Genomic DNA, 115343 nt, shown 5'->3' with positions numbered 1-115343 from the left:
TTGCAGCACTATAATTAAGCCCCAATTCGGCTACCTTTGAGGTAATTGATGATGCATCCGACGAAGCAAAAGATTTAATCGATTCAATGTAAAGATCATTACTACCGAGTTCCACGCCTTCTTCATTGGTAATTTCGGGAATGCCGTCCGTCGTAATAACAAGCAAATCATTACGGTACAGAGGCTTTTCAGCAACGGTTACCGAATCGATATCGATGATTCCGATAACGGAACAATTTGAATCAAGCATCTTTACTTTATACCCTTCCGCTGCTCTGGTAAAGATCATCGGCGCTTCCATTGACGCATTTACATAGCGTATTTTCATCGCCTTAGTATCGATAATTCCTAAAAACACAACGGTATATTTATCAAGCAGATTCATACGCTTAATAGCGCTGTCTACCGCAAAGATCAAACCGGCAAGATCTTCTTTATTTTCCATAATCCGTATTGTATTTACAACAACGCCCATAACAAGCGCTGCGGCAAGTCCCTTTCCGGAAACGTCCCCCGTAATAATCAGAGTTTTATCTTCATCGATGGGGATAATATCATAATAGTCTCCCGATACGTTCACTAAAGGCCGGAAGTAAACACCTATATCCAATTGATCGAGCGCCGGTATTTTTTGCGGCAGGAATGCACGCTGAGTATTTGCAACCATCTGCCATTCCTGTGCAAGCTCCGAATAATAGAGGAGCTGTGACAGTGTTTTTTCACGTCCGAAATAGTTTTTAAACTCCGCAAACAACTGAGGGAATATTTCAGGCTCAAGCGCGCGGATATAGCGACAAATAATAAAAAAACGTGCGGAACTGTATGCAATAACAAGTCCCCGGGCTTGTTTCCTGTCGGAAGTCATTTGCATAGCAGCATCCAATAAATAAATATTTTCTCCCCAGTGATCAAGCCATTCGGCAGAAAAACGGTGTGCCAACTTTTCATACACATCGGGATCCGAAACATACGCCGACGTACTGCTGTATACAACTAAATCGGTGTCGGTATTCGTAAGCAAAACGGAGCAATCAGCCTTATATTCAAGCTCCTGCTGAATAGCTTCAATCAGGTTTTCACGTGTATAGCAAAAACGCAATCTGTTGATAAAAGCCGCAAAAAGGGCGGTCTCAGTTTCTTTATATATCCTTTCCTGTACCCTACGGGATAAAAAAACTGTTCCAATTGAGGCCATAATGGAAGCAATAGCAAAGATCGCAAAAGCAAAACCGAAACGGGTAAGAAAGCTGAAATTTGGAAGCATCCGGTATTGTGTTACCATCAATGTAAGGTCTTTTGCCGAAATCAGCCGTCCCAAAAACGAAAAACGGGGGCTCAAAGCGAGCATAAAAGCTGAGAAAACCAAGCTGATGCCGGTAAAAATAACTAATTTTCCCCAAAATTCCTGTTGTTTTCGTATCATGCGCTACAACCTCGTAACCATTTTAATTTACTTGAAATGCAAATAACACCGACCTGCCGCTATCGAACAGATCAGTGTTATTTCATATCATTATTTTTATTTAATTTCTATCCGTTATTTCATGGTATTAACGGCAGGTTTGTCGCTAACAAGCGCCGCATCGCACCAGTCCCAGTCCTTAACAAACCGTATATCCCAATTCTTAACCCGCTTGTTAACAGCACAAAGTCTTATGCGATATGCGGTTGGAACTGCAGGAGCTTCTTCCAGTATATTTTCGTCCCATTCCTTATAAGCCTGAGCGCGGAATACCTCGTCAAAGGAATCTTCCGAAGAAATCTTAGCAAGCAGTTCATCATTTTTCTCATTAACCCAGCGGAGCCGGTTAAATTGAGCCTCTCTGCCGTAAAGACCGTTTGGACGGGGATTTGAACCTACCCCCCATGCAGCCATATACATTTCCACGGCAGGGTCATCGTTTCTCAGTCTATCATAAAAGGCATTGAATTCGATCAGCCGACCATCGTTCAGCGCAACATTTAATCCGACATCTTTCCAGTTTTGGATATAGTAATTTGCAATCGGAGCTGCTACATCGCTGCCGCTCATATACAAGAAATTGATCTTGAGCGGTTTTCCATCCGGCGTTTCACGATAGCCGTCTCCGTCAACATCCTTATAGCCTGCTTCATCGAGTAGCTGTTTCGCCTTTTCGGGATTATAGGAGTATCCTTTCCGATTTATATCGTAAAATCCGGGGTGATACGGCGTAATAAAGGAGTTGGCAGTAAACCGTAAGCCATGGTAGTAGATATCGTTTATTCCATCGTTATCCATCGCATAACCGAGCGCCTGACGCAACGCCTTGTCTTTAAATTTACCGCCGTCGGGGAACATTTCGCATTCGCCTTTTTCTTTATTCCATACACCGAACTTGAAGCCTAAATACCCATAGGCATTATCTACATTACAGATGAAATCAAGATTATCAACCTTCAACTTCGGCTTTCCGTTTTCGTCAAATACCGTTCTTCCTTCGTCATCAAGCACAACAAATTGGTCATATAAATCAGCTCTAAAATAATCGACAATATCAACTTCACCGGCTTTCAAAGCTGCGGCAAGAGATGTCGGCGCAATCCGTTTCATAATCAGCTTATCGAGTGCGATTTTTTTGCCATACCAATAAGGATTAGGTACATACTCGATAATATCACCTTCTACCATAGAATTGATCACAAAGGGACCGCAGGAAAGCGGTGTTTTCCGTACACGGTCATGAGAAGCCATTTCCGTCAATGGAATATCTTTAAGATAATGATACGGTTCCGCATTATAGGTGATACCGGATCCCCACAGAATACCGGGTTCATACTCTATAAAAGCTACTTCTACCGTTTTATCGTCTATTTTTTTAACACCGGAAATATTTTTAGCCTTGCCTTCATGGTAGTCAACCATACCGACAACATTCGCATAACGGCTATCATAACGAACACCGGTATAATCGGGATGTCCGATACACTCATAGCAGAAAATAATATCTTCAGCAGTTACCGGTACGCCGTCCGACCATGTGAGCCCCGGATTAATATGATAGGTAGCTGTTTTCTTTTCACGGTCGAATGTCATAGCACAATAACCCTCCCGAATTTCGTGATTGGGACCATCAACCATGAAGTTAGCCAACATCGGCAGCATTGCCTCATACGTCGGATTATCTTCATATAAGAACGTATTGAATATTCCTTTCCACGGTGTATCACCGACAAGACCGCAGACCAGAGTACCGCCGGCAAGTATTTCCCCTTCCCGTTCGATCATTTGTGGAAACAACAATTTTAATTCTTTATTTGCTTCCTTCCCCTCGCCGCTTTGTGCAGTTTGCGTTTGTTCCGTCTTACCGCCGCAGCTTGCAAGTACCATCATTACCGCGCATAAAAACGCAGCAATTTTTAAACTCTTTGACATTGTCTTCCTCCTCATTTATTTATAACGCTGCTTTGCATCGGAGGCGCGTTTTATCGTTTGTCCGACGTAGTTGATACACAGCATTAATACCATAATAAGAATAGATGCAGGCAGCCATACCCATAGCTTACCGGAAATAGTTCCCGGATCGCGCGCATAGCCAATCAGCGTACCAAGCGACGGCGATGTCGGCGGGAGACCGAAGCCTAAAAAGCTCATTCCCGTTTCGATACCGATATTACCTGCCATACCGAGCGTAAAGTCAACGATAATAATCGAAGCGATATTCGGCAAAATGCCGCCGTACATAATCTTAAAGTCACTTGTTCCCATAATGCGCGATGCATTCACATAATCGCGGCGGTTTTCGGACAAGGCCTTACTGCGTACAAGCCGGGTAATATGCACCCAATAAAAAAAGGACATTATACAGATAAACGTCCAAATATTATAAGAGGGAACAATCGTTACAAATACGATAATCAGCATAACGACCGGCAAAATCATAATAAAGTCGCAGATACGCATGATGACATTGTCGACCCTTCCCCCGTAAAAACCGGTAATCAGGCCGAAAAAGACGCCAACGATTTCGGTAATAATGGTTACGCTGAATGCAATAAGGATGGAATTACGCGCCCCGATAATCAGCTGAGGCAAAATCGGCCGACCGCCAAGATCTGCTCCGAGCAGAAACTTTTTACCGGGCACCGAAAACTTATCCCGTAAGCTTACCTTCATAACCGTTTCCGTATCCAGTACAAAACCGCCGATGATAATCAATGCAAAAATAATCACCAATATACCGAGTGCAAGGATTGCGGCTTTATCATGTTTAAATTCCGTCTTTACGATCTTCCAAAACGACGGCACGGAAGTCATCTCTTTCAATGTCGCTTCGTCTATACTATCAATATCAAATGCCGTTTTTTCCATAATATCCTCTCAAAATCAACTGATGTACAAGGAGATACATCAGTTGATGATTTTATTCAATTCTGATCCGCGGATCAACGATTATCATAATAATGTCGGAAATCAAGCTGCCGAACAGAGCAAGCGTTCCGTACAATAAGGTGAGTGCATTGATAACCGAATAATCGCGCGACATAATCGATTCGATGAACAACATGCCCATTCCCTGGTACATAAAAATCGTTTCGACGAATATTGAACCGGCAAGCAAACCCGTTACCGTAAAGCCGAAGAAAGCCGCTATCGGCAATAAGGAATTTCGGAAAATATGGTGTGTATACACCTTGTCGATCGGTACGCCCTTGCTCCGCGCCGTTTTAACGTAATCTTGACTTTTTGCATCGATAATCTCGTTGCGAAGATATTGCACGATACTTGTTGTACGCAGTACCGCCGCCGTAATTGCAGGAAGCAGCATATGATACAGGCGGCTTAGGATAAAGCGCCCTCTGTGTCCCATCGCACCCAGCCCGACAAAACCCGACGTCGGAAAAATTTTGAGCCGATAGCCGAATAATAAAAGACTCAAAAGTGCAAGGATAAACGTCGGAATTGCATACGTGATAAAATTATAAACCAACACCGCCTTATCGAATTTCGAGCCGTTATAACGCCCTGCGCGGATACCAAGAGGCACGGCAATTGCATACGTCAAAATAACGGTTAAAAGTGAAAGCCACAGGGTGTTTTGCGCCGGTAATAGAATTTTATCTTTTACCGGAATTTTATACGTATAAGAGACACCGAAATCACCGTGCAGCAGAATACGCCCCATCCAATTCTTATACTGAACCGGCCACGGGTCGTTTAAACCTGCTTTTTCCCGTAGTTCTTCAATACGGCTCGCATCGACATTCGGATTATTTATCAGGCCGGTAAAGGGATCACCGGGCATCATTTTTCCGATTAAGAACACCAAAACACTCAATACAAACAGCTGCGGTATCATAATAAGGATACGGCGTACTATCGTCTTCCACATACTCTTCCCCCTAATCCTTCAATGCAGCGTAATGAGTGTCGCTTATTTTCTTTAAATCGTACACTCGCCCTTCGGGACTAAAGTAACGCTCCGATTCATGCTTGTATATTTCTTCAATTTCGGCACGGCGTTTTTTATATTCTTCGCGTATTTCGACATTCATTTCAGGGATAGCTGCGATAAGCCGCTTGGTGTAAATATGCATCGGGTTACGGTAAATATCTTCCCGCGTTCCCGCTTCTACGAATCGGCCGCGGTACATAATGTAGATGTAATCGCACATATGTTTGACAACGCCTAAGTCGTGCGAAATAAACAGATAGCTCAACATAAATTCGCGCTGAATTTCTTTAAGAAAGTTAAGAATTTGCGCCTGCACCGAAAGGTCAAGCGCGGAAACCGGTTCGTCCGCCACAATGAGTCGCGGATTAACGGCAATTGAACGCGCAACACCGATACGCTGCCGCTGCCCACCCGAAAACTCATACGGGTACTTATATAAACCGTCGGGCGGTATCCCGACAATCTGCAAGAGCGAAAGTATTTTTTTTAATTCTTCATGCTTTGAAAGCCGTTCAAAATTCCTAATGGGTTCTGCGATGATGTCGCGGATACGTTTTTTAGGGTCGAGGCTCGACATGACGTCTTGAAACACCATTTGGACGTTTTCGTTATATTTAATCTTTTTCCGCTGTGCCTTGGTATTTACAAGACTTCCTTCGTAGCGGATTTCTCCGCCGGTAGGCTGTTCCAATCCGACAATCGCTTTACCGATGGTGGTTTTTCCGGAACCGGACTCCCCGATAAGACCGTAGGTTTTTCCTTCTTCAATTTGAAAAGAAACACCGTCTACCGCTCGTACGTGATCCTGTATCGTGTTAAAAAAGCCGCCGCGGATAGGGAAATGTACTTTTAAATCTTTTACTTCCAATAATGCCATATCCGCCTCCTCTAAACCTCACCCTCGAACCGGAAATTTTTCCAGCAGGAGCAGCGGACAAAATGTCCGGGACTTACTTCGTGCAAGACCGGAGACTCTTCGTGTTCCTCAGCCGGAATCCACGGTATACGGTCGGCAAACCGACAGCCCGTATGCTTGAGTTTTTTAAGCGACGGCACCATACCTTTAATAACGTGCAGCATATCATCGTCTTTATCCGCCTGCGGAATCGATTTAAGCAAAGAACGGGTATACGGGTGCAAGGGATGAGTAAACAATTCCTGCACAGTAGTCAGTTCGACGATCTGCCCCGCATACATAACCGCGACACGGTCGGCAACCTGTGCGACGACGCCGAGGTCATGGGTGATAAGGATGATACCCGCCTTATGTTCTTCCTGTAGGTCTTTAATAAGATCGAGAATCTGCGCTTGGATTGTTACGTCGAGCGCGGTTGTCGGCTCATCGGCAATGATAAGCGACGGATTACAAGACAGTGCAGTTGCGATAAGTACCCGCTGCCTCATTCCGCCGGAAAGCTCATGCGGGAACCGCTGCGCCGTCCGCTTGGGGTTCTGAATACCGACATCATTTAAAAGCTGTAAAACCCGCTCCTGTCGCTCTTTTTCGTTGAGGCTGGTGTGGTACAGCAGGGCTTCTTCAATCTGCTTCCCTACCCGCTGCAACGGATTAAGTGAAGCAAGTGGATCCTGAAAGATAAATCCGATATCCTTTCCGCGGATTTTGTTCATCTCGTCTTCGGGTAGTGTCAGCAAATCCCTGCCGTTCAGGAGAATTTCGCCCGAAACCCGGGTAAAACGCATATCGTGCAGTCCCATAACGGACATTGCGATAGTGCTTTTTCCACAGCCGGATTCCCCAACAATAGCAAGCATCTCGTTGGGATGAACGTCAAACGATACCCCATCAACGGCATCATAGTAGTTGCCGTCGATACGGAAAGCCGTGTGCAAATTTTTAACGGTCAATAAATTGTTTTGTTCCATGATAGTTTACTGTATTTATAACCTTTTTTAATAGCTGTATAACACGGTATCACGGATACGCAAATTTTGCAACCGTACACCTATAAAAAAAAATCCGGGTAACTGCATCAGGCTTTTTTGTTATCCCCGCAGAATAATTGAGGCCGTTCAACCAGAGTTGAACCGTTGGTTCAAATGGTCTCTCGACCTCAATTATTCTGCGATGTTTATCAATTTTTCCTGATGCGGTTACCCATCTGCTAGAAAAAATGTGCGAAATTTTATCCAAAATTTCGCACAGAAAGAAGGTACCGCATCCTTATACTCTACAGCACGTACTTCTCTAAAAAGCGGGCGATGCCGTCTTCGTTATTGGTGTAGTCTGTTACTGCGTACGCAATATCTTTGATAGCGTCGAGGCCGTTTTTCATGGCGATGCCGTATCCCGCAAGGCGGATCATCGTTTCGTCATTCATGCTGTCGCCGAATGCCATCACAGCCTTATCTCTGACACCGAGCAGCCATGCCAGCTCTTGCAGGAATTCCCCCTTGCCGGTATCCAACGGAATAATTTCCAAAAAATACGGCTTACTGGTAAACAGGACAGCCCGCGTACCGAACCGCTTTCTAAACTCAGGCTCGACGGCAGCGATAATATCCGGCTCCGCAGGGATGAGCAGCTTATACACCGGCTTGGTGCGCAAAATTTCCCGATAGTCCTTCGGCACGACAATCTTCATTTTTGTCAGATGCGCGTCCCTATCCGAAAAAACCGTCCGTTTAACGATATAAATGGTATCGTCAAAATAGAGATGACAGGAAAGATTTTGCGACTCTATATAATCGTAAATCTCAAGCGCAAGATCGGCGCCGAGGCAGCGGCTGATAATTTCCAGCTTCATATCGGAGGTCAATATCTGTGTTCCATTGTTGCACAGGATATAGCTTTCCGTTTTATCCGAACCGATCCGCTGCGCATACGAATGCACCGAGCGGGGACTTCTCCCCGAAGCGAGCAATGTCAGTACGCCCTTTTTCATCAAGGCCTGCAACACCGATACCGTATAATCGGAGATGGTTAGATCATCCCGCAAAAGGGTATCGTCCAAGTCCATTGCGATAATTTCTATGTTTTTTAGCTTTTCCATTACAGCGGCTCGCCTTTCAGCAATTTACCGATACGCTCAAGCGCAATCCGTATCTTGCTTATGTCGGTAGCGTAGCAGCAGCGGACAAAGCCTTCGCCGCACTGTCCGAATACCTGGCCGGGCACAACCGCAACTTTGTAGTCGGTAATCAGCTTAACCGCAAAATCTTCCGAACTTAAACCGGTACTGCGGATATCGACAAAGAGGTAAAATGCGCCGTCGGGCGTTATATATGGGAGATTCATCGAGTCAAAGCTCTTCATCATCAAGTTGCGCCGCTGCCGGTAGGAAACCCGCATCCGTTCAACCTCGTCCCAGCCGCGTTCCAATCCTTCCAGCGCCGCATATTGACTCATAATGGGAGCGCAGATTGCCCCATACTGGTGAATTTTATGAACTTGAGCCATCAGCTCCTGCGGGCAGGCGATAAACCCGATACGCCAGCCGGTCATCGCAAAGGACTTTGAAAATCCGTTGAGGATAATACAGTAATCCTTCATTCCGGGGAAAGAACCGATAGACACATGCGGCGCTTCATACCTAAGTTCGCAATACACCTCGTCGGAGAGCACCCAAATCTTGTGCTTTTTAACGACGGCGGCGATCTTTTCCATCTCATCAGCAGGAATCATCGTACCGGTGGGATTGTTCGGGCTGCAGATAATCAGCGCCTTGGTTTTCGGCGTAATGAGCGATTCGATGGCTGCCGCCGTCGGGATAAAGTTATCCGCCGAGGTATTCAGTCCGACCGGTTTCGCTCCGCAGAGCGCAACCAAGGGCTGATACGAAACATAGCACGGTTCCGCAACAATCACCTCATCCCCCGGATTTAAAATAGAACGGAACACAATATCGATTGCTTCCGAAACGCCGAAGGTAATCAGCACCTCATTTTTAGGAGAATACGACATGCCATAGCGGTTTAGATAGCTTGCAATCGCCTTGCGGAGCGGTTCAAGCCCCCAGTTTGAAGTATAAGAGGTATGCCCGCATTCGAGGTGATACCACGCCTCCTCGCGCATACCCCACGGCGTTGCAAAGTCAGGCTCCCCTACCCCCAGCGAAATAATATCGCTCTGTCCGGCGGCAAGCTCAAAAAAGCGGCGGATACCGGAAGGAGCAACGCTCACAATCCGGTTGGAAAATTTATCGGGTCTATCCATCATGCGGTAATCTCTTCGCGGGGATCTTTTTTCGGGTCGATATAATAGGTTCCGTTTTCCTTGTAGGTCTTGAGCACAAAATGCGTACGCGTACTGATAACCCCTTCCAGCGACGCGAGCTTTTCCGACACGAAAAAGGCAACCTCTTTTAAGTCTTTTCCTTCAACCAGCACATGCAGATCATATCCGCCGGACATCAACTGTACCGTCTTTACCTGCGGATACCGGTATATCCGCTCCGCGATGCGGTCAAATCCATGTTCCCGCGCCGGCGCAACCTGAATTTCGATCATTGCGGATACCGTATCGCTGCTCGTCAACCGTTCACGGTTGATAACCGCAGCATATTTTAAGATGATCCCCTCATCCTCTAATTTTTTAATGGCAGCACGTACTTCTTCCTCAGACTTACCCGTCATTGCGGCAATATCCTGCGGGCTCAGCCGCGCATCGTTTTCCAGTAAATCGATGATTTCCTGCATATCAACGTCCTTCCTTTTGTGCGAAATTTTCTTCAAACTTTCACACTATAGGGGTGGAATATAGCACAAAATACGGAGAAGCTAAAGGGTGTTTCAGTGTGCTGCATCATAATTGCAAATACCAGCTAAACAAAATGCGGGTTATATGATATACTCTCGTTGCTGTGAACTATATTAAGCACTTTTATATCATTTTATCTTTGTCGTTTATTTTGCCGCTTCCCTGCCTTAGTCAATCTCTTGCCGGTATTTGGGAAAATTCGGAACGCTTTATTGAATATACCGGAAAGGCGGACGGCACTACGGAAGATACACTGCGGATAGTCCTCAAGACATATTATCGCTTTGTGTATGAGGATATGGGTACCTACCCCGTCAAAGTAGTAAAACAAGAAGATACGGGAAATATTTATTCGTTGAATATCCGCTATCAGGGATTTAGAACACCGATAAAAACAAGCGTATGGGTGCACGGCAACGGATTCTTTTCCTCATTTTATAAAAAAACACCCCATAATCTTATTGCCGATAGACGGCAAAGTCTCTCATCTTCGGGGTCTGCAGAGACGAATACTTATTCGCAGCCGGTACTTTCCCCATCGACGGCGCTTTTGGACGGCTTTTGGGTTGAACAAGGTTTTCGTAACGGTATCTTGATATATCAGCAGGAGGCTCCCGCTTTTTTTGATGCCTTTTTCTTTAATGGAACACAGTACATCAAATTCCGCTATTGGACAGGCGATTTTGAATACAAAGAAAAATATGCAGGGTTTGCATTCGATGACGGATTACAAGTATCCGTACCGAAGTTTATCAGGCAATACGGCACGATATACAGCTGCATAACCGATAACGGATCAAAGCTCAAAAACTATGAACAAGGCAGCGTATCGATCAGCACCGGCGATAATGGTATGCGGCAGCTGACCCTTACACCACAAGGCGGCGGCCCGGGAACTCATGCAATCGGTGATGTGTATCCGAATCAAAAATATCCAAAGATACAATCGCTCCCGTTATATTATAGTGAAACGGATGCGGCTTTTGCATTCGGTGAGCCGTTTTTAACCCGATCATCAATTTCGGACTTACAGGAAGAAATAAAACGGCATAACAGTCTCAAACGTCCGCCGCCCGAACCGCTCTTTAAAGCCGATGAACTTGATTTCTATTGGGATCGGATTAAAGAAATACGCAAGCAAGACTAAATGATGAACAAATGCATCGAACTGTTTTAGGCTTTCATTATGAGGTACAAAAAGAGTTCGTTTCGTTTGCCTTGAGCAACTGCTGAGGATAATCAATCGACCATAAAAAGAGCCCCTGCGGAGGAGCGGTTTCTCCTGCATTCCGGCGGTCTTTTGAGCGGAGGACAGCCTCAAAATCCTCTTTTGTGCCGTTCTGCTGTTCATAACGCAGCAAAGTTCCGGTTATCGAGCGTACCATACGCCACAAAAAGGCATTGGCGGAAATTTCAAACACGAGAAATTCCCTGTCGGTAAAAAATCGAGCGGTATAGATATAGCGCGATTTGCTTTTACTCTGGTCACCGGCAGCAGAGAACGTTGTACAGTCCAATTCACCCGACAAGACGCTTGCCATCTTGTTAAGCAGGTTAATATCCGGTTCGCGCCGTATATGCCAGCAATAGGGTAATTGGTGTGCAAAGGCGGTTTTCCCGCAGTGAATAAAATACCGGTATGTGCGCGAGCGGGCACTAAAACGGGCGTGCAGATTATCGGAAACATGAGACGCTTCCATAATCCGTACATCCTTGGGTAACGCAGAATTGAGTGCAGGAATAAAACTTTCCGGCTTTATCCGCGCTATATCGGTAAAAAAGTGAGCTGCCTGTCCGCACGCGTGGACACCGGCATCGGTTCTTCCCGAACCGAAAAGTTCCACAGGGTGTTTATGCAACAGTGCCAGCGCCCGCTCAATTTCTCCCTGTACGGTACGGAACGATTCTTTTCCGTGATGCAGTTGTTTTTGCCATCCATGGAAGTGTGTGCCGTCGTATGAGATACGGAGCAGAATATTACGCTGGAGAAGAACCGAATCAGTCGTTGTCATCCGTTTCGTTCAATTCAAGTTTCAAAGCATCATAGAGCGTCCGGGCATGCTCCAAAATCGGACCGGGCTTGCTTTTTGAGGATTTTCCGAGGCCGAACATTTTTGCCAATGCAATTTTATGCATTTCAAGCCGCTTCAACCGTGTCGCGGAATCCTGCCGCTGCCCGTACCGATATTCCAATAAGGCTCCCAAATAAATAACACCATCGTACCCATAGTTTTTGTCCACATCAGGGCCGAAAGATTTTAAGCCTGCAATCATCTCTTTACCGGTAGTTTCAAGTTCAAGCGCACGCCGGTACAAGAACAGTGCCTTTTGATAAAAAAGCTTGGAAATATACGTATAGTTTTCTTCCGGCTCTTTTTCTCCAAGTGTTGAAAAGAGCCATGCGGCGCGGAGTGCGCATATTGCCTGTTTAATAGTAGGAGAATACTTTGACTCGAAATGATCGTAGCAGAGTAAGGCCAGATAATAGGATGCTGCTCCTTCGTGGAGTGTTCTGGCAGTAGTAAAATCAACATGTCCAAAAAGACCTTTTACCGCACTATAGCGTTCGTTCATCGCTTCAAGCAGTTTTTCGGCAATCGGTTTTTCGATAACTCTAAAATCTTGCGTAAAGCCCGCGTACAAACATTGCGGACAAACAGTCATGCTGTAGATAAGCGGATATACCTCCCCATATCGTGCTGACGGTTCATATAAGCGGCGCAATTCTTCCGTTAAATCACCGGCAATAACGCGGCCGCCGCCGGAATACATTTCTTCCCGTTTAAACTTTGCCCCGCATACAGGGCATTCAATCTGATCCTTGGAATAATAAGAAATAGCTGCTTCTTTTTTAGTTTGCTGATCTTCTTCACGTTTCATACTACGGATCTCCTCTTAAACGTACCGTGTATTGGGCATCGCTAAAAAGCCTTCGCTTTTACCGAACACGGCTCACTTTCCAATATAACACCTGCAATAGCCATATTGCTTTCATGGGTCAGCGAAAGATAAATATGGGTACCGCGGATACGCTCAAACGGTATAGCTGCATCGCCAAAGAGCGTTAACTCAGGTTTTCCGTTCGGGTTATTGGTAACAAGGATATTTTTCAATGTTATCCCCTTTAATCCGGTACCGAGTGCTTTTCCGTACGCTTCTTTTGCGGCAAAACGGGCTGCCAAAGAATAGGCCGCGGTCAATCCTCTGCTTTTGGTTTCCGCCAATTCTTGCGGATGAAAAAAACGGGCAAGCAGCCCCTCATGTTTCATCCACCGCTGTATTCGGCTGATATCAACGGCATCTATTCCAAACCCGATAATCATCTATGTATTTCATCCTCTGCCGATACTTCCGGAAATTCCGCCGTTACCTGTACCGATTTAGGACTCACTTGCAGTATTTGCAGTTTTGAATACTCTGCCGATAATACCGGAACAACAGGCAGCGTATACACACCTCGTTCGGTAATGCTTTCACATGATACCGTCAATATATTTTCGGAAGGACTCCATGTTTCCAGCAGTTTTTTGGAACCTTGTATCTCCAAGCTGCCGGTTTTTGTATCGGCAGTTATCGAAAGCTCTTTATTCTGCTTTTCAAAATAGATAGGGATATTATCAAACTTTTTCTTGATGGTTGTTTCATTGATTTTAACGGTGGTCTGTACTTGTGCCTTGCCGGCAATAGAAATCAGCGGATCGTTGTTGATGATGGAAGCTGTTCCGGAAAAGCCGTTTGTACGAGCTTCTATCGAAAGCGGCTCGGTCGCAAGTTCTGTAATTTTTTCAACGAGTTCGGCAGGCCCCTCAATTTCAATAGCCGCGGGTTCCAGCGAACTTTCGGTTACTTCGTAGCCGTCGGCGGGAATTCCTTTTAAAGAAAGCGTAACGGGCACCTGTTTGCGTATACTTGTTGCCAATCGAAGCGTTAAAATTGCCGGTTCCGTACTAATTTCCATATTGCCGAGCGGTGTTACCGTTCCTGCAAGCCGAGTTTCGATCGGTATCCGGTAGGTTCCTTCCGTTTTAAAATCCGATATATTGATAAAAGCGGTAATATCATTTTCGCCGATAGAGCCGATACCGGTGGCATCACCCCAAAGCGTAATTTTTATTTTAGCGGGATATTGCTCTGCAGGTGTGAGCGAGCCGTTGTTTTCAATGGTAAGCGGTACAATGAGGTATCGTTTATCTAAAAGAGTGCCGCGATAAAACTCCGACAGAAAAACGGCAAAGACAAGACAGATAATTTTAACCGGCCAATTTTCGGTAAGCCGAAGCAGTATTTGTTTTATGTTCATGAAGCGCTTCCTTCGGGTGTCTCAGCGGTTTGAGTTTTTGCCTTGACTTTGAGCAGATACGTCAGTTCCGATTCGATATTGTCCGTTGTAAGATCGTAATACAACTTTGAATCATAGGCAAGGCTTATTGCTCCCGACTCTTCGGAAACAATAAGTACGACCGCATCCGTTTCTTCCGCAATACCGAGCGCGGCACGGTGCCGTGTTCCGAAACTCTTGTTAATGTCATCCTGCTTGGTAAGCGGCAGATAGCAGCCTGCCGCGATAACCCGCCCGTTATCGATAACAACCGCACCGTCATGCAGCGGGGTGTCAAATTCAAAAATAGTTACCAGAAGATTCGAGCTGATTTCCGCATTGATTCGGGTTGCAGACGGATTTTCGATAATCTCTTTTAAATTGTTCTGTCTTAAAAATATGACCAACATACCGCGGCGTTCTGCAGAAAGGCGCTCGGCAGCAGTTAATACATAATCGATATGGCTATGCTGGGAGCGGGAACGTCTGAACCAATCGTTCTGCCCCATCGTTAGGAACATTCTCCGCAGTTCAGGCTGAAAAATAATTGCCGCACCGATAACAACCCCAGTCGCAAGCGTATTCAATATCCAAAGCAGCGTCGTAAGGTGCAGTAAGAATGCAACCGCATAGATGAGGAGCATCAACAACGCTCCTTTTCCGAGCTGCGCCGCCTGTGTTTTAATCAATATCTGATATGACTTATACATCAGAAACGCAAGGAGCAGTACATCCAGCACCGGTCCGATATAGGAGAGGTAGAACGACAGCATATCCCTAAGTAGTTCCATATTTTTGCAATTCCTTTAACACCAGTAATAGTTCCCGCGTTTCCGCAACATCGTGAACCCGCACAATCGACGCGCCTTGCTGCACCGCATACATCGTTGCGGCAAGTGTTCCGGCAAGCCGTTTTTCAGGAACTTCTCCGGTAACGACGCCAATAAACGACTTCCGCGAAAGTCCAACCAATAACGGATACCCCAAGCCGGTAAAATAGGCACTTGCCGTAATCAACCGGTAATTATCTTCAACCGTCTTCCCAAAACCGATACCGTAGTCGATAATGATACGCTCATGCGCTATTCCGCAGTTTAAAGCGTATGCCACCCGTTCTTCAAGGTAATCCCGTACTTCCGTTACTACATTTCCATACTGCGGGACATTTTGCTGCATTGTCGGCGGCGTTCCCTGTTTATGCATAAGGACGACAGCGCCGCTTTCTTCCGCAATCAGCGTACCGAGAGCCGGATCATCGGTTAAAGCCGAAATATCGTTACACAGCGTTGCGCCTGCCTTAAAAGCAGCCTTCATAACCGCCGCTTTCCGTGTATCTACGGATATGGGAATAGCGCTGTGCCTCCGGACAGCCTCGATTAAGGGGATAACCCGCTCGAGTTCTTCTTCCTCGCTGATATAGGAAGACCCGGGACGGGAAGATTCCCCTCCGATGTCAATAATATCGGTGCCTTCCGCTTCCAATGCCAATACTCGCTCCAAGCCTTTTTCCACGCTTACCGAACGGCTCGGTTCATAAAACGAATCGGGCGTTGCGTTAACAATTCCCATGATAAAAGCCGGTAAATCGGTTTTTATTATCTGCCCTTTTCCGCAATCAAGATGCAACCGCATAGCAGATTATAACAGATTTTCCTGCTCTTGTCCTAGAGTTCGCACACAGGGTAAACGCATTAGGCCGTTTTTTTAGTAACCCCGCAGAATAATAGCGGCTATTCAACCTTTCCTTTTGGAAACAGGAGGGCATCTACTTCGTTATTCCACAAAAATTAGTCCTCGACGTGCAAAAAGCACGCCTGTGGGTAATTTTTGTTCATGCCTCGTATCTGCCTCACCTCTTTTCAAAAGGCTAACACAAAAATTATTTTTAACTATATAGCCCTCAATGCTTCTGCGCTTTTTATCTACTCTGCCTGATGCGTTTACCCGTCTGCCAAAAAAATGTGCGAAAATTTATCCAAAATTTCGCACAAAAGGGTATGGTAAACGCATCAATGTGTGTGTCCTTTGCTCGATTTGTTGTTTTACTCCATATTTTTTGATACAATGCCTCACCATCTATGAGTACCATCTACACACCCGATCAGGCGGCGCAAGAATGCCTGAATGCTTCTATTATACAGCTTTCGTTTTCCCGCCCGCGTAAGGGAATCGACGAAGCAAAGGCACGGCTTCGGCATATCACGATACAAGGGAAAGCCGCGTATCAGCTGGCAACCGTTAAAAACAAGCAAGCATTTCAGAAAACAATTGAACCGGAGGCGGTATCCGGCGCAATAGCGGAATGTTTTACCCGCTTTAAGGCTGCGGAATGCCGCGGTCAAAAGGAACTGCTCTTTTTTTTACAGAACAACAAGGGAACCATCGCCCTTACCAAGCGGCTCCCCTGCTCCGCTCCGCTCACGGAAAACAACTGCGGCGGGCACAACAAGATAAAGAACTATCTTATTCCCGAAGGAATACCGCTTGCGTTCTTAGTCGAACAGGGGGTGATGAATGCGGAGGGCTCCGTCTTAAAGCAAAAATACCATAAGTTCCGGCAGATCAATAAATTCCTCGAATTTATCGCCGGGGTTGAACCGTTTATACGGGATACGGTTGCCCGTTCCGGCAAGCCTTTTTCCATCACCGATTTCGGCTGCGGTAAGGCCTATTTGAGTTTTGCGCTCTACTATTATCTGCATGAACGGCAGCAGATTCCGGTGCGGATTCACGGGCTGGATTTAAAAACCGAGGTTATCGAACACTGCTCCGCGCTGGCAAAACGGTGCGGCTACACGGATTTGGACTTTGCCGAAGGGAACATAGGCGACCATCCGCTGCCGGACGATACCGGAATGATGGTATGCCTCCACGCTTGCAATACGGCAACCGATTTGGCGCTTGCTCAAGCTGTCCGCGCGCAGGTACCGATTATCTTTGCCGTTCCGTGCTGCCAGCATGAACTGTATGCCCAGCTTAAAACCCGAAAAGAAACATTCCGCACGGAAGATCACTTGATGCTTCCCTTTATGGAGCACGGCATTATCACCGAGCGGTTTGCTTCGCTCTTAACCGACACCGTGCGGGCGCTCCTTTTACAAGCCTGCGGGTACACCGTGCAGATTATGGAATTTATCGAAACGGAACATACCCCTAAAAACATCCTGATCCATGCGGTAAAAAAAACACAAAGCGCCGGCCAAGCGGAACGGCTGAAAGAAACAGCGCTCCGGCAATACCGCCGCATCAAAGACAGCTTTTGTATCGAACCGACATTGGAACAGCTATTGAAGGATATGCTTCCGGCACAACAACAGGAGAACTTATGACACAACCCAACAATACCGACAAAAACGAACAAGACTCAGCCGTTCATCCCCATACTGCGGCGATAGCGGCGCAGCCGGAAACAGCAGCCGCTGCAGAAGCATTTGCAGCGCTCTTTACCACGATTAAACGGCTACGGGCGCCGGGCGGCTGTCCGTGGGACATCGAGCAAACTCCGATGACGCTGCGGTCAACGCTCCTTGAAGAAACGTATGAAACAATTGAGGCGCTGGAAGAAGCCTTCGCGGACAGCGCGAAAGCCACCCATGCGGCGGAAGAACTCGGCGACGTGCTTTTAAACATCGTGATGATTGCGTATATGTTTGAACAGAAGGGCGCCTTTTCCGTCGCGAAGATGATCGGCGAGCTCAACGAAAAACTGATCAGGCGGCATCCCCACGTATTCGGACAAACGGCAGGTTTCCCCGACCCCGACGATACAAAAAAGCCGGTTACGGCGGAAAAAGTGCTTGCGCAATGGGATACCATCAAAGATACCGTAGAGGGCCGTGCAAGCGCCTCCGCATTGGATTCCATTCCCAAAACCTTTCCGCCGCTCACCCGCGCATACAAACTGCAAAAGCGGGCGGCGAAAAAAGGCTTTGACTGGGATACGGCAGACGGGCCGCAGAAAAAAACGGAAGAAGAACTTGCGGAATTTACGGAAGCGCTTGCGCACGGCACGCATGAAGAAGCGGAAGCGGAATTCGGAGACTTACTGTTCAGCTTGGTGAACACCGCGCGGCATTTACATATCGACCCCGCAATTGCGCTCAGCCGTACCAATGCAAAGTTTGAACGCCGCTTCCGCTTTGTCGAAAAACGCATGGCAGAATCCGGTATCCCCTGCTCCCACGACACTTTAGCCCAGATGGACAGCTTTTGGGAAGAAGCCAAGCGCATGGAAGCTCAAACTTCTGCCGCCCCATGCAGCAACGATAATGCCGCACTATAATTGCGCCGTAGTATTAGGCGCTACGGCAACAGGAAAAACGGCGCTTGCCGTCAAACTTGCGCACGCAAAATACGGTGAAATCATCTCCGCCGATTCCCGGCAAGTATACCGCGGACTCGATTTGGGTACGGGAAAGGATTTGCAGGAATACGGCAGCATTCCCTACCACCTTATCGACGTCTGCGATTTAAGCCGCGAGTTTACGGTCTTCCATTTTCAGCAGGAGGTGTACCGCATCTTTCCGCAGCTTGTTGACAAAGGCGCATTGCCGATTATCGCAGGAGGCACCGGACTGTACCTCGATGCCATCCTCCGCGGCTATGAGCTGATTCCCGTCCCCGAAGACCCCGCATTGCGCGAAGCGCTGGCAACAAAAACACTGCCGGAGCTGCAAGATATGCTCATAGCGCTAAAGCCGGATATTCACAATAAAACCGACTTGGAACAGCCCGACCGCCTTGTCCGCGCTATCGAAATTGCCCGTTACCGGCAGGAACATCCCGAATCTGCCGCCGCGCATCTGCATGCTGTGCCGTCCATCAAGCCGAAGATCTACGGTATCTCTTTTGAGCGCAGCGTGTTACGCGAACGCATCCGCCGCCGCCTCATTGCCCGCATCGATGCCGGTATGATAGAAGAAACCGAACAAATCCATGCGCAGGGCTATTCGTGGGAGCGGCTCGAAAGCCTCGGTTTGGAATACCGCTTTACGGCGCAGTATCTGCAGGGGAAAATCGAAAGTAAAGAAGCCTATATTGAGCAGCTCTATCGGGCAATCGGACAATTTGCAAAACGGCAGGAAACATGGTTCCGGCGCATGGAACGGAACGGCATCGAAATAGAATGGATTGACGGCAATGAGGCCGCACAGCTGACGGCAGCGGCTCTTTCGGAAATGGAACCTCTGTATATGATTGAAAATGAGGGCAGATAATAACAAATTTCTCAAAACGGGTCAATTGACTAAAGCACGATTATCAGTATAATAATACGGAACTATGATAGATCGTTCTGTTCAAACTTTATTGCAGCCCGCTCTTGTCTTTCTTAAGCAAGGGGACCTTGAGCAAGCGCATCTTAGTCTGGGGCGGCTGCTTGAACAGGATTTGGAAAACCCTCAAGTGATGTACACACTGAAGGGTGTTAGTTTCTGGCTTGATCGGGTGCGTTATTCACAAGCACTAGCCGATGATTTCTTGCGTGGTGAGTATATTATTTCTCAATGGAAGCCCTTTCTTGATTATATAAAAAAGAAAGGAGACTTTAACGAGCCGATTATCTATGCTCTTAAGTGCAGTGTGTTTACCATTGCGTTACGGTTATACCGATCGCTCTTAAACGGAACTGAGCCCATGCATAATACGGCAGAAATATATCGGAAAACAGGGCTTTGCTATAAAGCGCTCGGGGATTATGAAACAGCGATCAGCTGTTTACGATATGCGGCTGATCTGAATACGGCTTCATCGGCCATTCCGGCGGAACTTGCTGATGCCTATGCTTTGAGCGGCGAAGTACGACTTGCGAAGATTTTTTTTCGAGAAGCACTCTTTAAAAACGCTTCAGAAATAGAGATATGTTTTCTTGAATCTGAAATTATCAGTGCACTCGTTACTAAAGTCGCGAATATAGGTTTTACAGGAGAGGAGTTGTTGGAGTGGCTTCCGGTTTACGGCGCCCTTGACGGCGTACTGAATGTAAAACGTGAGCTGAAAGCCTTGGAACTAGGGAAGCTGAAGCAGTCTATCTATATGCTTGAAAATGAGCTGAGGGAGAAGGATGTAAAAAATAAAAAAATCCTTGTGCCCCGTTTAATTAATTATTATTTTTGGCTTATAGACCATTATATGAGTGGTACTGTTGAAAAGCCGAAAATCGATGAGATTCTTCTAAGAATTAAACTGCTCGACGAGAAAATCTATAACCGCTATATACGGTAATGACACAGTGAGGTGAATATGTCAGATGTATTAGAAAAGAATGTCCGCGATATATTTAATGAGGAAAAATGGACACGTGCTGCCATTACAAATTATTCCATTAACAATTTTAAAGAACTCGATACACTTATTGAAGAAGCAAAAAAGAACCGTCATCTGGATGAATTGAAAGCATTGTCCGATGAACATCTTTCTCATAATAAAACAAGTATTACGGCATTATATATTTCAAGTATTATTGCGCTTTCCAAGCAGCTCCTCGATGACTCTTCGCTCATAACGCTGGTAACCATTTTTATCGATAACCATCGGATGCAGATCGTTGAATATCTTTGTCAGCGGGTACTTGAATTCGGAGACTCAAAATTTGCGCTTAGGACTTTAGCCAACTGCTACAAAGAATCCGGTAATGGCGATATTTATGACATCTGGGAACGGCTTACCCGTATCGACTATGAAGAAGCTGATATTCCGAAGCAGCTTGCCGAACGGTATCAGCAAATGGGCGATATGGAAAAAGCGGTTGAGTATTATAAAAAGGCCTTATATCGTTATATCAACCGCCATTCTTATACTGCCGTAAAAGAGGTATGGGCACGGTTGGTGGAGTTAGTCCCGCAAGAAATCGACTTTTTTTATCACGTACAACGGAAGATAGCGGATCATCTCGGTGCAGAACGGGGCGCCGCGCTCATGCAGGACTTGTACGATTATTATAAAAAAGAAAAAGATTGGAATACCGCTATCGATATTTTAAAACTGGTGCTCACCAGCGATGATAAAGATAACTGGGCGCGGAAGGAAATTGTCGAATGCTTTAGAGAAAAGTATGCATCGCACAGTCAGCTTGAAGAATACATAAAAGTATCCAATTTGACACAAAGCTGGCGAAACGTTTTTGAAGCTATCGACGATTTTGAAAAGCATATTTCTTTCGATGAAGGTTGCTTTGTATTCCACCGGACATGGGGCGTCGGACGCATCGCAAAAGTAAACAATGATGAATTGGTTATCGACTTTGCAAAGAAACGCGGTCATACGATGAGTCTTAAGATGGGGATTACGGCTCTCCAGACGCTGGATAAAGATCATATCTGGGTATTAAAATCGATTATGAAGCGCGATGAACTGGCCGCAAAGGTGAAAACAAATCCCGAATGGGCGTTGAAAAACATCATCCGCAGCTTTGATAACAACTGTGATTTTAAGCGGATTAAGCATGAGCTGGTTCCCTCACTGTTGACCGATAAAGAATGGACAACATGGAGTACCAAGGCACGGAAAGTCGTCAAAGAAAACCCCGAATTCGGTATTAATCCTACCAATATCGATTTCTACACGGTACATACTCGTCCGATTTCACTGGAAGAAAAACTGTCGAACGAATTTAAAGCACAGAAAAATTTCTTTGAGCGGGTTGAAATCATCTTTAATGTGATGGAAAGCGGTGATACGGACTCAGACAGCTTTCAAGATATGATTAATTACTTTGATGCCTTCCTCAAAGCATTTAGTCAAGTGAATGAACAAGTGATTGCGGCCTATTTAGTCATGTCAAAACTGACCGCAGCGCTGCCGCACCTGAGTGTAACGCAACACCATAATTTTGCGGAATTATTCGCGCAGATAGAGAACCCTGCAGCCATATATCGTGACATAGAAAATAAAGAGCTTCGGAGCGCATATCTCCGCAACATTAAAAACCTTGTTCCGGATTGGAGCGATCAATATATCCGCCTATTCCCCGTAGTACTCTCTGCAGAAATACTTAATCCGCTGCTTGAAGAATACCCTGAAAAGGTAAAAGACCTCGTACTGACCTGCTTCAAAGACTATAAAGAATACCGTGAAGCGGTTATTTGGTTCTTCAAAAATGCTCAGGAAGAGCAATGGTTTAAAGATCTGAATATCGATTATGAACATGAGATTATTGTTCTTATTCATATCCTCGATATAACATACCGAGAAATTGCAAGCCGGCGGAATACCACCGAGAACCGGAAAATCAACAAGCAGATCCATACCATTCTCTTCGGTAAGGAAGCCTTGCTCGAAAACTTTATTCTCGACCATGATGAAGATGCCGTTACAAGACTCTATACGCTGGTCAGCGATATTAAGGACTTGGATCCGCCGATTAAGATGCAGCTGCGTAACCGTATTCTTGAAAAGTATAAAAATTTTAAATTCTTTGACGAAGTTGAAAAAACGGTTACGGGACGCGGCTTAATCGTAACGTCGAAAATGCTTGAAGAAAAGAAAAAAGAGCTTCAGCGGCTTATTGAAGTTGAAATACCGCGTAACTCGAAAGAAGTCGGTTTTGCACTCTCCTTGGGCGACTTGCGTGAAAACTCCGAATATAAAGCTGCAAAAGAAGAGCAGAATAGGCTTAACAACACGGTAAGCCGCTTGCAGGAAGAACTGGAACGGGCTCAAGTATTTGATCCTACGACCATTACAACAACGCGTGTCGGTTTTGGGACTATTGTCGTACTGGAAAAACCCGGCAACAGCGAAAAAGAAACCTATACTATCCTGGGCCCGTGGGAGTCGGATCCTGAAAACGGTGTCATATCGTATATGTCGCCTCTGGGTACGAATCTCTTAAACCACAAGGTAGGAGAAACGCTTTCGTTCATGGTAAACGAAGAAGAAAAGACGTATAAACTCCTCGATATTTCTGCCGCTGTAATCGATTGATACGAAAGGAGACCGTAAAATTAACCAAGTTTTTAAAGGTGTCCGATAATATAAAAAGAGCCTCTGCAACTACTCATTTGTAGGGGCTCTTTTTAGATAACTGTAAAGGGGAGTATATAATGAAAAAAATAAGGATTTTTGCCGTTGTAGCAATCTTCTGTTTAATTACATCTGCATTGAGTGCTCAGACAACTCGGCAAGAGACTGCTGATGTAATCGTCCTTATGGATACTTCCGGTACCGTGTTACCCTATTACGAGGTTATCAATAAGCGTGTACTACAATCCATCATTTCAAAATTTGTTCGCATAGGGGACTCATTTCATCTTATTTCATTTAGTGCAGTTCCTCATTATGAAATGTCTCAAAAAATTACTACCGAAGCGGATTTATCCCGCGTTGTTTCCCGTTTTATGCTTCTGTATCAGCTTGGGCAAAGTGCCGATTTTTTGTCCGGTATCAATTTTGCCGGTCAATATATGACGCAACTACCTTCTCAGCAGGCAAAGATACTGATTGTTATTTCGGACGGTATTTTTAATCCGCCCGCATCAAGCCCATATCGAAATTATACCGGTGAACAGGTAAAGACCGAATTAGCCAAGATTTCCGCTTCCATCCGTGCACATGGTTGGAAGGTATACTATGTAAAACTTCCCTTCCCCTCCGATGCAGTCATTAAAGATTTGGACGGAGCATTTTATGCCGGCAAGCTTGATGCTACAGGCTCGCTTGATCGATCAGGTGTCGATAGTGCAGTAACTTCTTCGGGTACAGCTTCCGCCGGTACAGGCAGTGCTTCGAGCGGGCAGAAAGGATACGCAGCCGATACCGGCACGAATGCACAAAACAAAGCAGCAGGATCCGCCGGACAGACTGCCGGTAATAGTGCTCAAACACCGAATACCGCAACAGGACGCGTTAATACTGAAACAGGACGAACCGATAGTCCGGCTGCTGCTTTTTCCGGATCAAATACCGCGCAAGGTAGTGGAACCGATGCTTTTACAACAGCGAATTCCAATTCCGCTACCGGCAATGACGGATACACTCAAAATCAAGCGGGTACAACAGATAGTTCGGGTATGACAGGACAAAATACCGAACATACTGCCGCATCGGCGGCCGGCGGACAGGGAACCGGTACAGGTACCGATTCAGCCGGACAAGGACTGAAAGAATACACTGATGTTTCTCAGGCCTTTACCGAAAACCTCGGTATTGAACCGAGCAACTTACCGGAAGAAGGCGGCGTGGAATTCAATGACACGGCATTCCCTATTCCACACATTATCTTTCCCGAACGTATAGAAACCTCAGGTAATACTGCCGAACTTCCGCTCACTATTATTAATGAAGCGGCAGAACCCGCTGAAGTACAATTACAAAGTGTGTCTTTGACAGCCGGCAGTGGAACTCAAAAGCAGCGGCTGGAAAATATCATTGTCCGTATTCCTCCCGAAGGAAAAAGCGAACTTACCATTCGGGTGTCACTGCCGGACAGTTTACGCAGCGAAGGTCAACACCGTACCGATATACGGCTTGACCTTGCACAGCAAGATAAAACATTTTCCCAAGCAGCAGCCGTATTGCTCACCGTGAAACCGACATTCATTCAGTCACTGCTGCAGGGTAATCTTCTATGGATTCTGCTCGCCGCGCTGGTATTTATCCTTATTCTGCTGTTAATCATCTTTATACTCCGCCGCCGAGCTTCCGAACCTGTTAAATATGCTGCACGGATGGTCGGACAACAGTCGGATTTAAGACAGCAAAACAATGCTGTTCGGCAAACCGATCTTAATAGAAATCAGCGAGAAGCGCTTACTGCTTCCCAAACGAAATATTATCCGGAGCAGTTGGCAAATAAAACAGATCCGCGTGACACCCTGAATAGCTTCGGTTCCCAAACGGCGGCGGCAGCATCGGCAACTAAAACCGAAACAGCAGCACAGTTTGATCACCTTGCACAAGAACGATCCCGTGCTGCCGAAGGGCGTTTTGCTTTGTTAAATAGTGCAGAGAGCCATATCAACCACCGTCCGGGATTGAATCACAGCTATTATAGCGGCCGGCTCAATACAAAGCCTTCACAGTCGGGAATGACAGAACTTTTTGTCTATAACCAAACCACACTAATTGGAAAACGGAATATTCACGTGATGAAGTCAGGAACCCGACTTAGTATCGGCGGCAGCAAAAGCGATGATTTTTTAATCTTCCTGGTTCCCTTCCCTGCCAATCTTGCGCAAGTACAGTATGACGGTAGCGATTATCGTGTTTCGATTTTAAAACCCGAATATTTCCCCTACGAAACATCGAATACAATCTATCCCTGTATTGGACGAGACATAACGGCTGTTTCAAAGAAAGGCTATCATGTTACGTTTACATTTAGAGGCTATGAAGATCCGATGGTTAGACTGAATACGCTTCTTACGTCAATTAATTACACTGAAGATCGCTAAAAAACAAAAAGCGGGGCGTATAGCCCCGCAATCATCCTATATTGTTGAGAGCAGCTTCTGCTCTGTTTTTTTATAAAATAAGCAACAAGTGCCTTTATTCGTGCAATACAGCCTTTAATGCCGCTATCAGCATATCATTATCGGTTTGATCTCGTACGGCAAGGCGAATATAATTGCCGCCTTCAAAGCATTTCTTCGACGATAAATCTTTGATAAAGATATTATAGTTTTCAAGCAGCTTAACGGCGAGTTCTTCGGCTTTGACTGCTCCGGTCAACCGGCACAGGATATAATTGGCTTGGCTTGGGAAAACCGTAAGATCTTTAATTTCCGCCAGTTTTTCAGAAAAATGGCTGCGTTCGGCGGCGATTGAATCGCAGGCGGCCGCATAGGTCTTATTATATTTGTCGTAAATTTGCAAAAAGTATTCGCCGAATGAGTTAATATTCCAAATAGCATTGGCTTTTTTAATATGGGCAATATATTGTGCATCGGCGCAGGCAAGAACACCGAGCCGCAATCCCGGCACTCCATAGCTCTTACTAATCGACTTTACAACAACGAGATTGGGGTATTCCGCGAGAATATTCTCGTCAAGCAGTGTATAGCGCTTTGATTTTTCTGCAAAATCGATAAACGATTCGTCAAAAAAGAGAACGGTTCCGGTTTGCTTCAATTCCCCACAGAGCCGCAATACATCATCTTTTTCTAGAAAATTTCCCGTCGGATTATCAGGATTGATTAAAACAACGGCCTTTGCATGCTCTTTTTTCACCGTCCCGATAATATCGTCCACTGAATATGAAAAGGTTTGCATATCGGTCGGCACGGGCACAACCTTGGCGAGCGAGAATCGTTCAGGGTATTCGTTAAATGTAGGGAATGGAATAGCGACGGTACATTCGGTAAATTTTGCGAGCGAAGAAATCAATTCCGCAGCGCCGTTACCTACGACGATATGTTCCGGCATTACATTGAATATTTTGGAAGCGAGGAGACTTTGCTGTGCTGCCCCACTGGGATATTGCGTTAACAGCGTTCCGAAACTGGCCGTCATTTCGCTGACAAGTTTTTCCGGTGGAAAATACGGATTAACCAGATAGCAAAAATCCTTGAGCTGAGGGAATCGCCAATAACCGCCGTACCGTTTTTCAAGGCTGTGTAGTTTTTCGCGCCCCGTCTTGAATCGGTCTTCTGCAATAGCAAGATCGGCAGGATCGTCAATTTCATACCAATCCTTTCCACTTACCACCAATCCTTTTAAGGTCGATGACGATAAGAAAGAGATAACTTTTAAAACCTGCTCGTAGTATTCATTTTTGCCAAAGGCTTTTTGATAGGCATCGAGGAACGGCAAGTAGTATTGCTGTGAAAACTCTTTAGAAAATTTATAGATATTGACGGTCTTATAGTAATATTCGGTATCCGACCAATTAAAACGGACTTTATCAAGAAGGGCGGTAATACAGTTATTTTCATCCAACAAGGTACAAGTACCGTCCATCCACGATTCAAACGGCGAAACAACCGCAAGGTTCTTATCGGGACTGGTAATCAGGCGGGTTAGAATTTCAGGTTTAAAAATCAAGTCGCTTTCGAGCAGGATGGTATCATCCTTTGCCATTTCATTTCCGGCAAGATATAACGAATAGATATTATTTGTCGTATCATACACAGGGTTTTCAATGTATTCAATTTTCATGCCGTGCAGATTAACCGCATTAAACTTTGAGGCGATAAAATCTTTTAAAAGCTGCCCCTTATATCCGACTACAACCACAAGCCTATCTATCTTATTTGCCACAAGCGCTTCTATCGTATATTCAATTAATGTTTTCCCATTGACCTTGACCATACATTTTGTCGCATCCTTCGTGTACGATCGGAGTCGCTTTCCCATTCCCGCCGCTAAAATAATTGCCTGCATTATATTCCTCCACAAAAATAATTAAAACAGTATTTTATTATTATAGGGCATATATACGTTTTTAGCAACTCACAGATACTGTAATGCTCATAGATACCCTAACTCTGTGTCTGGAATTTATTTTTATTATCTTTTATACTGTTGGTATGAATATTTTTGAAAAATGTGCGCTTAGGACGCCCGATATTTTACTACCTCATAAAAGTGTTAACCTCACCGCATGGTCTGTGATCGCTTGCGACCAATATACGCAGGATACCGATTATTGGAGCAAAGCTGCCGCGGTTGCAAAAAACTGTTATTCAACATTGCACATGATTTTGCCGGAAGTCTATTTAAATACCTTTTCCGATGAACAACGGAAGCAAGAAATTATCAATATCCAAAAAACAATGAAAGACTACCTTGCAGCAGGTGTTTTTGCAAATCCCGTGCATTCCATGCTTTATATCGAGCGAAAAACAGCCTATAATCGCTTGCGGAAAGGGATTGTTACCTGTATCGATTTGGAAAAATACGATTGGCGGCCGGACTCAAAAGCGGAAATACGCGCAACCGAAGCTACGATTGTGGAACGGCTGCCCCCGCGGATGGAGATTAGGCAAGGAGCGGCGTTGGAAATGCCGCATATTATGCTGCTGGTCGATGATCCTGAACGAATTTTAATAGAAAAAATCGGCGATTCCATCCATAACGCTCAAGCTACACCGATCTATACCGCACAGCTTATGCTGAATTCCGGCAGTATTTCAGGCTGGGCTCTTCCTGCCGACTGTTCTGCATATATGGAAAAAGCGCTTGAAAAACTGTACCGAGCCAATACCGGCGCTGACGGTTCGGTGTTTATGTTTGCCGTAGGCGATGGGAATCATTCACTTGCAACGGCCAAAGCCGTATGGGATGCACACAAGCGGCACCATGGAGGTATTGAGCAACCAAATGGATCTATCTCACTTCCGGACAGCCTTAAAGATAATCCATTGCGCTATGCCCTTGTCGAAATTGTGAACCTGTACGATTCAGGCCTTACCTTCGAACCCATTCACCGTGTTATATTCGGTGCAGACAGTAAACAATTAATCGCTTTCTTGCAATCAAAACTAGGGGGTAAGGTTATAGCTTGTTCCGATAAGCCAGAATTAGTGCACAAAGTAGAACATTCCTCCGCTTCGTTCGGTTTTATCGCTGCAACCGGCGAGCTCACTTGTCTCGAAACCGATATGACCTGCCTCGCAGTAAGCGCTCTGCAGCCGCTTTTGGATGACTTTATCAGAACGCACAACCTTCAGATAGATTATATTCACGGTTCCGAAGAGGCTTTCCGTATTCCGCAGAATTCCGATGCAGTTTCCCTCTTATTACCGCCTATTTCTAAAGAGAGCTTTTTTTCGACCATCGCCGAAAACGGCTCGCTACCGAGAAAAAGTTTTTCGATGGGAGAGGCTAGTGAAAAGCGGTTTTATCTTGAATGCCGGAAGTTGATATAAAAAACAAGTACCTCTAAAAAAACTAAAACTTTTTGGAGGTACAGCTCTGTCCACTTCTTACTGATTTTTCGATTAAACACCCATCATTGACATTTCAAGCGGAATCATCGAAAATATCTTCACGAGGTATTATGATACTACAAAAAAATACTGAACAGCACCGCTGGAATTTTTCACGCTTCGGCGGTGTTACACAGGTCATTTTGAAAAGTGCAGATGATCTTACCCATTTGCACGAACTTGACCAGAAATTATGGACGGTATTGGCAATGCCGACTCAGGGGATATTTTTTGATCCTAGAACAATTGCACTGCTCGACTATGACGGCGACGGCTTCATTCGTCCGCCTGAAATTCTCTCTGCCGTCGATTGGATTGGTACTCAGCTTTCCGATATTTCTTTATTGCTGGAAGAAGGAGATTCAGTACCGCTGGCATTGATTAAGGATGAAACGCTTCGCGCCAGTGCCCGTTGGTTACTGGATCATATCAAAAAGACTGATGCACAGGAAATTTCGATAGCAGATATAGAAACGCAAAAAAAATTCTTTGATGCACATACACCTGATTGTGATGCACCGATACCGGCTGACGGTTCCGATGATGATAAACTAAAACAGCTCATCAATATTGCCGTTGCCTCTTGTGTTACAAACGGCACGCTTGCAGACGGAGTTCAACAGCGTATTCAGCAGGATTTAATAAGCAGTGCGCAAGCATTTTTAATGTGGCAAGCATCTCTCGCAGAAGAAGGAATCTTACCGCTCGATCTGGAACATACTCAAAAAGCAACAGCAGCACTTTCCGCTATAAAAGAAAAGGCGGATGATTATTTTTTACGCTGTACATTAACTGAATATGCACCGGATAAGGCCACCGCCTTATCCGCCGATGAACAGGTATTCCAACAACTTGCAGCAGAAAGTATTCATTACGATAATGAAGCACTGAATGCACTACCGCTTGCTTCAGCAGCCGTTGATAAGCCGTTGCCCCTAACAAAAGGAGTCAATCCTGCATGGAAAGCAAAGCTGCAAACCTTTGCAGAAGATGCTGTCCTACCGCTGCTCGGGCACAAGGAATGCATTACACAGGATGAGTTCGCCCTCATAGTACAGAAACTGACACCGTATCAAGAACGCTTGAACGGCAAACCTACGACACCGGCAGCTTTGCTCAGTGTTCCATTCTTACAAGCACTCACAAACGGCGAAAAACAAGGAGAAGTTTCCTCGTTAATTCGATATGCATTAACAATCGAAAAAGAACGCGGAAATGTATCCAATTTGGAAAAACTCGTACTCCTACGCCGCGATTTTGTTACATTATTGAAAAACTATATCAGCTTCAGCGACTTTTATGAGGGCAAAGGTTCGGTTTTTCAAGCCGGTGTATTGTATTTTGATACACGCGCAGCGGACTTATGCTTTGAACTTAACGGAGACGCCCGCCATGCAACCTTGGATACGCTTTCCGGAGCCTATTTGGTATACTGCGATATCAGCCGCAAGGGAGAAACAACTAAAAAAATCGTTGCCTTGTTTACAAACGGTGATAGCGACAATATCGTAATCGGTCGAAACGGTATTTTCTACGACCGCATCGGCAAGGATTGGAATGCAGTTGTTACAAAAGTTATTGCCAACCCGATCAGTGTCCGACAGGCGTTCTTCATGCCATATAAGCAACTCGCTGCAATGATTGAAACTCAAATTGCGGCACGAGCTGCAGCGGGCGAAGCGAAATCAGCCGATTTGCTTTCCAAGACGGCAGCCACCGTCACAACCGCTGACAAACAAGCCGCAGCAGGTACAGCCCCAGCACCTACCGCACCTGTAGCCGCCAAAAAACTCGACTTAGGAACTATTGCCTTGATCGGTACTGCATTAGGCGGTATTTCAGCCTTAATCGGCAGTATTCTGCAAGCATTATTCGGATTAGGTTTTTGGGTTCCGCTCGGACTTATCGGTATTTTACTCTGTATTTCCGGCCCGTCGATGATTTTAGCTTCGATGAAGCTGCGTAAACGCAGTATTGCTCCGATTCTTGAAGCAAACGGCTGGGCAGTAAATATCCGCACAAGGATCAATATTCCGTTCGGAACTCAGCTTACAAAACTTGCCGCTATTCCATTCGGCAGTATCGTGGTTCCCATCGACCCCTTTGCCGATAAGAAAAACGGACGGAAAGCTCTGTTTATCATACTCGGCATACTCATCGCCGGGACTGCCGCTTTCTGCTACTTAAAATTCGGTTTACATTTCCGTTTTTCTGAAATACCGACGTATTTAAAAAATCTATGGAATAAATAAAGGTTCAGAGTATGGGGATGTTCCAAAAGTTGGTTACTTTTGGAACATCCCCGTCGAGTTTGAAATTAAGTCTTTATACAGCAATGACTTAATCTTAAACGTCGCATCTAAATCTAAGGAAACTCTCTCAAAACTAAAAAGAGAGGTAAAAAAGATGAAAAGAGAAAATAAATACCGAATGATATTCGGCGTCATCACATTTTTTTTATTTTGTGCGTGTACATCAAATAACCGGTCAACTGCAAATAATCCGTCAATTGAAAATCAGAGCAACAACCTACATGAATTGGAACGTCAAGCTGCGGAGCTTGACGGAATGTTCAATGTTTCTGCCCGGAAATATGTCGATGTCTATTTTACATTATCCGACATATATGCTGAAAAACAAGAATATGAAAAAGCCTATCAAACCGTTATCAAAGGATTACAGCTCGATTCATCAAACTACCTCTATCAATATAGAGCTGCTTATTTTGAATTTTGTCTTAAAAAATATAGAGAATCTTTTGAACGTCTCCAATATATATTGACAGCCTGTAATGATTCATCAATCATACAGTGCTGTACTGAGCTATCGGCAAAGTTTCCGAATATGCCTCTTGAAAAAGAGACCGTCCAACCAATGTATGCAAAATCAATACTTGTTCTCGTATTTCCCAATACACACACATTGGCAGCCGATGCCGTCGCAGAACGAATACGGCAAGATTTTAAACTATCAGTCATCAAGGAGTATATCGATGTTCCTGAAAGCACTGAGCATACCAGAGACACCCTTGATGCATATATACACGAGTACATCACCCAATTATACGAGAAGCACAGCGAAACAGAACTTGCACCTATTTTGGAAGAAATAGGATTGACAAAAGATGATTTAAAAGAAAAACAGAACAGATTATTATTTATGAAATATGCCTTTATCCAATCGGGATATGACCGGAAAGATTGGGAAGATTTTAATCGAGAATATACGATGCAATATGATGCAAATACTCTTATACGACAAATAAGACAATATACAAAGCAAAAACTTACCAACCCCAATATTATCGGAGTGTTGGCTATTACATCAAAGGATATTTACTCCGGTGAAGATAATAATAACTTTCTGTTCGGGTTATATGACCGGCATATCGCGATTATGAGTTTGCACCGCTTTATCACCCCCGAAGCAAAAAACAGCGTTATTATAAACCGTGCTGTGATGCAGGGACTGGCCTCTGCCGGACACCTCATCGGTATTCCACGCTGTTCAATAAAAGGCTGCGCACGAGCTTATGCACATTCGCTTGCGGAACAAGATACAAAACAGACGTCACTTTGTTCGGAATGTATTAGGAATATTAATACGGTATACCAATCGTTCGATTAGACATTATGCGGAGGGATGGGCAATGCTGGAATCGAACCAGCGACCCCAAGCGTGTCATGCTTGTACTCTAACCAACTGAGCTAATTGCCCGCATTCGAATAAATAACAAAAAAGAGTTTATCCTATTTTACTATTTACGTCAAGCCCTAAAATAGGTATACTTCTTCCATCTATGAATCTTGAAGCGTTTATCTTGGGCTGCGGGGGCATGATGCCTTTACCGTATCGCCATCTTACTTCGGTACTACTTCGCCGTGAAGGCGATTTATTTCTTTTTGATGCAGGCGAAGGCACACAGGTTTCCCTACGCCGCCTAAACCTCCGATGGAAAAAAATCAATACCATCTTTATCAGTCATACCCATGCGGATCATGTAACGGGATTACCGGGAATTTTGATGCTATCGGCGCAGGTTGACCGCGATGAGCCGCTCTACATTATCGGCCCTCCGAAAATCAAAGAATATGTCGAAACAAGTAGGCAAGTTCTCGATATGTATATCAATTACGAAATTATCATTCAAGAAGTTTCCGAACCGGGCATTGTATATAAAACCGATGAATTTCAAGTACGGGCGTTCCGGCTTGAACATACCAAGCCTTGTCTCGGCTACGTATTTGAGGAATTTCCCCGTCCGGGAGCATTCGATCCGGAGGCGGCACGCAGACTTAATATCCCATGCGGACCGCTCTGGTCAAAGCTGCAGGCAGGAGTGGCAGTAGAGGCAGTGGATGGTACTATTGTAGAAAGCAGCCAAGTCCTTGGCCCGCCTCGAAGCGGCAGAAAATTCAGCTTTGTAACCGATACAAAATATTTGCCAACCATTGCGCTGGAGGTTGCAGGATCCGACTTCTTAGTCTGCGAATCCATGTTTGCAAAAGGTATGGAACAGGATGCCGCCGAAAAAAAACACATGACTTGTACGCAGGCAGCACAAATCGCACGAGATGCTGCAGTAAAAAAAATGGCACTCATTCACTACAGTCCCCGTTATACGGATTACGACTTAAAACAGCTGCTCAAAGATGCACAAGAGATATTCCCCAATACGGTTTTATCAAAGGATCGGATGGTGGAAACTATCGAATATCAGGATTAAGTATGTGAAACCTCTAAAAGCCACCTCGGTTTTTAGAGATTTCCCAACTCTTTAGAATTCCCACCCGATGCCCAACTGCGGTTGGATAATATATTTCGGGAATCCCTTTCCTTTCCGAATAGGAATTATATGGTCAAGATTAACTTCGATATATAGTCTTTTATACACATATACATATAATGCCGTGCCGACATTAACAGTTAATCCCCAATACCATGCTTTATCGCTTGTTATCTTTTGTGTCGCATTGTAGGTAAACTGGGTGTTCACGAGAAACATAGTACCTAATCCGGCATGCGCATCGAATACCAACCGATGTTTAATAATGGGGTAAAAATAAGCGGCATTCAATTGAGCAAACAATACCCCCGCACTCAGCGTATACCCATCGGTTTTATTTTTTAAATAGGCTCCCGAACCGGTAAAATTAAAACCGAAATTCCCATAAAATCGCTTTATCGGAACAACGGTAAACCGCAGACCTCCCCCCAAAGCGGCAAAATTTGCACCGAAATATTCTTTTTTAGCCAATATATCATTCCCGATAAAACCGTTAAAAACATAGTTACCCGAAATAAATATATCAAGCGGCTTTTGGAAGCGGAATACAATATCGTCTTTTTCTGCCGAAAGATCACTCGGATCAACCGCAGCAAATGTATACGTTCCCGGATTCGCCTTCGTAAACTCAAAAGAGACAACTGCATGAGTTCCGTTATCTTTTAGCTCACTCACAGTCCCGCGTAAAACCGCTCCGCTGAAATTGTTTGTAAGAATAAAAGACGTTTCTTCATGAAAATTCTTACCGGTTATGGTAAGGGTTTGACCTTCCAACTCATCAAAATTGATAACTTGCGGAGAGACGGAAGTAACTTCCGGTTGATACGCAATACGGATGGCAAAGTTACGGTATGGAGTCGCATCTTCTTTTTGCCCTAAAAGGTTGATAACCCGTACACGGAAACGGTAATCTCCCGGCGGCAAAGAAACGTCTGCATAATTCGTTTTTACGGTACGTTTATCTATCACGCGCCATACTTTTGTTTTTCTATCCTGCTGTTCAAGGTCAAATTCAAACCCCAAAATATCATCCAACGCTTCCCACGATAGACGCTGCACAAGCATAACACCTTTATCAGTTTCCTTAAGAAAATAATTTTTCTTTTCAGTCCCCGCTTTTTTTGAATCCTCTACAGGGGAAGAAAGCTCTTGCGCCGATAACGGAATAAAACAAAAAAAGAGGATACCGGCAAGCAACAAACCGTACTTATTTTCCATATAAAACTCCTGTTTCATCCGTCGATACCGTTCGTCCCTTAGGTATATCTATTTTGAAACGTACACGCGACACAGTACCGTCTTGGAATACTTTTCCATTACTTAATCGCCGTTGCGCTTTCACTTCTGCAGAGAAAGTGCCGGGGGATAAACGCGCAATGTCTTTAAAGCTGACCGCCGGCTCTGTTGCACCATCTGCACGGATATCGGTTGTAAATATCGAACGCCCGGCAGAATCGGAAAGTTTAAACCAATAATGAGTCGCATCCGGGACCTTGCTCCACCTAAAATCAATACTCCTGTTTGACTTAAAGAAAGCGGCATCCAACACAGTATCGGTTTTAGGGAAACCGAATACAGCTTGCGGCAATGGAGGTATCGGTAAAACGGTAAACGTAAACCGCTTTCTCGATGAAATATCAAAACCTTCCGGAACGGTAGCCTTTACTTCCCAGGTATATTTTCCCGATTCAAGCGCAGGTGCCTGTATTGCTGTAGGCGGATCCGATACTTCAAAAACCGGATTCGCCATACCGGACTTTCTCAATATGAGTTTTGACGAAGCAGGAGGAACAATCGATTCCCACTTAAAGGTAAAGGGATCAAGCGCTGCCTCAAGCCCGCCTATTTTTATCCCGTCAGCAGGATACAATAGTTCCACAGGCTTTAGATGCTTGAGCGCAAAGTTATGATCAACAGCCAAGCCGTACCGCCGTGTAGACGTTACAGAAGCGGAAGCAAAACCTTGAATACTGATGCGGTAGCCCCCTTCTAAAACATGTTGCAGAGCAATTTCAACTTGAGTCTCCGTAATAAATAAATTTTCATATAACGGAGAATCTTCATTACCGATTTTTGTAATACGTACCTGATAATAATCAGCCCCTTTAACAGGAGACCACGCGAACTTTGTTTTCCCTGAAGGAAAAACGATAACCGTACCGCCGATACCAAATAGGTTCGGCTTATCCAACGGCGGCGTAATAGTAAAATGCTTTGTTTCGGTTTTTATGAGACCGATTTCACTGTCGGCGATAACTCGCCAGTACCATTGACCGTGCGGTAGAGAAATCCCCTCAATACCGTTACCGGATGTTTTTACATCAACGGCAAGCGTCGAGAAATCTTTAGACGCAGATACTTGGAAATGTTTTTCCGTTTCGACATTTGTTTTCCATGTAAATCGGGTATCAGGACACAGAGTATCCGCAAGCACATATCCATTCGGCGGGAAAATACCGCGCAGTGCATAATCGGTATTAACGGTTTGAAATTTAACGGGAGTTGAGGCAGCCATTTCGGAACCCTTTGAATCGATCCCTGATACCGTCCAATAATAATCGCCATTCGGCAGAACCGCTGCCGCATCATCAAGTTTAAAAGAATTCGTTTCTACGATTGTATCGACTACAACCGTCTTCATTTCAGCATCTTTTGCCACTTTAAGCCGATAAGACTTTGTTTCGGAGATATTTTTCCATGCAAAAGACATTCCTTTTCCACTTGAGGTTTCCGCCGTTGCTTGAGGAAACAATACCTGCGGAGCTTCTTCAGCCGCAGTAGATTGTTTTTCTATATGAAAGAATGCCGTCTTCGATGACTCAGGTACATTTTCAACATTGATAAGATAGCGGGGAGTAACACGCCAATACCACGTTCCTTCAGCAAAATCAGACAACGTAAGCGACTGAGTATTAACGAACCGGCTTAACTGAGGATTTTTCAGTTCAGGATTGTCGGCAACTTCCAATAAATAAGAAGCAACGAGGGAATTTCCCTCCCATAAGAAACGGATAGCAGGGGGTGCCGCCGTATATGCATACTGCGCTTCGACTGCCGGTTCCAACAACACCGGAGCTGGGGCGGCAATAATATTCACCTTACCGGATTGAGCATTAACAGCAGACTCAGCACCTGCTGCAGCAGAATACAACCGCCAATAAAACGATCGGTTTTGCTTTGCAAGCGTATATTCCGTTAAGCCGGTAAGCGTATATTTTTGAACTTCATCGGAAAAATTACTGAGCGGCGAAGTCTCCAGTATTAATTCTTCGGCAGCAGGTAAAGAACTTTGCCATTGGAATGCTACATCAGTGCCGTTTCCGCTTTGATTGAGCAATCTTACATTTTTACCCGGGCTAACCACCACTAAAGGTGTTTGTATACCTGTCTGTATAACCGCGCCTTGTGTCAGCAGTTCCGTTTTCTCCACCCCATCTTGTCCGGTAACGGCAGCTTCTCCCCTTTCCACGACAAGCTGAAGATTTCCTTCGCCGCTTTTATCGGCGCGGAACGAAGATCCTTTTGAAATCTTTGCCGTGGTATTTTCCGAACTAATCAGCATATTGGAAGAGTCAGAGGTTTCAACCGATACAAGGCCGTTCGTCAGATCGATTCGGGATTCTTCGTTGTTGACAAATACCTGGATCATCGTACTCGAACCGAGTTCAACGACATTGCGGTCAACAAAATACAATGTCGCCTCTGCTTCGGGTGAAGTACGTATAGTATCGCCGTTGTACACAGGAGAATTCTGCTGTGGGCGATCCCAAACGGCACGATCAAGAAACTTGCGCTGAACCGATTTATACTTAAAAGTTACGGTCGCAACCGGTGTTTTGTCATTGCGTGAAAACGTTCTGTTTAAGTTTTTAACAAATAAAAAAGAAGACGCAAAAATCACCAACAGCGACAAGACAACCACGGTAATGTCCGTGCCGACATTTGTAAAGCTAGGGTTGGATTTTGTATTTTTTCTCGTCTTCATTAAGATTCACCTTTGCAAAATCGGGAATGGGAATCCCCAATACCTTTCTAATCTGATTAAGACTCGTCGGGCCTTTTTCACCGGCACCCGGGATACCTTTTTCGTTAGGCATATTAATAACCGCAAACATACGGAGCGGCTTTTCTTTTCCTTTAACGGTAACCGACGGCATCTCTTCTACGAGAACTTGATCATGTACAAGTTTGTAAGTGTATTCAGTGATAAGGATATCGGTACCCATCGGTTTATTCAAAGCTTCCGTTCGGGATGCAAGGTTTACCGCATCACCGATAACCGTATACTCCATACGCTTTTGAGAACCGATTTGCCCCGCAACAACATGCCCCGAGTTAATACCGCAACCGATGCGGATAATCGGCTTTTTATCGCCGCCGCGTCCGCGGTTAAAGTGCATAAGAGCTGCCCGCATACGAAGCGCTGCGCGGATACAATTCAACGCATCTTCACGCGGAGAACCGGAACTTGTCGGCGCTCCCCACACTGCCATAATCGCATCACCGATAAATTTATCAACAACACCGTGGGTATCGGTGACGCATTCAACCATCTGAGTCATATACTCGTTTAAGAAACCGACAACTTCAAACGGTTCGAGCTTTTCAGAAATAGCAGTAAAAGAACGAATATCGGAAAAGAATATGGTCGTTTCTTTAGTTTCACCACCGAGAGCCAACCGCCCCTGAGCGGCAAGCTCTGCGATCTCTTTATTGATAAACCTGCCGAAAGAATCCTTGAGGCGTTCCCGCTCCGCGAGTCCTTTTCCCATCTGCACGAAGCTTGACGTTAAGAGACCGACTTCATCACGTGTTTTCGGCTTTAAGTCCAGCTCATATTCACCCGCTTCAATTTGATGAGCCGCAACGGTCAGCAACTTAATCGGGGTACTGATACTCTTTGATAAAAACCATACAAACATTGCGGAAAGGGCAAGTACCGCTACGCTCAAATAGAGATTCCGCTTTGCCGTATCGTTGACGGGCTCAAGCACTTGGGCAGCTTCTGCGGTGGTAAGAACCGCGGCATCTCCAAGCGAAAGCCGCGTATAGGAACCGAAGTATTTTTTGCCGGTCTCATCTTGAAACAGCATCTGCCGGTTGGTATCTCCATTTTCTCTCATTTGAGTAAAAAGCGGGAAAGAGGCCACATTCGTACCCCGGCGGATAAGATCAAAATCGGGATGAATAAGCACATCACCCGTATCGTTCACAAGATACGTTGTTTGTAATGTTCCTTGACCGACCACATCGGAAAGTTTTTCTGCAGAAAAGAATACCGCAAGTCCTTGGGCAAGCCCTTTTTCTCTATACGGATAAAATAAGACCAGCATCGGTTGATTAAAAAGAGGAGTGGCATTGAGGATTTTCATAATTCCCTGCTCTACTTGAACCGACGCCTCTCGTTCTTGCTTTAAAAATGCTTCGACCAGCGAAGGGTCAAGCTCATGGGATAAAAAGAATGTCGTATTCAGCAGCGTACGGTCGATACCATCGGGACGCCGCGAATCGGTAACCAGAACAGCGGCAACCGAAGGATTTCGTTCAAAATAAAACGCAGCAGCTTGTTTTGCAAAACTGCTTGAACTCTCGGCCGTATTAATAAGATCCAACAACAGAAAAGCATTCGCCCTAATAGAAGAAAGTTCATTTTCAACAGAATTTGCAGCCTGTGCGTTTACCGTTCGGTTGTTTTCTTCAGCAGTTATTTGGACATCTTCGCTGCCGAATAATGTTACCAAAAGAGTAATCGTACCGAGTGCAATAATGAGTAAAATGGAAATCATTATAACCAATTTTGCACCGATAGGAAAACGTACTTTCTCCTGCTTCATTTTTTCATTTTGCCCTAACATTTTTTTCTCCGTATTCGGAATGATCATAGTTTTCGCGAGAAAATACATACAATGAGCTAGTTTATACATTTAACACATTATATCCTATGACTATTATTGTGTAATTGTACTACAACTTTCTATTTACCACAAGGATAGATATACCCAAGAAATATAAAAGTTAAAAAAATAACCGTGGTTATCGTATTTTACTATACGCAACACCGCCGGTATGGTAGCGTAAGCCCTCTAAAAACACGATTATTAGGGGGCTTTTTACCTCATTTTATCATGCAGTTATAATGCAGCGAGTTTGTTTCGTACCAGTTCCGTCGTCTGATTGGGATTCGCCTTGCCTTGGGACTTCTTCATCACCTGCCCCATCAGCCATCCGGCAACATTGGTTTTGCCTTTTTTCCAGTCGGCGATAGCTTGAGGATTGGCCGCAAAGACCTCATCCACCAATTTTTCAATAGCACCGGTATCGCTTACCTGCGTCATTCCCCTCTTTTTGATGATCTGCTGGGGATGCTCACCGCTTTCCAACATCTCAACAAAAACATCTTTTGCCTGCTTGCTGGTAATAGTCTGTGCATCAAGCGCATTGACCAATTCGGCAATATGATCGGGTCCGAAGGGTAACTGATCAAGCCCAATATGCTGTTCGTTTAATACCGCAAGTACTTCCGCAAGTACCCAGTTGGCAACTTTTTTAGGATCTCTTGTTTTAACGGCGGCAGCTTCAAACCAGTCAGCCAAGTTCCGTTCTGTTGTCAGCGTTTCCACATCAAATTGAGAAAGACCGTATTCTTTCTTAAACCGTTCCCGTTTTGCAGCCGGTAATTCTCCGACTGTTTTACATACCGAATCGATGTATTCGCGGCTCAGCATCAACGGAGGAATATCGGGTTCACGCATAAAACGGTAGTCAAGCGCAGAATTTTTTGTACGCTGGATAACGGTCTTTCCACTCGGTTCATCCCAGCCCATGGTACGCTTAAAATCAGGGGAATACTCCTGCCGATCCGTTTTAAATTCCTCAAGCTGCCGCTGTACTTCATATGCACAGGCATCGCGTACCGTTCTAAAGGAGTTCATATTCTTAACTTCGGAAATCGGTGTCCGGTATTCTTTGCCGTTTTCAAATACTTTCAGGTTGATGTTTGCATCGCAGCGCATCGCCCCTTCTTCCAAATTACCGTCGGTAACACCGATGAACTTTAAAATTTCCCGAATTGTCTGCATATATTGCGCCGCTTCTTCGGGGCTTTTCATATCCGGCTTGGACACAATTTCGATAAGCGGAACCCCGCAGCGGTTATAGTCTACATAGCTGTGAGCTCCTTCTATATGAAGACTTTTACCGGCATCCTCTTCAAGGTGAATGCGCTCAATTCCGATTGTTCGCAGCTGCGGCGCTTCGTTGGGAGCTGCCATATTGATTTCAACTTTGCCGTTTTCGCAAATCGGTTTATCGAATTGGGTAATCTGATAGCCTTTAACCAAGTCGGGATAAAAATAGTGTTTGCGGTCGAACTTGCTGAATTCGTTAATGGTACAGCCAAGCGCGAAGCCGGCCTTAATACCGAGTTTTACATATTCGTCGCCGATAACGGGCAAGGCGCCGGGAAGTCCCAAGCAAGCCGGACAGACACGGGAATTCGGCATTCCGCCGTAACGGTTTTCGCAAGAGCAAAAAGCCTTTGTCTTTGTTAACAGTTGACAGTGAATTTCACAGCCGATAATTACTTCGTAAGATAATTCCGAACTCATACCCGTGCCGCCTCCAACGTTTTTGCCAATCGCAAGATTTTTTCTTCAGATAACTTTGCACCGGCAATTTGCATACCGATCGGACGGCCGTCCTGTGCTTCGCCCGCAGGCAGCGATAGCGCCGGAATATGGGATAAATTAACAAATGTCGTAAATAAATCCGAAAGGTACATCGCAAGTGGATCGTTTACACGCTCCCCGAGCTTAAATGCCGGTGTCGGCGCAGTCGGACAGAAAATAAAGTCATACTGCTGCAAGACCGTCCCGACCTCTTTTTCCATACGGGCGCGAACACGAAGCGCATTTTCGTAACAGTCACCCGACAGATGATGGGATAATACATAGTTTCCGGTGATAATACGCCGTTTTACCTCACGCCCGAACCCCGCAGAACGGGTGGCGCAGTATAATTCGTCGTATCCCTTTCCCGGATCCTCACGTAAGCCGTAGCGGATTCCGTCAAAGCGGGCAAGATTGCTCGATGCCTCGGAAAGAGCAATAACATAATACATTGCAATAGAGGATTCCAGCACCGGAATGGAAACAGTATCGACTTGCACACCTTTTGAAGTAAACCATTCACGGTATTTTTCAAATATTGCTGCAACATCCGTATCCAAACCTTTCGCTTGGGTAAATTCTACCGGTAAGGCAATCCGAAGTTTTTTCAGTTCGCTGTCCGTATACGGTTCTAAATGCGCACAAGCGGAAAAATCATGCTGAACGCTTGTTTCATCATGCGGATCGGAACCTCCCGCAACGGAAAGGCCTAAACCGATATCGTCTATGCAGCGGGCAAAAAGACCGACTTGGTCAAGCGAAGAGCCGAATGCAACCACACCGTAACGGCTGATAGCACCGTAAGTCGGTTTTAATCCGTATATTCCGCAATACGAAGCGGGAAGCCGCACGGAACCGCCTGTTTCGGTACCGAGCGAAAACGGAACTTGAAACCCGGCAACCACCGCTGCGGAACCGCCCGAACTGCCGCCGGGCGTCAATGTGCGGTCTACGGGATTATGCGACGGTCCATATACCGAATATTCAGTGGAAGAACCCATTGCAAATTCATCCATATTTGCCCTACCAATCGGTATTGCGCCGGCTTCCATTAAGCGGGTAATCACCGTTGCGTTATACGGAGCCTTATAACCTTCCAATATTTTACTGCAACAGGTACAGAGTCTTCCGCGTATTGAAATATTATCTTTTACAGCAAAGGGCAACCCTAAAAGCGGCTTACCGGTAACCTTTCCTTCTTTCCGCAGCGCATCGGCTTTTTCTGCTTGCGCTTCCGCATCGTCAAAAAATTCAATAAACCCATGTAGCGGTGTCGATTGCTTTTCATCCGCCTGATATGCTGCCTTTAATGCACGGACTATGTCAACGGAAGTTACCGCCCCTTTTTCCAAGTACGTTTTTAATTCGGCTAAACTTGCCGTACAAAGATCCTTCATTATTACACCCCGCTCCCGAGAACTTTAGGTACACGAAAATAGCCGTCCATATATTCACTCGACATCTTCTTCAAATCCGACTGTGTTACGCCTGCTGCAATAACATCACTGCGGAGTAATCCTTCCGAAAGCATTGCCGTGTTGTCCGCCTCGGCAGGCACATCATACTTTTTAAGAATATCAAAATATTCAACAATTTGACCAACCTGTCCGGCAATAGACTCCATGTCGCTATCGTTGGAAGAAAGGCGAGAAAGATAGAGTAAATTGTCAAATACTTCAGGAGTAATTTTACTGTTTTGAGCCATCATTTTTCCTTAATCCATAAATATTTAAGGGGAATCTCAAAACACCGAAGTTTTAGAGATTCCCATTATTTTTAAGAAATACCGAAAATGAGATTATATTTCAGGAACTTCATTTTCATCAGGGACCGCTTCCCGATTCTGAAAAGATAAACGATTTAAGCGGCCGATAATTTCCCGTGTTTGTTCCTGCGATTCCGCCGTTTTTGAAAAAATACGTATTAAGTTGGTAATATTGTCAAGCATTGAATCGATTTCTGCATTAACTCTTTCCGTTGCCTTTGTTAAGCGGCCAAAGCTGGAAACCGTATTTTCACGTGTTTCAATTATGCGGCTATTTTCGTTCTTTAACGCCGTCATTTCTTCCAATACTTCCTTCAGCGTTTGCTCCATACGGGTAGTATGAGCATCCGTATGTCCGATAAAGGTTGCGATTTCCGCGAGCATGTGTTCAAAGTCCGTCACCTTATCGCTAATATCGGCAAAACTCTGAGCTAAAATATCCGTAGCAGAAGCGGTTTCGTCGATGGAAGCAGTAATCTGCTTAATAATTTTTCCGGTTGAATCCGATTCCGCAGATGCCCTCTCAGCCAAATTCCGGATTTCTTCGGCAACAACGGCAAATCCCTTTCCCGCATCTCCGGCATGCGCTGCTTCGATAGCAGCATTCATTGCGAGCATATCCGTCTGCTCGGCGACCTGTGTTATCAACTGGTTGGTTTCAAGCAAAACAGCGGAACGGGTAGTAATATCGGATATTGTCTTGGTCATCTTTGAAAAGTTCGTCTTACCGACTTCATTCGCTTGGAAGATATTCATAAAGTTATCTTGAATAACCTTGAATTTTTCCGTCAGCAGCTTCGTGTTTTGGATTAAGTCCATAAGCTTATCCATTGCATCCTTTGATTTTTCACTTTGCTGCGTAATTTGAGTATCCAAGCCTTCAAGGAAAGTATTTAAATGATTAGTATTGGTTTCCGTATCGATCAAACTCGTTTTCTGTGAGGATACCTCTTCGAGTACCAACTTAATATAGCTTGAAATTTTATCTACATAGGACTGAGCGCTATGCATATTCGAAGTCAGTACGGTATCTTCGTTTGCCAAATCTTCAATAACTTTTTTGATTTCAGCAATAAACATATTCAATTGACCGGAAGAAGCAATGACTTTATCACGCATCAATTCGCTCTCTCGCTTTTCAAAATAAAATATTCTTGCGAATGAGACAGCTTGAATCAGCAGGAAAAAGAGAAGCCCAAAGGGAAGCATTGCCGGCGTTTGAATAATATCCATTCCCTCAAGGATATCGATCAAGGCGGTAATTGTCAGTACGGCAAAGCCGGTTGCAATGAAAGATGCCTCTTTTTCTTTTTTATATATCAGCCGGACGATAAGATAGAGAAGGTATATAACCTCCAAAAGACAAATCAGTTGGTGTATAGAGAGAAACGATGTAAAAAAAGTACCTTTTGTAACAAGCGTTAAAATCCCGTACAACACCCCTTCTGCTACCCAAACGATAACGATAATCTTATTAATATATTTCTTATAAAGCGCATAAAAGTACAGGATGACAGGAATTGAGACCGTTGCAAAGCTGAAATAGTCCATACGAAGCGCTGTCATCCAAGAAAAACCGAATAAATCGCATCCGATCATCGTCCCTGTTGAAAGTATTCGTATCATAACGATAAACACGAGCAGGGTAAAATATAAAATACTGATTTCTTTTGATCTGAAAATAAACAATATCAAATGGTAAAGACCGAGCGCTAATGCAAAGCTGAAAATCATTGCTTCGATAAGCTTACGCTGATATATCGACGATTCGATGACGGATGTTTTATTAAGAATAACAGGATTGTATATACCTTGTTTTTTGTGATCAATACTCTTTATTTGAATCAAAAGATCGATCTGCGTTTCGCCTGAGGGTAAGACAAAACAAGAAGATTGCGCATCTGTAAGTTTTCTCCCGGAGATATTATATGCGTCAAGTTGCACACTGTTTGCAAATACGGTCAGCGAAGGGAATCTGTTTTTCAGATACAGCGAAAGAGAAGGCGCTCCTTTAGGCAACAGCAGTCTTATCGCATATGTCGCATAGCCGTTTGAAGGATATGCTTTCCCCTGTCCCGCTGCTTTAGCAGTCCAAGAGGACGGTACCGCTATATAGTCTGACGGTTCTTTCCAATCTTCCAGAAATTCATTCCAGAAAAAGCCGTAAGTACCGTTAAGCGACACTTTTCCCTTGGTATCAAAATTCCAGTTTCGTAAATCGATTACGCCGCCTTGTACCGTCGGTGCAGTTTCTGCATAGACAGCCATGCTGCTTCCCAAAAAAACAAACGCCGCTAATACGGCGGAAAAAAGACATTTTTTATGATGGACAGCTTTTTTAAACAGTGAACCGAGACGAACCGCTTCGGTATATTTTTCACCGGGATGAGAAATTAATTCTTTCATGCTGTAATTCTCCATACTGTATGCCGTTATCACAAGGGCATGACAAACCATCCCTGTTATAAACCGGCTATTTTTAATACTATCATTATAAACTAAAAGTATGAATTATGCTAGCGCCTTTCTTTTTTTATCGATAGGATAAAAATGAATAAGTATAAAACCCGATAGACACACGGCAGCAGCAATCGGTCCGGCAATAAGTCTAATGGCAAATATCGTGTTGGGAGACTGGAGTGTATCGGCACGGTAACCGGCAGCACTGAGGATTAAACCTGAAACACCGGTCGAAACAGCCTGTCCGAGCTTACTGGCAAAGGTCCACACTCCGTAATAACAGCCCTCGTTGCGTACCGTATCGGGCTGCCATGCAATCGCATCAGGCAGCATTGCCCACGGCGTAGCAAAAGCAAAACCCACCCCGACCCCCGCACAGACAAACAAGAGCGCCAAACCGGTTAATCCGATACGGTGTCCCGTAAAAAAGATAACCATCGTAGAAACGCACAATACGGCAAGACCGACTCGGTACGAAACATTTTTTCCCAACATATTTGAGCATTTTGCCGCAACAGGAATCGAAATAATAGCCGTTATCAGCAACAACCCCATAGTCGTACTTGAAAACGATTCTGCTTGGTAAATGTACTTTAGATAATACACCACCATTCCCTGCAAAAAATTGAGTGCTGTAATATGCAGCACAAAAATAGCCAGCAGCACCGTGTATGCGGAATTTTTAAATACGGAGCGGTAGGCGGATAAGAACGCTTCCGTTTTTTTCTTACCGTGTTTTTGCGGTACAGCAGACTCCCGCACTGCAAAAAAGGTGATAAGCGTTGTTATTATGATAATACCGCCGATAACGCCCCCTGCCGCCGAAAATCCTGAGGCTTTGGACGAAAACATATTGACAATCGGCATCACAATCACGGCGCCCATTATCGTACCGATTCCGGCACATAAAAAGCGGTAAGCATTTAATGAGGTTTGCTCGTTATAATCCGAGGTTAATTCGGGAGTTAGTGCAGAATACGGAATATTCACGAGGGTCATCGCCGTATTGACCAAACAAAGCATCAGCAATGCCCACCAAAAAAGCGTTGTTTGACCGGTAAGTGAAGGCTTGGTAAAAAACAGCCACACCGAAAGACCGAAGGGCAGTGCTCCAAACAAAAGATACGGACGGCGTCTGCCGAAACGTGTACGGGTATTGTCGGAAAAAAAGCCGACAATAGGGTCGGTTACGGCATCCCATATTTTTGCCGCCATAATAGCGATACCGGCAAGGGCGGGCGCCAGATACACCGTATCGGTAAGATAGGTCAATGTCCAAAAACCCATAGCTGTAAAAAATAAATTCCCGCCGATATCGGCAATGCCGAATCCGATTTTTTTCCGTACCGGCAGCCGTGTTTCGGCTAATTTCACTTCCGTAATCGGCACTTCCGCACTCTCGGCAATGTTTTTTTCATTCATAGTTTTTTTACTCATAGACGGTAATAATCTGCGGGAGTGCACGCTCTTTTAAGATACGGTTTATGCCAAAAGCGATAGCCGCCCCTACGGCAAGGCCGGCGGCGATACCGGCAAGCGCAAGCCCTTCGCTTTGCGTCCGTAAAAAGATTGCGGTAAAAGCACCTGCCGAAAGGATAAGCGGAATCCCCACTGCACATAGTCCCTGAAAACGGGCTGCCTTCTCGGAAATAAAGACGCCGACCTTGTTCCCAATCCATAAATCTTTTCCCGAAACGTTCAGCGCATCGACAACATTTCCCTGCACCACCAGCAAGCCGTCTTTACTGCCTCCTCCGCAGCCATGACAACCGCCGCCGCATGATGCGCATCCGCTGCGGCTATCGGTAGATTTAATGGAACAAAGATCCGCTTCGGGGGTATCGTATTCAATAGTTGCAATCTGCATACCGTTCCGTTTTGTTATCGGCATACGTATCACTCTTCCTGTTTTTTCCATTAAAAGCCCTCCAAAATTACATACGGATATATGTTATGATGACTGCGGCACCGCAGCGGCAGGCATTTCGATACGGACTCGTTCTATCGACAAGGCGCCGCCCGCCCCGTCCAGCTCAATATCCAGCCCTTGCACACAGACCCGCTGCCATGTTTCTTGCGGATACTCAAAAAGGCCGGTACGGTATTCCCGTATCTTACCGGACGGGGCATGTCCGCCGACGGAGTCAAAGCTGCCGGTTCGTCCCGCATCCGTGATATAGGCGGTTTTTCTGCCATGCTGCCCGCAGTATGCTTCTACCGCTCCCGTCTGTGCGTTAATAAGCGCATCTGCGGCATCGGTACCGGAGAAACCGGATTCGGCGGACATCAGCCGCTCATCGGCTGCGGCGGCGCCCGTACCCGACCCGATCAACGCGGAGAGCCTCCCTGCAAGAAAGAATGCCATAGTCTGCTTTTCGGCAGTTGCGGTTGAAGAAAAATCGGCCACGATAAACGGCGTTTCCCTTTCTATCTTCGGAAGCAGCGCCTGCATCAACGCAAACGGATTATCCGCTAAAAGCCGATGATGCCCTACCCGCCCCAAAATCGAAATAACTGCAAGTTTTTCCCCGTTCCGTGCTGTAAAATAGCGGTAACCGGCTCCCGAACTGTACTCCGGTAGATTACAAGGACGCAGGACAAACGGCATATTCGGGAGGTTCTCGACTAAATCTTTTTTTTGAAAGATACAATCCCCGCCGGTGATACAATCGATCCCCATTTTTCTTAAATAACCGGCATGTTGCTTACCGAGCCCGCCTGCACCTGTCGCCATACCGGCATTTGCGATAATAAAGTCAGGCTGATAGCGGCGCTTAATTTCCGCAATATTTTTTCTAACCACCCACACGCCTGCTTTACCGGTAATTTCGGCGATATAAAAAATTCTCACGGCTCGTTCCGCTTTTGTACGAATGTGTCCGGATTTTTTAATGCCAGTCTATCGATTATTTTAGTACATTTTTTTGCAAGTTTTTTGTTTCCCAGCATCGTATAGGTATCGCGTAAATTAAAAAGTGTATCCTCAGAATCGGGAGCAAGTGTCAAAGCCGATTCAAAGGCACGGCGGGCTTGTTCGTATTTTTCTTCATTAAAAAGGAGCGTACCGTAGTTATTCCAAATGCGGCCGTTTTCGGTCTCAAGCTCAAGTGCTTTCGTATATGCAAGCCGAGAAGCCTCCATCTCGCCGGTTTCATGGAGAACAACTCCCAACGTATCCCAAATATCTGCATCAAAGGGATTACAGCGCGCTGCCTCATAGAGCGCATAGCGGGAGTTATCTTTATCATCAAGCGCATAGTAACTGAGCCCGAGGTTAAACCACATCAAACTGCTGAACGGTTCAAGCTGCAAACCGCGGCGGAGACACGCGATCGCTTCGCTATGACATCCCTCGGCGGCGAGCATCACTGCACTGTCATTAAAAAAATCGGCTGTTTCTTGCATATTTTAAATATATACTATTTTATGAAAAACCTCAATCGATGCAATCAATACCGCCGATGTATTTGCCGGTATTGAAACGGCCGTTCCATACTCTCCTTGACGCCTTTCACCTTTCCCATTAGAATTTCAAAGATAAGGAAATTAGGAATGGATATTATTAAACGGAACGGAGAAAAGGAAGCCTACAATGCCGAAAAAATTACACTGGCGATGCAGGCAGCATTTAACAGCGTAACAGGTACGGCAGCGCAGCGCAATAATGGAAACAGCGCGGTGCTTTTGCAGCAGATGACAGCAGAAATCGAAGCTGATATACATGAACTGAGTAAAAACGGCAGTCCGGTGCAGGTTGAAACCATTCAAGATTTGGTTGAAAAAACAATGATCGAGCATAATTGCTATGCCGAGGTTAAAAATTTTATTCTTTACCGTGTTGAGCAGACAAAAAAACGGGATGCACGGCATGCTATCGCCGCTCATTTTACCGCGATTGATATTTTGCCGGTGCTAACCCGCATTCAACAGGATTTTTCTGAAGAGCAATACAGCTTAACCCTGCTCTTTCACAAGTTTGAATCCTTCCGTAAGCAGGATATGACAGAATCGGAATTACTCGCCTTGCTGATAAAGGCTGCTGTTGAGCTCACTGCACAGGAGGCTCCCCGTTGGGAGTTTATTGCCGCCCGCTTTTTAATGCTCGACTTTTCCGAAAAGCTGAAAGCCGAACTTGCCAAGCGGAACATCCGATCATTCTACGAAAAGCTCACCTATCTGGAAGAAAAAGGGCTCTACGGCGCGTATATCCGTGCAGGGTATTCAAAAGAAGAGCTGGAAAAAGCCTATTCATATATTGATAACGGTAAAAACGACCTTTTTACCTATAGCGGCTTGGATTTGCTTTTGCGCCGGTATGTTATTTCCACACGAGGACATATTCCGCTCGAAACACCGCAGGAGATGTTCTTGGGGATCGCCTTACACCTCGCGTTGCATGAAAAAAATGACCGGATGGAATGGGTACGCCGATTTTACCTCATGCTGAGCAGCTTGCAGGTTACCATGGCGACGCCGACTCTTTCCAATGCCCGCAAGCCCTATCATCAACTTTCGTCCTGTTTTATCGACACCGTTCCCGACTCCCTCGACGGGATTTACCGCAGCATCGATAACTTCGCAAAGATTTCCAAATTCGGCGGCGGCATGGGACTGTACTTCGGCAAGGTGCGGGCAGTCGGCGCCCCCATCCGCGGGTTCCAAGGGGCGGCAGGAGGGGTCATCCGCTGGATAAAACTTGCAAACGATACCGCTGTCGCCGTCGATCAGCTGGGGGTGCGACAGGGTTCGGTAGCGGTGTACTTGGACGTATGGCACAAGGATATCCCGGAGTTTTTGCAGCTCCGAACCAATAACGGCGACGACCGGATGAAGGCGCACGATGTATTCCCTGCAGTGTGCTGCCCCGACCTCTTCTGGCGCACCGTCGATGAGGACATCAATGCCCCGTGGTACCTGATGTGCCCGCACGAAGTCCTCACGGTAAAAGGCTATGCGCTGGAAGACTTCTACGGCGAAGAATGGGAAAAACACTACAAGGATTGTATCAACGATAACAGGATTTCAAAACGGGAAATCCCGATAAAAGAGCTGGTGCGCCTCATCCTAAAATCAGCGGTAGAAACCGGTACGCCGTTCATCTTTAACCGCGACCATGCGAACCGCGCTAACCCGAACGGACATAAGGGCATGATCTATAGCTCCAACCTCTGTACCGAAATTGCACAGAATATGAGCCCGATCGAAACGGTGAACACCGAAATTAAAACACAGGATGGGGAGACCGTAGTTGTAACCGTTACAAAGCCCGGCAATTTCGTCGTCTGTAATCTTGCTTCACTTGTACTCGGCAATATCGACACCGATAACGAAGCCGAGCTGGAAGGTGTCATAGAAGCGGCGGTGCGTGCTTTAGACAATGTAATCGATCTCAATTTTTATCCCGTACCGTATGCAAAGATCACCAACGAGCAGTACCGCGCTATCGGCTTAGGCGTTTCGGGCTATCATCATTTACTGGCGAAAAAACACATTGCGTGGGAAAGCGAGGCGCATCTCCGCCTTGCCGATGAGTTGTTTGAAAAAATCAATTACTACGCAGTGCAGGCGAGTATGCGGATTGCTGAAGAGAAAGGTTCGTACCGCCTCTTTGAAGGCAGCGATTGGCAAACCGGCGCGTATTTTGACAAACGCGGCTATCATTCCGAACAATGGAACACGCTGCGGGATGCAGTTGCCCGACACGGTATGCGGAACGGCTATCTTTTAGCGGTCGCTCCGACCAGTTCCACCTCGATTGTCGCAGGCACTACCGCCGGCATCGATCCCATTATGAAGCGCTATTTTTTGGAGGAAAAGAAAGGCTCATTGGTACCCCGTGTTGCCCCTGCCCTCTCGCTCGAAACCTATTGGCTGTATAAAAACGCCCACACCATCGATCAGCTCTGGAGCATCCGCGCCTGCGGTCTCCGCCAGCGTCATATCGATCAGGGGCAATCCATGAACTTCTATATTACCAACGAGTACAGCTTCCGACAAGTGCTCAACCTGTATGTTGAAGCATGGAAAAACGGCATAAAATCTGTCTATTATGTCCGCAGCCGCTCCCTCGAAGTGGAAGAATGCGAAAGCTGCAGCTCGTAGCGAAAACATATTCAACGATTGCTCATCTTTCTCATAATTGGCAAGCTAATCGGTTGCAGTAAATACTAAAACTCGCTATAATACGCACTATGATTTTTCCGTTAAAAGAATTGATTGAATTCAAAGGCAATATTTACGAAATTACCTGTGCTGCAACACGGCGCGCTTTTCAGCTGGTAACTATTCAAGATCCGATACTCGAAGAAAACAACGATAAGGTTGTGTGCACTGCAGCGTCGCAAGTGTTTACCGGTGCTATCGACTATAAAATAGAATACCGCCCCGATCATTCCTAATTCTTGATATCGACACATACCATTCCGGTCGCGGTTATTTTCGGGGCTACCGCCTGCGGGAAAACCGCGCTTGCCGCTCATCTTTTTACTTCTCCTGTTAACTCCATTAAAGCGGAGATTATATCTGCCGATTCGGTGCAGGTATATCGCGGTATGCCGATCGGTTCGGCTCAGCCTCCGCAAGAGCTTCTCGATACGCTCCCCCATCACCTCATCGGGATATGTAACCCTTCCGAAGAATTTTCCGTAGCGGACTTTGTACGCAGCGCGGATGCACTCTGCCAGGACATTGCAAGCCGCGGCAAACTGCCGGTTGTGCTTGGCGGGACGGCTTTTTACATTAAACATTTTATGTACGGTATGCCGGTTACCCCGCAGGCGGATCCGGTTTTACGTGCACAATTGCAGGAACGGATGCAGCGTGTCGGCGCCGCGGCAATGCACGCGGAACTTGCGTCTTTTGACCCCACATCGGCAGCCAAGATCCACATCCATGACGAATACCGTATCATCCGCGCGCACGAGGTGTATTGCGCCTCAGGGCGGCCGCTCAGCTCATTCGAGCTGTCGTACCGTTATCGCGAGGGTTTCCGCTTTTGTCCGATATGTTTAGACCGCCCTCGCGATGAACTGTACCGGCGCATCGAAATCCGTGTCGATGAGATGTTTGCGCAAGGATTGCAACAGGAAATTGCGCAGCTCGTTTCCGAAGGGTGTACAGCCGAATATCCTGCAATGAAAGCAATCGGTTACCGAGAGTTTTTTGAGCTTTCCCCCGATGCGCCGGCGGCCGCCCCACTCGATGCGGTGAAAGACCTCATTAAGCGCAACAGCAAACGGTACGCCAAACGGCAGCAAACCTTTTTCCAATCCTTTCCGAATATTCACCGCATCGATATGACCGACTCGAAAAGCGAACAGCAAGTCGTAGAGATACTTCAGCAACTCTGTTATAGAGGATCTCTAGGAATACCAAGGTCTCTCTAAAAACTTGGTTAGATTTTTTGCCGTCCTTATCGGTTTTCGGCGTCAATTTTCAACATTCGTTTTCGATTGCCTTGACTAAAGCCGCAAAATAAATTACTATAGTGCTTTCTTGGGCCTATAGCTCAGTTGGTTAGAGCAGCGGACTCATAATCCGCGGGTCGCCGGTTCAAGTCCAGCTGGGCCCATTCTCCCCTCACAACAATTTCTACAAGTAACACCGGAGCGGAACCTACAGCATTGCGCTGTAGAGAACTCACGATTTTCTATCCATTTTTATAAATTGCAAATCGATTAACGTAATCTACTATTGGGAATCTTTGTCCCGGCAAGACGGATGAGTTCTTCTGTTTCAGCCTGTGTATATGGACGGATTGTATTCCATGCGGGATTAAGACAGTTCCCCGGTAAAAAGGGAGCAAAAAACCATGCGGCATCGGAGGGGAGCAATGCTGAAATAGCGCGTATATCCTCGGCGGCTACAAGCGGCGGTACAAGAACAGTTCTATATTCGATTTCTACCGGCCGTCGGAACGTGTGCTTTTCCTGCAAAATCATCAGTGTCCGTTTCAGTGCAGCTTCAGGCTGTTCAGCCGACGGCTCAGTCCCTGCCGGGCAACAAAATTTGAGTTCATGATAACGGGCGGGAGCAGTCTTGATATCAACGGCTATCATATCCGGACAGAGTGCGTCGTCATGCAGGAGGGAATACATCTTATCCGGCAGTAAACCGTTTGTATCAAGCTTAACGGCAAGCCCTGCCTTTCGTGCCCGTAGAATAAGTTCCGGTAAAACCGGAGACAAGAGTGCTTCACCGCCCGAAATAACAAGTCCATGCAATACCGGCTTCCGCTTTTCGATATGTTCATAAACCGCTTCGATCGGTACGTAATCATTCATACCGCCCTGCAATGACTTACCGGCAGGACCTTCCGAAACGGACGCACATACAAGCTCACCGTTATAGCAATACGGGCAGCGCAAGTTACAGCCGGGCAGAAAAACCGCAGCAGCAACCTTGCGCGGATAGTTGACAAGTGTGGTTTTCTGCAGACCGACATTCATAGCTTACGCGATAACCGCTTCAACCGTATATGGAGTTAAGTGATACGCTTTAAGATCGGCAACCGAATATGCACGGGAAAGTTCTTTTTCCGATTCATTATACATGATAACGGTAGGACAGGATCGGACGCCGTGCTTTGCAGCTGCTTTAATACCTTCTTCGGTGTCGGCATCGATATAATGGATGTCAATACCGAGATTATTGCAGTAATCCTTAACAGGTGGACAGTTGGGACACGTCTTCCGCGTATATACCTCAAAAAAGGCAGGATATTGAATTGATGTTGTTCCCGTATCAACTACGGTACTTTTCCCTGCATAGAGGGGCGTTTTAGGATTTTCGTGTTCGAACATTTTCCGCTCTGAAAACTCTTCACGCTTGCCCTTATTCCAGTTACGGACGGAACGGTAATAACCGACTATGCGTGCATATACTTCCGTTGTAGAACCGTGTACATTTTGCAGCTCAGACTGTGCAGCTGCAATATCAGCATCGATTGCTTCTCTTGTTCTCATGGTATCTTACCCACCTTTATAAAGATATATTTCACTATATGAGTTTATCCATATAGTGTTAATTATGCTTACATTTATGATAATACCACCATATATAGTGTATGTCAAGTAGTCAAATAAAATCCCTCTTTGCCGTAAAACTCGATGTCCTATAGTTGACCAAGTATCGGTTTTCATGTACTATAGCCTGTATTTTATTCTTGTAGGAACATCCCTAAAAGCTGCCGTTTTTAGTAGTTCCCACCATAAATAATTAATTTCAGGGAGGATTAACGTGAGCGTAAAAATCAGACTCAAGAAATTCGGAACAAAAAAGCGTCCGTATTACCGCATCGTGGTACAGGATGTCCGCGAACCCCGTGATGGTAAAACCATCGACGAAGTAGGCATCTATCATCCTATTGAAGCGGAAGACCAGCAGATTGCTTTTGATGCCGATAAAGTACGCGGTTGGCTTAATAAAGGCGCTCAGCCCACCGACACGGTTCGTCACTTGCTCAACAAAAAACAATTCACGTTATAGGTCGGCTATCGAACATGGAACGTGATTTAGTCGAGTACATTGCAAAGTCGCTTGTTGATGATCCCAGTGCCGTTTCCGTATCGGAAAAAGAGACTGACCGCGGTATTGTGCTGGAATTGCGCGTTGCAAGCGGTGATGTAGGAAAGGTAATCGGAAAATTCGGAAGGGTTGCTCAGGCAATTCGGACATTGCTTATGGCATCAGCCGGCCGGAGCGGAACCCGTTATTTGCTGGAAATTCTTGATTAATGGACTGGCTCATAACCGGTAGGATTCGGGGTACATTCGGTCTTGAAGGCTTCCTTAAAATTGAAAGCTGTTCGGGCGAATATGAACATTTTCTAAACTTTAAAGAGATAAAACTGCAGCTTCCATCCAAGGGGACGGAAACACAGCCTCCCGAACTATTCTATCAGGTTGAAGAGTGCGTTGTCCGCGATACGGACGCGTTATTAAAACTACGAGGTATCGATTCGCCCGAAGCGGCAAAGAAGCTGCACGGAGCGGATATATTGGTTCCTCGCGATATGGCTTGCCCGCTCGAACGCGGCGAGTTTTATATCAATGATCTTTGTAATTCTGACCTTGTGTACAAAGGAAATTCTGTGGGTACAATTGCAGATGTAGTGGAAGGCGGAGGCGGATTGTTATTGGAAGTCTCCGAGGCTGCAACAGGCAGAACCGTGTATATTCCGTTTCGTTCCCAATTTATTGGAAAGATAAATATACCGGCAAAGCAGGTTGAGCTTATGCACCGCTGGATTCTCGAATGAGATTCAATGTGCTGACCTTGTTTCCCGAAATACCCGCCGCCTTTTTCGAATCGTCGATCATGGCGAAGGCGGTTGAGCGGGGGCTTATTACCTACAATCTGGTGAATATCCGCGACTTTGCTTACGACAAGCATCGAACCTGTGATGATCTAACCTACGGCGGCGGGGCGGGAATGCTCCTATTGCCGCAGCCGCTTTCGCTCTCGCTCGATTCCGTACAGGCTGCCGAAAAGCGGGTTATCTATGTAACCCCTTCCGGTAAACCCTTGACGCAATCACGTGCAGCGGAGCTTGCACGAGAACAAGAGCTCGTGTTTATCTGCGGCCGCTACGAAGGAATTGATCAGCGAATCATCGACGAATACGTTGACGATGAAATTTCGCTCGGCGACTACGTCATGTCCTCAGGTGAACTTGCTGCACTCGTAATAATAGACGCGGTGTACCGCTTGATCGACGGCGTTATTTCCCGCGAATCCCTTGAAGAGGAGAGCTTTTCCGACGGTTTGTTGGAATACCCCCAGTACACACGGCCGCAGATATTCAGGAACAGAGCAGTTCCTGAAGTGCTTCTGTCCGGCCACCACGAACACATTCGTAAATGGCGGCTTGAACAGCGGATTAGAAAGACGCTTGCCATGCGTCCCGACTTGCTGACAGCAATCCGCAGTTCGCCTGAATGGACAAAAGAAGCGGAACTTATTTTACAGGAGATAACAAATGGCAGAGAATTTAATTCGTAAGATTGAAGAAAAACAAAAGATTGTCGAAAAACCTTCTTTTAGAGTAGGCGATACCGTAAAGGTGCACTTCAAAATTATTGAAGGGAAAACCGAACGTATTCAGATATATGAAGGCTTGGTGCTGTGCTTTAAAAATGCCGGTATCGGCCGGACATTCACGGTAAGAAAGAACTCTTACGGCGTTGGTGTTGAACGCGTATTCCCGCTTCACTCACCGCGTATCGCAAAGGTGGAAGTTGTACATGCCGGTAAGGTACGCCGCGCCAAGCTGTATTACATCCGCGAGAAGATCGGTAAGGCGGCAAAGATTAAGACACTGCTGCAGAAAAAGAACTAGCGGATATGCAAACCGTAGCGGAACGGCCGGCACTCATTATCCCGTTAAGCTGGAACACTGCGCTTAACAAGGCCGTTCTTTTACACGGGAATACCGCTGCAGGTTTTTCCGAAAACGAACCGGTAACGGTTCGGATACTGTCTATCCTTAAAAACAATATGATACGGATTGCCGTCAAGGGAACCGTATTGCAAGCACAGACGAAAGCTCTTTCTCAAGACATTCGAGAAGGAGCTTTTTTATTGATGCGCGTTCATATTGCCGAAAATACGGTGGTACTAATACCGTACCAAAAACATATACTTCCACAAACTCCTCATAACGATGTATTTACTCAACTCGGCATACCGCAGTCAGATCTTACGGCAGCACTCATTGCTTTTTTTCGCGAAAACGAACAGCCGCTTCAATCCCGACAACTGTTAAAAATTCTTTCATCGCTTCATGCTTTTGCCCCGCACGAAAAAAAAGCCGCTTTCGCTGCTGCTCTCCTCTACTCCCGCGGACTAGAACCTTCACCGCAGCTGATTGCACAATGCCTTGCAGCGCTTTTCGGACTTTCAGACACACACCTTGAAAAACCGATCGATGCTCCGGAAGATGACGATCTTTTCCGTTTTCTCAATCATGTAAAAGCCGGTAAAAACCATTGGGTCGTATTCCCGTTTGAAAAACAACTCGACACACTCTGGAAGGGATCGGCCGCTTTTCTACTTAACCTGCAGGATACCGTGTGCCGTGAATGCTGCCTGAGAGTACGAAACGAAGAAAAGCAGGAATCATGGACGTTTACACTCAAAAACAATACCTGCCTTTTTTCCTATCAGGGAACAGCAGCACTTCCAGCACAGAAACGAGAAGCACTCACGGCATTGCTGCAGGATTGTCTGGAATCCGCAGGAGTTACGTCATATACCGTACACTATGCCGATGGTAATATAGAAGAAAATCATGCTCTTGCATCAATTGATATATCAGTGTAGAATGAGCTAGGAGTGGGTATGACTTTTTTATATTACCGTAAAGATGAAAAGCGATAATATGAGCAAAGTACGGGATTGTTCGGTAGCATTGTCATATACATTCGGAGAGAGTGTTCCGCTGATCACCGCCTCAGGACGCGGTGCGGTTGCTCAAAAGATACGGGAAATTGCAGATAAATGTCATATTCCCCTTATCAATAACCCTCTGTTGGCGGAAGTGTTGGTTGAAGCTGAAATAGGCTCTTGTATTCCAGAAGAAACGTATCAAGCGGTTGCCGCTCTTTTTGCATTTCTTCAAAAAAAGGATGGGATAATCGGTGCTTAGGCGAATTAAGGTAGAAGATTTAAAAGAGGGCATGATATTTTCAGAGCCGCTTTTCTTTGATGACGGTAAGAACAAAGTCCTCGGCAAAGGATATCCGGTTTCTGAACGTGAACTATCGGTATTAAAGCAATGGAAAGTGCCTTTTGTTATGACAGCCGGTAAAAGCATAAAAAAAAGAGCAGAAGTAGCTGAATTGGTTGAAGAATTAGATGCACTACCTGATGAAGGAGCTCCTACTACCGCTAAGTCTGCCGGTAAAAATGCTCAAAAGAAAACAGCAGAAGAAAATACCATTTTACAGTTACCGGATATTTTAACGCACAGCGAACTGTATACCGAATATTTGGCAATTATCCTCACATTGGATATTTTTTTAACCGAGGTAAAAAAAAGAAAACCCTTATCCCCCCGGCCAATAGATGGAATAGCCCTGAGGCTCCGTAATTTACTTGCAGCCGATAGATCGCTCACTGTTTCATTTATCCTATCAGCCCAAATTCCTGAACGAGATATGGCAAAAGCCCTCGTTGATACTGCTATTTTGGCCGAAACCATTGCAAAATTTATGAATCTGCCCGAAGATTATATTGATGATATAGTACTCGGCTCTCTATTGCACGATTGCGGTATGCTCAAAATTCCCGACACCATTTTAAATAAGAAGACTGCGCTTTCCGATACCGAAATGCAGACTGTTGCAGCCCATACCGTCTATGGCTATAAAGCTGTATTATCGGAGTTTGTGTATACCGAACGAGTCGCAATGCTTGTTCTTGAGCACCATGAACGCTGGGACGGCAAAGGATATCCTAATGGACTTGATAAAGATTCCATCGAAATAGGTGCCCGTATTATTGCTGTTGTAGATGCCTTTGTCGCAATGACCGCACGGAAGGCGTATCGCAGTGCATTACTCGGTTACGATGCAATGAAAACCCTCCTTGCAGATAAAGGCCGCCGCTTTGATTATGAAGTTATCAAAGCGATGATTCAGAGTATCGGCGTATATCCTATCGGCTCAATAGTATTAATGAACGACACCTCCATCGCACGTGTAGTCGGTATAGACCCCGAAGCCCCCTTACGGCCGCTGATTAGAATCCTCATCGATGAAAGCGGACATCTGTATCCTAACAATAAGGGCAAACTCATCGATTTAAAAGAATACAAAAATACTTTTATTGTCAAAGCTATCGATCCGTTGCAGTATCAGCAAAAAAAATGATGGAAGAACGGCTGGGGCCGGCAGGTGAGACATTCGCAGCAAAATGGCTTGAACGGCAAGGGTATTCCATCATTGCCCGAAACTGGCGAACAAGAACAGGGGAAATTGACATCATAGCAGAAAAGGACGAAACGCTTATCTTCTTTGAAGTAAAAACATTACCCCATACGCAGCTTACGGACTTGGATATCATTGTCGGAAATAGAAAACAGGAAAGGATTTGTAAAACCGCTAAATATTTTCTCTTAACTCATCGAAAATATAACAAGATGCATATACGGTTTGATGTTCTTGTGTTGCCGTTTGATCCGCGAACGATAGACACAGCTGAGCCTTTGCATCTAGAGAATGCTTTTGAGGATTATGTATGAATGTTGGCGTGTTTCCAAAGAAAGAGCGGTATACCCCCCGCAAATACTTTACCGAATCCGATTTTCGCGAAATGGAAACAAAACTCAATGATAAGGCATATATTCAAGCTGCGATATACCGATTAGCATCGATATTGACCGAACAGATGATGTATATGAAGGATGAAGAATAATATGAATAATAGGCGGGGACATAGAAAAGAAAACCGTTATACAGAAAATACCACGGTGAATAATAAACCGTATATCAACACACAACATGAGGAACCTACCGAACTTTTTATCTGTACACGGTGCGGCAAACCGATCAAAGATTTAAGCGCCGCATTAGCGGATAAAACAGACGGCAAGCCTGTGCATTTCGATTGCGTATTGAATTTTTTAAAGCAAAACGAAGTCTTACACGAAAATGAAGCGATTTCGTATATCGGTCAAGGCAGATTTGCCGTTATCAAATACGCCTCAATGGTAACGATGAAAGAATTCACTATCGTTAGAATCATCGAGTGGGAAGATAAAAACCAGCGCGCAGAATGGCGCGGCACCATTGCCGACCGTTTCAGCTTAATCGATTAACCTTGTTGAGCAGTTGTACATCCTTGTACAACTGCTCAACGACGCTTCACCGAATTTGTTGCACTTTCCTTGCCCAACGAATTAATGCATTGCCAATTAAATCAGTGTTTCTACATCTTCCTTATTTAGGCCTGTTGCTTTTGTGATATTTTCCACAGATAAGCCGAATTGCAAAAGATTTTTTGCCGTTTCAATCTTTGCTTGATGGGAACCTTTTGCTTCCCCTTCATCAAAGGCATCCATAAGAGCTGCCGGTAAAATATGGTATTCTCTCCGTGCTAATTCGTTCTGTTTTACCGTCTGTATCATCTGTTCTATCCTCCCTGTATATTCAGTCGTCACCTTACCGGTTTTGACGTACTGTAAAAAACCTTGTAAGTCTTTATTATCTGCTGTGTTAAACGCATTTGCATTCAGTATAATCTTTTTTGTTCCATCCTGTAAGAGGATAGTTTTATCTTCTATGCAAACGTTCTCAAACGTGTAGATAGCTCGATTCTTTCCTACAGGATCAAACAAACAAATAAAGATAATAAAACTATCATTTAGCGCCTTATAAGAATATCCCTGATCAAGAAATGCAACGTCAAGAGCGGCTTGATAGTATCTCATCCGTTTCGGAATGTTATATTGGTTAGCAACTTGTATATTCCTTTCGGTTTGAACAAAAAGCCCAGAAACGGAACACCGCTTGCGGTTTTGCCGCAAGTTTCTTCCTTTAGGATTAAAAGTAACTCCTCTCCCAAATCTCCCCTAAGAACCCGCCTTGGTTCCAAGACATAGTTCTGAATAAAAACTGTTTTCTCCTGCTGCAACAAATTCTTTGGTAACGGCGATAATTTTATGACCGCGTAAAAAAGCATTCTTATAAATTCGGCAACACAGAAATTTTCACATTTCGAGGCTGCCGAATTGTTGCGTTTTCGTAAAGCAATGCTTAACGAAAACGTTCTGAATAAGTAATATTGACCTGTCTGATTTGTGCACAACGCAATTGGTTTTTCAGCAGCGGCACGGATGCCGCTGATTCCATGCAGCAGCGACGTTTGAGGCGAAGTCTCAAACTCGTCGATGAAAAATGTACACGGATGTACATTTTTCATCAGGGGCGCGAGACCACACGAACCCCCAGATCGGTGTAGCTGTCGCCCGGGTCGATGCCATACCGATCAGCTCGAGTGGCGTTGCTCGCACCATCGCCCCAGCCACCACCGCGTTCGACGCGGGCATCACCGGAAGCAGCGCCCGTAGGATCCTGCCCGCCTGTAGGCGTACTATCCTTATACTGGTCCCAGCACCATTCCCATACGTTCCCGCTCATATCATACAGCCCGTACCCGTTCGGTGATTTCAGCTTTACTTCGTGCGTTTTACTATCATTGTACCACGCATAATTTACAAGTTTGCTTTCGGTATTCGTTCCCGCCCATTTGTTCTCAGTTCCGCCTTTTGCTGCCCATTCCCATTCAGCTTCAGTCGGCAACCGGAACCCTTTTGCACTCCACTTCACCTGCGGAACCGTTCCGCTATTGGCATCAGACGTCGTATATACGGTACCAAAACCACTGTCGGTGTAATACACGCACTCCCTATCTCCCAGTCCAGCCTTTTTAGTAAGCTCATTGCAAAACGCTATACAAGCATACCAGTTTACCAACTCTACAGGATTTTTAAGACTATCTGTAAAATAACTCGGGTTACCACCCATCACCGCTTGCCACAGCTCCTGCGTTACTTCACTCTCTCCTATCCGGTATGCAGTAAGGCTTACCGTGTGCGGTTGGTTATTGTCTTCATTGGTGTGCCCCACGCTTCCGTCAGTTACGTCTTCAACCTTTTTCATTGTAAACTTTACGCCACCTACAATACCCTCACCGGTTGCAGCATTATAACTACCAGCAGGAGTACTGATTCCTCCGCCTCCCGAGCCTGAACCGGCAGTATGCGGACAACCGGTAAAGACCAGCGATACGGCAAGCATCACCATCGCTGCCCATTTAAAGACTTTTGTCTTTCTGTTCTTCCCTTCCATAAAATTTCTCCTTCAATGTCGTTTTAATTCATAATTTTTAATTACACTTTGCTTATCCCGTATCAAACCACACCGCCTGACGGCTGCTGCGATAGAACGCTCTATTCATAATGTATTTACAATTGAGGTGTCTTTGCATATCTAACGCACAAGATATGCCCAACGCTGCAAAACGCAGGGCTTCTCTAACATGAGAAAACAACACCCCTCTTTTGCTGCCTACAAAAAATGATGAGAGAAAATGATTATATCTGTGAAAAATAGCTGCCCGCTTATCAGGGCGCGGGCAATGCTTACGCCTTGAGTTGCTGAGTTGCTGAGTTGCTGAGTTGCTGAGTTGCTGAGTTGCTGAGTTGCTGAGTTGCTGAGTTGCTGAGTTGCTGAGTTGCTGAGTTGCTGAGTTGCTGAGTTGCTGAGTTGCTGAGTAATTGTCTCCGCAGGTTATATACGTGTCAAGTATCTTTTGCGAACCTTTTTGCACGTTGTGAGAAGATAATTGATATTGTGGTAATACTATGCGTTGATTCAGCATGAAAATATTGTACAAGCAAACAGAAGAGAATGCAATATCTTTTGCAAATATACGACGCATCTGCGTTGTCGCTTAGCAAAAAACAGTCCTCGACGTACAACAAGTACGCCTGCGGGTGTTTTTTGTACGCTCCTAGCATCTACATCGTCTATTTGCAAAATCGCTGGAGGTAGGTATTTTAGAACCGCCAAGGATAGCGGAGGTTCTTTAAAGATGTGAGTTTTTGTATTTTCTATTTGCTGGAGTGATACAATAAAAGTACAGTGCCAAAGTTGTCGAACAAGAGAGGACGAAGGGCAATGAAACGGTACGATGAGAACTTTAAAATCGAGACATTGAAGCTGTCGGACGAGATCGGAGTGAAGAAAGCGTGCGAACAGCTTAACGTAAACTATGGAACATTGGCAGGCTGGATAAAGCAGCGGGTAAAGAAAAACAAAGAAGGAAAAAGTACAGAAGCTGACATTCACAAAGAGAACAGCAGACTCAAAAAAGAGATGGCCGAGCTTAAAAATGCGAATGAGATACAAGACCAGTTCGGTACCTTCGTAGCCGAACTGGTCAACGAGTTCTCAATCGTACAGATAGTACGATTGAGAACATCGCATTTCAAGGTACCCTGTTTCAGAAACTGAAGTTTCTAAAACAGGGTCAATGAAGGATGCACTCGTTTTTTTCGTTCAAGACCGGAAGAAATAGAAAAGGATGGGCTTTTCGCTTACATCCACCACCGTACTGCTGAGAAGCTGTTTTCAGCACGGATGCTGTGCGCGACTCTTCCGGTCAGCGAAAGCGGTTTTTATAAATGGAAGCGAAACAGGAAAAAGGTGAAAGCATGGCAGAAACTGCTCGCTCAAATGCATAAAATTCTTGAAGAGGATGAAGAAAATAAAAACTACGGTGTGAGGCGTATGCAGATGGCACTTGAACAACGGGGTATTAAGCGCTCATTGTCAACGATAAGACGGGCAATGGCACGAGGAAATCTGCTGCATGAAGACAGAAGGAGCCCTGACGGTCTTACAAAAGCCGACAAAAAGGCTCTGAGACCACAGAATATCATCAAGCAAGACTTTAGTACACAAGCGCCTTTGAGAAAATTGCTGACGGATATAACTCAGATACTGTGCAAGGACGGAAAACTGTATGTGTCGCCGCTTTTGGACTGTTATAATGGAGAGATCATTGCTCTTGCAATGGACACGAACATGAAAAAGGAACTATGCATAAAAACGATAACGGAGGCATACAAGAATTTTGATATAAAAAGCGGAGCGATAATTCACAGCGATTGCGGAAGCCAGTATACAAGCGGCGAGTACAAAAAGACGCTCGGACAACTGCATGCTGTCCAGAGTATGAGCGGAGTTGGAAAATACTGGGATAATGCCCGGATGGAAAGCTGGTTTGCGACGCTGAAAAAGGAAAAGATATATCAGCTTGATACGACAAAACTGACTGTGGAGGAAGTCAAGACAATCGTCTGGAGATACACGTTTGCTTATTACAACACCAAGCGTGTAACGACGGTAAATCCCGATGGCTTACCTCCACTGGTATACAGAAAAATAGCAGCTAAAAAAAGTGCTGCTTAAATACATTTGGGGTATTTAGGCACTGCACTAATATTGACTATTCCACGTGCGGGAGTTTAATACCCGCCGTTCATCTAGCGCCGCGGACGCCATCGTTCAAGAATGTGCATCCTTGCACATTTTATACCTACGTGTTTGCAGGGCAAACACACTAATGACTAAACCCACCGCCGTCCTTGGCAGTTCTGAAACGTCGAGGATTTTTCAGAAGCGGTATACACCCCTTCCGTAAGCCTTTTGAAATAGACGGCGCAGATACGAGGCGCGAACAAAAATAAAGCGGAGACGTACTTGGTGTACGTTGAGCATTTATTTTTGCGCAGCAACGAAGTAGATGCTCCGTATATTTCAAAAGGTTATTAGATGACGATATTTACCAACTTATTCGGCACCGTGATAACCTTTTTAGGCTGTTTATCGCTGAGGAAGCGCTGCGCACCATCTGTTTTTAGAGCGAGTGCTTCAAGCTCTTCCTTAGGCAAATCGACGGCAGCTTGAAATTTATCGCGCACCTTTCCGTTGATTTGCACGACAATCGTGCACTCGGAATCGATGCAAAACTTTTCGACAAACATCGGCCACTGCGTATATGCAATTGTTTCCGTATGCCCTAACTTCTCCCACAGCTCTTCGGCAAGGTGCGGTGCGTAGGGCGCAAGCAGCTTGACAAATGCCTCCCATGCAAAGCGGGGCACGGTCTGATATTTTCCGAGCGTATTGACAAAAATCATCATCTGGCTAATTGCCGTGTTGAAGTTGAGCGATGCAGTATCTTCGGTTATCTTTTTAATGGACTTATTGAGGAGCTTGGTAATTTCCGCATGTTCCGGCATACTCATGTCGTTCACCGGACAGGAAATCAGCTCTTTTTCGGAAATAGCCCAGATTTTCTCTAAAAAGCGGAAAATACCGATCAACCCCTGCGTGTTCCACGGTTTGGACATATCGAGCGGCCCCATGAACATCTCATACATGCGGCACGAATCGGCGCCATATTGAGCGATCATCTCATCAGGATTGATGACATTTTTTAGACTCTTCGACATCTTTGCGATAACCCGCTTCAACTTTTCGCCGGTACTCTTTTCTTCAAAAGCATCATCACCGGTCTGCACAACCTCATCGACCGGCACGAGCGATCCGTTTGAACGCTGATATGCAAAGGAGGTAATCATCCCCTGATTCACCAACCGCATGAACGGTTCTTTGGTATGCACCACGCCTAAATCGTACAGTACCTTGTGCCAAAAGCGGGCATAGAGGAGGTGGAGTACCGCATGTTCCGCACCGCCGACGTAGAGATTAACAGGCATCCAATACGCTTCTTTTTCCTTGGCACAAAAACTGTGTGCATTATGAGGATCGAGATAGCGGAGATAGTACCAGCAGGAACCCGCCCATTGAGGCATGGTGTTTGTTTCGCGGCGGGCAGGGGCTCCGCAGTGCGGACACACGGTATTCACCCATTCGGTGATTTTAGCAAGCGGGCTTTCTCCCGTGTCGGAAGGGGTGTAGCTATCCGTTTCAGGCAAGGCAAGCGGCAAATCCTTTTCGTCCAGCGGAACGACGCCGCATTTTGAGCAATGCACCAACGGAATGGGTTCTCCCCAGTACCGCTGCCTGCTGAAGACCCAGTCGCGGAGCTTATAATTAACGGCCTTTTTTCCGAAGCCGTTAGCGGCGGCGTAGTCGGTAACACGCTCTATTGCTTCCCGCGTCGGCAGTCCGGTAAATTCGCCCGAATTTACCGCATACCCGTCGGCTGCGGTACATGCTTGCGGTACTGCGCGGTAATCGCCCGCCGCTCCCTTTTCCTTCCATTCAGCCTCTGAGGCAACCGTTTGAATAATCGGCAGTGCGAAAACTTGAGCAAACTCCCAGTCGCGCTCATCATGCGCCGGAACTGCCATAATGGCGCCGGTTCCGTACGAAACCAAAATATAATCGGAGATCCAAATCGGAATAGGTTCTTTTGTCAGCGGGTTTACCGCGTATGCGCCGGTAAAGACGCCGGTTTTCTTTTTTGCAAGTTCAGTCCGTTCAAGGTCGGTTTTCTTTGCCGTCTCGTCAATATACTGCTGCACGGCGTCTTTTTGCGCCCCGCTGACAATGCGCATGACGAGCGGGTGTTCCGGAGCAAGCACGAGGTAGGTTGCCCCGAAAATAGTATCCGGCCGAGTGGTATATACAGTAATCTTTTCGCTTTCGTGCGGAGCGGCAAGGTGAAAGTCTATTTCCGCTCCGGTGCTTTTGCCGATCCAATTCCGCTGCATCATCTTAACGGACTGAGGCCAATCCAGCTCTTCCAAGTCTTCAAGGAGCCGCTCCGCATACGCAGTAATCTTGAGCATCCACTGTCGGACATTCTTGCGGACAACCTGTGCGCCGCACCGTTCGCAGCAGCCTTCTTTTACTTCCTCATTCGCAAGACCGGTTAAACAGCTCGGGCACCAGTTAATCGGCGCTTCCGTTTCGTAGGCCAAACCTTTTTTATACAGCTGTAAAAATATCCACTGTGTCCAGCGGTAATAGTCCACATCCGAAGTTGCAAGTTCGCGATCCCAGTCGTAGGAAAAACCGAACGCTTGTATTTGCCTCCGGAAGGTATCGATATTTTCTTTTGTCGTAATACGCGGATGAGTACCGGTCTTAATGGCGTAGTTTTCCGCCGGTAAGCCGAAGGAGTCAAATCCCATCGGGTGCAGTACCGCATATCCGTTCATACGGAGGTACCGGCAATAAATATCGGTTGCCGTATATCCTTCAGGGTGTCCGACATGCAAGCCAGCTCCCGACGGATACGGAAACATATCCAATACATACGCCCGTTTTTCCGGCGGATAATTTTCGTCTTCGGTTACTTTAAACGTCTTATGATCTTTCCAATATTTTTGCCATTTTTTTTCAATATCGCTAAAAGGATATGACATTATATAACTCCTTTGTGTAAAACATTTTAGAGGTTTTCCTTAGGTTGAGTTTACGATAACATCTATTATAGAAGAATTATTTTTTTACTGTTGGTTTTGGTGATACCGAACACCCGTAAAATATTCTCTGCGGTATAATCCGAATGGGCTAATTTATTGTAATAATCTGCAACGGTCTGCAACTCTTCTTGAGAATCATCATAGACAGCAAAAGCCGCTGCACTACGGAAAGCGCCTGCCTCAAGTAATTCCATCAAAGTCTTACTGCTATTTTTAGTACGCCGTTCTTTATCGACCACCGCAGCCGCACTGTCATATCCGATCGTACTGATAAAATCATTTTTTGTCATATTACACTCCTGGTTTAAACCTTTTTAAATCCTTCCTTCGAAACGCCGCAGAGCGGACATACCCACGTATTGGGCAAATCTTCAAATTGAGTACCGGGTTTAATGTTACCTTCAGGATCGCCGGTATTAGGATCATACTCATAACCGCATAAATCGCATACATATTTATCCATACCCCACTCCCTTTTCCATAATGCTTTAAGTATGACCAATACTATACGAGTTTTACAGCGGTTTTACAAGTAGGAGCAGAATACGGAAGCGGAGGCTATATATAGAAGCATTAGAATCTCTGGAAATGCCGCTTGCTTTTTAGGTCTCTTTTTCTTATAGTAACATCCTTATGAATATCCTCGAAAAATTTTATAGCGATGCACGGCGACGAACGGAAAAATTACCTGATCCTGCATTCCGGCAAGAACTGTGTACATTTTTTGTTCAAACAATCCGCAGTTACGATAAAAGCCTGCTTCCATTAGCGGAAGATTCGGCTGAATACTGGCTACGCACGCATCTACAAGATACAAAAGAAGACGCCGTCAACTGGTTCTATACCGTCTTTGCCCTCTTTGACGACAGCTTCGGCAGCGATATGGATTTTTCTGATGAAGATTGGGAAGAACTGCACGCAATTGTTTCGGCAGCGGCGGAAACACTCGATATGCACACCGTAAGCGCCATTATGAGCGTTATGGTTGAACGGAATAAGCTGGAATAGGAACGGTATTTGTGATACGGGATTTTTGCTGCGTAGAATATGAGCACTGTACCGCCTGTCCAAAGCGCTGCGGGGTAAATAGGAACGCCGGAGAACGAGGCTTTTGCGGAGAAACGGCGGAGCTGCGCATTGCATGGGTAGGGTTACACTTTGGAGAAGAACCTCCGATAAGCGGAGCGGGCGGTTCGGGAACGATATTCCTTACCGGCTGTAATCTCCGCTGTGTTTTTTGCCAAAACTTTCAAATTTCGCAAGAGGGTATGGGACGTGCCGTAACGGAACAGGAATTTATCGAAATATGCCTAACACTCCAGAACGCGGGAGCGGAAAACATCAACATCGTTACGGGCAGTCATGCGGTGCCGGCTTTGGGGGCAGGGCTCCGAGCCGCAAAGCAGCACGGTTTAACTGTTCCTGTCGTGTGGAACTCCTCCGCCTATGAAACGGCGGAAGCGCTCGAATCGATTGCAGATACCGTCGACGGATGGCTGCCCGACCTCAAAACGCTTAATCCCGAAACATCCCGCCGTGTTTTTGCCGCTCCGGATTATCCCGAACAAGCCTGTGCTGCAATCGAGACAATGGCACGGCTTTCTCCCCTCAACCTTACCCCGCCCGATGAGCAGTATCCGTTCGGTAAAATGCTGTCAGGCGTTATTGTCCGGCATCTTGCGCTTCCGGGAAAATTAGAGGATTCGCAAGCGGTACTCCGTTGGTTCGCTCAAAAGCTTAAAGGCAAGGCGCTGCTTTCGCTGATGACTCAGTACACGCCCATTACGGCAAATTCGAAAGCACGGCGCATCGACGCTTTTTCCAACCGCTTACTCGATGAATCCGAGGATATCCAACTGCGTACCTTCCTTGAAGATTTAAACATCGACGACGGTTTTTATCAAGAATTGGTAAGCGACTTGGATTGGCTCCCCGATTTTAACCGTGTACATACCTTTTCTTCCGCACTGTCAAAACCGCTCTGGCATTGGAAAACCGGCTGGGTACATTAACATTTATTTTCAGCTGCATCCTTTAAGTTCTGCGGTAACGAAGTACAGTCTATACTTCGTTACCTCTGTTCTCCGGATGCCTAGGCGGCTGCGTGCCGTGCTTCTCTCCGCGCGAGTATGCGCTGGATAAAGATAGACGCAACAAAGATCCCGACGCCGGCAAGGTCGGTTAATAAGGCGCTGTCGATGAGCAAGAACGCTCCTGCAAGCATCAAGAGCCGCATGAAAATATTCACCTTAGTGTGGAAATACCCTTCTACAGCGGCGCTGATTAAAAAGACGCCGACGCATGCGGTAAGCGCAACCTGAATACCCTGCCAAATATTCGTATCCATTAATAGCAGCTGATTATTGTAGACGAACATATACGGAATAATAAAACCGGCGAGCGCCAACTTAATGGACACAATACCCGTCTTCATCGGATTACCGCCCGATATACCTGCCGCTGCAAATGAGGCAAGCGCAACCGGCGGCGTAATATTGGCGAACATCGCAAAGTAGAAGCAGAACAAGTGAGCAGCCAACGGCGCAATGCCGAGCTCTATCAACGCGGGAGCCGCAATCGTTACGGTAATGATGTACGCAGGAATACTCGGTAAGCCCATACCAAGCAGCATACAGGTAACCATCGTAAAGACGAGCGTCAGCAACAAGCTCTTTCCGCCGAGCGAGATAATCGCGCTTGCCATATTGATGGTAAAGCCGGTTAAGCTCGACACACCGATAACGATACCGACACAAGCACAGGCAATCGCAACCGATACCGTCGATTTTGCGGAAGCGACAAAAGCAGCCTCTATATCTTTTAAGCTCATGCGCGTTTCTTTTTTAAGCTGCGCAATAATGATTGTCAAAATGATGGTTAAAAAAGCGCCTTTGATAACGGTATAACCGCTAAAGAACAGCATATACACCAAGAATAAAATCGGGATAGTCAGGTGCCAGTACATCTTCAGCGTTTCTTTCACCTTGGGCAGCTGATCTTTCGGCATACCGTCGAGTTTGTCCTTCGACGCGCGCAGCTGAATCTGGAAGATAATACCCAAATAGTAAATCAGCGCGGGGATAGCCGCCGCAACGACAATCTCTTTGTATTTAATACCGAGCGTTTCCGCCATGATAAAGGCAGCAGCACCCATAATCGGCGGTAAGAGCTGACCACCTACGGAAGCAGTTGACGAAACCGCACCGGAGAATTCTTTGCTGTATCCGATTTTCTTCATAAGCGGGATTGTAAACGAACCGGTTGTAACGACATTCGCAATTGCAGACCCGTTGATACTTCCAAGCAAGCCCGCCGCAATAACTGCGACCTTTGCAGGACCGCCTTTCGTATGCCCCGCCAAACCGATGGCAATATCGTTAAAGAATTTTCCCATTCCGCATTTATTCATAATTTCGCCGAATACGATGAATAAGAAAATATACGTCGAAGAAACGTTGACTGATGTACCGTAAATACCTTCAGTATTTGAAAAGAGGTGCCCAATCAATTTAGGCCATTTAAACCCTCTATGCAAAAACAGACCCGGCACGTTTATCGGGATAAGTCCCTGACGGGCGCCCATCAGCGCATAAATCATAAAGATGATCCCGATGACCGGTAATGCCCAACCCGTGATTCGCCGCGCAGCCTCTATTACCAATGCAACCAATATGGTACCCATGATAACGTCCGTCAGGTTTGCGTCCCCTACCCTGTCGATAATCGCTTGATAATTCACCCACATGTAGACGGGAATGATAACGGACAAAATCATCAGTATGTAATCATACCATGCGATAACTTTTCTACTCGATCTTTTAAATGCAGGATAGATTGCAAAAGTCATCAACAAAATCATGCCGACGTGAATGGAACGATGGCGCAAGGTCTCCGGCCGGATATAGCCGGAAGCATAAGCCAAATGGTAAAAGGTAACCAGCAGTGCAGTCCACTTGAGAATTTTTGTAAAAATCGGGTTAACAAAGTTTCGAGTTCTGCTTTCCCGTTCAAATTCTTCCAAGAGAGCCTTTTGGTCTATTGTTTTTTCTGTAGCCAAGATGTACTCCTCAATGGGGCATCGCTATTCCGAAGGATACGAAGCAAATCTAATCACGTTTTTAGCGATTGCCCGATCATAATGAAGAAGCGGTACAGTCTTACGACGGTATCAGCGCTTCTTCTGTAAGCCTAACCGTATTTTTGCTCGCTGGGGAAGCTCTTCTCCCCGTATGAGCACGGTATCATTTATCGTGATGTTTTTGAGATGTTTTTGCGAATGGATCCAATTAAACTCTTTGAACACACTGCCTTCTATATTTTCCATATAGATAAACCCGTCCTCATATCGGTAGGTACAGTCCATCTCCGCCGGAATACCGGCGCCGAAACCTTGAACGGCAATGGTAAAAAGTTTAAACGTATGTTCATCGGTTACCCGATAAAATTCTTTCCATAAGACATGTTCAAACGAATGTTCCCACTCAAACGAAAGAACATCGCCTGTCTGCACTGTTTGAATGCAATACCGTTCTTTCGTTACCTGATTGGAAATTTCGATAGTCTCATCGGAGGAACAGCCTAACGGCAGCAGTACGGCGACAATAAGCAGGCACACTTTATGCAAGAATGCCCGCGTAGGCATGAGCCACAATGCAGCAAAAAGCCGTTCCATCCAACGTATCCGTTAATTCTGCGGAGTCTTAAAACCTTTTTCCTGCCAGAATTTTACAGCGCCCGGATGCAGCGGAATTTTCACATCCTCTACACCGAAGGACAAATCGATATGCTTATTTGCCGCATTGTGCGATGCTTTAATCGTCGAAATATTATCGAAGATAACAGTCAGCATATCATATACGACCTCTTCTGAAAGTTCGCTGTTTACCAGCATGATGTTATATACAAAAACGGTATTAACATCCGCAGTGTTGTTATAGGTATTTGCCGGAATGATCGTCTGTGAGAAGAACGGATACTTTTGAATCAGAGCATCCCGACCTGCTCCATCAATCGGAACAATTTCCATATCATAGCTGGTAGCAAGCTCCATAATCGTTCCATTCGGAAGACCGGACGTAACAAAAGCTGCATCGCACTGACCGTTTTTCATTTGATCGATTGCTTCACCGTATGACAGATAGTCAACCTTGCTATCGGCATACGTCATACCGTAGGCTTCATAAATCATACGGGCATTTAACTCAACACCGGAGTTTGCAGCACCGACGCCGACACGTTTTCCTTTCAAATCTGCAACGGTTTTGATACCGGATTTGCGCAGTGTTACGAGCTGTACATAATTCGGCCACAAACGCATACAAGCAGTCAGCTTAGGATTCGCTTTACCTTCATAGGCGCCGAAGCCCTTATATGCCTGCATAACGGAGTCCTGCATTGCGATTGCAAGCTCCGCTTCACCCTTCGAGATCATCGAAATGTTTTCGGCTGATGCGCCGGTCGCTTGTGAACTGGTATTATACCCAGCCGATTTTAATGCTTCTGCGAAAGCTCCGCCGATCGGGAAATAAATACCGCTTGTAGGGCCTGTTGCAACTGTGACAAACTCTTTTGTTCTGTCAAGGTGATGCTCGGATTTTTCGCCGCTGCCGCTTTTTTCACAGCCGATTGTTGTCATCGCAATCAATGCCACCATACACAGCAATCCGAAAGTTACTCTTACTGTTTTCATACCTTCTCCTATAAAAGTTTTTGCAGGATGTTTCAACATCCGAAAAAACTTTTAGCCATGCGCGTTACGCGCATCCGTAAATAATCGAGTTTGCAACGCAAACTTGAGATAAAAAGTACCGGCGCCATTTCAGACGGTACTTTTTATCATATCTCCTATAAAAGTTTTTGCAGGATGTTTCAACATCCGAAAAAACTTTTAGCCATGCGCGTTACGCGCATCCGTAAATAATCGAGTTTGCAACGCAAACTTGAGATAAAAAGTACCGGCGCCATTTCAGACGGTACTTTTTATCATATCTCCTATAAAAGTCTTTTTCGGATGTTTCAACATCCAAAAAAACTTTTAGTCATGCGCGTTACGCGCATCCGCAAATAATCGAGTTTGCAACGCAAACCTTCTTTGATTATCTCTCTGTTTTAAACTTGCCTACTTCCAAGACAAGACCGTCTATACTTTGCTTATTTTTGACGGCAATTTCAAGAGACTCTTGTGCAGCCTCGTTGATTAGCTCCGTCTGCGAGGCAATATCCTCTATGTTTTCCCGTAAAATACGCGTTAAATCATCCAACCGTTTTGTTGCCGAAACAACCTTCTCACCGTCGGTAAGCATTTCACCGGAACCGCTCTTTACTTCGTTTGTCACGCCGGTAACATCGTTGATGATACCCCAGATAATTTTTCCATTTTCTTCCTGCTCATCCATCGCCTGCACCACCCCTTCAATAGAGGTGCTTAAGCCTTTGGAGTAGCCGGAAATGATATTAAACTTTTCAACAGCACCGGCAGCAGCACTCGCGAGCGTATCGATTTCAACAGAAAGATTCTTCAAAGTGATGGAAATCTTTTTACCCTGCGTACTGGACTCTTCTGCAAGTTTTCTAATCTCGGAGGCAACAACGGCAAATCCCTTACCGGCTTCTCCCGCATGAGCAGCCTCGATTGCAGCATTCATTGCAAGCAGGTTCGTTTGACTCGCGATGTTTTCTATTACGGCACCGGCCTCAATTAAATCGCCCGACGCTTCCGATATCCGCTGTGAAACCTCATTTGCTTTTACCAGTGTTTCGCGGCCATCGTTCGTAGCCGTAGAAAGATGACGAATAACCTCTCTGGTCTCTGCAACGTTTTCTCCTACGGTATCGATACTGTGAGACATCTTATCAAATGAAGATGAGGATTCGGTAACCATAGCGGCCTGTTTGCCGATACTTTCATCCAAGACTCTCAGCGTCGTTATGATGTGCTCGATAGCAGAAGCCGTACCGGATACGCTTTCTTCCTGTTCGACGAACCGATGTTTTAAATCTTCAATACCGGCAGTAATATTTGAAACAACCTCACTAACCGACATCATATTACTTTCAAGATCGGAACCGACCGCTTCCATCTCACGAGAGTCGATACCGATTTTTTGAATTGAATTTCTCAATTTCGCAATAGTCTGATTAAAGTATGATGACAATACACTCGTTTCATCTTTACCGCTCGCAGGCAGCTCTATGGTAAGGTCTCCCTCTCCCTGTGCAATATTTCGAAGCGCTGCAATAACGTGCTTGATGGGATGGGTGATATTCCGTGCAATATAGAAACCAAGCGCTATTGCAACTGCCAACTGAATTAACGCGATAAGAATAAATGTTTTAATCAAATTCGAAATATTCTCCGCCATAAACTCCGACACGGGAGCAGTTAAGAGGAGCGTCCAATCTGCATACCGCATCGACGCAACGGCAGATATATACTTAACGCCTTTTATTTCAGATACATTCACAGAGGACTTATGCGACGCAAGCGATTGTTTAAGAAACTGTGCATAGGCATTTGTCTCACTTCCGATTATCTCGCTGTAAATACTCTTATAAAGAATTTCGGGACGCCGATTTCCTAAGATAGTGCCGGACGAACTCACCAGATATGCAGTCCCGGTTTCACCGATGATAATATCGCTAATCAAATTTGAAAGCGCATCACCCAAAATAGTTGCGTTGATAACGCCGATGATTTTTCCCTGTAAATCACGCATAGGAATTGCAACGGTGAATATATACTTCCGGGAGGCAGAGGACGCCGCAGGTTCGGTAATTACATACTTTCCTTTACGCGCCGATTGGAACCAATCGGTACCGGCAACTTTTTCAACCGTGTTATCTGTCCGATAGAGCATACCGTCAAGCCCGCTGATACCGAAGCTGAGCCAGCCACGCTGCTTTTGCATCTGTATCTCATTCTTAAATAATTGTATTTTTTCTTGATATGGTATCGTTTCATCCTGAATGGCAGGCAAGTTGGAAAAAGCCTCCAATTTTCCGAAAAGCGCTTGGGAACGTTCGTCCAAAACTTTTGACGAATTTTTAACCAATTCCTTTAAAAAATATTCGGTATTATTCATGAGGGATACGGATGCAAGATATACCGCGACAATATAGACTACCAGCAAAATGAACACCGAAAAAAAGGCGAAAGCGGTTATCATCTTATTCCTAATTGAAAAAAATGAAAGTTTGCTCTGTGTATTTGAAACCGTATGTGCCATTATATTCTCCCGTAAAGTTTTTAGACGATGCCTTACTCTTTCAGCGTAGCATTGGAATCTCGCACAAAGCGGTTCAACGTAGCTTGAATATCATTTCCCGATGCAGCTTCTTTTAAAAGCGCATTCCAATATTCCCGCATCTTGGCAAAGCCGGTAATGTTATTGTAATACTGACCGAAAAAACGCTGAAGTACCGAATTATAGAGAATTTCGGCATCCTCAGTTTCTATTTGAATTTTAGAGCTTGCCGGAAAGCCACCGGTTGCGTTTATCAACTTAGGTGCCCATACTTCGTCGGTAGCGGCAAAATGAAGAAACTTCTTGGCTGCCTTAACTTTATTTACATTGCCGTTATTAAAGACACAAGCACCGCCTGCTAAAAATTCCAGAAGCGGAGCGCCGGCATTATTGGGGAAAGGCATATAGATCGGTGTAAAATCTTTTCCTTTATACCGCCGTTTGCCGTCATTCATTTTATTAAGCTGAGGAGAATACAAGATAGTATGCGCAGCTTTTGCGGAAACAAACATTGCAATCGCATCGTTTGAAGTAAGATCCTTTCCGTCGAGCAAAAGTCCCCGCTTCATTGCACGTACCGTCCAGTCCACATTCCGTACCGCTTGCTCAGAATTATAGATATAACTTGAATAATCTCCATTTAACAGATTTGCGTTTCCATAAAGGTTCACCAAAAACGCTCTGGTACCCTGGTCGCCGCCCATGTTCTTATAGTAGAAAACACCCGGGACAATTCCTGCCGGAAGCTTTTCTTTAAGGGCAGTTAAAAGCCTTTCATACTCTTCAACCGTCCACTGGCGGTCTCTCCGCTTATACGGCAGCAAATCGATAAGATGCAGATCTTCGAGCATTTCTTTATTGAACGCCATCGAAAAAGCACCTTCGTGCATCGGGTACATATAGGTGCGTCTATCTTTACCGGCAGAAACAGTCAAAAGCTCCGTCGTGATATACGGTTTTTCAGTTGCGAGAACATCATCAAGCGGTTCAAGCAGGCCCTTCCCCGCCCATCCGATAATTCGGCCGGGGGCATCATAAATAATATCGGGAGCCTTGCCTTCCGCTATGGCTTTTTCAATCTTTTCCGCTCCATCGGTAAAACTTATCAGTGTAAAATGTACTTTAATTGAAGGATTTTCTTTTTCAAACGCCGCGATTAAACTCTTTTCAAAATCGCCTTCGACACCGGTATCGGAGGTAAAATTAGGGAACGACCAAAATTCAATCTCCGCAGCGGTATCGGTTGTTTTAGCATTCATACATCCTGTACAAAACACCGCTAACAGCATAAACAGCACAGATACATTTTTTTGTAATAAATCGTGAAAAGCTTTCCTCATTACAGCACCTTGATATGTTATTTTACGAAGGTATTCATAAATCTGCGCATTTTAACATAAGCGGTAAAATATAACAATCGGTATCGATTTAATTGTTCACAGGCTCTCAAGCCCGTCCGTAATAATCTTTAAGGAAGCTGCGGTAGTATTCCGAAAAACGGTCTGCGGTAATTGCATCCCTGATTTCGGCAACCATTCGATGGAGGAATGCTAAGTTATGGTAGGTTGCAAGCATCGAATACAGAATTTCCTTACAGCGGAACAGGTGCCGCAGATACGCGCGGCTGTAATTCCGGCATACCTTGCAGGAGCAGCTCGGATCGATCGGGCCGAAATCGTATTCATATTCTTTCTTTTTAATTGAGATGGGCCCGGTACGAGTAAACAAGTTTCCGTTCCGCGCATTCCGCGACGGAAGCACGCAGTCAAAAATATCAACGCCGTTCTTTACCGCCTCTAAAATATAATCGGGGGTGCCGATACCCATCACATAGAGCGGTTTATGTTTGGGAACATGCGCGGCGGTAAAGGCCAAAAATTCCTTGTACACTTCCTCAGGCTCGCCGACGGAAAGACCGCCGATTGCGATACCGTGCGGATCACATTCCATAATCGATTCGATACTTCTGATACGGAGATCTTCAAAAAAACCGCCTTGTATAATCGGGAAAAGGCTTCCCTCGTACCCTTCCGTTTGATCCCATTCCCGCACCGCCCGATGCATCCACGCAGTTGTCAGTGTCAGCGCTTTTTCGGTTTCCTTTTTGGGAATACCGTAGGGGGAACAGATATCGAGCTGCATTTGAATGTCGCTGTTAAAGGCGGCCTGCACCTGTACCGCGATTTCGGGGCTTAAAAACTGCCTGCTGCCATCGATATGGCTCTGAAATGTTACGCCTTCTTCCTTAATTTTCCGTAGTTGAGACAGCGAGAATACCTGAAATCCGCCTGAATCCGTCAAAAAGTTTTTATTCCAGCCGGAAAACCCGTGCAGCCCGCCCGCCTGCTTGATAACGTCCATACCCGGCCGCAAAAAGAGGTGATAGGTATTCGCTAAAATGATTTCAAAACCTATTTCGTGTAAATCATCCTTGGTTATACCCTTTACCGTCGCCGCCGTTCCCACCGGCATAAAGGCGGGGGTTTGCACCGTACCGTGAGGCAGGCGTATCACTCCCGTGCGGGCAGCTAAACCTGCATCCTGATGTAAAAGCGTATAGATATTTTTTCGTTCTCTCATATTACAATCCTTTTAAATAGGCCGGCCTGTTGGCAGGCGGTAACGCACAATCTTCGAGCAATGCATCACTGGAATCGGCGGCAACCGTACTTTCCGCCGATTCGATTACCCCGATAAAAAAGCTGCCTTTAACCGATATGACTTGTACCCTGTCATGCTTATAGAGTACCTGTACGGGAAAAGCACCCCGCTCCGAAAGCTCCGCATCGGACGCGCTTACAGGAGCTTCAAGCGCTTTTTCCATAGCCTGTGCCACCGCCTCAGCTTCTTCCGATGAAAAAATCGGCAGCCAGTGATAAAACCTCACGTCAAACCACCCGGTCTGGGCAGCAGGAACAATCTCTAAGCCGGAAATACCGTAGATGGAACCTCCGCCCAGCAATTTGATAACCGCTTTTTTATAGTGAATGAGGTGCGCTTCCATATCGTGCTCCCGTTCCTGCTCCGGTGGAGCACTCGCAACCTGACTTCCGGCGACATTGCTCCCCGTTGCCGCATCGGCAGCAGGTACGGTATCAGCAGCAGGTACGACATCGGCACTCCGCGCAGATTCACAGAGGTTGAAGAACTCCTGAGGCGTGTAATAAATCTTTTTGCGCTCGTAGGCCTCGCGTGTTTTGCCGGTTACATACAAATGCACCATCAGACCGTCGTATAAGGCAGCGGCTTTGTTTTTGGTATAAGCGCCGATTATCGTTTGATCGAGTGTTCCGACGGCGGTATAAAAACCGCGTATTACCGCTTCCGCTGACATACCTGCCGTCTCAGGCGGTTTACGGAGATGCACTACCACCGCTGCCATTACGACAATAAGCGCGACACACAGTACCGCCGCTGCCGCAATTTTGCCGGAATTCCGTCTAACAAAGCGTTTTCGGCTGATGCGCTTCCGCGCCTTTTGAATAAAAGCATTGAGCGCCGCCTGCTGTTGTGCTGAATCCTCAGCTGCCTGTACCTCAGCCTCTTCGATTGGCGCCGCTTGCTCCTGCATACCGGCCTTCTGCGTGTTCGGCTGCTTCGCCGGTACTTCGTCTACCTGTATACCGGTGAAGAACGGCAGCGATTCATCGCAACAGCTGCAGAGCTGTTCTACAAACGGCAGTAGCGGCGCGGTACGGCAGTTAGGCATTATATCGCTGCCCGTAGTTTTTTCAAGACCGAGGCTCTTATATGCGGCGGATTTGGCACTACCATGCCGGCCCGTAGTTTTAGCACTCCCCTGCCCCGCAGCTGCCGATAACCCGTCATCGATAAGCCGCGCAAACTGCGGACACAGCGCCGGACAGCGGAGTTCAACCGGCACATAAATGCCGTCCCGTATATTCTGCACAAGCTGTTCCACCGCACCGTTGGCGCAAAAGTCATCCCCGTCTACCGCTGCAAACGGGACGGCGGCACTGTTAAAAGGCGGCGCTCCGGTTATACAGGCATAGCTGAGCGTTGCTAAGAAAAAGGACGCAGCATCGTTAAGAGGCACTCGTTCCGCATCGGGATGTACCCATGGATAATGGAAGCGGAGCGCCACCGCGGTTTCGGCAGTAACGCAGCGGAGTACTAATCGAGGCGGAAGCACGATAAGGTCTTGAGCGCCACCGTCCGTTCCTCTCTCCGCCAGCAAACACAAGGGGGCAGACATAGCTGCTCGGAAAAAAGCTTCGCTGACTGCGCCTCGTTTATACGCTGCGATAAGGTAAGAAAAAAGCCGGTATAACTTTCGTAATACAGCCTCTGCACGAAGAAGCGCCTGCGGATCACGGAACGCACCGGCAGCAGCATCCGTATCGAGACAAGCCAAACCGATAAGCGGTTGCGCTTCCTGCAGCAGCAACACAATCCCAACTTCATCCCGTCCTTTTTCCGTATTAAAAAACGTAACGGTTTCGTTAAGATAAAACTCCTGCACCGTCCCGTCAGAGGCGATACGCAAACAGGCGTCGTGAAGATAATCGGTAACAGCCGAATGCGCAAAAGCACGCGGCTCCATCCCCGAAGCAAGACAGCAATACGCCGCTCCGTTTATCTGATGTAGTATTATCGGACTCATATTTTCAAACATATTCTCCACCACGAAAAACAGGATTGAGTTTGTATCATAGCTGTTCTACTTTCCAGTCTCTAATCGTTCGTGTTACTTCATCAAATCCCGCACCGATCAATACAATCTTTTTTCCATCCGTCTTATACTGTGCGGCGTAGGCATTCTCTTTGATTTGCTCGAGTACATCTTCCGCAGTGCCGTTGCCACTCAGCTTAAACTCAAAAAGATAAACATTGTCCGCTGTATGCACTATGCAGTCTATTCTGCCTTTAGAGCAATGCTCTTCCGTCTGTACAAACTGCCCCATCAGTTTAAAAATAAGGTATACCGCTGTCTGGTAGTTTTGCTCCCGCAATTTCAGCTCTTTACTGCTAAAGTTGTCATACGAGATACCGGCAATAAGCGACTGCATCCGTTCCATAAAGCTATTCACATCACCCTTGCGGATGTCTTGTACAAACCGCCCAACCCATACCCCTGTTTGGCCGAACGGTACATCAGAATATGCAGGTAAAAGATTATTCAAAAAGCCGTACCGAACCTCATCATTCGGAAAGCCCAACCGATACAACCGTAAATCTTTTATATATTCCTTGATGGTTAAATATCCCGCTTGAAACAGAATTGGTAAGGTATCCTGTGCAATAGCTCGATACGTTTGCAAGCCTTCTTCATCCAGCTCAACATTTCCATCCAAGTCGGGGATATAATAGTGAGCTTCTTTGAGGTAATTGACTAAAAAAGTCGGTGTTCCCGTATTGAACCAGTAGCTTTTGATTTCTTTTTTCACAAAAGCACTCAAAAGGCTATAGGGATTATACATTCCCTCTCCTGCGGGATGGAACAGGTAACCGTCGTACCACTGCTTTAAGGCTGTCAATACCTCCGGATAGTCAATGTTCTGCCGCATTGCGAGTGTTTGTATATCCGGCTGGAAGTTTGCTTCAAGTTCTGTCTGACTTATACCGCAAATGCCGGCATAGTCTTCTTCCAGCGATATATCCCGAAGATTGTTCAAATCACTGAAAATACTAATCTTACTGAATTTAGTAACACCGATTAAAAAGGCAAAGCGGATATATTCATCGCAGGTTTTAATAACCGAATAAAATGCCTTGAGGGTATTGCGGTAATCTTCATTCAAGGCCTCATTTACGCCCATCGTTTGTAAGAGGGGCTTATCGTATTCGTCAACAAGAATGACTACTTGCTTACCGGTTTGCAGGTATGCGCCTTTCAAGAGTTTTTCAAAGCGTGAAGCAAAAAACGGTTGTGCTTCTTTCGATATCGAAATACCGTATAAAACCTCTGCTTCAGATAACATAACATTCAGCCGCTCATTTAAGGCACCGCTATCCGTGTATTTTCCGATATTAAAGTCAAAATACAGAACAGGATATTCCTGCCATGCAGATCGATTTTCTTGTAAAGCAAGTTCCTCTTCAGCTGTTTCAAGGTATAAGTCTTTGAATAACTCTTTTTTTCCAAGAAAGTATGCAGATAATGTCGAAAGGAACAAACTCTTGCCAAATCTCCGCGGACGGCTGAGAAAATAAACACGACTGCTTGTTACTAATTGAGTGATATACTTCGTCTTATCTACATAGAGATAACGGTCATTCCGTAATACCTTAAAACTCTGTACGCCGATCGGCAATTTTCGTGGAAAGTTCATGGAGTAAGTATAACAGGATTTGTCCGGTCAGGCAATTTCGATGTAAACCACCAACTAGGCATCTCTAAAAAACTGAGGTTTTTAGAAATAAAATACAGTGATACACCGTATATTTTCAAAAGGGCGTACTGTGGCTTATCTTCCACAACCGGTGAATTTTTTTATTCCGAAAATCTTCCGGTATCGATTGTGCGCTGATGTCCTGCACGGTGAAGAGCGTATTGTTGTAAATAAACTTATCCTCTCCCATGCTGCGATCCGGTCTATCCGAAAGTTCCGCCGTGTCAAAACGCAACGTTCGTGAATTGGTCGAAAAGTATAAAATGCCTTCCGCCGCCAATACCTGACAGCAACTGCGGATTAAATCCTGCCAATGCCGATTCACATCGAAGAATTGGGGCGCACGTTTTGAATTGGAAAATGTCGGCGGGTCGCAGATGATAATATCCCACCGTTCTTTCCGTTTTGCAGCCTGCTCCAGAAAAAGACGGACATCGCTTTGCACAAACCGGCAGCGTTCGGAATCGGCGACCCCATTCAGCTGAGCATTTTCAGCCGCCCATTGCAAATAGTTTTTTGACAAGTCAACCGAACAAACCCGCCGCGCTCCGTTTACCAGCGCATGGATAGAAAAAGAAGCAGTATAGCAAAAAAGATTCAACACGGACTTACCGGCAGCACTGTCGGCAACGGCAAGCCGAGCCGGACGGTGATCAAGAAATAAACCGGTATCGAGATAATCGGATATATTGACAAAGAAGCGGCACTTACCTTCCCGCACGATAATCCGCTTTCCGCTGTCCGCAATCTTTTCATATTGAGCTTCACCGCGCTGCCGCTTTCGGCATTTTTCATATACTTGCTCCGAAGGAATCTGTAAAGCAGTACATAACGCTTCCGCCAGCTCCGAAAGAGAAGCAACATTTTTATCTTCGTGCCTATAGACCTGCCGTTCATACTCGGTAAGCACGGCGAACAGCACTCCGGTTGTATCTTCAATATAGAGATCAACGGCAACGGGAATTTCGGGAATATCCCTATCATACAGCCGATAGGCAAAGAGGTTTAATCGCCGTGCATATTTTTTTAAATGCTTATACCGTTTTACGAGGCGGTTATAAAAAAGAGCCGCCTGTTGAGAATATTCGGAAGAGTTCATAGCAGTTTTACTACGGGACTTTAACGCATATACTCCTTAAAGTCCCATATACGTAAATTTTAAATCAACTAAGCTATTCGCTTGCTTGCTGAATACGGGTATTCATCATAACGCCTAAAAGCGCATAGCCTGAAGTAAGATCTTCCTGTTGAACAAGGACGTTATCGGGTACTTTGATTTTAACATTCGTAAAATTCCAGATTGCGTCAATACCTGCTTCTACCAATTGATCGGCAATCGCCTGTGCGCTGGGTGAAGGTGCAGTTAAAATTGCTAAGGCAGGATGCAAAGTGTTAATTTCTTCGGTCAATTTATTCATTGCAAAAATCGGAATACCATGAATTTTTTTTCCGATCTTACTTTTGTCACTGTCAAAAGCCGCACAGATTTCCAACCCGTGATCTCTAAATCCCTGATATCCGGTGAGCGCGGTACCAAGATTCCCTGCTCCGATAAGAATCGCTTTTTGCAAGGTATCCCAGCGAAGAAAATGCTCGATAGCTGAAATGAGATCTTCAACCGGATATCCTTTCTTCGGCTTACCGATAATGCCTGTAATAGCTAAATCTTTCCGTACTTGGATCGGTTCAAGGTGCAGCTCTTCAGCAATAACGGTACCGGAAATATAGGGGTATCCATCGGATTGGGCTTGCTTTACTATATGCAAATAGGACGGTAATCTTCTGATTGACGGCACTGCAGGTATCTTTAACTTTTTCATTCGACTCACCTTACTTGTTGAAACTCAAGGATCAATAGTTTTACAATCCTCTTTTATGATATAAGTAAAAGAATGAAAGGTCAAGCGGTAATAATTATCGTGTAAAATTGCCGGCGGTTATCAAATATATTGGAATCCGAAAATCGAAAACAATCGGCCTCTTGACACTTGCAAAAAAATAACTGACAATAAGTTGGTATTCTAGTAAATACCAACTTTGAACAAAGGAAGGGGGTCGTTACCATGCGGCACAAATTATTGATACTATCACTGGCTTTAAGCCTGCTTACTGCTCCGCTTATCTGCGCGCAAAATAAAGACGCTGCAAAGAAAAATGATAAGAACAGCGAATCCGACGGTATGATTACCGTCGAACAGGCATACCTCAATTCAATTGAAGGCGTTATGATTAAAGAAATGGTTGCCGCTGAAGGGCGCGATTCAAAACGGGTTGCCTTACAGTATATCGAAGAGGCATTGAATGAAGGCCGCCAATCGGAAGAAATTCAGGTAGCGTTAAGTACGTTAGCAACCGAAGGGCTTTCAACCGTTGTGAGAGAAGACGGCAGGGTAGTAAACAATTATCCGGAAATAAGACGCCGTGCATGTGAGCTGCTCGGACAAATGGGTACCGACAAGGCAAAGGATTCATTGATTACGGTTATGTACACCGATAATGAACCCTCCGTTATCACAGCAGCGGTAAAATCGCTCGGCGAAATCGGTAAAAATGACAATGATGAAGTATTCAATATGATTAACTGGATTGCCCGCAAATTCGATACGGTTAATCCGACAAGTTCGCTCGCGCTTGAAATCCTGAATACCTTCGAAAAGATGTCCGGCTCAATTATAAACAAAAAGGAAATGTTTGAGACGGTAATGCGTATTGCAAATAACTATAACTATGTAACTCCGGTAAGAACCAGAGCCTACGAAGTAATGCGCACCATTTCAAGTTCCAACTCCAATACGGATCAAAAAAAGAATAAGTAATTTCTATTGGTCTATTGATTCAGCCGGATGAGTGAATACCCCGTGCTTTACGCCGAACAAAGGGGATTGAATCCGGCTGTAATCGCCGGTAACTTGCTATAAAAAAAGCGTTGTAAATACTTTACAACGCTTTTTTTATGAAAATCTTTCAGAACATCGGGGCATCTCGAAAAACTTTGGTTTTTAGAGATATCCTTCTGTTTATTTAGCTTCAATAAAATCTATTTCGATTCCATTGGGATCGACTGCTGTTAATATCTTTTTACCATCCTTTACCGTTCGCGGCTCCATGATAATCCGGACATCTTTAGAGCGGAGGTATTTTTCCGTCTCACCAATCTGATTCACAGTGAATGTCAACGAAATAGAGTTTTCCTTTTTTACCTTTGAACGATCGTTATGGATCAGTTCCAAACGGCCATTCGATTTAGGATCATACAAAAAGGCAATCTGCTTACCCGGTGCAGCAGACATCATAGACTCGAAGGTGAGCCCGAGCACTTTCTCATAAAACTGCAATGATTTTTCCATGTTGTCGGTTCTAATAACCACACTATTCATCTGCATCTTTTACTCCTTGGCAAATAGCAGTATTCCTGCATCTGCAATACCTATAGTATACCCGACAATGGGCAATTTTGCAAAAGAAAGATATTTATCTATGAGGATAGTTTAGGGGATATCCCAAAATCTTATTTTTGGGATACCCTTTAATACCCCGTCCTCTCTACGGCATTAGGGATTCAAGACGACACGCAGCTTTACCGGATTATGGTCGGCATAGCGGAAGGATTCGTCGAGTGTCTCGACCGACACAACAGAGATATTCGGAGAAACGATAAAGCCGTCAATAACGTAGTACGGCCACTTGTTACGGATATTTTCGTCGGTAAGCGCAGGCGTATACGGTGCATTGTTAAGACGGCATGAAGGAACCCTGTCATCGACGGCAAACTGCCACCCCTCCGGCAATGAACCTCCGCTGATTGCGCCCGGCCTCCAAAACTCATCGTAAAGAGGATAACGAGCCTGTGTGCCCGGGAAGGTTTGGTTAAAATCACCGCCCGCGATGACGTAGTTACCTGCCTCATATTCGGCACGGATAAAATCGATAAGCGCATTGGTTTGAGCAATTTTGCCTTCTCCGTCATCGTACGCTTCCAGATGCAATACCGCGGTTACCAACTCCCTACCCGATTCGAGCGGGAAACGGGTTATCAGCATACAGCGTTTTAAATTAACCGTTCTGACCGGCCACTTGAACGGCACCGGCAACGCAAAACGATAGGTGTTCGTAAAGGGATACCGCGTAAACAGGCCGACTCCGCTCGCTACCTTCCCGATTGGAGGAAGAGGATACGGAACATACGAGACCTTAAAATTATAGGTATAGGTAAGCGCTGTACCGAGCGAGTCAGCAAGTGCCGCCGTTTGATCGATATAATAAGAACGCTTTGAGGACTTATCCATTTCTTGAATAAAATAAAAATCAGAAGGATATCGTTTCAGCGTCTCGATAACTCCGGCAAGGTTTTCTTCCACCTCTTTTTTGCCCGAAGGGCGTACCATAGTACCGCCATCCATAAAGAAATCCTGTCCAGCACCAAGTCCGCAATAGCCGATATTCCAACTGACAATATCGATCGGTTTTCCAAACGCAACGGTTTCTTTCGTAAGGGCAGCTTCTCCTATGACTTCAGCAGGCTCTTGAGCGTCAGGGCGATACTCAGTTATTGTAATAAACAGTAATAAAATTATGAACAATAGGGCAGCAACACCTACAATTCCGCCGATCACCTTTAATGCCAAAAGACTCATTCGTACCCAAAACATTTTCATATAGACCGTCCTTTACATGAAGCTGCCGATTTTTACCGACATCGATTAACCGGCGAACTTCTCTTTTTTTCTTAACAATGATTATCAACTTTGATATTCATTCTGTCAACATTGTTTTATCGGGGTAAATGCATCAGGCCGTTTTTTTAGTAACCCCGCGGAAAATATTTTTAATGCAGTTATCCTGATACAAGATGGGATTCCTTGCCGGTTATACGATGCATCCGTTCAATTGCTACTACCCCATCAGCATAATCGAAAGAGGCGAGCCTTGATTTGGAATAACCGAAACGGTAGATTCCCGACGCACCATAATACAGTCCTCAGCCTTTACCTGCAAGGATGGAGCTCCGGCAGTTTCAAGTATGCCGTTTTCCGCAATTTCAAGCGTACCGCTTCCGGCGATGATAAAGAGGCTGCACCATCCCGTTTTTGCAGCAGGGGTATCAAATGCCGAAAACGAAAGAGTCCCCGCAACGGGAAAATCTTTTTTTTCAAGCCTAAAATACGGACACACCGATTTCCCGCTAAAAGGATGTTCCGGTGTCAGCGCCGACTCAGGTAAGTACCGCAATACATCAAGCCCTTTTTGTACATGCACCTCACGGGGACGCCCCCAGTCATAGAGCCGGTAGGTTATATCGCTTGACTGCTGCACCTCTAAAAGCCGCAAGCCGCCTTGTATCGCATGGACGGTTCCGGCAGGGATAAAGATAAAATCTCCCTTCGAGACGGGAACGGAGCGGAGACAGTGCTCAATCGTATTATCCCGAATGGCCGTTTCCAGCTCGCTGCGGCGGTAATCCTTCTGCAATCCGTAAATAATCTTTGCATCGGGTACTGCATCGAACACATACCAACATTCGGTTTTACCGGCGCTGTGTTCATGGAGGCGCGCATAGTCATCGTCGGGATGTACCTGCACCGAAAGCGTTTCGTTCGCCTGAATAATCTTAATCAAAAGCGGATACGAAGCGCCGACGATAGCGTCAAGCGGTGTTCCGCCTATCTGCGGCGTTGTATCATCTACAATAGACTGCCCCGCCGGATGAACGGAAACAATCCACCGCTCATATCCCCAAACCTTTTCGGAAACAAAAGGCTGTGTTTTAAACATCGTTATATTCTGCTGCATATCATACCTCTCAACTGCATATCATACAGAGGCACCTCTAAAAAACTATATCTGAATTTTTACAGATGACACCATCACAATAAACTGACAGGATCGACATCCGTTTCGATATACACACCCACAGCTGCTTTGTATTCGGTGATAAACCGGTAGACGGCTTTTTGCATCGGTGCGAGCGTTTCGGCGCGCAACAGCAGCTGCATCCGGTGATTGCCCGCTACAAGTGAAAGCATACAGTCGGACGGGCCAAGTATTTCTATGCCTTCCGCAGCATCCGGCGGAAACAGCTGCGGTAAAAGCTCCCGTGCGCCGAAAGCGGCTTCTTCCGCTTTGTGTTGATCTTTACTACGGAACACCAGCCGGATAAGACGGGCAAAGGGCGGAAATTCCAACGCCTGCCGCTGCTGCAGCTCCTGCGTATAAAAACCTTCCACATCGTTGTGCTGCGCACAGACAATTGCAGGATGATAGGGATTATAGGTTTGAATGATAACCTCCCCATCCGGAACATACCGCCCTGCCCTGCCCGCTACCTGCATGATGAGCGAAAAAGTGCGCTCGGCAGCTCTAAAATCGGGCATCTGCAAGCCGGTATCGGCAAGCGCAATTCCAACCAGCCGCACGCCGGGAAAGTTTAAGCCTTTGGCAATCATCTGCGTACCGAGTAAAATATCGATAGTGCCGTCCCGAAAGTTATTTAAGATGTGAACCGCCTGCTTGTTTTTTTGCAGAACGTCGGTATCGATACGCTGAACGGTACAGTCGGGGAAGGTTTTCCGCACCTGTTCTTCAATATATTCCGTGCCGATGCTCGTATAGCCCGCCTCGATGGAGCCGCATTCGGGGCAGGCACTCGGCGGCTTTGCCGTCCATCCGCAGTAGTGGCACTTCATCAGCCCCTCGCTTTTATGAAAAGTGAGCGGCACCGAACAGTTTTTACACAAGAGCTCGTGTCCGCAGTTCTTACACTTAAAGAAATGAGAAAAGCCTCGGCGGTTCAAAAAGAGAATGGTCTGTTCCCCCTGGGTTTTGGTGCGGCGCATTTCATCGATCAGCGCAGTGCTTAACGCTCCGGCCGTATGCAACAGCGATTCGATGCGGATATGGGGCAGCGCCCCGCCGGAAAGCCGCTCGCTCAGCCGCAGAGTACGGATTGCGCCGGTTTTCATCAAATGCCATGCCTCTACCGACGGCGTTGCCGAACCCATCACCAGCGGACAACCGTGTTTTTTGCAGAGGTACATCGCAACCTGCCGCGCGTGGTAGCGGGGCGCAAAACCCGACTTATACGAACCGTCGTGTTCCTCGTCGATGATGATGAGTCCCAAATCACGGACGGGGGCAAATATGGCGCTGCGTACTCCGACGACAATCCGCGCCTCGCCCCGCGCAATACGCCGCCATTCCGCAAGCCGCTTGCTGCCGGTTAGTCCCGAATGGAGCACCGCGCAGCGGTCGCCGAAACGCTTTTTGACGGTTTCCGCAACCTGATGGCTCAGCGTAATTTCGGGCACAAGGTAGATAACCGATTTTCCGGCAGCAAGCACACGAGAAGCGGCCTGTAAAAAGACTTCGGTTTTACCGGAACCGGTAATGCCGTACACATAGAAGAACTCGCCGCCGGTGCAGTCGGAAATTGCTTCTACGGCGAAGCGTTGTTCTTCCGAAAGCGTAAGTGCCGAGGCGGAAAAATCGGTTCCGGCGAATTCGATCCCGTCGGTATTCAGCTCCCCCGCTTCACGTTTGCCGGAGGGCAGCATTGCGGAAAGCGCAATCCCCTCGGCGCAGATATAAAAGCGGGACATCCAACGGGCGAGCGCCGCCTGCTCATCGGTGAAAAGCGGTTCCGCATCGATGATGCGGTCGATCGGCTTTATGTCGGCTTCCGCAAAGGGGCAGCTCTTGGGCAGCGTTTCATATTCCGCAACAATAAAACCGACGAGCTTGCGCGAGCCGAATCGAACCGCCGCCCGCCTGCCAGCCAAGGATTGTTGCCCGTCCGCAGCGGCATTCCGGTAAAAAAATGATTGATATAAAGGAAGCTTAAAGACAAGCTCAAGCCACTGCGCCATAGATTAGCCTTGTACGTGAAGCTCGTGCAGACGGGCGCGGAACCGCTTGAGGTCTTCCCATGCGGGGCGTTTGAGGCTTTCGTCCCGAAGCAGCGCGCTCGGATGATAGGTCGGCATCAGCGGTATCCCCTGATAGTCGAAAAAACGCCCCCGCAGCTTTCCGATACCGTCGGAGGTTTGCAGCAAATGCTGCGCGGCAATGCGCCCCATCACCAGAATCATCTTAGGGCGGAGCAGCCGTATTTGCGCATCCAAAAAGGCGGCGCAGCAGCTCCGTTCTTCCGGCGCAGGGTCGCGGTTTTGAGGCGGACGGCATTTAACCACATTGGTGATATAGCAATTGGTCTTGCGCGAAAGCTGAATAGCTTCCAGCATCTTGTCGAGAAGCTGCCCCGCCCTACCGACAAAGGGTCTGCCCTGCCGGTCTTCGTCCGCGCCCGGCCCCTCGCCGATTACCATCACCTCAACGGAGTTGGTCAAGCGGGACAGCTCTTCGGGGCCTTCTCCCGCCACCGGATGAGTACGGGTTTGCCCCAACACACAGGCGGAGCACTGTGCAACCGCAGCGTAAATTTCCTGCATCGACCGAAACAGCGTTCCGCCGCTCCCTGCCGAAACCGCAGCAGAAGTGCCGGTTACAGTGCCTACAATCTCCGCAGAACCGGTTTCAACAGAAACTGCATTCACCGCAGCGCTCGTTGTCGCAACAAGAGCCGTTGAATCTCCGGCAAATGCAAACGATTCGGGATACGGTGCATCGCTGCGGTACCCTTCGATATATTCCGATGCGGTTCTAAAAAACCGATATAATACTTCACACGCTTCCGTTTCCATACTCACCATGGCCACCGCATTATACACGGAATTGCAAGAAAATGCAAAGAAGCAATTTACGAGGCGGTTGCATCACGGTTTCTTCAAAGTCCCATCATTATTATTTATTGACCATATTTCCGTGCCTTTCGGCGTTACCGTAAATTTAGCACACTCCGTAGAAGACGCTTGGAGAACTTTTACCCCGTTCTCATATTTTTTGGGCGTAATACGTGCAACGGTTCCTGTTTCAGTTAAAGTTCCTTCTATTGTGATAAACTTTCCCTCTTCTAGGAAAACATCATTCTTTCCAGCTGTTGTTTCAGTTGAAGGAGTAATACGGGTACTGCCGGCAATAGTAAATGTCCCTTGCTCTAAATACACACCACCGCCGCTATTTGCAGAGTTTCCTTCAATACGAGCATTTTTGACTGTTACCGTATTCTGCGTATAAATATGCATACCACCGCCGGTCTCTTTTGCCGTACAGTTGGAAATAACGACCGGATTGCTAGCAGCCCCTTCTAAAGTCAGCTTTGTCTTTAGTTCTGTATAAATACCACCGCCCTTTCCTCCTTCGACGTCTGCCTTACAACCTGTGATAGTTCCTCCGGTCATCGTAAAGGTGCTCGTACCGGCAAGAGAAACTCCTCCGCCGTATTTTGCAGAACAATTTTTAATTTCTCCCGAATTCATTGTAAATGTTCCTGCTTTAAGATAAACGCCACCGCCCTTATTAGCATTGGCTCTGTTACCGGAGATAATACCTCCATTCAACGTAAGCGTTCCTTTTTCAACATAAATTCCGCCACCGGCCTCGCTGTTATGGTTGCCAGCAGTGTTGTCGATGGCACTATTATCGGCGATAGTAGTACCGTTGGGTATCTTAAGCTCTCCGTCTGCAAGATAGATACCGCCACCTTGGGTCAGCGCCTTATTATTTTTTACCTTTACAGATTGCATTGTTACTACCACATTTTTAAGGTAGATACCTCCTCCCTTTTTTGCCGTATTACCGTCTTCCTGATTATCCCCGCCGATCGTAAATCCGTCTAAGGTAAGACTACCGCCTTCGCTATAGATTGCACCGCCTTGACGATTTGCACCTGAACCTAATACCTTATTCTTTATAAAAGAACCTCCCGTTATCGTAAGAGTGCTACCTCTATTATAAATTCCTCCTCCGTTAGCAGCACTGCATTCTTGAATATTCACATTCTCCAACGTACAGTTCGCTTGACTAAGACGTATACCGCCTCCATCGTGTTGTGCTTCACAATTTTTAATTTCCGTATTTTTTATACTCACCGTTCCCGTCGGTTCCTGAATATACATACCGCCGGAAGAAGCGGAACCTGTTCCCTTACACTTTGCAATTGTACAGCGGGTAAGCGTTAGATTCCGTCCTTTCTCAAAATAAATACCGGCTGCCTGATCTTGGGTCTCGCAATCCTTAATCGTTACCTTCGTCATCATAAGGGAACCATTCTCCGCAACAGAGACGGCATATTGTTTAGCATTGCTGAGCGTTACGTTTTCAAGTATTAATGACTTACCGCTCGTAACCTTAAAAATACTTTTAACCTTTGAAGCATAAGTAGGAACAGTTCCCGTACAATCTGCGTTCAGAGTATACGTATCGCCGCCTTTTGACTTTATGGTGATATTCTTATTTATCGTTATTGTAGATTCAGAGCTGTTCCCTTTATACGTAATATCCTGTGTTACTTCGATAACGGTGCCGTCGGAAGCACTTTGCACTTTAGTCCGTAAGTCTTCCCAACTAGTTGCCTCTATTGCCGGACTCTGACCGCCAACTGCCTCAAGCTCGCCGGAAGCGTTTATCTTCCATTTTTTAGAAGGCATACCGGCTTGGTCGGTTACCGTAAACTTTGAATGTTGCGTATTAACAGCAGCACCATCGAGAACCTTAACCGCAGTGCTGCCTGTCGGATAGCTTTCCGGTGTAATACGAGCGATAGGAGTAGTTCCGGTTAAAGTGCCGGTTACCGTGATAAGCTTTCCACCCTTTAGATACACATCGTTCTTACCGGCGGTCTGTTCATATTCTCCGGTTGAAGGGGTAATACGAGTACTACCGGATATGCTGAAAGTACCGTCTTTAACATACACGGCGCCACCTGCATCCGCAGTACATTCAACGACAAGTACATTGTCCATCGTACACGAACCGTTTTCTATATACACGCTGCCGCCATTTTTATCACCTTGTTCATGTTGGGTATTGCCCCCCGTAAGCGTTATGTTTTGAAGCGTAAGGGTTTTACCGTCTTTTACACGGAAAATACGGCTGAACGATCCGGCATCCAGTTTTTCGGAAGTCTTATTTGTACCTTGAATGGTAATATTCTTATTTATGACAATTTCACCGTTGTTACCGGCGGCGGAGGAAGCTGCTATTATATTTTTTACCATGATAACAGCGCCGTCATCGGCAGCGGCAACCCGCTCGCATAATTCTTTCCATGCATGGGTCTCCGTATTGCCGTCTATTATACCTTGCTTTTTCTTAAACTTCACCTTTACGTTTTTATTGCCGGTTACATTGAGAGTATAACTCGTATTTGTATGGCCGGGGACTTCATTGCCATCAAGCATCCATTTTTCTACTTCCCAACCACCACTCGGCGTTGCGGTAAAGGTTACGCTTCCGTCGTACTCGACCGAAATGCTACTGTTCGTTGTTATCGGACTGCCTGAATTGGCTTGAATCGTGCCACCTACACCACCGTCTACACTGTAGACTACGTTGTAGGTTCGGCGCTTTACCGTAAACATTATAGTCTGTTTTACAGTATCGTCTTGAGCTGTTACCGTGATGGTAAAACTTTTTCCGGTACCTATGGGGATATTGTTGTCTGCTGGACTAACAGTCGCGATTGCTCCATCACTACCGGCACCAAAGGTAAAGTCCGTTACTGTTGCCGTGCCGGAATCTACCGTGTATTCGGTAGTAAAAGGCGCAGTTTTAGCTTCTCCGTTAAGCTTAAAGCTCTGTAAGGCTGCAACATTGTTTTTTGCGCGGGTTATACGTACCGTTTTTTCCCATGCAGGATAATTCCCCGGACTTGCCGCAACTTTTATGGTAATATTTTGAGGCGTTCCCGGCGTTAAGGCCAGCGGCAATGCAGGAGTTACGGTAAACGACATCCCTGGGTGTCCGTCAAACTCAAGGTTGATATTGCTTTGCGCCACTTGAGTTATGGTATACGGCAGGGTAACGGAACCGGTCGAAGCATTTTGACCGTGTATTTTAAGCTCAGTTAGGGTTAAAGTATTAAGAGGTACAAACTGCACACTCACACTTGTATTTGACGTTACTGTAAGCGAAGCAATTGACTGTCCGCTTCCGCCCGTAAAGCCTGTCGAAGATGAACAAGTCCAATCCCCAACCTTATAGAGAGTTGTATTTGCCGGCGTTGCGGTAAAGGTGATCGTACTATTATGCGGAACGGATTCAAATTTCAGCTCATCTGAACCGCTCGCTACCTTAGATGTGCCATTATGTGTGCCTTTTAGAGAGCCATATCCACCGTCTACTTTAAATGTTACGGTATAGGTCTTTGGCGTCCACTGCGCAGTGTATGTCATATCTGCTGCAGGGAATGTCGGGGATGCAGACAGTGCAGGTGTCCAGCCGTTGAAGGTATAGCCATCTTTAGTAGGATTTGGAGGTTGCGTCAACGGTGTTCCCGACACACCAGTCATGGTGATAGCATGTATATTGCCGCCGATATTTCCGCCTGCAAGATTAAAGGTTACAGTCCGCGTTTCCTGCTGCAGAGTATTCGGTTTGGTAGCCGCTTTAAACGCCGGTGACATCAAACCTTTTGCGTCCTTTAATCTCACCGTATACTCTTTTTGGGGACTACCATCCTTTACTTCAACATCGGTTTTAAAATACAGCGTCCAATCGGAAGGAATATCATCCGCATTGGCTTCAAGTTTCTCTACATCCGTTACAGCTAAAAAAGCAGTATCTTTAGGTTTGATAAATGTATGTTGCGCCTCATTTACCGAAAGACGATATATTGTTCCGTTGATTTCAATACCGGCAATATCCTTATGCAAAAGACTGCCGTTGAATTCTCGGTTCATTTCGGTGGACGGCAGCTGCAAGCACAGAACATAATAAGAAGTTTCGGAAGAGGAAGCGGTTTTTGTCTGTCCAATAATACATTTTTGAATAGCCGGAGGAGGAGTATTTACTTTGAGCTTAAACGGAATGTTTTGCTTAAACACTCTGCCGTCCGTGGTATAAAGTATAATAGAAGGAGTTATATCTCCCTTGCCCCATTCATACTGCTTCAAAAAGCTCGCTGTATAGGTAAGCTTCAGCTCGGTATTTGAAATTTTCTCAAACGTATAATCTTTGCCGAATTGCGGTGTGGCAGCGCTTTTACCGGGGGCATCCGGAATATAAGGAAATGAGATAATATCGGCAGGAGCATCGGAATCTCCCGGCATTTTTAAATCTAAATTTTTAGGATTACGTACGGTAAATGTAAGGATTACGTTTTCTGTGGAGGAAACGCATTGCATACCTTCGTCATCGGTTTGCACTTTCAGGTCAAAAGGAAAATCTATAATCGATACACCGGCTGACCAATAGCTTAAATAATCTTCAATATCTGCCGTGTAGTTTTTACAGGCTATGGAAAGGCAAAACGCCAAAACTGAGAGAATAACTATCCGCACAACTTTTTTCATGTAAAACTCCGGCAGAATTCGAAACGGCTACAAAAGCAGTATTTTTCTATTCTAACTCATATTACTCAAAAAAGAAAGGTAAATACTTACAATATTTCCAATGCAATTGACACTGAAATTTAATATCTGCCAAGCCGGGCAAGAATACACGCACCGACTACCGGCTCAAAACGGCGGCGGATAATTCGCACCTGCGGCAACGCATCACAGATATAGGCAGCGGTCAGTTTTGCAAAAGAGGCTTGATGTTCCAAAATGCCGCCCGAGAATACCAATTCCGCCTCCGCTCCGTCGAAGAGAGCGCCGTATACGCTGCGGGCAAGGAGCGACAGGTCTTGAGCGGCGGTTTCCAGAATACGTGCCGCAACTGCATCCGATTGCTGCGCCGCCTGAAATACACAGGGCGAAAAAGAGGCCACCCGCGATTTATCAAAGTTTGTATACAAAAAGGGGAATAATTCCCGTATGGTGTTGACACCGTAATGGTTAAACAGCATCGGAGCCAATAGAGTGTTCCCTCCGCGCCGTTCCAAAGCGGCGGCGGCGGCTTTAATCCCGTCCAATCCTATCTTAAAGCCGGAACCTTCGTCCCCAATCAAATGGCCAAGCCCACCGGCGCGGGCGGTTCTCCCGTTCTTATCTAATCCGGCGGCAATAGAGCCGGTGCCGCTCACTACGATAATGCCTTCCGCCGTTCCGGTACCGCCTGCAAGCGCTGCCAGTGCATCGTTGCAGAGATATAGAGGACAGCGGATTCCTTCGTCGGTAAAAAAACGGCGAAAATCTTCGGTCTCTTGTTCCGTGCTCATACCGGCGGAAGCAAAGCAGCCTGCAGCACAGTTTTGCACGTCGATACCGCTTTCGGTTTTCAGTTTTTGAATCAACTCGCGGAGATTATTGCAAGCTGCGTCGAAGCCTACCGCATACCGGTTGGTAGAACCGCCCTTTACCTGCGCAATCAGCCGATCGGTTTCATCACAGATACCGAGCCGGGACTGTGTTCCCCCTCCGTCGATCCCGAAAAATAAGTGCTTCATCGTTTCCCGAACTCCCCGCTACCCTCGTTTATACACATCGAGCGCATTGTTGATATTGCCGTTCCCCTGCTTAAGCAGCGCTTCCGCTTCTTCTTTCGATACCTCGAGCGAGGCCATAATTACCGCCGTCCGTATCTTCCGTCCGGAATCTTCAAATATCTGCGCGGCACGCGCTTCCCCGCATCCGGTAATCTCGTTAATCAGCCGTTTCGACCGTTCCACCAGCTTTGCGTTCACCGGCATCAAATCAATCATAAAGTTATTATATACCTTTCCCAGCCGAATCATCGCGGTGGTGGTAATCATATTCAGCGCGAGCTTTTGTGCAGTGCCGGACTTCATCCGGGTGGAGCCGGTAACGATTTCTGGTCCGACCGGCAGATAAATAGGATAATCGGCAAGCTCGAAGGTGCGTGAATCTTTATTGCAGCTTATTGCACCGGTCGGGCAGCCGAGCGAACGGGCATAGCGGAGCGCTCCCAGCACATAAGGCGCGGAGCCGGAGGCGGTAATACCAACCAACATATCTGACGACGAAAAACCTGCGCCGCGCAGCTGATCGATACCGTGGTTTTCATCATCCTCGGCGCCTTCGATGGAACGGCGGAGCGCAACATCCCCGCCTGCGATAAAGCCCTGCACCATATCGGGGGACACGCCGTAGGTGGGCGGACATTCTGAGGCGTCCAACACCCCCAAACGGCCGGAGGTTCCCGCACCGAGGTAAAACAGCCGTCCGCCTTTTTGAAACACCTCAACCGCGCAATCGACCAGCCGCGTCAATTGCGGAATCGCCTGCGCAACCGCCTCGGGAACTTTTTTATCTTCATTATTGATAATCGTTAAAATTTCTGCCGTACTTTTCGTATCGATTTGATATGAAGCAGGATTGCGCTGCTCCGTTACGGGAATTTCTTTCATTATAATCCATCATCTCCTATTAGTGGCCTTTGAAAATATGCATACCGTCTACTTCATTACTGCACAAAAATAAATGTTCAAGGTACACTCTTATTATGCGATTTTAATCAAATCTTCGGTTCTTGTGTAGCGGGGATCCCATAAAAAGATTTCCGAGTATATCATTTTTAAGTCTTTTTTTCTATTGTTATAAAAAGCTCACAGATTATAAGGAAGGTTTTTAACAGATAGAAAAAAAGTATAAAATATTGTATAATTTGAAGATACAAAAATGATAGATATGCTATTTACGAGGGAATGATCGCGCGTGTATGCACAAGGAGAAATAGGATGGCAATGAAAATAAATTTTGAAATTCCGCAAATGTCTGCGAATTGGATCAGGAATGAACTGAATAAAAAATTCCAACCGGATGAGGCGGAAAAGAAGTACCAAGCGATTATTGAAACCTATGAAAAGTTTGCAAATGAGGCACCGAGCATCGGTGGTAAAGACAATCCGATGTCGAAAAACTTTTACGGTGCGCTCTCTGCCTTTGCGTATTATGAATGTATGAACCGCAATATGTCGCCTGATGAGATTACGGCTATGTGTTACGGTATGATGATCGGCGATAAAAAAGGTGGACAGCTTTCGCGGTTCAATCTCAACAACAGGCTCGTGCAAAAACTTTTTCACGGGCTTTTTGCGCTCAGGGCACGAAAATTGAATAAGCACAAAGAAGACGGCTCATGGAACAATACATGGGGGATGAAAATAAACCCACTAAACCGCAAAGAAGGAATCAGTATTCATTTGCTCGGATGCCCCATCGCCGATTTTGCAAAAAAGAACGGATACAGCGAATTGATGCCGTATTTTTGCGAAACGGATAAGGCGGTGATGGAACATTTCGGCGGCACTCTTTACAGGGAACATACCGTTGCCGAAGGATACGAAGACTGCGATTATTGGATAAAGAACAAAGTCGAATAATCAAACAGCGTTTATAAGCTTTTAGGGAACCTCTAAAAACCTAACCGAGTTTTTAGAGATACCCTTTGTGTCTTTGCCGTTATCACCTTGAATTTTTTACTTGAATTTTTTACATTGACACTTCCTGTATCTACAGAATATAATCTAAGGATAGATAGCGATGTGCTTGCGGCGTTGAAAGCAACGGGAAAAGGATATCAAACAAAAATAAATGATATTCTTAGGCAAGCAGTTTTAGGATAAGAAAAAGTAAGATGGCACTTGTTTATACCGAAGTTTTTGCACAATCATTTATGCGTCCGGTTTCACTGTGCGCAATTATTCCGGCGGAAGAAAGCGCGCCCGATGCTTCCGGGCAAAGACCGCAGGCGCAGGAAAACAGACCGCTCAAAACGCTTTATTTGCTACACGGGCTGTATGGCTGCCATACGGACTGGCTCACGCTTACAAATATACGCCGCTACGCAACGGAAAAACATATTGCCGTCATTATGCCGGCGGCGGAAAATGCGTTTTATATCGACGGTAAACTGCCCGGGCAGCAGTACGGCGCTTTTGTCGGGGACGAGCTGATACGGCTAACACGGAGGTTGTTTCGCCTTTCAGCGGAGCGGGAGGATACCGTTATCGCAGGGCTTTCGATGGGAGGCGCAGGGGCGATACGGGCAGCGTGTTTATATCCGCATAACTTTGGGGCCGCGGCGGGCATTTCCTCCGCTTTTTTGACGAGGGAGCAGCTTTCACCCGAACATCCCGTCTTTACCCCTGAATGGGCGAAGGGTATATTCGGCAGTATAGAGAATATGGAAAGCGAATATAAAAATGCGGTGCTCAAAATGAAAAAGTCCGTGCAGGGAAAGGCTTATCCGCAGCTCTCCCTTGAATGCGGTACCTCGGACGGTTTCATCGGTATTAATCGGGACTTTCACCGTTTTTTACAGGAACAGGGTATCGAGCATTACTATGAAGAAAGTCCCGGCGGGCATGAATGGCCGCTGTGGGACAGCGGTATTAAAAAGGTTATTAACCGATTTTTTAAATCGGCTAATATAGAAATTTTTGATAGTAAGAAAGGAGGCAAATGATGAAAAACAAAATCATTGCAGCTTTGGCAGCATGTTTTCTCTTGACGCCATGTGCATTAACGGCCATGGGTTCAAGTGAAAAAAGCAGTGGATCCGGCGAAAAAGTTACGCTGGAATTTTGGACATGGCGTACCGAGGATGTGGAATTCTACGAGAAGGTGATTAAAGCCTTTGAAAAAAAGCATCCGAACATCACGGTAAAGCAAACCGCCATTAAAAATACCGAGTATAACACGATCGTGAGCGCATCGCTGCAAGGCGGCGGCGGACCGGATGTGTTTATGGGTAGAGCGTACGGCGGTTTACAGACACTTGCGGACAGCGGGTATCTCCTTGCACTTGACAGCCTTATCCCCAATCTAAAGGATTACTCCGAACCGGCAAAGCAGGGTGCACGGAGCATTAAAGACGGTAAAATGTACGGCTTGCCCGCATTAAGCCAAGCGATCTTCTGTTACTACAACAAAGATATCTACAAAAAGCTTGGTTTAAAGGTTCCGGCGACGTGGGATGAATTCATTTCCAATCTTGAAGTTTGTAAGAAGAACAAGATTACCCCACTTGCAAACGGTTCGAAGGACGGATGGACGGTGGAAACGCTTTTAGGCGGCGTCGGCCCCAACTTTTACGGAGCCAACGACTTTTTCGATGCAGTCGTTGCCGGTAAAACAACCTTCGAAGACCCGCGCTTTGTGGATGCAGTCAAAAAAATCGGCGCATTACGCCCCTATATGCCGGAATTGTTCACCGGTGTCGGCTATACCGATATTCAAGGCGCTTTTATGAACGAAATGGCCGCACACATGATCGGCGGTTCGTATGAAGCGGGAACCTTTAAAGCAAACAATCCCTCCCTTCAATTCGATGCATTCCCCGTACCGGGCACAAAGGCAGGCAAACAGTACGTTACTTTCTATGCCGATATGAACTGGGCAGTCAATGCCAAAACAGCACATAAAGAAGCGGCGCTCACCTTCTTGCAGTTCCTCGGTTCCCCGGAAGTAGGCAATATGCTGATTTCCGATCTGAAAATGATCAGCTCTACCCCTGGTGTAGATACCTCGTTGGATCCCTTCGTCGGAAAGGTCATCACGCTGATGAAAAACAGCACCAGCTATATTTTCCTCGTTCCGTTCCGCTATGAACAGCCGACCGGCTCCGCTCTGTGGCAGGCTGCAGGACAGGGATACTTGGCAGGTACGTTAACTGCAGAACAAGCATGTAAGAACGTACAAACCGGTATCGCTACCTATTATAAACCTTTTCAAAAGTAAAAAGGAATAGCCGCTCAGAGCAATCGCATCAGACACAATAGATAAAAATCGCAGAATAATTGGGGCTAATGGTTAAAAAATAATTTTTGCGTTAGCCTTTTGAAAAGAGACGAGGCAGATACGAGGCATGAACAAAAATTACCCGCAGGCGTACTTTTTGTACGTCGAGGACTAATTTTTGTGAAATAACGAAGTAGATGTCCGTCTGTTTTCAAAAGGAAAGGTTGAACAGCCTATATTATTCTGCGGGGCTATTGAAGAGTAGTCTGATGTGATTGCTCCGGATAGAAAGTATGATAACATCAAAAACAAGTAAATTTTTATGGATCGCGTTTTTCGTAACGCCGGCGCTGCTGATTGTCAGCGTTTTTATTTTGTTGCCGCTTTTTATGAGCTTGTTCAACAGTTTCTTTGACTGGAATCAGCTTCTTCGCGGCTCATTTACCGGATTTGGTAATTTTAAAAAGTTGTTTTTTACCTTTCCGTATAATGAACGCTTTTGGAATGCATTAAAGCACAACGGTATCTGGTTCTGCTGTACAATGCTCATTCAAAACAGCCTCGGCCTGCTATTCGGATATGCATTAAGCAGAAAGATTGCAGGGCATGGCTTTTTTAAACGGGTATTTTTTATACCGGTGCTTTTTTCTATTGTAGCGGTCGGTTTTTTGTGGGGTATGTATTTAAAGAGCGATGGGCTGGTCAATAGCTTTTTGAACCTCCTCGATCTCTCATCCCTCCGGCGGGCATGGCTCGGTGACGAAAACACCGCAACCTTCGCTATCATCGCAACTAATATTTGGCGCTGGGTAGGCTTCCCTTCGCTCGTGTTCCTTGCAGCCATCGACTCTATCGATCAAAGCTGTATCGAAGCTGCGTACATAGACGGCGTCAGCGAGATGGGCTTATTTTGGAAAATTATATTCCCGCTCATCATTCCGTCCATAACGGTTATCACGGTATTAACCATCATCGGCAGTTTAAATGTTTTTGAACAGATATACACCATGACCGACCTTGGCGGCGGACCGAACTACAGTACCGACACCATCGGCACGCTTTTTTACCGCACAGCTTTCGGTTCGGTAGATACCGGTAACCCCGAAATCGGGATCGGAAGTACCATCGCCGTTATCATCTATATTATGACCTTTTGTATTTCGCTCGTATCCGTCGCAATCGGAAAAGCAAAGGAGACACAGGTATGAACATGAATTTGCGCATTAAGACTGCCGCCTCTCCAGTAAAGAACTTTGCAGTCGGCGCTATTTTAACACTGATGATTGTCTATGTTATTTTGATTGCGTATCCGCTTTTTAATATGGTCATATCCTCGTTAAAACCTACACGGGAAATCCTCCAACACCCGTTCGCCTTACCGGCGAATCCCGATTTTTCTTCATATAAACGGGTTTGGATTGATATGGGATTCAGTACCTTCTTTATCAATAGCATCATCGTAACGGTATCCTCTATGGTATTGGTTCTGCTGTTCGGATCGATGGCATCGTACGCTATCAGCCGATATGTGTTTAAAGGAAATACCCTGCTGTATATGATCTTTTTAAGCGGTATCATGCTGCCGCTGAAAGCTGCTATTATACCGCTTTTCATGATCATCAGAAAACTTGGGCTTATGGATAACTTTTTGTCGGTTATCTTGATTTTTACTGCAATGGGTATTCCTTCAACGATATTTATCCTTTCCGGTTTCTTTAAAGCTATTCCGGTAGACCTCGAATATGCGGCACGGATAGACGGATGCAATGATTTTAGTATTTACAGTAAAATTATGATGCCGGTCATTGCACCGGGAATTGCGTTGGTAACTATCTACAATGCAGTTCCTATTTGGAATGACTTCTTTTTTCCGCTTGTCTTTTTACATAGCAGAAGTCTCAAAACCCTGCCGGTCGGTCTCAGTACTTTTTTCGGACAACACAGTGCCAACTGGACGCTCCTCTTTACCGGATTAACGGTAGCAATCCTCCCGATGATGATTCTCTATTTATTTATGAGTAAGTATTTTATCAAAGGAATGACAGCAGGTGCGATAAAGTAACGGATTGCGCAGCACAAAACCCTCTAAAAATATACGGCACAGTAGTGTGCTGTATATTTTAAGTCATATTTATTCCCACACTTCGCTTTTAAGGCGGTTATTCCATAAATCATATAAAAAATTTTTTTAAACTGCCGATGATGATGGTATGGAATCTACGAAAAATTTTTCTGAAGAGTTAGAACATCACATAGCTATACAACGGGAAGAGTTCAACAGGCATTTACTCCCGCAGTTACAGCAAAATTATACAGCACTCGGCAGTGTGGTAAAAATCCTCCGCAGCAATTTGCTGAAAAAGGGCTTGGTCTATGACGATCCGTATAAATACGATAGCCGTATGACCGAAATAAAAGTCCCTAGCAATGAAGCTTTTTCAGACGGTGAGCGTGCTGCCGTCGTCGGTTCCAGATTGGCACAGTATCAAACGATGCTTGATTTTTTAACTAACTCCTATCAATTTAACTGTTCATTCCTGACACCACAGCGTATTGCATCCATGCTCGCATTGAATAAAACATTCCAGTGGTCGGCACTCAATGAAAATTCAACACTTGCAAACACCCGCGCACTAGCGGAGATTTGTAAATCGCTCCACTCCGTCTCCGATACGCTAACCGGCGGACTCTTGAGAGATTCGCTCGGACACCTTTCGAAGCTCGATACGGACATCAATAAAACACTCCGTCAGCTTGCCCGTCTACACCGAGAAGAATATAAACTAACGGTCAGAAAAAATATGCCGCCCGATTTAACGGTTACACAAGCCGATATCGCAAGCCCGATTAAATTATTAAAAACTCTAAAAAAAGCCCTCGCAGCAAACGACGAAAAACTCCCCTTCTATCATGAGCTTGTAATGGAAGTTATTAAAGAAGATTACGGTCCCGATTCGGAACATCTGCAACGGGAAATATTACGTCATTTGAACGTATCGCAAAAAGAAGATATAAAAACCAATAAACAAGAAAATATGCGGCCGGTACTTATAACAGGGCTTCGTATCCTCGGTACGACCGGTAATCATTTTGACACCTGTCTCACCAAACTCATGGCAAACCAAGAAGTAATATATAAATCGCGCACAACGATTTTTACCAAGTTCTTAGAAGCCCTAAGACGTGCGTTCAATATGGAAGAAAAAAAACATGAAATTACCATATCAATTAAGGATCCTATCAGTAATTTGCAAAAGAAAGAAATAATCGTACTGGAAGATTTTACTGATAATTTAGCAAAAACAATTCGTATTTTTAAAGTCCTTGCGTCAGGCACCTCCGATCTGCAGCAGCGTTTAACCGGTATGAATAATGAGCAATTACTTGAACTCTTGAACAAATACATTGTTATATGTAATGGATATTTAAAAACACTCGGAGGATTGGATGAGTATTATAAATCCGGGGATGTTATCTTGCGTTCAAAAATGAAAGGGATAAAAATAGAATTGACAACAATCCGAAATGCAGTTATAAAAGCAAATCAATGCAGAGCGGAATACAATGCGAGCGTTGAAGAATATTCAAATATGAAAGAACTTGGATTGATTCATGAATAAAAAAAACATATTACTGTCTCTTACTTTATGGATAGTACCTTTTGTAGTATCTGTTGCAGCATGTGCAGAAAGTGAACCCTATCCTCAAAAAGAATTTATCGTTTCGGTTACTACCGGTATTCCAAATTTACATCCTCATGCTGCATATAATGCAAATGAAGCGCAAATTCTAACCGGTTTATATGAGGGACTGTGTACCTACGATCCCTATACATTACAGCCGGTCGCCGGATTAGCAAAGGATTGGAAGATCAGTGCAGACGGTTTAACCTGGACGTTTACACTACGGGATAAGATCGCATTTGAAAACGGCGATCCTATTACCGCTCAAGTATTTTGCGATTCATTTATCAATTTGTTAAACCCTCAACTTGATTTACCGTATGCCTCGCTTTTAGACTGCGTTAAGGGCGTAAAAGAATACCGCACCGGCAAAAACTCCGACACATCGGCTATCGGTTTATATGCGGAGTCCGATACTTCATTAAAAATCTCGCTTGTCTATCCGGCGGAACAGTTGGCCAATATACTCTGCCATCATGCATTTTCGGCAGTACACCCTTCACAGCTCAAAGCAATAACCCGTTATGCGGGAAAAAGTGCATTTGTGAAGCCTTCCGAAGCTTTTAAACCGATTGCAAGCGGGCCTTTTAAAATCGAAAGTTTTACCGCCGAAAAAATCCACCTCGTAAAGAATTCCGCTTATTGGGATTTCGAATCGGCACAGCTCCCTGCAATCAGCATATTATTAGATGAAGATGCCGATAAAATGACCGAAGCATTTAATCAGGGAGCTATTCACTGGCTTTGCGGATCAGTCAACTTAAATAAAGTAGCAGCGGCATATACCATTCACATTACGCCGATGTTTGCAACCGAATTTTTCTATTTTAAAACAAACACAGCGCCATGCAATAATCAAACACTCAGAGAAGCACTACTCGCCGCACTCCCCTATGCTGAATTGCGCAAAGATTATTTAATTCCTGCTAAGACGTTGGTATTTCCCCTCACGGGATATCCCACCGTACCCGGTGTTGATAAGCAGGATACGACAAAGGCGGAAAAGCTTTTAAAAAATATACCGCAACCCGCATCACCGCAGCCGATAAAAATTCTCTTACCGCAAACGGCATTCTATACCGAACAAGCGGCATTGTTAAAAACCGTATGGGAAAAAATCGGAATTTTAACGGAAATTACAACCGTTCCTTTTGAAGAATACTATGACCGACTAAAAACGGATGACTATCATTTAGCGGTTATTTCGTGGATTGGCGATTTTGCGGATCCGCTTGCTTTTCTGGAATTATTCAGATCGGATTCGACTTTAAATGATTCAGGCTGGCATAATACCAACTACGAAAACTTTATCAAAAAGGCATCGGCGGAACAAAATCGCAAAGCGAGATTCGAATATCTTGCAAAAGCGGAACAATTGCTGTTAGATTCGTCGGTTATCATTCCGCTTTCTCATGTTCCTGCAATCAACGTCATTGATTTAAGTGATATAAAAGGCTGGTATGTAAACGCAGTTAATATCCATCCGTTTAAATGTATCCGCTTTGCACAGCCGGCTCCCTTACCCGGAGTTGCATTACATTCCAAAGAGAACCGCTGAACGGAAATGTGCAGCGGCTCACATCAGAAACGAGCCGGCAAAACAGATTACACCCGCAAGCAATGCATACACAACAAAGTATTTAAACACTGCCGCAAGAATTTTACTGTCGGAACCGGTAATACCGATAGCTCCCGCACCGATTGCAATATTCTGCGGACATACCATTTTACCGATACCGGCTCCCATCACGTTTGCTGCAGTAATCCAATAGGGATTTAGATTGAGCGAAAGAGCGGTTTCGAGCTGTAAATTCCCAAAAAGGACGTTGGTCGAGGTACCCGACCCTGTTATAAACGCGCCCAATACCCCGATAAGCGGCGCAACAAAGGGATACACAGGCCCGGTTGCAACAACAGCCGAACGGGCAATATCGGAAATCATCCCGCTGTATATCATCACTTTGGCAGTTGCCAAAACACTGCAAATCGTTACGAAGGTTCTCCAATATTTTTTTAGGGTAAAACCCAATACACTTGCCATTTCGAACAATGAAGCTTTTTGAATAAGCCCTCCGCAGATAGCCGCTATAAATATCACCACTCCCGGAGTATTTATCCAGCTGAATGTAAGCGGCTTGCCTCCTTCTCCCGTATAAATCATAAACGAATGTTTGAAATCCTTAATGGCGTTATGCACCGGAGGACAGAGCTTTGAGGTCAGAATTAACAATACAAAGATGAGCATAAACGGCGCCCACGCTCTAAGGCCTTCGGCAAAGCCGATATGCGCTGCCGGTACTGTTGTCCCTACCCCAACAGTTTTTACGGAATATTCCGATTCGATTTTTGCGGTACCGGGAGCCTCATTACGTTTCCTTTTAGCGAATTTTGCCGCAAGGATTACGCAGAGCATCGAACAAATTGAACCGACAATAGTCGGAAGTTCGGGACCTAGCAATTGTGCAAAAAGAAGATAGGGAACAACGAACGACAGCGACGCGATCAACGTAATATGCCACACGCCTTTTAATGCTTTTACTCCGTCGCCGCAGATTACCACCGCAAGGAACGGTGAAAGAAACGTATGAAAGGCCTGTATGAGCGCGGCATGTGCGGCAAGCTGCTGCAAGTCCAACCCTGTAATGGTAGCAAGAGTCGCTGTCGGCACTCCTGCCGAGCCGAACGCAGTCGGCGTCGTATTTGCAACAAGACAAGCCGTTACCGCATTGATGGGATTAAGACCTATTCCGGCAAGAATCGATGCGGGAATGGCGACCGCAGTACCGAACCCGGCCATACCTTCCATAAAATTACCGAACTCACAGCCGATAATCAGCATCAGTATTCTTTTATCATCGGAAATACCGATCAGCATTCCTTTGATCTTTTCCATCGCGCCGGTGTGTATCGTTAAATTGTATGTAAAAAGAGCGGCAACAATAATCAAATAGATCGGCCAGAGCGCATAGGCAGCTCCTTCAAACATAGCGGACGAGATATGTAGCGGAGGCAATTTCCAATACAATGCAGCTAACATTGCCGTTATCAGCAACGCAATACCGCAGGCTTTACAACTGCTCATCTTGAGTTTGCTTAAAGAAATAATAAGCCAGACAATCGGCAGCATTGCAAGCATAAAATTAATCAGTATCATATATTATTTCATCCTTCAAGGTAAACGCATCATCGGTTAAAATGGTTGAACAAATCTTGATGCCGGTCGAAAAAATTTTGCATGGCAGTAAGAATTATTGTACGAATTTTTTCTTTATTTTGATTAAATACATCCTTATCGCTGAATAATTCGTGCATAACCAGCATACCGTGAAAAATTTTAAACAGAAAATATTCTTGATGCCGGATAATAGCCAGAAGTTCCAGTTCTTGTTGGGGGGTGTAGTGTAAGGTTTTTATCAACAGCTCAAAGGCTTGTTTCTCCAATTGAAAATACAATGTTTCATAATCGCGGTCATAAGGAATTTCCGCTAAAAACATCAAGTAGAGTTTTTTTTCGGGTACTTCATCAAAGAGCTTCGCCATACAAGCGTCTGTCATAACCTCGGCAAGCGATTCGGTACCGGCCGACTCCTGCACAATCTTTTCGGTTCGTTCATACCGGAAATAATTTCCGTTTTGCATAATATCGAAAAGGATTGCCTTTGTCGTTTTATAATATTGGTATACGCCGCCCTTGGAGAGTGTCGTGCGTTTTACCACATCTTCCATTGTCGTATAGCGGAAGCCTTTCTCTAAAAATACTTTTTTTGCAGCTTCCTGTATCTCCGCCTCGCGGGCAGATTTTGACTGCCGTTTAAATTTAGCCATAAGCTGTATAATATCAGACAGGCTTACAGCCCGCAAGACTTAAAGGAGTTAACGCGAGAAGTCAAAGGGCCTCTTCAACGCAGGCGGGCAAAGCTCACACGTCAACACGCGCTAAAGTCCGAGCTTGTCGGCGATAGCACACATCGCTGCAAGGGCTAATTCAGCAAATTCCGGAAACGGTATCCCGATATTTTCTATCGACATCATCGCACCTCTATCGGCGCCGGCTGCAAATCCGGTTGCTTTCATTTTCTTGACAATGGATTTAACCTTAACGCTTGTAATCTTTTTATCGGGATAAACAAGTGTAACGGCAGTAATAAATCCGGTAATAGGATCGGCTGCAAAGAGCGCTTTTTCAAAAAGTGTTTGCGGTACGGCGCCCGTATCGGGATTATGAGCGATAATAGCGCTGTACATTTCCTCACAGCCGAAATTCTGTTTCTTTAACAACTCAACCGTTACGGGGCCGTGCCGTTCAGGGTGCTCCTGCCAATTGGAAACGTCCATATCCAAATCATGGAGCAGACCGGTAATCCCCCACAGTTCTTCATCCGCCGGCGAAAGCCGTTTTGCAAGCGCACGCATAACAGCTTCAACAGCGAACGAATGCGCTATGATGTGCTCTGTCGTAACATATTGATTGAGTAATGCCTCTGCCGTATCTCTCTCAATGTTCATAGATGACTCCTATAAAAATTTTGTAGAAAGGCAGCAGCTTAAAAAATTTTAACCAGTGCTGCCTGTATGCGGCTTATTAATATTTCCTCAATATATTACCAGCAAATACCGGCTCCCGCAAGCGGTTTCCCTAAATGCCTTATAACGTTAAGAATGCTCCCGGACCGAGCGGTAAACCGGTTACATACCAAATAATCATCAAACCGAGCCATGAAAGCAAGAATGCGATTGAATACGGCAACATCATCGAAATCAATGTTCCGAGACCGGAGTCATCATCATACTTTTTCATAAAGACAACGATCATCGCAAAATAGCTCATCAACGGAGTAATGATATTGGTGCTGGAATCTCCGATACGGTATGCAACCTGCGTTAAAGCCGGTGAAAGGCCGAGGTTTACCATCATCGGTACGAAGATCGGCGCCATAATAGCCCATTTTGCAGAAGCGGAACCGATAAAGAGGTTCAAGAAGGCGGAAATAATTACGAATGCGATGATTAACGGCAAACCGGTAAAACCGATACTCTTTAAGAAGTTGGCGCCGTTTACGGAAATGATTGTTCCAAGGTTTGTCTTACCGAAGTAGCTGACAAACTGTGCCGCAAAGAATGCCAGTACGAGGTAGCCGGCCATTGAACTCATTCCGTGTGTCATTCCTTTTACGAGGTCTCCGGAGCTCTTAATTTTTCCTAATTTCTTACCATATACTAAACCGGGTATCAAGAAAAGGAGTAAAATAACGGGAAGCAAACCACCGTGCATAAAGTTGCTGAGAGAACTGACACCTGTTTTGGGATTTACTTCGCTTAAAATGGCGAGAGACGGAAGACCGGGTAAACCGAACATCCCGACGAGAAGCACGGCTACCATAATCAGAATGGAAATACCGGCAAGTTTTAATCCCTTTGTTTCTTCTGCGGAAACAGGCATATTGTCCGGCTTATACGTTCCGTGATATTCACCTAAGTTCTTTTCTACGATTTTTTCGGTTACCAAAGTTCCAACGATTGTCAACAATACTGTTGAAGCCATCATAAAGTACCAGTTACAGGTAGGATCGAGCGGGATATCCATACCGGCATTGTGAAGCGCTTCAATAGTGATACCGGTTAACAGCGGGTCGGTGGTTCCCAGAACGAGGTTTGCGGAGAAGCCGCCGGAAACACCGGCAAAGGCTGCAGCAAGACCTGCGAGCGGATGCCGTCCGGCATTCGCAAATACAATAGCTCCGAGCGGAATAACTACAACATAACCGGCATCGGAAGCAATGTTACTCATAATACCGGCAAAAACGACAACAGCAGTCATCAGCCGGGGGTTAACATTGGTGAGGAGCTTTTTCAACGAGGTATTGATGAGCCCTGTCCACTCGGCAACGCCGATACCAAGCATTGCGACCAATACTGTACCGAGCGGCGCAAAACCGGTAAAGTTTTTCGTTGCGCTGTTCAAAATATAGCGAAATCCCTCGACATTCAAAAGTGAAATAGCCTTTATGGTTACTTCCTGTCCTTTTTTCGCGTCAAAGTAGGTAACCGGCGCACCGACAGCCGCTACAATGGCAGAAATAAAGACAACGATAATGCTGAGAATAAAGAATAGCATCGCCGGATGAGGCAACTTATTCCCGATCCTTTCAACACCTTTGAGAAAGCCCGAGACTTCCTTGTTCTTTTTTGTACTCATAAGAACTCCTAGAAAATGGTTTTCGCATATCATAATGCGATAATACTGTCATATTATATACGATGATTCCCGTATTAGCAAATATAAATTTTAGTAATATCAATATTTTTTTCCCATATAAATCTACCGTAATCCGCGAAAAGCGGTTGATGCGGTGTACTATTAGACATCTCTAAAAATGAAAGTTTTTAGAAGTTCCCAATTGATGAACTGTTATATATGGTTGACAATCTATTTCCATTTATATATAGTTCTTTTTATCAAATAACTGACGATATCGTCAGTTTCTATTTTAGGAGTTCTTATGACGGATAAACGGGAAGAGCTTGTATCGGGAAATATATTCAAGCTCATGTTAAAGTTGGGTATACCGGGCATTATCGGTATGCTGGTGATCAGCTTGTACAGCTTTGTCGATGCAATGTTTGTCGGGCGGTATGTAGGTGAAAAAGCGCTCGGCGCAATCAGCGTTGCGTATGCTTTTACGTTGGTGAATAACGGCATTGCGGTACTGATCGGGATGGGCTCCGCCTCGATTTTGTCGCGGGCAGTCGGCAGAAAAGATCAAAAGACCATCGATGCGGTGATGGGTAACGTCTTTGTACTGGCAGTGATGATGTCATCCGCGGTGATGATCGTCGGCTACATCTTTGCACCGCAACTGTTGAGCCTTATCGGAGCGGAAGGTGAAATGCATGCAATGGGCGTGCAGTATTTACGGATTGTATACCTCGGCTCCATATTCGTAAACTTTGGACAGGCTTCTAATATGGTGCTGCGCGGCGAAGGAAGAATTGCACTTGCGATGATTATCATGGGATCAGGCGCCGTGCTGAATCTTGTGCTCGATGCGCTCTTTATCATCGTATTCAAGCAGGGGCTTGCAGGAGCTGCCGTTGCGACGGTTATTTCTCAGGCAGTTTTTGCACTGTTCAGCTTTTTCTACTTTTTGTGTTTCAGCAAAAATGTCCGCTTTAAAACCTTTAAATTGGATAAATCGATTGTCGGAGAAACAATTGCAATCGGTATGTCCGGTATGATTATGCAGGTACTTTCGTTGGTACAGCAAACAGTCATGTATTCGACGTTGAAAAAATACGGTGGAGAAGATCAAGTAGTTCTGATGGGCGCATTCTTCCGGTACTTGATGCTGAGCTTTATTCCGCTGTGGGGATTAAGCCAAGGGTACCAGCCCTTTGTCGGCACGAATTTCGGCGCAGGACTTTTTGACCGGGTAAAAAAAGGAACCGGTATGTTCTACGGCTTCGGTCTTTTGCTCGCAATAACGGCATGGGCTATCTTTTTGCTGAGTCCCGAAAAGGTATTGGGCTTGTTCATCGATAACCCCGTACTCGTAGCACAGGGAAAAACCAATACCGTTACCGCTATGATCATCTTCCCTGCGCTTGCCATTATGATATTGAACATGACGCTCTTTCAGGCTATCGGAAAGCCGAAGCCTGCTGGTATTTTAGCAATTTCCCGCCAGCTCGTGCTTTTTGTGCCTGCCGTGCTTATTCTTCCTCATTTTTTCGGAGCGCGGGGAATATGGCTTGCAATGCCGCTCGTTGACGGAATTGTCGTCGTGCTCTCCGTCATCATCATGATAAAGATATTCGCAACCGACCTTGCAAAAAAGTAATATTTTGCGAATGCAGCTGTGTCGTTTATTTTCAAAAGGGATCAAGGCTTATACCATTGTGCAAGACCTTTTGCAAAAGCATCGGCAGCTTGCTGAGGAGTTTTTTTACCTTTCATAACGGCAATTACTCCTTCATTCATCAAAGTATAGCCGGACGGTGTCCCGTTCATTAACTTAGGCCACACAAAGCGAACATCCTGTCCCCGTCCGGTAAGGAGTGCGTATATTTCGGCACTTTGAGGACTCGTGATAGTATGAGCCCCATTGAACATAGAATAAAAACCGCTCGGCAGATATTTTGAGACAATGGCGGTACCTTCGGTCGTACAAAGCCACGCTAAGAAGTCCCGAGCTTCTTTTTGATGTGCTCCGTTCGCATTCATCGCGATTCCGACATCGACATGGAAGCAAATTTCCGGTTGTTTTCCAGCCGGAGGCGGAAAAGCGAAATTCCCCCACTCAAATGATGACTCTTTAAAACTATCAAGCGTCCACGACCCGTCGGCATACATAGCCGCTTTACCTGTTGCAAAAAGCATATTTGAATCGGCATACGTTAACGACTCAAAATTTTCGGGACAATAAGGAGCAATATCCTTCATTGCAGTAAAGGCGGCAATCATATCGCTATCGTTAAAGGGACGCAAACCGTTTTCATATTTATGCCGGCCTTTTTCACCACCGATAAAGTTCGGTAATAGCCCCATCATAAAACATTCATTGATATCCCAGCCATCGGCAAGTCCGTTTGCAAACGGGGTATACCCGGCATCTTTTAGCTCTTTACAGGCAAGCAACAGATCTTCCCATGTAGTAGGAATAGGGAGCCCAACCCTTGCAAAAATCTCCTTATTATAGTAAATACTCTGCACAACGGCGGCAATGGGAACCGCAAAGGATTTACCGTCGGCACCACGCCATGCTTCTCTACTGCTTTCGGAAAAATTTTCCTGCAAATAGGGCAAATCGTTTATATCTGCAAAAAAACCTTTCTCATACAGCTCTTCTTCCGCTGTATAAGATCGGGCAAACATTAAATCCGGTCCAATTCCATTGTCCAGCTGTGAACGCAGCTCAGCATTGTAATTGGTAGGATTAATCGGCTTAAATTGAATACATACACCGCTCACTTTTTCATATTCAGCAAGCAAACGTTTCCACGCTTCCGAATCATCTGTGCGCCATGAACCTAGTGTTAAAACAACCTTTTCGGTACTGCCTTTTTTTGTATGCGTTTCCGTGCTTTTTGTGCATCCAATAGAGACCAAGCCGGCACTTACTATCATCAAAAGACTCAGTATACCTGCGGTTACTCGTTTCCGCATTTTTTCCCCTCCTCAATTATGGCGAGTAAAATTAATCCCTCTCAAATCTTTTGTAAAAATACCCGTAACTTACACCGGTAAACGGTATCTGTCAATCTGTTAAAATAAATAAATCAATAGAGTAAGAATAGAAGACAATTTAAAAATTAGCAAGAAAATAAATACCGAGAAAGATAGCCAAACGTGCTTTCTCTGCCGAAAGCTTAGGCTGCGCCGTAAGGCATTCAAGGTAATACCAAAAAAGTCCGAAATCGGGATCAATACGAATCGCGTACTCTAAAAACCCTTCATTGTCGATTTGCGATCCGAAAAGCAATAACACCACATCATGCAAGACACCGAGGCATTCAGGCAATAATTCCGCATAATCAACAGGATTTTCCGCCTGCTGCATGGATTCACAAAAACAGCGGAGCCGATAAAGCACATCTTCTTTGACATCTTCGTCGGCTTTTTCTACCCACATCTTATCGACAAGCAGCCGTACGTTTTTTTCAAAGCTGCGGATAAGGTTGATTTGATAGTGCTGCGTAATCGGTTCAGCACCGGTAAACACCTGTTCAAATGTCCCCCCTGCATGAAAAGCCCTGGCAATAAGCAGCGCTTGTACGGCAAGTGCTTCGGCATCCTCTGAAGAGAGAAACGCCGGAAGATATTCAACGGCGGCCTTATGTATTTGTTCCGGCAGTTGCATATCGATATCGTTAAAAATAGATTGGAGCATGCCTAAAAATGGTATTTAATTTATTTTTTGTCAAGTAGTTTCCGCTTTAAAATGCCCCATTATTTTACCGGCCGAATAAACCTTTTAGCGTACTGCCGGCCGCATCTTTGAGCGCATCTTTGCCTGCCTGCTCGATGCGTTTCATAACTTCGGCTTTGCTTTCTTCCAGTTTTTTTTGCAGCATATCGGCAGCTTGTTTTTGATTCATAACAAGTTTTTCAATACTGCCGAAATCACCCAGCTTTTCGTTTAAAGGACCGGTGTATTTTTCCAATTCGGCTTGAGCTTCTTTAAGCGCCTTTTGCTTTATGGCTGAAAGTTCTTTGTTGATTCCTTTTTGCAGCGCAGCAAGAAAAACCTTGTCCGCATCGGTTGCAATGTCCATATTCAAATCAGACTGGGAAAACTCCGCCTTGATTTTAAACCGCATATTTTTAACCGCTGCAAGCGACTCATTGTAAATGCGCGAAATAAAATCGGGTTCAAACGAATCAGCCGTAAGGCGCACTTCGTCGAAGCTA

The 115343-nt window shown here is 45.6% G+C and carries 98 protein-coding genes, 2 tRNA genes and 1 pseudogene (2 of these 101 cut by a window edge); 40 read left to right on the top strand and 61 right to left on the bottom strand.

Annotated elements, in window-relative coordinates; genetic code table 11:
• The 9 genes from E4N65_RS04690 to E4N65_RS04650 all read right to left on the bottom strand — a co-directional run.
• Nucleotides 1–1423: the 5' portion of a PP2C family protein-serine/threonine phosphatase gene (locus E4N65_RS04690; RefSeq protein ID WP_044016744.1), read on the bottom strand. Its footprint begins 50 nt before the window's first position; the window shows 1423 of its 1473 coding nt (coding positions 1–1423); its start codon is at nucleotides 1421–1423; the stop codon falls past the left edge of the window.
• 114 nt (nucleotides 1424–1537) lie between these two features.
• Nucleotides 1538–3394: an oligopeptide ABC transporter substrate-binding protein gene (locus tag E4N65_RS04685; RefSeq protein WP_052185564.1), complete on the bottom strand. Its 1857-nt coding sequence runs from the start codon at nucleotides 3392–3394 to the stop codon at nucleotides 1538–1540.
• A 15-nt stretch (nucleotides 3395–3409) separates the two neighbouring features.
• Nucleotides 3410–4330, bottom strand: a complete 921-nt coding sequence (locus tag E4N65_RS04680; protein WP_253674274.1) for an ABC transporter permease — start codon at nucleotides 4328–4330, stop codon at nucleotides 3410–3412.
• A gap of 52 nt (nucleotides 4331–4382) precedes the next feature.
• Nucleotides 4383–5351 (bottom strand): ABC transporter permease, encoded by a 969-nt coding sequence (locus E4N65_RS04675; protein ID WP_253674273.1) that lies wholly within the window; start codon nucleotides 5349–5351, stop codon nucleotides 4383–4385.
• Between the two features lie 10 nt (nucleotides 5352–5361).
• On the bottom strand, nucleotides 5362–6291 hold the full coding sequence (locus E4N65_RS04670) for an ATP-binding cassette domain-containing protein (RefSeq protein ID WP_253674272.1): 930 nt from the start codon (nucleotides 6289–6291) through the stop codon (nucleotides 5362–5364).
• A gap of 11 nt (nucleotides 6292–6302) precedes the next feature.
• The gene (locus E4N65_RS04665) at nucleotides 6303–7298 is read right to left on the bottom strand and encodes an ABC transporter ATP-binding protein (protein ID WP_016517944.1); all 996 of its coding nucleotides are present in this window, start codon (nucleotides 7296–7298) and stop codon (nucleotides 6303–6305) included.
• 305 nt (nucleotides 7299–7603) lie between these two features.
• Nucleotides 7604–8425 (bottom strand): Cof-type HAD-IIB family hydrolase, encoded by an 822-nt coding sequence (locus tag E4N65_RS04660; protein WP_253674271.1) that lies wholly within the window; start codon nucleotides 8423–8425, stop codon nucleotides 7604–7606.
• The gene (locus tag E4N65_RS04655; protein ID WP_253674269.1) at nucleotides 8425–9591 is read right to left on the bottom strand and encodes an aminotransferase class I/II-fold pyridoxal phosphate-dependent enzyme; all 1167 of its coding nucleotides are present in this window, start codon (nucleotides 9589–9591) and stop codon (nucleotides 8425–8427) included. Before E4N65_RS04655 ends, E4N65_RS04660 begins: the two co-directional genes overlap by 1 nt.
• Nucleotides 9588–10070, bottom strand: coding sequence for an Lrp/AsnC family transcriptional regulator (locus E4N65_RS04650; RefSeq protein ID WP_044016757.1), 483 nt, complete (start codon nucleotides 10068–10070; stop codon nucleotides 9588–9590). The genes E4N65_RS04655 and E4N65_RS04650 overlap by 4 nt, the downstream gene beginning before the upstream one ends.
• A 164-nt stretch (nucleotides 10071–10234) precedes the next feature.
• Between E4N65_RS04650 and E4N65_RS04645 the strand changes: the two genes are divergently transcribed.
• Nucleotides 10235–11278 carry a hypothetical protein gene (locus E4N65_RS04645; protein WP_253674267.1) on the top strand — a complete coding sequence of 348 codons (1044 nt, stop codon included), beginning with the start codon at nucleotides 10235–10237 and terminating at the stop codon, nucleotides 11276–11278.
• A 37-nt stretch (nucleotides 11279–11315) separates the two neighbouring features.
• On the opposite strand, the gene truA is transcribed toward E4N65_RS04645, so the two are convergent.
• The 6 genes from truA to folP are packed head-to-tail and all read right to left on the bottom strand — an operon-like array spanning nucleotide 11316 to nucleotide 16081.
• Nucleotides 11316–12143 (bottom strand): tRNA pseudouridine(38-40) synthase TruA, encoded by an 828-nt coding sequence (gene truA / locus E4N65_RS04640; protein ID WP_253674265.1) that lies wholly within the window; start codon nucleotides 12141–12143, stop codon nucleotides 11316–11318.
• Nucleotides 12130–13011 (bottom strand): DUF2225 domain-containing protein, encoded by an 882-nt coding sequence (locus tag E4N65_RS04635; RefSeq protein WP_253674263.1) that lies wholly within the window; start codon nucleotides 13009–13011, stop codon nucleotides 12130–12132. The genes truA and E4N65_RS04635 overlap by 14 nt, the downstream gene beginning before the upstream one ends.
• A 41-nt stretch (nucleotides 13012–13052) precedes the next feature.
• Nucleotides 13053–13454 (bottom strand): holo-ACP synthase, encoded by a 402-nt coding sequence (gene acpS / locus E4N65_RS04630; protein WP_253674261.1) that lies wholly within the window; start codon nucleotides 13452–13454, stop codon nucleotides 13053–13055.
• Nucleotides 13451–14431 carry a CdaR family protein gene (locus E4N65_RS04625; RefSeq protein WP_253674259.1) on the bottom strand — a complete coding sequence of 327 codons (981 nt, stop codon included), beginning with the start codon at nucleotides 14429–14431 and terminating at the stop codon, nucleotides 13451–13453. The genes acpS and E4N65_RS04625 overlap by 4 nt, the downstream gene beginning before the upstream one ends.
• Entirely contained in the window at nucleotides 14428–15240 is an 813-nt protein-coding gene (gene cdaA / locus E4N65_RS04620) for a diadenylate cyclase CdaA (RefSeq protein ID WP_044016770.1), read from the bottom strand. Before cdaA ends, E4N65_RS04625 begins: the two co-directional genes overlap by 4 nt.
• Complete coding sequence (gene folP / locus E4N65_RS04615) at nucleotides 15227–16081, bottom strand: dihydropteroate synthase (protein WP_253674257.1); 855 nt, start codon at nucleotides 16079–16081, stop codon at nucleotides 15227–15229. Before folP ends, cdaA begins: the two co-directional genes overlap by 14 nt.
• 446 nt (nucleotides 16082–16527) lie before the next feature.
• Here folP and E4N65_RS04610 point away from each other — a divergent pair, with 446 nt between their 5' ends.
• From E4N65_RS04610 to E4N65_RS04585, 6 genes are all read left to right on the top strand, one after another.
• Complete coding sequence (locus tag E4N65_RS04610; protein ID WP_253674255.1) at nucleotides 16528–17778, top strand: class I SAM-dependent methyltransferase; 1251 nt, start codon at nucleotides 16528–16530, stop codon at nucleotides 17776–17778.
• The gene (gene mazG / locus E4N65_RS04605; protein WP_253674253.1) at nucleotides 17775–18731 is read left to right on the top strand and encodes a nucleoside triphosphate pyrophosphohydrolase; all 957 of its coding nucleotides are present in this window, start codon (nucleotides 17775–17777) and stop codon (nucleotides 18729–18731) included. Before E4N65_RS04610 ends, mazG begins: the two co-directional genes overlap by 4 nt.
• Nucleotides 18718–19665, top strand: a complete 948-nt coding sequence (gene miaA, locus E4N65_RS04600; protein WP_052185432.1) for a tRNA (adenosine(37)-N6)-dimethylallyltransferase MiaA — start codon at nucleotides 18718–18720, stop codon at nucleotides 19663–19665. The genes mazG and miaA (E4N65_RS04600) overlap by 14 nt, the downstream gene beginning before the upstream one ends.
• 64 nt (nucleotides 19666–19729) lie before the next feature.
• Nucleotides 19730–20671 carry a hypothetical protein gene (locus tag E4N65_RS04595; RefSeq protein WP_253674251.1) on the top strand — a complete coding sequence of 314 codons (942 nt, stop codon included), beginning with the start codon at nucleotides 19730–19732 and terminating at the stop codon, nucleotides 20669–20671.
• Between the two features lie 18 nt (nucleotides 20672–20689).
• Nucleotides 20690–23371, top strand: a complete 2682-nt coding sequence (gene greA, locus E4N65_RS04590) for a transcription elongation factor GreA (protein WP_253674250.1) — start codon at nucleotides 20690–20692, stop codon at nucleotides 23369–23371.
• A 119-nt stretch (nucleotides 23372–23490) separates the two neighbouring features.
• Complete coding sequence (locus E4N65_RS04585) at nucleotides 23491–25839, top strand: VWA domain-containing protein (protein WP_253674249.1); 2349 nt, start codon at nucleotides 23491–23493, stop codon at nucleotides 25837–25839.
• 94 nt (nucleotides 25840–25933) lie between these two features.
• Here the strand turns inward: E4N65_RS04585 and E4N65_RS04580 are convergent, their stop codons facing one another.
• A complete protein-coding gene (locus E4N65_RS04580; protein ID WP_253674248.1) occupies nucleotides 25934–27766 on the bottom strand; it encodes an aminotransferase class I/II-fold pyridoxal phosphate-dependent enzyme in 1833 nt (610 codons plus the stop codon).
• A 146-nt stretch (nucleotides 27767–27912) separates the two neighbouring features.
• On the opposite strand from E4N65_RS04580, the gene E4N65_RS04575 reads away from it, so the two are divergent.
• The 3 genes from E4N65_RS04575 (at nucleotide 27913) to E4N65_RS04565 (ending at nucleotide 32940) form a co-directional block, all read left to right on the top strand.
• Complete coding sequence (locus tag E4N65_RS04575) at nucleotides 27913–29253, top strand: DUF1015 domain-containing protein (protein WP_044016815.1); 1341 nt, start codon at nucleotides 27913–27915, stop codon at nucleotides 29251–29253.
• A gap of 131 nt (nucleotides 29254–29384) precedes the next feature.
• The gene (locus tag E4N65_RS04570) at nucleotides 29385–31565 is read left to right on the top strand and encodes a YccF domain-containing protein (RefSeq protein ID WP_253674247.1); all 2181 of its coding nucleotides are present in this window, start codon (nucleotides 29385–29387) and stop codon (nucleotides 31563–31565) included.
• 154 nt (nucleotides 31566–31719) lie between these two features.
• Nucleotides 31720–32940 carry an archaemetzincin gene (locus E4N65_RS04565; RefSeq protein ID WP_235619721.1) on the top strand — a complete coding sequence of 407 codons (1221 nt, stop codon included), beginning with the start codon at nucleotides 31720–31722 and terminating at the stop codon, nucleotides 32938–32940.
• 16 nt (nucleotides 32941–32956) lie between these two features.
• Here the strand turns inward: E4N65_RS04565 and E4N65_RS04560 are convergent.
• Nucleotides 32957–33030 (bottom strand) — tRNA-Val (locus tag E4N65_RS04560).
• An 82-nt stretch (nucleotides 33031–33112) separates the two neighbouring features.
• Between E4N65_RS04560 and E4N65_RS04555 the strand changes: the two genes are divergently transcribed.
• Complete coding sequence (locus tag E4N65_RS04555; protein ID WP_253674240.1) at nucleotides 33113–34039, top strand: ribonuclease Z; 927 nt, start codon at nucleotides 33113–33115, stop codon at nucleotides 34037–34039.
• Between the two features lie 51 nt (nucleotides 34040–34090).
• Here E4N65_RS04555 and E4N65_RS04550 read toward each other — a convergent pair whose 3' ends face one another.
• The 11 genes from E4N65_RS04550 to E4N65_RS04500 form a co-directional block, all read right to left on the bottom strand.
• The gene (locus tag E4N65_RS04550; protein ID WP_044012715.1) at nucleotides 34091–35317 is read right to left on the bottom strand and encodes a fibronectin type III domain-containing protein; all 1227 of its coding nucleotides are present in this window, start codon (nucleotides 35315–35317) and stop codon (nucleotides 34091–34093) included.
• Nucleotides 35307–38084 carry a FecR domain-containing protein gene (locus tag E4N65_RS04545; protein WP_253674238.1) on the bottom strand — a complete coding sequence of 926 codons (2778 nt, stop codon included), beginning with the start codon at nucleotides 38082–38084 and terminating at the stop codon, nucleotides 35307–35309. The genes E4N65_RS04550 and E4N65_RS04545 overlap by 11 nt, the downstream gene beginning before the upstream one ends.
• Nucleotides 38050–39954 (bottom strand): adenylate/guanylate cyclase domain-containing protein, encoded by a 1905-nt coding sequence (locus tag E4N65_RS04540; protein ID WP_253674236.1) that lies wholly within the window; start codon nucleotides 39952–39954, stop codon nucleotides 38050–38052. The genes E4N65_RS04545 and E4N65_RS04540 overlap by 35 nt, the downstream gene beginning before the upstream one ends.
• A gap of 276 nt (nucleotides 39955–40230) precedes the next feature.
• Nucleotides 40231–41706: an Asp-tRNA(Asn)/Glu-tRNA(Gln) amidotransferase subunit GatB gene (gene gatB, locus E4N65_RS04535; RefSeq protein WP_253674235.1), complete on the bottom strand. Its 1476-nt coding sequence runs from the start codon at nucleotides 41704–41706 to the stop codon at nucleotides 40231–40233.
• Complete coding sequence (gatA, locus tag E4N65_RS04530; protein ID WP_253674233.1) at nucleotides 41703–43163, bottom strand: Asp-tRNA(Asn)/Glu-tRNA(Gln) amidotransferase subunit GatA; 1461 nt, start codon at nucleotides 43161–43163, stop codon at nucleotides 41703–41705. The genes gatB and gatA overlap by 4 nt, the downstream gene beginning before the upstream one ends.
• A gap of 2 nt (nucleotides 43164–43165) precedes the next feature.
• Nucleotides 43166–43474, bottom strand: coding sequence for an Asp-tRNA(Asn)/Glu-tRNA(Gln) amidotransferase subunit GatC (locus tag E4N65_RS04525; protein ID WP_253674232.1), 309 nt, complete (start codon nucleotides 43472–43474; stop codon nucleotides 43166–43168).
• A 90-nt stretch (nucleotides 43475–43564) separates the two neighbouring features.
• On the bottom strand, nucleotides 43565–45937 hold the full coding sequence (locus tag E4N65_RS04520) for a methyl-accepting chemotaxis protein (RefSeq protein ID WP_253674231.1): 2373 nt from the start codon (nucleotides 45935–45937) through the stop codon (nucleotides 43565–43567).
• Between the two features lie 105 nt (nucleotides 45938–46042).
• Nucleotides 46043–47413, bottom strand: coding sequence for an MFS transporter (locus E4N65_RS04515; RefSeq protein WP_253674226.1), 1371 nt, complete (start codon nucleotides 47411–47413; stop codon nucleotides 46043–46045).
• 7 nt (nucleotides 47414–47420) lie between these two features.
• Complete coding sequence (locus E4N65_RS04510) at nucleotides 47421–47909, bottom strand: SoxR reducing system RseC family protein (protein WP_253674224.1); 489 nt, start codon at nucleotides 47907–47909, stop codon at nucleotides 47421–47423.
• A gap of 33 nt (nucleotides 47910–47942) precedes the next feature.
• Entirely contained in the window at nucleotides 47943–48842 is a 900-nt protein-coding gene (locus tag E4N65_RS04505) for a TIGR00282 family metallophosphoesterase (RefSeq protein WP_253674223.1), read from the bottom strand.
• Complete coding sequence (locus E4N65_RS04500) at nucleotides 48839–49396, bottom strand: tetratricopeptide repeat protein (RefSeq protein WP_253674222.1); 558 nt, start codon at nucleotides 49394–49396, stop codon at nucleotides 48839–48841. The genes E4N65_RS04505 and E4N65_RS04500 overlap by 4 nt, the downstream gene beginning before the upstream one ends.
• A gap of 147 nt (nucleotides 49397–49543) precedes the next feature.
• Here E4N65_RS04500 and E4N65_RS04495 point away from each other — a divergent pair, with 147 nt between their 5' ends.
• The 4 genes from E4N65_RS04495 to E4N65_RS04480 all read left to right on the top strand — a co-directional run bounded on the left by E4N65_RS04495 (nucleotide 49544) and on the right by E4N65_RS04480 (nucleotide 53561).
• On the top strand, nucleotides 49544–52093 hold the full coding sequence (locus E4N65_RS04495; protein WP_253674221.1) for a ribonucleoside-diphosphate reductase subunit alpha: 2550 nt from the start codon (nucleotides 49544–49546) through the stop codon (nucleotides 52091–52093).
• 89 nt (nucleotides 52094–52182) lie between these two features.
• The gene (locus tag E4N65_RS04490; protein WP_044012743.1) at nucleotides 52183–52389 is read left to right on the top strand and encodes a DNA-directed RNA polymerase subunit omega; all 207 of its coding nucleotides are present in this window, start codon (nucleotides 52183–52185) and stop codon (nucleotides 52387–52389) included.
• A 3-nt stretch (nucleotides 52390–52392) separates the two neighbouring features.
• A complete protein-coding gene (gene miaA, locus E4N65_RS04485) occupies nucleotides 52393–53376 on the top strand; it encodes a tRNA (adenosine(37)-N6)-dimethylallyltransferase MiaA (protein WP_253674220.1) in 984 nt (327 codons plus the stop codon).
• 111 nt (nucleotides 53377–53487) lie between these two features.
• A tRNA-Ile gene (locus E4N65_RS04480) sits at nucleotides 53488–53561 on the top strand.
• 106 nt (nucleotides 53562–53667) lie between these two features.
• On the opposite strand, the gene E4N65_RS04475 is transcribed toward E4N65_RS04480, so the two are convergent.
• On the bottom strand, nucleotides 53668–54438 hold the full coding sequence (locus tag E4N65_RS04475) for a radical SAM protein (protein ID WP_044012745.1): 771 nt from the start codon (nucleotides 54436–54438) through the stop codon (nucleotides 53668–53670).
• Between the two features lie 3 nt (nucleotides 54439–54441).
• On the bottom strand, nucleotides 54442–54954 hold the full coding sequence (gene nrdD, locus E4N65_RS04470; RefSeq protein WP_253674219.1) for a glutaredoxin family protein: 513 nt from the start codon (nucleotides 54952–54954) through the stop codon (nucleotides 54442–54444).
• A gap of 274 nt (nucleotides 54955–55228) precedes the next feature.
• On the opposite strand from nrdD, the gene rpsP reads away from it, so the two are divergent.
• Genes rpsP through E4N65_RS04415 form a run of 11 tightly spaced genes read left to right on the top strand, consistent with a single transcriptional unit; the run spans nucleotide 55229 to nucleotide 60809 of the window.
• Nucleotides 55229–55477 (top strand): 30S ribosomal protein S16, encoded by a 249-nt coding sequence (gene rpsP, locus E4N65_RS04465; RefSeq protein ID WP_044012752.1) that lies wholly within the window; start codon nucleotides 55229–55231, stop codon nucleotides 55475–55477.
• A gap of 14 nt (nucleotides 55478–55491) precedes the next feature.
• Nucleotides 55492–55725: a KH domain-containing protein gene (locus E4N65_RS04460; RefSeq protein WP_006188554.1), complete on the top strand. Its 234-nt coding sequence runs from the start codon at nucleotides 55492–55494 to the stop codon at nucleotides 55723–55725.
• A complete protein-coding gene (gene rimM, locus E4N65_RS04455) occupies nucleotides 55725–56249 on the top strand; it encodes a ribosome maturation factor RimM (protein ID WP_253674218.1) in 525 nt (174 codons plus the stop codon). The genes E4N65_RS04460 and rimM overlap by 1 nt, the downstream gene beginning before the upstream one ends.
• Nucleotides 56246–56992, top strand: coding sequence for a tRNA (guanosine(37)-N1)-methyltransferase TrmD (trmD, locus tag E4N65_RS04450; protein ID WP_253674217.1), 747 nt, complete (start codon nucleotides 56246–56248; stop codon nucleotides 56990–56992). Before rimM ends, trmD begins: the two co-directional genes overlap by 4 nt.
• A complete protein-coding gene (rplS, locus tag E4N65_RS04445; protein ID WP_044012761.1) occupies nucleotides 56970–57329 on the top strand; it encodes a 50S ribosomal protein L19 in 360 nt (119 codons plus the stop codon). Before trmD ends, rplS begins: the two co-directional genes overlap by 23 nt.
• Nucleotides 57330–57334: 5 nt before the next feature.
• Nucleotides 57335–58312: a hypothetical protein gene (locus tag E4N65_RS04440; protein ID WP_253674216.1), complete on the top strand. Its 978-nt coding sequence runs from the start codon at nucleotides 57335–57337 to the stop codon at nucleotides 58310–58312.
• Nucleotides 58313–58370: 58 nt separating this feature from the next.
• Entirely contained in the window at nucleotides 58371–58637 is a 267-nt protein-coding gene (locus E4N65_RS04435) for an EscU/YscU/HrcU family type III secretion system export apparatus switch protein (protein ID WP_044016828.1), read from the top strand.
• A complete protein-coding gene (locus tag E4N65_RS04430; protein ID WP_253674214.1) occupies nucleotides 58630–59862 on the top strand; it encodes an HD-GYP domain-containing protein in 1233 nt (410 codons plus the stop codon). The genes E4N65_RS04435 and E4N65_RS04430 overlap by 8 nt, the downstream gene beginning before the upstream one ends.
• Nucleotides 59859–60233 carry a YraN family protein gene (locus tag E4N65_RS04425; protein WP_044012766.1) on the top strand — a complete coding sequence of 125 codons (375 nt, stop codon included), beginning with the start codon at nucleotides 59859–59861 and terminating at the stop codon, nucleotides 60231–60233. Before E4N65_RS04430 ends, E4N65_RS04425 begins: the two co-directional genes overlap by 4 nt.
• Nucleotides 60230–60406 (top strand): hypothetical protein, encoded by a 177-nt coding sequence (locus E4N65_RS04420; protein WP_200877759.1) that lies wholly within the window; start codon nucleotides 60230–60232, stop codon nucleotides 60404–60406. The genes E4N65_RS04425 and E4N65_RS04420 overlap by 4 nt, the downstream gene beginning before the upstream one ends.
• 1 nt (nucleotide 60407) lies before the next feature.
• Entirely contained in the window at nucleotides 60408–60809 is a 402-nt protein-coding gene (locus E4N65_RS04415) for a hypothetical protein (protein WP_253674213.1), read from the top strand.
• Between the two features lie 96 nt (nucleotides 60810–60905).
• Here the strand turns inward: E4N65_RS04415 and E4N65_RS04410 are convergent.
• The 3 genes and pseudogenes from E4N65_RS04410 to E4N65_RS04400 all read right to left on the bottom strand — a co-directional run.
• Nucleotides 60906–61457, bottom strand: a pseudogene (locus E4N65_RS04410) (Rpn family recombination-promoting nuclease/putative transposase); the annotation flags it as partial.
• 454 nt (nucleotides 61458–61911) lie between these two features.
• The gene (locus tag E4N65_RS04405) at nucleotides 61912–62841 is read right to left on the bottom strand and encodes a formylglycine-generating enzyme family protein (protein ID WP_253674212.1); all 930 of its coding nucleotides are present in this window, start codon (nucleotides 62839–62841) and stop codon (nucleotides 61912–61914) included.
• A 52-nt stretch (nucleotides 62842–62893) separates the two neighbouring features.
• Complete coding sequence (locus E4N65_RS04400; RefSeq protein WP_253674211.1) at nucleotides 62894–63433, bottom strand: hypothetical protein; 540 nt, start codon at nucleotides 63431–63433, stop codon at nucleotides 62894–62896.
• Between the two features lie 239 nt (nucleotides 63434–63672).
• Here E4N65_RS04400 and E4N65_RS04395 point away from each other — a divergent pair, with 239 nt between their 5' ends.
• Nucleotides 63673–64008: a transposase gene (locus E4N65_RS04395; protein ID WP_253674210.1), complete on the top strand. Its 336-nt coding sequence runs from the start codon at nucleotides 63673–63675 to the stop codon at nucleotides 64006–64008.
• A gap of 126 nt (nucleotides 64009–64134) precedes the next feature.
• The gene (locus E4N65_RS04390; protein WP_253674209.1) at nucleotides 64135–64968 is read left to right on the top strand and encodes an IS3 family transposase; all 834 of its coding nucleotides are present in this window, start codon (nucleotides 64135–64137) and stop codon (nucleotides 64966–64968) included.
• 359 nt (nucleotides 64969–65327) lie between these two features.
• Here the strand turns inward: E4N65_RS04390 and leuS are convergent, their stop codons facing one another.
• The 3 genes from leuS to rd form a co-directional block, all read right to left on the bottom strand.
• Nucleotides 65328–67898: a leucine--tRNA ligase gene (gene leuS, locus E4N65_RS04385; RefSeq protein ID WP_253674207.1), complete on the bottom strand. Its 2571-nt coding sequence runs from the start codon at nucleotides 67896–67898 to the stop codon at nucleotides 65328–65330.
• 65 nt (nucleotides 67899–67963) lie between these two features.
• Entirely contained in the window at nucleotides 67964–68248 is a 285-nt protein-coding gene (locus E4N65_RS04380) for a hypothetical protein (protein ID WP_253674204.1), read from the bottom strand.
• A 14-nt stretch (nucleotides 68249–68262) separates the two neighbouring features.
• Nucleotides 68263–68421, bottom strand: coding sequence for a rubredoxin (rd, locus tag E4N65_RS04375; protein WP_016523563.1), 159 nt, complete (start codon nucleotides 68419–68421; stop codon nucleotides 68263–68265).
• A gap of 170 nt (nucleotides 68422–68591) precedes the next feature.
• Here rd and E4N65_RS04370 point away from each other — a divergent pair, with 170 nt between their 5' ends.
• Complete coding sequence (locus tag E4N65_RS04370) at nucleotides 68592–68966, top strand: hypothetical protein (protein ID WP_253674202.1); 375 nt, start codon at nucleotides 68592–68594, stop codon at nucleotides 68964–68966.
• 11 nt (nucleotides 68967–68977) lie between these two features.
• Nucleotides 68978–69970, top strand: coding sequence for a radical SAM protein (locus tag E4N65_RS04365; protein WP_253674200.1), 993 nt, complete (start codon nucleotides 68978–68980; stop codon nucleotides 69968–69970).
• 80 nt (nucleotides 69971–70050) lie between these two features.
• Here the strand turns inward: E4N65_RS04365 and E4N65_RS04360 are convergent, their stop codons facing one another.
• The 10 genes from E4N65_RS04360 to E4N65_RS04315 all read right to left on the bottom strand — a co-directional run bounded on the left by E4N65_RS04360 (nucleotide 70051) and on the right by E4N65_RS04315 (nucleotide 84374).
• The gene (locus E4N65_RS04360; RefSeq protein WP_044012784.1) at nucleotides 70051–72015 is read right to left on the bottom strand and encodes a TRAP transporter permease; all 1965 of its coding nucleotides are present in this window, start codon (nucleotides 72013–72015) and stop codon (nucleotides 70051–70053) included.
• Between the two features lie 111 nt (nucleotides 72016–72126).
• Nucleotides 72127–72630, bottom strand: coding sequence for a DUF1850 domain-containing protein (locus E4N65_RS04355; protein ID WP_235619725.1), 504 nt, complete (start codon nucleotides 72628–72630; stop codon nucleotides 72127–72129).
• A gap of 12 nt (nucleotides 72631–72642) precedes the next feature.
• Nucleotides 72643–73647, bottom strand: a complete 1005-nt coding sequence (locus tag E4N65_RS04350; protein WP_044016833.1) for a TAXI family TRAP transporter solute-binding subunit — start codon at nucleotides 73645–73647, stop codon at nucleotides 72643–72645.
• Nucleotides 73648–74053: 406 nt separating this feature from the next.
• Nucleotides 74054–76183, bottom strand: a complete 2130-nt coding sequence (locus E4N65_RS04345) for a methyl-accepting chemotaxis protein (protein WP_044012787.1) — start codon at nucleotides 76181–76183, stop codon at nucleotides 74054–74056.
• A gap of 32 nt (nucleotides 76184–76215) precedes the next feature.
• Nucleotides 76216–77541, bottom strand: coding sequence for an ABC transporter substrate-binding protein (locus E4N65_RS04340; RefSeq protein WP_044012790.1), 1326 nt, complete (start codon nucleotides 77539–77541; stop codon nucleotides 76216–76218).
• A 106-nt stretch (nucleotides 77542–77647) separates the two neighbouring features.
• Complete coding sequence (gene tgt, locus E4N65_RS04335; protein WP_044012792.1) at nucleotides 77648–78781, bottom strand: tRNA guanosine(34) transglycosylase Tgt; 1134 nt, start codon at nucleotides 78779–78781, stop codon at nucleotides 77648–77650.
• Between the two features lies 1 nt (nucleotide 78782).
• Nucleotides 78783–80837: a hypothetical protein gene (locus tag E4N65_RS04330; RefSeq protein WP_253674199.1), complete on the bottom strand. Its 2055-nt coding sequence runs from the start codon at nucleotides 80835–80837 to the stop codon at nucleotides 78783–78785.
• Nucleotides 80838–80871: 34 nt separating this feature from the next.
• Entirely contained in the window at nucleotides 80872–82494 is a 1623-nt protein-coding gene (locus E4N65_RS04325) for an ATP-binding protein (RefSeq protein ID WP_044012798.1), read from the bottom strand.
• A gap of 115 nt (nucleotides 82495–82609) precedes the next feature.
• Nucleotides 82610–83653 carry a class I SAM-dependent methyltransferase gene (locus E4N65_RS04320; protein ID WP_044012801.1) on the bottom strand — a complete coding sequence of 348 codons (1044 nt, stop codon included), beginning with the start codon at nucleotides 83651–83653 and terminating at the stop codon, nucleotides 82610–82612.
• A gap of 73 nt (nucleotides 83654–83726) precedes the next feature.
• Entirely contained in the window at nucleotides 83727–84374 is a 648-nt protein-coding gene (locus E4N65_RS04315) for a redox-sensing transcriptional repressor Rex (RefSeq protein WP_044012804.1), read from the bottom strand.
• A 243-nt stretch (nucleotides 84375–84617) separates the two neighbouring features.
• Between E4N65_RS04315 and E4N65_RS04310 the strand changes: the two genes are divergently transcribed.
• On the top strand, nucleotides 84618–85370 hold the full coding sequence (locus E4N65_RS04310) for a HEAT repeat domain-containing protein (protein ID WP_044012807.1): 753 nt from the start codon (nucleotides 84618–84620) through the stop codon (nucleotides 85368–85370).
• A gap of 201 nt (nucleotides 85371–85571) precedes the next feature.
• Here the strand turns inward: E4N65_RS04310 and E4N65_RS04305 are convergent, their stop codons facing one another.
• From E4N65_RS04305 to murQ, 8 genes are all read right to left on the bottom strand, one after another.
• Entirely contained in the window at nucleotides 85572–85937 is a 366-nt protein-coding gene (locus tag E4N65_RS04305) for a VOC family protein (RefSeq protein WP_044012809.1), read from the bottom strand.
• 168 nt (nucleotides 85938–86105) lie between these two features.
• Nucleotides 86106–87209, bottom strand: a complete 1104-nt coding sequence (locus E4N65_RS04300) for an endonuclease/exonuclease/phosphatase family protein (protein WP_044012812.1) — start codon at nucleotides 87207–87209, stop codon at nucleotides 86106–86108.
• A gap of 238 nt (nucleotides 87210–87447) precedes the next feature.
• On the bottom strand, nucleotides 87448–88344 hold the full coding sequence (locus E4N65_RS04295) for a type I phosphomannose isomerase catalytic subunit (RefSeq protein ID WP_052185434.1): 897 nt from the start codon (nucleotides 88342–88344) through the stop codon (nucleotides 87448–87450).
• Nucleotides 88345–88418: 74 nt separating this feature from the next.
• Nucleotides 88419–90416, bottom strand: coding sequence for a replication restart helicase PriA (gene priA, locus E4N65_RS04290; RefSeq protein WP_044012816.1), 1998 nt, complete (start codon nucleotides 90414–90416; stop codon nucleotides 88419–88421).
• Between the two features lie 3 nt (nucleotides 90417–90419).
• Complete coding sequence (locus E4N65_RS04285; protein ID WP_044012819.1) at nucleotides 90420–91250, bottom strand: uracil-DNA glycosylase; 831 nt, start codon at nucleotides 91248–91250, stop codon at nucleotides 90420–90422.
• Nucleotides 91251–91322: 72 nt separating this feature from the next.
• Complete coding sequence (locus E4N65_RS04280; RefSeq protein WP_253674198.1) at nucleotides 91323–95960, bottom strand: InlB B-repeat-containing protein; 4638 nt, start codon at nucleotides 95958–95960, stop codon at nucleotides 91323–91325.
• Nucleotides 95961–96079: 119 nt separating this feature from the next.
• Nucleotides 96080–96997: an N-acetylglucosamine kinase gene (locus E4N65_RS04275; protein WP_044012823.1), complete on the bottom strand. Its 918-nt coding sequence runs from the start codon at nucleotides 96995–96997 to the stop codon at nucleotides 96080–96082.
• An 18-nt stretch (nucleotides 96998–97015) separates the two neighbouring features.
• The gene (gene murQ / locus E4N65_RS04270; RefSeq protein WP_044012828.1) at nucleotides 97016–97918 is read right to left on the bottom strand and encodes an N-acetylmuramic acid 6-phosphate etherase; all 903 of its coding nucleotides are present in this window, start codon (nucleotides 97916–97918) and stop codon (nucleotides 97016–97018) included.
• A 330-nt stretch (nucleotides 97919–98248) separates the two neighbouring features.
• On the opposite strand from murQ, the gene E4N65_RS04265 reads away from it, so the two are divergent.
• The 8 genes from E4N65_RS04265 (at nucleotide 98249) to E4N65_RS04235 (ending at nucleotide 106493) form a co-directional block, all read left to right on the top strand.
• Complete coding sequence (locus tag E4N65_RS04265; protein WP_044012831.1) at nucleotides 98249–98893, top strand: L-2-amino-thiazoline-4-carboxylic acid hydrolase; 645 nt, start codon at nucleotides 98249–98251, stop codon at nucleotides 98891–98893.
• Nucleotides 98894–99055: 162 nt separating this feature from the next.
• Nucleotides 99056–99136, top strand: coding sequence for a BrnA antitoxin family protein (locus E4N65_RS12230; RefSeq protein ID WP_235619815.1), 81 nt, complete (start codon nucleotides 99056–99058; stop codon nucleotides 99134–99136).
• 11 nt (nucleotides 99137–99147) lie between these two features.
• Entirely contained in the window at nucleotides 99148–99978 is an 831-nt protein-coding gene (locus E4N65_RS04260; RefSeq protein WP_052185436.1) for an alpha/beta hydrolase, read from the top strand.
• Complete coding sequence (locus E4N65_RS04255) at nucleotides 99975–101252, top strand: ABC transporter substrate-binding protein (protein WP_044012834.1); 1278 nt, start codon at nucleotides 99975–99977, stop codon at nucleotides 101250–101252. Before E4N65_RS04260 ends, E4N65_RS04255 begins: the two co-directional genes overlap by 4 nt.
• Before the next feature lie 293 nt (nucleotides 101253–101545).
• Nucleotides 101546–102460, top strand: coding sequence for a carbohydrate ABC transporter permease (locus E4N65_RS04250; protein ID WP_044012837.1), 915 nt, complete (start codon nucleotides 101546–101548; stop codon nucleotides 102458–102460).
• Nucleotides 102457–103314 carry a carbohydrate ABC transporter permease gene (locus tag E4N65_RS04245; RefSeq protein ID WP_044012839.1) on the top strand — a complete coding sequence of 286 codons (858 nt, stop codon included), beginning with the start codon at nucleotides 102457–102459 and terminating at the stop codon, nucleotides 103312–103314. Before E4N65_RS04250 ends, E4N65_RS04245 begins: the two co-directional genes overlap by 4 nt.
• 148 nt (nucleotides 103315–103462) lie before the next feature.
• Nucleotides 103463–104872, top strand: coding sequence for a TP0584 family protein (locus E4N65_RS04240; RefSeq protein ID WP_253674197.1), 1410 nt, complete (start codon nucleotides 103463–103465; stop codon nucleotides 104870–104872).
• Nucleotides 104865–106493, top strand: coding sequence for a peptide ABC transporter substrate-binding protein (locus E4N65_RS04235; protein ID WP_253674195.1), 1629 nt, complete (start codon nucleotides 104865–104867; stop codon nucleotides 106491–106493). The genes E4N65_RS04240 and E4N65_RS04235 overlap by 8 nt, the downstream gene beginning before the upstream one ends.
• 18 nt (nucleotides 106494–106511) lie before the next feature.
• Here the strand turns inward: E4N65_RS04235 and E4N65_RS04230 are convergent, their stop codons facing one another.
• From E4N65_RS04230 to E4N65_RS04215, 4 genes are all read right to left on the bottom strand, one after another.
• On the bottom strand, nucleotides 106512–108089 hold the full coding sequence (locus E4N65_RS04230; RefSeq protein WP_253674194.1) for an L-lactate permease: 1578 nt from the start codon (nucleotides 108087–108089) through the stop codon (nucleotides 106512–106514).
• 29 nt (nucleotides 108090–108118) lie between these two features.
• A complete protein-coding gene (locus E4N65_RS04225) occupies nucleotides 108119–108760 on the bottom strand; it encodes a TetR/AcrR family transcriptional regulator (protein ID WP_253674191.1) in 642 nt (213 codons plus the stop codon).
• A 111-nt stretch (nucleotides 108761–108871) separates the two neighbouring features.
• Nucleotides 108872–109441, bottom strand: a complete 570-nt coding sequence (locus E4N65_RS04220; protein ID WP_044012851.1) for an HD domain-containing protein — start codon at nucleotides 109439–109441, stop codon at nucleotides 108872–108874.
• 139 nt (nucleotides 109442–109580) lie between these two features.
• Nucleotides 109581–111131: an AbgT family transporter gene (locus E4N65_RS04215; RefSeq protein ID WP_253674189.1), complete on the bottom strand. Its 1551-nt coding sequence runs from the start codon at nucleotides 111129–111131 to the stop codon at nucleotides 109581–109583.
• Between the two features lie 304 nt (nucleotides 111132–111435).
• Between E4N65_RS04215 and E4N65_RS04210 the strand changes: the two genes are divergently transcribed.
• On the top strand, nucleotides 111436–112773 hold the full coding sequence (locus tag E4N65_RS04210; RefSeq protein ID WP_253674187.1) for an MATE family efflux transporter: 1338 nt from the start codon (nucleotides 111436–111438) through the stop codon (nucleotides 112771–112773).
• A 41-nt stretch (nucleotides 112774–112814) separates the two neighbouring features.
• Here E4N65_RS04210 and E4N65_RS04205 read toward each other — a convergent pair whose 3' ends face one another.
• The 3 genes from E4N65_RS04205 to E4N65_RS04195 form a co-directional block, all read right to left on the bottom strand.
• A complete protein-coding gene (locus E4N65_RS04205; RefSeq protein WP_253674185.1) occupies nucleotides 112815–114098 on the bottom strand; it encodes an ABC transporter substrate-binding protein in 1284 nt (427 codons plus the stop codon).
• Nucleotides 114099–114237: 139 nt separating this feature from the next.
• The gene (locus tag E4N65_RS04200) at nucleotides 114238–114792 is read right to left on the bottom strand and encodes a hypothetical protein (protein ID WP_253674183.1); all 555 of its coding nucleotides are present in this window, start codon (nucleotides 114790–114792) and stop codon (nucleotides 114238–114240) included.
• Nucleotides 114793–114886: 94 nt separating this feature from the next.
• Nucleotides 114887–115343: the 3' end of a TIGR03545 family protein gene (locus E4N65_RS04195; RefSeq protein ID WP_044012864.1), read on the bottom strand. 1718 nt of this gene lie beyond the right edge of the window; 457 of the gene's 2175 nt are visible here — the last part of the coding sequence; its start codon lies off the right edge, out of view; it ends in the stop codon at nucleotides 114887–114889.

Source organism: Treponema sp. OMZ 855, assembly GCF_024181145.1.
GTDB lineage: Bacteria > Spirochaetota > Spirochaetia > Treponematales > Treponemataceae > Treponema.
This window is presented reverse-complemented; position numbering and strand designations above follow the sequence as displayed.

What these genes read in the sequence shown, in the direction of transcription:
- E4N65_RS04685 (WP_052185564.1), bottom strand. Translation starts at nt 3,394, where the DNA reads ATGTCAAAGAGTTTAAAAATTGCTGCGTTTTTATGCGCGGTAATGATG.
- E4N65_RS04680 (WP_253674274.1), bottom strand. Translation starts at nt 4,330, where the DNA reads ATGGAAAAAACGGCATTTGATATTGATAGTATAGACGAAGCGACATTG.
- E4N65_RS04675 (WP_253674273.1), bottom strand. Translation starts at nt 5,351, where the DNA reads ATGTGGAAGACGATAGTACGCCGTATCCTTATTATGATACCGCAGCTG.
- E4N65_RS04670 (WP_253674272.1), bottom strand. Translation starts at nt 6,291, where the DNA reads ATGGCATTATTGGAAGTAAAAGATTTAAAAGTACATTTCCCTATCCGC.
- E4N65_RS04665 (WP_016517944.1), bottom strand. Translation starts at nt 7,298, where the DNA reads ATGGAACAAAACAATTTATTGACCGTTAAAAATTTGCACACGGCTTTC.
- E4N65_RS04660 (WP_253674271.1), bottom strand. Translation starts at nt 8,425, where the DNA reads ATGGAAAAGCTAAAAAACATAGAAATTATCGCAATGGACTTGGACGAT.
- E4N65_RS04655 (WP_253674269.1), bottom strand. Translation starts at nt 9,591, where the DNA reads ATGATGGATAGACCCGATAAATTTTCCAACCGGATTGTGAGCGTTGCT.
- E4N65_RS04650 (WP_044016757.1), bottom strand. Translation starts at nt 10,070, where the DNA reads ATGCAGGAAATCATCGATTTACTGGAAAACGATGCGCGGCTGAGCCCG.
- truA (WP_253674265.1), bottom strand. Translation starts at nt 12,143, where the DNA reads ATGACAACGACTGATTCGGTTCTTCTCCAGCGTAATATTCTGCTCCGT.
- E4N65_RS04635 (WP_253674263.1), bottom strand. Translation starts at nt 13,011, where the DNA reads ATGAAACGTGAAGAAGATCAGCAAACTAAAAAAGAAGCAGCTATTTCT.
- acpS (WP_253674261.1), bottom strand. Translation starts at nt 13,454, where the DNA reads ATGATTATCGGGTTTGGAATAGATGCCGTTGATATCAGCCGAATACAG.
- E4N65_RS04625 (WP_253674259.1), bottom strand. Translation starts at nt 14,431, where the DNA reads ATGAACATAAAACAAATACTGCTTCGGCTTACCGAAAATTGGCCGGTT.
- cdaA (WP_044016770.1), bottom strand. Translation starts at nt 15,240, where the DNA reads ATGGAACTACTTAGGGATATGCTGTCGTTCTACCTCTCCTATATCGGA.
- folP (WP_253674257.1), bottom strand. Translation starts at nt 16,081, where the DNA reads ATGCGGTTGCATCTTGATTGCGGAAAAGGGCAGATAATAAAAACCGAT.
- E4N65_RS04610 (WP_253674255.1), top strand. Translation starts at nt 16,528, where the DNA reads ATGAGTACCATCTACACACCCGATCAGGCGGCGCAAGAATGCCTGAAT.
- mazG (WP_253674253.1), top strand. Translation starts at nt 17,775, where the DNA reads ATGACACAACCCAACAATACCGACAAAAACGAACAAGACTCAGCCGTT.
- miaA (WP_052185432.1), top strand. Translation starts at nt 18,718, where the DNA reads ATGCCGCACTATAATTGCGCCGTAGTATTAGGCGCTACGGCAACAGGA.
- E4N65_RS04595 (WP_253674251.1), top strand. Translation starts at nt 19,730, where the DNA reads ATGATAGATCGTTCTGTTCAAACTTTATTGCAGCCCGCTCTTGTCTTT.
- greA (WP_253674250.1), top strand. Translation starts at nt 20,690, where the DNA reads ATGTCAGATGTATTAGAAAAGAATGTCCGCGATATATTTAATGAGGAA.
- E4N65_RS04585 (WP_253674249.1), top strand. Translation starts at nt 23,491, where the DNA reads ATGAAAAAAATAAGGATTTTTGCCGTTGTAGCAATCTTCTGTTTAATT.
- E4N65_RS04580 (WP_253674248.1), bottom strand. Translation starts at nt 27,766, where the DNA reads ATGCAGGCAATTATTTTAGCGGCGGGAATGGGAAAGCGACTCCGATCG.
- E4N65_RS04575 (WP_044016815.1), top strand. Translation starts at nt 27,913, where the DNA reads ATGAATATTTTTGAAAAATGTGCGCTTAGGACGCCCGATATTTTACTA.
- E4N65_RS04570 (WP_253674247.1), top strand. Translation starts at nt 29,385, where the DNA reads ATGATACTACAAAAAAATACTGAACAGCACCGCTGGAATTTTTCACGC.
- E4N65_RS04565 (WP_235619721.1), top strand. Translation starts at nt 31,720, where the DNA reads ATGAAAAGAGAAAATAAATACCGAATGATATTCGGCGTCATCACATTT.
- E4N65_RS04555 (WP_253674240.1), top strand. Translation starts at nt 33,113, where the DNA reads ATGAATCTTGAAGCGTTTATCTTGGGCTGCGGGGGCATGATGCCTTTA.
- E4N65_RS04550 (WP_044012715.1), bottom strand. Translation starts at nt 35,317, where the DNA reads ATGGAAAATAAGTACGGTTTGTTGCTTGCCGGTATCCTCTTTTTTTGT.
- E4N65_RS04545 (WP_253674238.1), bottom strand. Translation starts at nt 38,084, where the DNA reads ATGAAGACGAGAAAAAATACAAAATCCAACCCTAGCTTTACAAATGTC.
- E4N65_RS04540 (WP_253674236.1), bottom strand. Translation starts at nt 39,954, where the DNA reads ATGTTAGGGCAAAATGAAAAAATGAAGCAGGAGAAAGTACGTTTTCCT.
- gatB (WP_253674235.1), bottom strand. Translation starts at nt 41,706, where the DNA reads ATGAGTTCGGAATTATCTTACGAAGTAATTATCGGCTGTGAAATTCAC.
- gatA (WP_253674233.1), bottom strand. Translation starts at nt 43,163, where the DNA reads ATGAAGGATCTTTGTACGGCAAGTTTAGCCGAATTAAAAACGTACTTG.
- E4N65_RS04525 (WP_253674232.1), bottom strand. Translation starts at nt 43,474, where the DNA reads ATGATGGCTCAAAACAGTAAAATTACTCCTGAAGTATTTGACAATTTA.
- E4N65_RS04520 (WP_253674231.1), bottom strand. Translation starts at nt 45,937, where the DNA reads ATGAAAGAATTAATTTCTCATCCCGGTGAAAAATATACCGAAGCGGTT.
- E4N65_RS04515 (WP_253674226.1), bottom strand. Translation starts at nt 47,413, where the DNA reads ATGAATGAAAAAAACATTGCCGAGAGTGCGGAAGTGCCGATTACGGAA.
- E4N65_RS04510 (WP_253674224.1), bottom strand. Translation starts at nt 47,909, where the DNA reads ATGGAAAAAACAGGAAGAGTGATACGTATGCCGATAACAAAACGGAAC.
- E4N65_RS04500 (WP_253674222.1), bottom strand. Translation starts at nt 49,396, where the DNA reads ATGCAAGAAACAGCCGATTTTTTTAATGACAGTGCAGTGATGCTCGCC.
- E4N65_RS04495 (WP_253674221.1), top strand. Translation starts at nt 49,544, where the DNA reads ATGGATATTATTAAACGGAACGGAGAAAAGGAAGCCTACAATGCCGAA.
- E4N65_RS04490 (WP_044012743.1), top strand. Translation starts at nt 52,183, where the DNA reads ATGATTTTTCCGTTAAAAGAATTGATTGAATTCAAAGGCAATATTTAC.
- E4N65_RS04475 (WP_044012745.1), bottom strand. Translation starts at nt 54,438, where the DNA reads ATGAATGTCGGTCTGCAGAAAACCACACTTGTCAACTATCCGCGCAAG.
- nrdD (WP_253674219.1), bottom strand. Translation starts at nt 54,954, where the DNA reads ATGAGAACAAGAGAAGCAATCGATGCTGATATTGCAGCTGCACAGTCT.
- E4N65_RS04460 (WP_006188554.1), top strand. Translation starts at nt 55,492, where the DNA reads ATGGAACGTGATTTAGTCGAGTACATTGCAAAGTCGCTTGTTGATGAT.
- rimM (WP_253674218.1), top strand. Translation starts at nt 55,725, where the DNA reads ATGGACTGGCTCATAACCGGTAGGATTCGGGGTACATTCGGTCTTGAA.
- trmD (WP_253674217.1), top strand. Translation starts at nt 56,246, where the DNA reads ATGAGATTCAATGTGCTGACCTTGTTTCCCGAAATACCCGCCGCCTTT.
- rplS (WP_044012761.1), top strand. Translation starts at nt 56,970, where the DNA reads ATGGCAGAGAATTTAATTCGTAAGATTGAAGAAAAACAAAAGATTGTC.
- E4N65_RS04440 (WP_253674216.1), top strand. Translation starts at nt 57,335, where the DNA reads ATGCAAACCGTAGCGGAACGGCCGGCACTCATTATCCCGTTAAGCTGG.
- E4N65_RS04435 (WP_044016828.1), top strand. Translation starts at nt 58,371, where the DNA reads ATGAGCAAAGTACGGGATTGTTCGGTAGCATTGTCATATACATTCGGA.
- E4N65_RS04425 (WP_044012766.1), top strand. Translation starts at nt 59,859, where the DNA reads ATGATGGAAGAACGGCTGGGGCCGGCAGGTGAGACATTCGCAGCAAAA.
- E4N65_RS04420 (WP_200877759.1), top strand. Translation starts at nt 60,230, where the DNA reads ATGAATGTTGGCGTGTTTCCAAAGAAAGAGCGGTATACCCCCCGCAAA.
- E4N65_RS04415 (WP_253674213.1), top strand. Translation starts at nt 60,408, where the DNA reads ATGAATAATAGGCGGGGACATAGAAAAGAAAACCGTTATACAGAAAAT.
- E4N65_RS04405 (WP_253674212.1), bottom strand. Translation starts at nt 62,841, where the DNA reads ATGGAAGGGAAGAACAGAAAGACAAAAGTCTTTAAATGGGCAGCGATG.
- E4N65_RS04400 (WP_253674211.1), bottom strand. Translation starts at nt 63,433, where the DNA reads ATGCGTCGTATATTTGCAAAAGATATTGCATTCTCTTCTGTTTGCTTG.
- E4N65_RS04395 (WP_253674210.1), top strand. Translation starts at nt 63,673, where the DNA reads ATGAAACGGTACGATGAGAACTTTAAAATCGAGACATTGAAGCTGTCG.
- E4N65_RS04390 (WP_253674209.1), top strand. Translation starts at nt 64,135, where the DNA reads ATGCTGTGCGCGACTCTTCCGGTCAGCGAAAGCGGTTTTTATAAATGG.
- leuS (WP_253674207.1), bottom strand. Translation starts at nt 67,898, where the DNA reads ATGTCATATCCTTTTAGCGATATTGAAAAAAAATGGCAAAAATATTGG.
- E4N65_RS04380 (WP_253674204.1), bottom strand. Translation starts at nt 68,248, where the DNA reads ATGACAAAAAATGATTTTATCAGTACGATCGGATATGACAGTGCGGCT.
- rd (WP_016523563.1), bottom strand. Translation starts at nt 68,421, where the DNA reads ATGGATAAATATGTATGCGATTTATGCGGTTATGAGTATGATCCTAAT.
- E4N65_RS04370 (WP_253674202.1), top strand. Translation starts at nt 68,592, where the DNA reads ATGAATATCCTCGAAAAATTTTATAGCGATGCACGGCGACGAACGGAA.
- E4N65_RS04355 (WP_235619725.1), bottom strand. Translation starts at nt 72,630, where the DNA reads ATGGAACGGCTTTTTGCTGCATTGTGGCTCATGCCTACGCGGGCATTC.
- E4N65_RS04350 (WP_044016833.1), bottom strand. Translation starts at nt 73,647, where the DNA reads ATGAAAACAGTAAGAGTAACTTTCGGATTGCTGTGTATGGTGGCATTG.
- E4N65_RS04345 (WP_044012787.1), bottom strand. Translation starts at nt 76,183, where the DNA reads ATGGCACATACGGTTTCAAATACACAGAGCAAACTTTCATTTTTTTCA.
- E4N65_RS04340 (WP_044012790.1), bottom strand. Translation starts at nt 77,541, where the DNA reads ATGAGGAAAGCTTTTCACGATTTATTACAAAAAAATGTATCTGTGCTG.
- tgt (WP_044012792.1), bottom strand. Translation starts at nt 78,781, where the DNA reads ATGAGAGAACGAAAAAATATCTATACGCTTTTACATCAGGATGCAGGT.
- E4N65_RS04330 (WP_253674199.1), bottom strand. Translation starts at nt 80,837, where the DNA reads ATGTTTGAAAATATGAGTCCGATAATACTACATCAGATAAACGGAGCG.
- E4N65_RS04325 (WP_044012798.1), bottom strand. Translation starts at nt 82,494, where the DNA reads ATGAACTTTCCACGAAAATTGCCGATCGGCGTACAGAGTTTTAAGGTA.
- E4N65_RS04320 (WP_044012801.1), bottom strand. Translation starts at nt 83,653, where the DNA reads ATGAACTCTTCCGAATATTCTCAACAGGCGGCTCTTTTTTATAACCGC.
- E4N65_RS04315 (WP_044012804.1), bottom strand. Translation starts at nt 84,374, where the DNA reads ATGAAAAAGTTAAAGATACCTGCAGTGCCGTCAATCAGAAGATTACCG.
- E4N65_RS04310 (WP_044012807.1), top strand. Translation starts at nt 84,618, where the DNA reads ATGCGGCACAAATTATTGATACTATCACTGGCTTTAAGCCTGCTTACT.
- E4N65_RS04305 (WP_044012809.1), bottom strand. Translation starts at nt 85,937, where the DNA reads ATGCAGATGAATAGTGTGGTTATTAGAACCGACAACATGGAAAAATCA.
- E4N65_RS04300 (WP_044012812.1), bottom strand. Translation starts at nt 87,209, where the DNA reads ATGAAAATGTTTTGGGTACGAATGAGTCTTTTGGCATTAAAGGTGATC.
- E4N65_RS04295 (WP_052185434.1), bottom strand. Translation starts at nt 88,344, where the DNA reads ATGCAGCAGAATATAACGATGTTTAAAACACAGCCTTTTGTTTCCGAA.
- priA (WP_044012816.1), bottom strand. Translation starts at nt 90,416, where the DNA reads ATGGCGCAGTGGCTTGAGCTTGTCTTTAAGCTTCCTTTATATCAATCA.
- E4N65_RS04285 (WP_044012819.1), bottom strand. Translation starts at nt 91,250, where the DNA reads ATGGAAACGGAAGCGTGTGAAGTATTATATCGGTTTTTTAGAACCGCA.
- E4N65_RS04280 (WP_253674198.1), bottom strand. Translation starts at nt 95,960, where the DNA reads ATGAAAAAAGTTGTGCGGATAGTTATTCTCTCAGTTTTGGCGTTTTGC.
- E4N65_RS04275 (WP_044012823.1), bottom strand. Translation starts at nt 96,997, where the DNA reads ATGAAGCACTTATTTTTCGGGATCGACGGAGGGGGAACACAGTCCCGG.
- murQ (WP_044012828.1), bottom strand. Translation starts at nt 97,918, where the DNA reads ATGAAAGAAATTCCCGTAACGGAGCAGCGCAATCCTGCTTCATATCAA.
- E4N65_RS04265 (WP_044012831.1), top strand. Translation starts at nt 98,249, where the DNA reads ATGGCAATGAAAATAAATTTTGAAATTCCGCAAATGTCTGCGAATTGG.
- E4N65_RS04260 (WP_052185436.1), top strand. Translation starts at nt 99,148, where the DNA reads ATGGCACTTGTTTATACCGAAGTTTTTGCACAATCATTTATGCGTCCG.
- E4N65_RS04255 (WP_044012834.1), top strand. Translation starts at nt 99,975, where the DNA reads ATGATGAAAAACAAAATCATTGCAGCTTTGGCAGCATGTTTTCTCTTG.
- E4N65_RS04250 (WP_044012837.1), top strand. Translation starts at nt 101,546, where the DNA reads ATGATAACATCAAAAACAAGTAAATTTTTATGGATCGCGTTTTTCGTA.
- E4N65_RS04245 (WP_044012839.1), top strand. Translation starts at nt 102,457, where the DNA reads ATGAACATGAATTTGCGCATTAAGACTGCCGCCTCTCCAGTAAAGAAC.
- E4N65_RS04240 (WP_253674197.1), top strand. Translation starts at nt 103,463, where the DNA reads ATGGAATCTACGAAAAATTTTTCTGAAGAGTTAGAACATCACATAGCT.
- E4N65_RS04235 (WP_253674195.1), top strand. Translation starts at nt 104,865, where the DNA reads ATGAATAAAAAAAACATATTACTGTCTCTTACTTTATGGATAGTACCT.
- E4N65_RS04230 (WP_253674194.1), bottom strand. Translation starts at nt 108,089, where the DNA reads ATGATACTGATTAATTTTATGCTTGCAATGCTGCCGATTGTCTGGCTT.
- E4N65_RS04225 (WP_253674191.1), bottom strand. Translation starts at nt 108,760, where the DNA reads ATGGCTAAATTTAAACGGCAGTCAAAATCTGCCCGCGAGGCGGAGATA.
- E4N65_RS04220 (WP_044012851.1), bottom strand. Translation starts at nt 109,441, where the DNA reads ATGAACATTGAGAGAGATACGGCAGAGGCATTACTCAATCAATATGTT.
- E4N65_RS04215 (WP_253674189.1), bottom strand. Translation starts at nt 111,131, where the DNA reads ATGAGTACAAAAAAGAACAAGGAAGTCTCGGGCTTTCTCAAAGGTGTT.
- E4N65_RS04210 (WP_253674187.1), top strand. Translation starts at nt 111,436, where the DNA reads ATGACGGATAAACGGGAAGAGCTTGTATCGGGAAATATATTCAAGCTC.
- E4N65_RS04205 (WP_253674185.1), bottom strand. Translation starts at nt 114,098, where the DNA reads ATGCGGAAACGAGTAACCGCAGGTATACTGAGTCTTTTGATGATAGTA.
- E4N65_RS04200 (WP_253674183.1), bottom strand. Translation starts at nt 114,792, where the DNA reads ATGCAACTGCCGGAACAAATACATAAGGCCGCCGTTGAATATCTTCCG.